Here is a 115,343-nt window from a genome sequence, read left to right on the forward strand (position 1 = left end):
CTTATCTCATTATTAGAAGCGTCTAAATAACGTACTGCATGTGTCGTTTCATCTTGATCTTCACCGAATGCTAAATCTGTATTTTGGGTTAAATCGAATTCAGCTACGCCAGTAACTGGATCTATGCAAGATTCTAAATCTTGAACTGATGAGACTTCGACATTATATAAGTCAATTTCAAAACTTCCAGCACTAAAACATTCTGTGAAACCAGAATTTTCAATTCTTACAAATATGGTTTGCGATTCATTAATGGGTGCATAATTGTTAATATCTTCACCTTGACTAGTTAGTGAGTTAGTACCTGAATTAGCTTCAGCCTCTGTCAAGTAATAGCTTACATTATAATTCCCATTTTGATTGCCAATTGCTAAATTAGTATTTTGAGTTAGATCAAAAGTTTGGGTTAAAGTAAAATCACCACAAGCTTCAAAATTTTGCAATTGTTCTATAAGAGGTGTTTCAAAAGCTTCAATAATAAAATTTGAGACTTCAAAACAGTTAGGATTTTCATTATTAGTTACAGTTACGTAAATCACTTTTTGTCCCAAAGAGTTTAAGGTATACTCAGATGGGTTTTCAATGGCATTATCAAGATTATTCTGAAGTGCATCTTGTTCATTTTCAAAATAATTTACTGTAAAATCTGACGAATCTTGACCGTCTAATGCTACATCTGTCTTAGGTGTAAGATCAAAAATAGTTTGTTGTGTATCAACATTCTGGCACTCTGAAATATTTTCTGTTGATGTTAAATCACCAATTCTAACATTATCAATTATTAAAATGAAACTTCCTATGGCAAAACAACCCGTTGTACTTGGGTTATCGGCACGGACAAAAATTTCTGTACCTGATGAAGCTAGATAATTCTCAACTTCTGACTGAGGGATTTCATTAACTGAATTATTAGCATGATCTTCGGTTAAATAATAACTAAAATTAAAATTATTAGGATCTTGACCATTTAAAGCTTCAGATTCAACTTGAGTTAAATCAAAATTTATTTCATTAGACGAATAATCGCTACACTGTCTTAGTGTAGATAAATCTTGAGAAATTTCAACATCCTGATAGGTGATTTGAAATTCAGTAACTTCAGAACAGCCGGTTAATTGATTATTCGCAAAACCTTCAATTCTTGCATATATTGTCTCTGTGGTACCATCAAACGAATAAGTGGTTGGGTTAACTATTCTATCAATATCATTTTCTGCATTTTCTAAACTTCTAAAATAAGAAATCTGAAAATCACTTAAAACTTGAGAGTCATCAATTAAGTTATCATCATTCAAACGAAGGTTAAAAGTACTACCTTCACAAGCAAATAAAGGATCTGGCAGAAGGCTTTCGCTTATAGGCGTTGGTAAAAACTCAACTACAATAGTATCTTCGGTTGTACAACCTGTAGAATAAGTGTAAACCACTGTATAAACTCCTTCATCATCTACATCAAGAGTGATATCTGTCTCGCCAGGTATTAAAACACCATCTTTAAACCATTCTACTGTCGCGCCTTGAAAAAGTTCTAAACCTGTATTTAATGTAATTTCACCACCGACACAAAGCGTATTGTCATTTTCTACTAAAATATCATTACCTAAATCTACAGTCCCAAAATCAAATGAACCAGCCGAAAGAAAAATAGCAGAATCATAAGCACTATCACCACGATCGGCAATAATCATTTTAATGTTATAAACTTCACCTGGATTAATGTTGGTAGAGGCTGTTAAAACAACGGTACGGCCTTGATATTCGATAGGCGCAACTGGTTCGACATCACCAAAATATTCTTCTCCAAAAAAATCAGCATTAACAGGACTGCAACCTGTTTGTGTACCTGGTGACACCGTAGTTACAGAAATTGGGTCTGTGGTACCTGGTACCAAGGCCAAATTTTCTTGGTTTCCATTTTGGTCGGTTAATATAAACACAAAAGCATCAGCAAAAGTATCATTACACTGATAGTTTTCATATTCTTCAGAGGCAAAAATAAAGTCAAAACTCAAAGTTTCAGATACCGCTTCAAAATCGAAAGTAAGTACAGATTCGTCATTTGACGAACCAGAAATAGAAGGTATAAAGGCACTTAACTCGGGCTCTGAATTAACTGTATTATTCCAACCACCGTCACTTTGTATGCCCTGATTGGGACCTTCAACATTATTAATATTACCATTATTAAACACAATTCCACTTTCTATCGGGAATTCTGAATTATTGTTATCAAAAAAACCAATACTAGGCGCATTTGGATTTCCTGTAAAATTTATGTTAGACACATTAGCACAATCGTTATCGACTAGTACGTCAATTACTAAATCATTAACGTTGTTAATAGTTATGGTTTCAGGATTTCCGTCTTCATCTTCGCGGTTAATATTGTAAGGTGTATTAGCTTCAACCTCAATAAATCTAACAATAGGTGTAATTTCTATGGCGAAAGAAGCACTACAACCGTATTGGTCTGTCACAGTTAATGTAACAAGATTTGTTGCACTATTTTGAAACGCATGTTCTACCGTTTGTCCTGTATCTGAGTCGCCATCACCAAAACTCCAAAAATATTCTAAATCTGAATAAACACCTGAAGATGGTATTACATCAGCTGAAAAAGTAACAACTTGACCATAACCAATTTCATTAATCGGTATATCGGTTTCTATACCTGTGCCTGTAGTAGAATAAGTTTGGCATGGCTCTCGAACACTAATAGCCGCATTCCAACCTGTAAAAGCATTATTAGGAACACCACCTGAAAACCTAAAGGTCAAACATCCTGAATTATTGCTATCTGAAGCGGTTATTAATTGACCAGTCTCTGGGCCATCATTACCGTCAATTGCTCCAGAAAAAGTAAACAATAAGTCAGCAGACGTATCTGCTCCATCATAAATTTCTAATTCACCAGGACCTGTTAAAAATTCTAAAAATTCAACTACAAGTAAAAGGTCAGTGGTCTGAGGACAAATAGTGTATACAAATTCACCAGAACTTGTAGGACTATTTGGGCCATCTGGATCATAAAAATTTCCGGTATCTGTATTTACGGTTTGCCCATCAGTCATGTTAAAATCTTGACCAAACGTAAAACTTACAGATATTATGGAAAATAATAGTAAAGTGTAAAAACGTTTCATTATAATAAAATTACACTGTAAAGACCTTATTTTTTGTAATTTTGCAATTAAAATCACTAATAGATATGCAATCTTTCACAGTTGACGTCAAACCTACAAATAAACCATCAATTATCAAATTAGAAGTTAACGATTTTTTAACCAAATCGAAAAGTTATGAGTTCAATAATATTGAAGATGCTCAAAATTCTCCTTTAGCTTCTAAGCTTTTTCACTTACCTTTTGTCAAAACCGTTTTTATTAGCCAGAATTTTGTGGCGGTAGAAAAATACAACATTGTAGAATGGAGCGATGTACAAGACGACTTAGCCAAGCAAGTTGAAAACGACTTAAATGAAGGTGTTCAAGTCATTAAAAAAGAAGCTGAAGATGCTAAGAAAAAGGTTCCTGTAACGGTTTATGCTGAAAGTACACCAAACCCTTCAGTAATGAAGTTTGTTGCCAATAAAAAATTGGTTTTAGCTGCGGCTGAATTTAAAAGTATTGATGAGACATCTCATGCACCAATGATTGAAAAGTTATTTCATTTTCCATTTGTAAAGGAAGTTTTTATAGATGAGAACTATATCTCAATTAATAAATACGATATGGCAGAATGGGATATGATTACCCTTGAACTTCGCGAATTTATTAGAACTTACATTGAAGGTGGTGGTACTATTGTTAAAACAGGTAGCGTAAGCAAAGAAGAAAACGCTCAAACTGAGGAGACTTCAAAACAAACCCAAAACGGCGTTAACCGCGAGCAATTAGATGATACCTCAAATGAAATTATCAACATCCTAGACGAATACATTAAACCAGCAGTTGCTAGCGATGGCGGTAATATTGCATTTAAATCATACAACCCAGAAAGCAAACAGGTTGAAGTTATTCTGCAAGGCGCTTGTAGCGGTTGCCCTTCTTCAACAATGACATTAAAAAATGGCATAGAAACGATGCTTAAAGAAATGCTTAATAACAAGGTAGAAACTGTCGTAGCATTTAATGGCTAAAATTCTTTTTTAGCTTCGTTATAGTATTCTTGAAACAGGTGCATCATTTGTAAAGTTGAATTAACTAAATCTTTTAACTCTAATAATAGTCCGAAATACAATTTAGTATTTTTCGGACTATTATCATCAACTTTTAGACGCTCGATTTGTTTTTGAATTAAATCAGATATAAATTGAACTAAAGCTTCATATTTAGCAACTAATAATTTTATTTCTGTAAAGTCTTGATTTTCAAATACAAAAATCATTTTTTCATTAACTTCATTCAATTCTGCATCGATACGTTTTAAATCACGGATTTGATTGAATTTTAAATTCTTGTGGTTGTTATTAACATGCTTATGACTACTTCTTGTGATATAAGCCATTGATTGAACAATTTCTTGCAAATAATCTAAGGTCAAAATGTAAAACTTACTCGCTTCAACCGTGTTTTCTTCGAGTGATTTAATGTAGTAAAACACGTTATCTTTAAGTTCATCTATTTCATTTTCTTGTTGCTCAAGCTGGGACAAACTCTTCTTAAATCTACTTGAATCATGATAACCTAAATTGTTTATTACATCACGAAGCAATCTATTATTTCCTTTAATAACACTGGTCATATTTTTAGATGACTCAATGGTAATTTCATTAATTGTAATAATATCAGTTCTGTTAAACCGCTTTTGTTGCTGTTCTATTTTTGTTTTTTTGGAGTGTTTAACAGCATTACGAACAACCGACAAGCCTGCTAAAATCACTAAAACTATAATAGCATAATTACCGCCATACCAAATCACCAAAGCAACAATAGCCGAAGCTGAAAAAGCTAACAAGGCAGTACCAAACCAACTTGCTATAACATTAAAAACACCTGCGACACGATAGACTGCCGAGTCGCGATCCCATGCACGATCACCAAATGAAGTTCCCATAGCTACCATAAACGTAACATAGGTGGTTGATAATGGCAATGTGAAATTTGTACCTATCGAAATTAAAACACTAGCTAAAACCAAGTTTATTGAAGCACGAAGCAAATCAAATGCCGGTTTAGTTGGTGAAGATGTATAATTTAAAGCTTGCTCTGGTTTATTAAATCGATTGCTTATTTTAATTTGAAGTTTTTCATCGAGTAATTGCGAAAATGTTTGACCAGTAAACATGGCATAACGTACAATTGTTCTAGATAAGTTATTAGCTTTAAAGCGTTCATCGCCTTCGCCTTGACGACCTAAGTTTACGCCCGTTTGAACCACATATTGTGCTTTGCTAGAAAACCATAAAGTTAAAACCATCACAAACCCAGCTATCACTAAAATATATTCTGGTGTTTGTACTTCGCCATCTAAACCACTCATTAAAAATTCTGACGGCAAAACACCATTTGCTAAAAAAGCATCTTGCCATAGCATAAAAGACTGATAAGAAGCAATACTTACCCCAATGAAGTTAACTAAATCATTCCCTGCAAAAGCTAATGCTAAGGCAAATGTTCCTACTATAACAATTAGTTTTAAAATATTTATTTTAAAAACAGACATTAATAATTGTGCTAAAACTATCCAAATCACAAGACTAATCCCAACGACAAACAATCTGTTATTTTGGACTAATACAGCAAAATCAGGATCAATAAAATCTATTGTGTTGACGCCTTTGATTAAAATAAAATAGGTAATAGCCGAAAGCGAAATACCACCAAATAATGCACCAATATATTTTAACTTTTTTTGATAGTTGAATGAAAAAATTAAACGAGATATAAACTGAACAATAGCACCTACAAAAAAGGCAATAAAAATAGATAAAATAATGCCTAAGCTAATTTCAGTTGCCTTTGTTAAGTTTATAAACTCACCTAAATCTCGGCTTAAATCTGGATCGTAATACATTTTTAAAAGACTCACACTAACAGCAGCACCAAGCAATTCAAATACAATTGAAACGGTTGTTGACGTAGGAATACCTATGGTATTAAAGAAGTCTAAAATTAAAATGTCAGTGATTAAAACGGCTAAAAAAATGATGATAATCTCATCAAAATAAAAAACATTGGGATTAAAAATTCCGTTCCTTGCTACTTCCATTAGTCCGCTAGAAAACACTGCTCCCACAAGTACACCAAGTCCTGCAACTATCAAAATTGTTTTCATAGGAATAGCTTTCGAACCTATAGCCGAGTTTAAGAAGTTCACCGCATCATTACTCACACCAACAATCAAGTCAGCAACTGCAAGTAAAAACAGTAAAACAACTAATATGATATACAGACTTTCCATACAAAAAATGAACCTGCAAAAATGCACCAAACCAACAACTCCGTAAACTTCAAATTGTTACTAAATTATTAAGAATTATAACGCCTGAAATTGATGCTTATTAAGAAGTTGTGCTGTTAATTGACTTGAAATCAATTTACCGGTAGAAACCGAATCTTCATCAAAACTTGGCACCTCTAATTGAAGTTTTTTTGCTTTATTTCTATAATAGGAGCGCCGATTAGGGTGCTGAGTGCTAACGCCATGAAAATAGACTTGCTCTAATTGATTAAAATTAACCAATAAAGCATCAATAAGACTTACACAATCGGATTGTTGTATCAAATTAATCGGTGCTTCTGGCGATTTAATATTAGATTTTCCTGCTAAAAAATAAATTGGGTGTCGGTCATCCCCAATTAAACCACCAAAGCGTATAACCTTTACAAATGGCAATTCTGCTCGTAAAATAAATTCGCTTTTTAAAACCGGATTCTGTTCTATTTCAATTGACGAAAATTTATAATCTTCATGATAAACCGGTACCGACTCCAGATTGCTAAATACCGATGTTGAGCTAACATATACTACTTTTTTAATACTAGGATATTTTGAAATTTCTTCAGCTAAAACACAAATTGAAGCTAAAAATTCGGCTCTAGATTGTTGTTGCAATTTCGGAGGAATTGAAATTACCAGTGTTTCAAGTTGAGAGAAAAAAGACTCAACATCACCTAACATTTCAACAGGCGTAACTTGTACCCGATAAGCTGAAACACCAAGTTTCTTTAATTCGTCTAACTTAGCTGAAGTTGTTGTGCTAGCATTTACCTGAACGCCTTTGTTTATAAAATGTTTAGCTAAAGCTTTTCCTAACCAACCACAACCTAATATACCTATTTTATAGCTCATTTACCGTAAAATTTTGAGTGCTAATAATGGCATCATTAACAATAAAGGGTTTTGGAATTTGGTTCTTCTGTCTTGTTTTTACATTTAAACGCAATTCATTTAAGAGCTCATAATTAATTTGGTGTAATACAAAATTTAATTCTTGCAATCGACCGATAGTAAACTTGATATTAATTGGTTCTTGATTGACCACGTAATAATCAAATAATCGATTGCTGAAACGCTTTTTAAAAATGTGGTAAGCCTTCTTATCAAAATAAATACTGTCTGCCGATAATTGATTGATGCTAAAATCTATAAAATTGATGTTTTTTTCTGTATTTAGTGTCAGCCGTTTAGTTTTAGGACTAGGTAAAATTTTAAGTTGATAACTTATCGTTTTACTTGAAATTTCTAATGTATCTAATTTAATTTTAGCTTTTGGCATATCAAAATAAGGTGCTTCAGACATAAAAGTTGCCTTAGAATTGTATTTACTACTAAAATGAGACTCATAAAGCAGCGTATCTTCAGCTGAGAAATAGGTTGAAGTATAGTTGTCTAATTCAGTATCATACGATAACCAGTATGCCTGTTTCTGGTCAAGATCAACATGATAATTTAAACTATTAGGCAAAGGTCTGTCAGTAGTAAATTCCGCAGAAAAATGTGCTTTTACAAAAAAAACAATGGCTAAAATAAGCAAGGCATAGCTGCTTAATCTTGATGCAAAATTTGAGCATATAGCAACTTGAATAAACCCAAAACTAAGTCCTATAAATAAAGCACTTAAACCTAGCATAGATAAGCCAAGTCCAACTGGAAAAAATTGAATAAAAGGTGTAAATAACACTAAAGCTGGACAACCTAAAATTAAGGCGATGAAGCGCTTATATTTCAGCTTTGTATTGAAAACAAACATACCTAAAAAGCCAAAAAACAGCGGTAAGATAAAATAATTTGCACCTGGTAAAGCTAAGTTAAACCCTAGACATGCACACCACGCTAACAAACCAAAACTACTGTACATCGCTGCTGTGCCAAATTTGTTTTGATAGTGTCTTGTAATACCAATTAATGCAGCCAAAATTACAAAAACAACAAACCAAATATAGTCATGGCCATTATAAGTAAAACCTTGTAAAATAGATTGATATTGAGGATAAATTGCTCTAATTAAATAATAAATTCCTGTAACCATCAGCGGTAGACCAATTAAAAGCAAAAACCATAAAATTAAACTTTTGCCAAGATGTTTTAATTGAAATCTTTGTTTTTGGAGACCTAAATAGATAACGAGTAGCCATAAAACTAATCCGACAATAAGTAATGGCCAAGACCAAGAATAACTGTAACTTAATAGTTTTAAATTAGCAAAATTGACATAAACTTGATCTTGCGATGTATTAAGTAAACTCAGATTTGCTGAAGCAAATTCAGGTAATAAATGCATAAGGTAATCAGCTTGATGAAGTAGACTACTATCATCTAAACGCTTTGGTGTGTCTAAAGCTGTGTGATAATCAAAATGGTCGTCAATAAAAGCAAAAAATAAGCTAGGAATGTCGGCTTTTTCTCTAAATACAGTTGAGTCTGTATCATTTGGAAGCAGCTTATAAACGCTGTACATAAGTGAGTTTGCCATTGGATAATTGACACCTGCGTTTTGAACATGTTTTATTAGCTGAGCATTGCCGTAATTAGTTTCAACAATCATATTACTTGGGCCGCCACTTCCTCGTGCTTCAAAATTTAAAACGACGCCAACATCTTTTACCCAAGGATGTTGACGTACAAATAATTCTGCACCATTTAAACCGAGTTCTTCTGCATCTGTAAAGCAAATAATAATATCATTATTAAATTTTGGATTTGTTGCTAAAAAGGCTCTCAAACTTTCAATTATTACAGCCACACCAGAAGCTGCATCACTTGCACCATAAGAAGAATGTGGAGCAGAATCATAATGACTTAGCAGCAATACTGCTCCAGAATTATGTTTGGGATTAGGTGCTTTTATTCTACCAACAATATTCTCAGGTATTGTTAAATTACCATCATCAGTTAAGCTAAACCCTTGTTGTGTATGAACATCCTCGATACCGATATCAGATAGCTGCTGACTGATATAGTTACGAACTTTGGCATGTGCCGCAGAACCAACATAATGGGGTTCTTTTGCAATATTAGCCACATGTGATTTTGCATTATCTAAAGAAAAACCAAACTTGTTTAAACTATCTTCAGATTGTGGAGAAAAACTTTGATAAACAGCTACAATAACTGTTACAATTAAAGCTGTATAAAAGACTTGTTTGATAAACTTCATCGCTTAATCACGTTTAACTATGGCAAAATAGTCATTTCCGATGTCTAAATAACCTTGATTATAAACAAAGTAATAAACACTGCCTTTTTTGGTTTTATAAATGCTGGTAAATAATTTAAAATTAAAACCTTTAGCAATTAGAGTTTGACGATTGACTTTGGTTTTGTCTACTGGGTTAAGTTCATTTAAAATGCGGTAGTTCTTTCGTAACTGATTATTAGTGTTACGCACCACTTTAGTTTGGTCTCTATTACGCTTATTATTAAATGCATTGCGGCAATAATCAGAGCAAAAACGCTTATCGCTTCTGCCCGAAAATGGCTCCTGACATTCTTCACAGAGTCGTTTCATAATAGCAATATTTAAAAGAGTTTTTGGTTAGTTTAGACTAATATACACATTTATGATGAACTCTATAAATCAAAAAAGCCGCTAAATTAATTTAGCGGCTTTACTTAATTATAAAATTTAATTTATTCTACGATAATAAATTCAGATCGTCTGTTCTCTTCATGCTCTTCTTCTGTACAACCATTTGCACAGTCATTAATAGGTTCTTCTTCACCTTTACCTACACCAGAAACACGTGAAGCATCAATACCTTGAGAAATAATATAATCTACTGTGCTTTGTGCTCTTTTTTCTGACAAACGTTTATTGTAAGCAGCTGGACCACGTCTATCAGTATGACTTTCAATTCTAATCACAACATCAGAGTATTCTTTTAGAACTTCAACAATACGGTCTAAGCCAAGCGCTGCTTCAGGTCTAATAGTTGCTTTATCAAATTCGAAAAAGATGTTCTTAAGTGTCACAGAACGATCTTCAATAAGATCTTTGACTGGAACCATCGGAATAGTAACTACCATCTGTTCACCTTCAGCAGTAATGCGTTTTGAAGCACTCTCAAATTTATCTTTATTAGCTTGGAAATCATATTCTAAATCCATTAATAAAATCGTACTAGCCTTACCAGCTTTATCGGTTTTAAGCTTTGTAATTTCATCACCGTTATCCTCGTAAACAATAACTTCTGCAGCTTCGATAGGCTCTTGTGTTTCAGAATTGACAAGGTTTACAATAACCATGGTTTGATCTAGTGGCTCTATTAAATTTGCTTGGTATATATCATCATCTAATGAATTTTTTCCGCGATTAGATGAGACATAACCTGACTTCATGGCAACCATATAAGTAAATGAAAAATCATCTGCAGATGAGTTCACAGGTTTACCTATATTTCTTGGTTTTACATAATTACCACTATCATTTAAATTAGCATAAAATACGTCTAAACCGCCTAAACCTAAATGGCCATCACTAGAAAAATACAAGCGTTGGTCTTGATCTACAAATGGGAAACTTTCACGTCCAGGTGTATTAATCTCTTCACCTAGATTTTCTGGCTCTCCAAAACTACCATCATTATTTATAGCGACTTTATAGATGTCAGACTCACCAAAGCCGCCAGGTCTATCACTTGAAAAATATAGCGTTTTATTATCAGGACTTAGCGCTGGTGAACCGGTTGAATAATTTGAACTATTGATTGGTAATTCTTGAATATCAGCCCATTGTCCATCACGTAAAGACGCTTTATAAATTTTGAGGCGACCAATACCAGTCGAATCTTTTTCGTAATTGCCATCTGTGTAATCATTACGTGTAAAATATAAGGTTTGTGCATCATTTGTAATGGCAACAGTTCCTTCATGAAATTTAGAGTTAACTTCACCTTCTAACTCAACTTCATTTTTAAATGTTCCGCCAACATTACTAGCAACAAATATGTCAAGTGTTGGTTGGTCGTTCCAACCGTAAGTTCGTCTCGATTTATTTCTAGCGGAAACAAAAAATAACTTGCCGTCATATTCATAAGCCCCAAAATCTTGAAATTCTGAGTTCAACTCTAAACGCTTAACATCAAATTTAGGTTCTGCAAATAAAAGTTTTGAGACATAATTTGGATTTTTCTTAAAAGCAACTGCACGAGCATCTTGTGGTGCTAATTCAGAAAAATTTCTCATAGCTTCTTTAAACTTATCTAAGCGTTTATTAGCAATAAGCGTTTGTGCATAACCAAGATAATCTTCAGCGCTTGGCGATTCTGTCATGCCTAAGTAAGTTTTATAATTACGTTCGGCTTCTTCAGTTTTATAAATTTTATAGTTTGAAATAGCTAACTGTTTATAAACATATGCATTGGCTTTACCATCTCTAATAAGTTCTTTATAATCTTCAATCGCATCTACATACTCTAGACGATCAAAATGCTTGTCGGCTTTTTTAGTAGATGAATTTTGGGCCTGAAGTGTCAATGAACTAATCATGACACTGAGTAAAAATGTATATAATGTTTTCATGGTTGAAATATCTTGATGATTAGAAATAACGTGGTGAAATAAATGTTTTTTTCTTGAAGAAAATATCGAAAATAACAAAAGCTTCATATGATGGTTCGTTTAAGTCGTTTGTTGAACTATCATAGGCAAATCCAAGCTGAAGCCAATCAGTTGCGCGAACGCTCATCAAACCACTTACAGCATCTTCGTAACGGTAAGAAGCACCTATTTCGAATCGATCATAAAATAAGAAGTTGGCATTAGCATCAAAAGATACAAATGAGCTGAATTCAGATTTTATTAAAGTTGAAGGTTTAAACTTCAAATAGTCGGTAAGTTGGAATACATAACCAGCGGTTAAAAAATAATGCTGTTCTTGAGTTCCAAAGCCTCTACCGTTTTTATCAAGGTAAGTTTCACTTAAAAAATTCGGTACGGATAAGCCAACGTAATAATTATCTGAATATAAAAATAAACCTGCACCTAAATTAACGAAAGACTCTGAAACATTTGGTGAAAAAGCTGAGTCATTTTGTTGTGCTAAGTCTATAAAACCGATATCTTGAAAAGTTGCACCTGCTTTTATACCAAAAGCTAATTTGTGCTTCGCATCTAGATTAATAGTGTAAGATATGTCAGTATAGATATTTGTTTCTTCTACAGGTCCGATTTGGTCTTGAATGCCTGATAAACCAATACCTAAACCGTTATTAAGTGGTGTGTGTGCAGCAAAGGTAAAAGTTTGAGGAGCACCTTCAATTCCTGACCATTGGTCTCTAAATAATAATCCTAAAGATAAATTTTCTTTAGAACCTGCATAGGCAGGATTCACCACATTCATGTTGTACATGTATTGGGTGTATTGCGGATCTTGTTGAGCCTTTGAATGATGACTAATCAGCAAAAATGAAATACAAGCTGATAGTATATAAAACTTTTTCATGTGAGTGTAATTTATGATATGTTAAACTTAAAACCAACCTGCATTGCAGGTTGGTATTTAGTTATTTATTAGTTGCGTTTGATGTATATCCAACCTGTTTTTTGACGACCAAATACAGGATCTTCATTTCTAAGTTTTATAACATAGAAGTAAGTTCCATTAATTAACTTGTCCCCTTCATCAGATTGCCCGTTAAACTCATTAACGTAATCTTTTAAGAAAAATACAGAACGTCCATTTCTATCAAAGATTTCAACACTTTCAATTCCTGATCTATCATTTAAGAAAGCTAGATCTAATACATCATTTTCACCTGGAGTTTCATCTGGAGATAAGCCTTGAGTGATCTTACAACCTGCATTTTCATAAGGTGCAATTTCAATATCTGTAACTAACAAGTTGCTTGTGGCTGTACAATTGTCAATGTTAATTACGCAATAATATTCATCATTAAAAACACCTTGTTCGTCATAAACTACGGTTATGCTTGATGTTGTCTCAGGAAGCTGAACATCATTTTTATACCATGTAAATTCAACTTCGTCTGCTGTAGCGTTTGTTAAGCTTGTTTCAAGTACCACTTCGTAAACTGGAATGTCAGGAGTTCCTGTACCATCTTCACAATAATTTAAAACAGTGTCTATTGAAGCAGAAGGCACAACATCAACTAAAATATCATCACGTTCTTCGATTGTGACACTACCTGTTGATGAACAGCTTGTACCATTTGGTGTTACAGTGACTTCATAAGTACCATAATCTGTTGGTGTTAACGTTGAAGTAGTTGCACCATTAATTACAGCGCCATCTAGAGTCCATTCATAAGTAACCTCAGCGTCAGTGTAATTTGAAGCAGTAGCATCAAGAACTTCTGAAGCTAAGTCACACGAAATAAGTGTTTCCGCTCCAAGGTCAATTTCAGGCGATACATTAAATGTATAATCTACTGAGTTGGTTACTGGACAACCGTCGATGGTTACTGTTACTTCATATGTTCCTGTTGTATTCACTTCAATAGAAGACGTAGTTTCACCAGTTGACCAAGCGTATGTTGCATTGGCAGCATCTCCATCAATTATGTTTGCTGTAATAGTTTGAGGATCTGCATCACAAAGCACTTGATCTTGACCTAAGTCAACTTCAAAAGCACCACCTTGGACTGGGAATATAAATTCAGTTTCACAAACCTGAGGCTCTCCAGTTGCTGAACCGTTAGAGGTTGTTACAATAACCGAATATTCACCGCCTTGAGTTACACTATGAGTTGGGTCTGTTGCGCCTGAAATTTCATTACCATCTAAAAACCACTGATGATCAACTGAACCATAACTATCACTATTGGCTGGTGTAGCATCTAGGTTAATTGTTTGTCCTTCACAAACCACAAGATCTTGAGGTACTGTAATTTCTGGTTCTTCTTCAATAACAACAGTAAAGAATTCACGCTCTTCTAAAAATGTTCCTGTTTCAAAAGTTTGAACAAAATACTGTCCAGAAACATCTGTTGTATAATCTTCATTAAAGGCGTCTTGTTCATTTATGGCTACATAGTCATCTAATGCTTCATCAAAAGCATACCATTGATATGCTGCTATATCAGCTGGATCAAATTCAGAAATCATAGTCACTTCTTCTCCTGCACAAGCTCTGATGGTGTTTTCAAAGACTAAATCACAATTGGTAGAACCAGCATCAGGCTCACCGAAGTTAGTTTGACCTAAACTAATATAACCTGGCTGTTGATTAAAATTTGTAATCACAACCGCATAATATTCACCCGCTTGTGCATTAGGAATTGTAAACTCTTCTACTGCTTGAGCTGAGTAACTACAATCAACCGTATTAGCAGCTGTTAAATCTCCACAATTACTTTCTGCTTCTGTAAAAGGACCATAAGCAATAAAGTCTACATCTAAGCCGTCACCTATTGGGTTACCATTTTCGTCATAAGCCGTATTTTGAGTAATAGTGAAGCCTAGGTCACCTGTTTCCTGCACTTGCATGAAAAACCAAGCCGGGTTAGGTTCAGAACCTAAACACCCATAATCAGGACCAGTTTCAGCAACAGACTCAGTTAAGTAGAAATACCCATTAGGAAAAATGAGTGGTTGTGGGTTCCCTTGATCATCAAATGGCGCACAAAATGGCGCTGACACATCACAAGTAGAATTATCTTCTCCAAATTGTGGTGTCGTTAAACATAATTCGAATTCTTCATCAGACTGTGTGTCTGAAAAAACACGAATTTTATAGGTTTCACCAATAATCAAGTCTTGAGCTACAATAGCATCACTATCACCAAAATTATCGAATTCTTCACTACAATATAATTCAGTTAAGTTACCGCAATCATCTGCGTAAATCGCCTGAGATGGTCCGCCAAAACCATCAGTGATAATAGTTGAAGTAATTGTTGTGGCAGTTGCTGTAAACTCAAACCAAACGTCTTGAGCGGCAGGACCCGCGCAAGACACCGGCACTGAACTTCCTGAAGATTGCTCTAAAGTTCCAAAATTTAAAGTTTCACAAAAATTATCTGGGTTTATGACAGCTACTGAAGCACTGTCACAAGTATTGTTAGGTGGCGGACAATTATCTCTAATTACACCACTTGTAATGGTACAGTTAGCATCATCTTCATTAATCGTTGTAAAACTAACGCCTGTACCAATAGGGTAAGGCCCAAACTGCTCTGTTTGACCGTTAGCTGATACACCTGAAACTGAGTTCCCTTGATCATCTTCAATAGTAATTGAAGTTGCAGTACCTAAATCATCCATCACAACATCTACAAAAAATTGATCGTTAGTACAATCATCAACAACATTGTAAGATACATCTTGAAAAACACAAGTTGCACAAGCTACTGTATAATCTATAGGTGTGTATCCTTGTGACGGACAATCAAAAATACCATCAGCATCAACTTGAATGTAAATCACACTTCCTGAGGATTGGAAAAACATACCACCGACATTACCATCATCATTTGGTCCATATTCTTCGTCTGGGTTTAAGACTGTTGTTCCGTCTGAGTCTAGTATAATAAGTTCGTCAAAGTTATTTTCAACTTGACCTTCATTAATGATTAAATTTAAAGGGGTTCCGTCGTTACTAGTGTAAGAAAATTCAGTAATACCACCATTCGTGTAACAAAATGAATTATTAATAGACCCAACACTACAATCAACTATTTCGTGCGGATTAGTTTCTGTTGTAAAACTAAATTCTTGACAACCTGTTGCGTTACCAACGCTATTGTAAGGCACTATGGTTACGTAAAACGTAGCATCATATTGATCTAAAGCGCCTGGCAACACATTGTTAATTTGTGTAGAAGAACCCACATCTTCGTTATCTAAAATATCTGTACCTCCAGGTGTTGTTCCAACACTAACTAAATAGCCACTTGGCAAACCTGTAGCAGGCGACCATTCTAATGGTGTAGCGATATTAACATCAGTTGCGCCATCAGCTGGAGTTGTCATTACCACGTCACAATTTGGTGGTGCATTGAGCACTTGCGTACCACTAATATTATCTAACACAAACCTAAAACCTTGAACATTTCTGTTAACAACATAGCGTAATTTAAAATCCGCACCATTAGGTAAATCGGCAGCGGCAACTGTAAAAGTTGGTGCTGCAACACAATCTGCACTAGAGGTGTAGTTAGTATCATCAATTGTTCCGAAAGTCGTCCAAGAGCCGCCATTATCGGTTGAATATTGAACTTCAGCGGTTCCCCAACCCGATGGAAATGCAGAGCCATCAGCAGCATCGACCACTTTATAGTCAAAGTCTAAGGTGAAGTCAGTTCCGTTAGATTGACCTGCGATATTCGCAGAAGTTAATTGTGCTGAAAATGAAAAGAATCCCGTAAATGCTGCGTTAGCACTAAGACCTTCACATGCCGATTCGTCATTAAACTCAAATGGCACAGCTGATGCATTACCAACCCAACCAGTTGGCTGTCCTTGATTGAAGTTTTCGAAAATACCAATTTGACTAAAGCCAAAATAAGGTATACAAAAAACTAATGTTAATAGTAAAATTTTTTTCATGAGGTAAACATTTATTTAGGGCGTGAATATAAAAAAAATGTTAGGAGTAAGTTAAGGTTTTAATCTGGAAATGAACATCTACTTAAAAAATTAACAAAAAAAGGACTCTAAGCTTCAAAAGAGTATCTAGTATTTTCTTAGTATTTTTGTTTTTTCAAAATAATTTTATGTTAGAGACGCAATCTATTGAATACGAAAAAGCCGTTTTAATCGGTATTATTAATCATCAGCAAAATGAAGAGAAGTCAAAAGAATATCTTGATGAACTTGAATTTTTAACTTTTACTGCTGGTGGTCAAGTTGTAAAGCGTTTTCAACAAAAACTTGATGTCCCTAACCCCAAAACATTTATCGGTACAGGAAAAATTGAAGAAATACGCGAATTTATCAAAGTACATGAAATTGGATCTGCTATTTTTGATGACGAACTTTCTCCAGCTCAACAAAAAAACATTGAAAAAATTTTAAAATGCAAAGTTGTAGATCGTACCTATTTAATTCTTGATATTTTTGCTCAGCGCGCTAAAACAAGTTATGCTAGAACACAAGTTGAACTGGCGCAATATGAGTATTTGCTTCCTAGATTAACAGGACTTTGGACACACCTTGAACGCCAACGCGGTGGTATTGGAATGCGCGGTCCTGGTGAAACAGAGATTGAAACTGATAGACGAATTGTTCGAGATAAAATAAGCCTTCTAAAGAAAAAACTTAAAACCATTGACAAGCAAATGGCGGTTCAGCGAGGTAATCGCGGCAGTTTAATTCGTGTTTCCTTAATCGGTTATACCAATGTTGGCAAATCAACCTTAATGAATGTGATTAGCAAAAGTAAAGTCTTTGCTGAAAACAAACTCTTTGCAACGCTTGACACTACTGTAAGAAAAGTAGTGATTAGGAATTTACCGTTCTTATTAACTGATACCGTTGGTTTTATCAGGAAACTTCCTACGCAATTGGTGGAATCTTTCAAATCTACACTTGACGAAGTTAGAGAGGCTGATTTGCTTTTACACGTTGTTGACATTTCACATAAAAATTTTGAAGAACACATTAGCTCTGTTAATGGCATTTTAGAAGACATCAAAGCTCAGGACAAACCTACTATTATGGTGTTTAACAAAATTGACTCCTACCAAGCCGAACCGCTTGACGAAGATGATTTGAGTACTGAAAAAACAAGCGCTCATTTTAGCTTAGAGGAATGGAAAAACACTTGGATGAACAAATTAGGCGATAATGTATTGTTCATTTCAGCAACAGAAAAAGAAAATATGGAAGATTTTAAACGAAAAGTCTATGAAGCTGTTAGAAAAATTCATATTACTCGATTTCCATACAACAATTTCTTGTATCCTGAATATGACCAAAATTTTGAAGAATTATAATTTTTACTTATTTGAATTTAACAGATTTTATATACCAAACATAATTAATCTTTCAGCAACAACCAATCATTAGTCTTAAAAGGCTGCCACTTGATGCTTGTAAGATCTAAATCTGGTGAAACTAGATACCGGCGAGCATGATGATTTAATTTTACCCAAGCGGTAGCGTAAATCGCTATATTTTGCTCCGCAAAATTATGTTTCAAATGTTGCACAAATTGCCAAAATACATCAGGTTTACCAAGTGACCGCTGTTGCTTTTTTGTTAGATAGTCATCTAAATTGACGTAACGCTGTTCTTGTGTGTCTAAATCTTTGATTTTAAAACGAACAAAACTAGACTTTGCCCTAAGCATCATTCGCCAACTCATACGATGACCTTCTTCACTCCAAAACACATCACTGTTTATAAAATGATGTCTTACAGGTAAGATCACTTGAACCAAAGTCCACAGCGCTAAGCCGACAACTAAAAAAGGCTTAACAGGAAAAACTTTGGTTGGTTTTACTTGTCTTAAACTTGGCTTCCGTGGCAAAAATCGTGTACGTATAACTTCAACTGGAAAGAAAAAGACTGTAAAGGCTAATGACATATAAGGAAAGATGCCTATTTGAAAAACTATACTATTAAACAAATGAAAAAACAAACTGATTCCAAAGGCAAACTTTCGTGTTTTAGACCATAACAACAGTGGAACAATTAACAAATCGAAAAAAATTCCGAAGTAAGCCATCCCATAATGCACCCATTTTTGCTGAAGCAACTCACCTATCAAAAAATAATTTGCTTTAGACTGCATAAAAATTGCAATCACTTCAGCATTAAGCCAGTCTGGATAAAGCTTAGCTAGTGCCGCATAAGTGTACACAATCGCTAATTGAGTAATAATTAAAATATTTACCCAATTAGGCATAACCAGAGACTTTAGAGACTGGTTTTGTTTAACATCTAAAGATTTATATTTGTGTGCTGGCATAATGCACATCATGAGGTTGAGCAGAACTAATAAATAGTAGTGATTGTTATAAGCCGACTTCTGCATAAGATAAGCCACTAGCCAAAATAAGGTGAAGCCAATGATGCTAAAACGGTATTTATAGCCAAGCATAACGCCAATGCCAAAAATCCCCATAACTACAAACCACGCATACATGAGCGGACCTTGCAAGTACTGCAATACATCTAAACCTATAAAATTGAATGTAAATTCAGGCTCAACTAATACACGTTTTACCCAACCTGTAGCAATAGCTCCCCAAGATTCTAATGTAATTAATAGACCAAAACAAATTCTAAATACAATTAAGGCTGAATTGTCAACTGGTTTAAATAATAACCTACTAAGCATCTGGAAATTTTGAGATATAATCTAAAGCCATGACCTGATCGTTTTGCATTGCTGAAATTAAATCCCTTACATCATTGAATTTTTCTTCACTTCGTAAACGCTTTAATAACATAATCGTTAAATTCTGGCCATATAAATCCTGATTAAAATCGAAAAAATGAGCTTCAATACTTTGTTTAGCTTCATTGAATGTAGGATTGGTACCGATGTTCATCATCCCATAAACAATTTGCTCACCAATGATGGTTTTTACGACATAAACTCCTGATTTAGGAATTAATTTATAGTTTTCTTGTATTTTCAAGTTAGCTGTTGCAAAGCCCAAATTTTTACCAATTCCTTTACCTCTTACTACTTTACCAGATAGCATAAATGGCTGTGTGAGATACTTATTTGCACGTTCTAAATCACCTTCAGTCAAAGCTGTTCTTATTTTAGTTGAACTAACCGCAACCTTTTCAATATCCTGTTTTGAGATTTCTTCTACTGTAAATTCAAAATCCTTTCCAAAAGCCTTAAGGTCGTTTATATCTGCGGTTCGATTACGGCCAAATCGATGATCGTAACCGATAATAATATGTTTAGCGTTTAGTTGTTTTACCAAAATATCTTCAACGTAACTTTGAGCTGATAATCTTGAAAACTCTAAGGTAAATGGGTGAATTATTAAATGGTCGAGACCTGTTTCTTTTAAAATTGATATTTTCTCGTCTAAAGTATTAATCAGTTTTAACTCGGCATTGTGTTGAAGTACCATTCTTGGATGTGGAAAAAAGGTTAGTAAAACTGATTGTAAGCCTTCTTTTTTAGCAGAATTAACTAGGCGTTTTAGTATTTTTCGATGCCCTACATGAACACCATCAAACGTACCAATTGTTATGGCTGTTTTATCTTTACAGTTGAAGTCTTTAATGTTATGATAAATATTCAATTTGCTTATCGTTTAATTACTTTCCGTTAAATTGATTCATCGTTAAGGCCAAACCAGCTGTTCCAAACGATTTAATTATTTCGACGCATTTTTCTAATCGCTCATTAAGGTTTTTCTGTTCATCTTCAGACCATTTTCCTAATACATAATTGACTTGTTGCCCTTTTGAAAACTCATCTCCAACACCAAATCTAAGTCTTGCGTATTTTTGAGTATTTAAGCTTAACTGAATATTTTTTAAACCGTTATGGCCGCCATCGCTACCTTTTCCTTTCAAGCGTAATGTGCCAAAATTAAGATTTAAATCATCTGTAATAACCAATAAATTTTCAATAGGAATATTTTCTTTAGTTAGCCAATATTTTATTGCTTTACCACTTAAATTCATATAAGTATTAGGTTTCAGTAAAATAAATTGTCGCCCTTTAAATTTATAAACAGCAACATCACCTAGTCGTTTAGTTTCATACTGTAACTCATATTGATGAGCTAATAGATTTAACACCTCAAAACCAACATTATGCCGTGTAAATTCATATTCAGCACCAATATTTCCAAGACCGGCGATTAAAAACTTTTTCATAATAAAGTAAACGTCAAACTAATTTTCAGTAAAAATAAAAAAGCATCTCGATATCGAGATGCTTTTAAAGTTTAAATATGACTTAAAAACTTATGCGTCAGCTTGAGCTTCTTTGTCATCGCCTCCTTCATCAGTTTCATCATCATCTTCATCATCGTCATCATCTGTGATAGCAGAAATATTACGAGATGTTTTAACCATACAAATCACTGTATTATCTGGATGCATAATTTTGTAATCATCGCTAGCAACGGCAGTTACATATAATTTCTTACCGATTTTAAGCGGAGTAACATTAGCTACGATATAATCTGGCAAATTACTTGCAAGACCTCTTACCATCATACGGCGCATGTTAAATCTTAACACACCACCATTTTTTACACCTTTAGGAATACCTTCAGCATGAACTGGGATTTCCATTGTGATTTCTTGGTCATCATCAAACTCATAAAAATCCATGTGTAAAATTTCATCAGTAACAGGATGAAATTGGATATCTTGTACAACTGCATTAGCTTTAGTACCGTCATTCAACACTAACTTTACGGTGTGAACGTCAGCCGTATAAACTAAGTTTTTAAAAGCTGGCGCTGGTGCATGAAAGTGCACGGCTTGGTTTCCTCCGTAAAGTACGCAAGGAATCTCTCCAGCATTACGTAAGGCTTTAGTTGATTTCTTGCCTACGCTTTCTCTTTTAGATCCTTCAATCTTGATTGACTTCATAATATATATTAAATTACATTAAAAATTTAGAACTTATTGATTTGTTGTTATGAACTGCTTGCATAACTTCAGCAAACAATTTAGCACAACTCACCACTTTTATTTTTTTACTTTCTTGTTTAAGAGGAATACTATCGGTGACTATTAACTCCTCTAAAGCAGATTTTTCAATCTTTTCATAAGCATTACCTGATAAAACGGGATGCGTACAAACAGCTCTAACTGATTTTGCACCGCGCTCCATCATTAAGTTAGCGGCATGTGTTAATGTCCCTGCTGTATCAACCATGTCATCAACTAAAACTACATTTTTACCTTTTACATCACCAATGAGCGCCATGTGTGAAATTACATTAGCTTTAGCGCGCTGTTTATAGCAAATCACAACATCACTCTCTAAAAATTTAGAATAAGCATAAGCACGTTTAGAACCACCCATATCAGGTGAAGCAACTGTTAAATCTTCTAAATTAAGTGATCTTAAATATGGCAAGAATATCGTTGACGCATACAAATGGTCAACTGGTTTTTCGAAAAAACCTTGAATTTGATCAGCGTGCAAATCCATTGTTATAATTCGGGTTGCTCCAGCTGTTTCAAGCATTTTAGCAACTAGTTTTGCTGCTATAGGCACACGTGGCTTATCTTTACGGTCTTGTCTAGCCCAGCCAAAATAAGGCATCACAGCAGTAATATGCCTTGCTGATGATCGTTTAGCGGCATCAAGCATTAATAGCATCTCCATCAAGTTTTTTGAACTTGGATGAGTTGATCCTACAATAAAAACACGTGAACCACGAACCGAATCTTCAAATGAAGGTTGAAATTCACCATCACTAAAATTAAGCGTGATTACTTTACCTAAAGGAATACCATAAGCATCTGCAATAGACTTTGCGAGGGTTTCGGATTGCGAGCAGGCAAATATTTGAGCCATCTTAAACGATTCAGCCATAACATATTACATTTATGGTTTGCAAAAATAGATAATTTAACTGAAGTGCCTATTTATTTCATCACTAATTTTTCAGTTTTTCAGAAAATAATTCTACTTTTGCAATTATTATGCCTTGGTGGCGGAACTGGTAGACGCGCTGGATTCAAAATCCAGTTTCTTCGGAAGTGCGGGTTCGATTCCCGCCCAAGGTACAAAAGCCTTCAACTTATATTGAAGGTTTTTTTGTACTCATAAATTCACTTTTTCAAATATTAAAACCCATTAATGGTTTTCTTTAATCCAGTTTTAGAGGACATTTAGCATCTATTTTCAACTTCATCTCATTTTTGAAGTCTAACTTTGCAAAAAAAACAAAATTTATGAAAGTAGCTGTGGTTGGTGCCACCGGAATGGTTGGTCAAGTCATGCTCGATGTATTAAGCGAGCGAAATTTTAAAATTGATGAATTAATTCTAGTCGCTTCAGAGCGTTCTGTAGGAAAACAAATCAAACTTCAAGATAAAACACACACTATTAAAAGTTTAGCTGAAGCTGTTGAAGCAAAACCTGACATCGCATTATTTTCGGCTGGCGGCAATACATCATTAGAATGGGCACCTAAATTTGCAGCTGTTGGTACTAAAGTTATCGATAATTCTTCAGCTTGGCGAATGCATAAAGACTATAAGTTAATTATTCCTGAAATTAATGCTGGTGAATTAACCTCAAAAGACTTCATCATAGCAAATCCTAATTGCTCTACTATTCAATTATTGATGGTGCTTAAACCTTTGCATGACAAATTCAACATTAAACGTGTCGTAGTTTCAACCTATCAATCAATTACAGGAACCGGATTAAAAGCCGTTAAACAACTTGAAGCTGAAGCCAAAAATCAATCGGTCGAAATGGCTTATCCTTACCAAATTCATAAAAATGCGCTCCCGCATTGCGACGTATTTTTAGAAAATGACTATACCAAAGAAGAAATGAAGCTTACTAACGAAACTAAGAAAATTCTTGGTGATCAAAATGTAAATTTAGTGGCAACAGCTGTTAGAATTCCTGTGGTTGGTGGGCATTCAGAAAGTGTTAATATCGAGTTTGAAGATGCGTTTGATATTGCCACAGTCAAACAAATCTTAAACCAAATGCCTGGCGTTACTTTACAAGACAATCCAGACGTTAACACCTATCCGATGCCTATTTATGCTGAAGGAAAAGATGATGTTTTTGTTGGCAGAATTAGACGTGATTTTACACTTGAAAACGGACTCAATTTATGGATTGTTGCAGACAATCTAAGAAAAGGCGCAGCTACAAATGCTGTACAAATTGCTGAATATTTAATTGAACACAAACTAGTTTAATTGGTCTTTAGAATCTGGCTTATCGGTAGATTTAGGACGTGTCATTTTATAAATCAAGTAAGCAAAACCAGCTACAAAATGCAAAATAATCACTCCAGCAATTACATAGATAAAAGTATTAGAATCTCGCATAAAAATTTTCAATAAACTTAAGAGTTCTATAGTTATGTAATTATGATATAGATCAGCTTATTGCAAAAACACTAAATGTGATTTGAAATCTTTATATTTACAAAAAACAATTTAAAAATGAGAACATTACTTCTAGCTGGCATTGCACTAAGCTTAGTGGCTTGTCAAAACAATAACAAAAAAAATACAAAGTTGAAGTATCCAGAAACCAAAACCGTTGATACGGTCACTAATTATTTTGGCACCAATGTTAAAGATCCTTACCGTTGGTTAGAAGACGATCGAAGCGCAGAAACCGAGTCTTGGGTTGAAGCTCAAAATGAAGTTACTTTCGGCTATTTAGACCAAATTCCTTATCGTGACAGTCTTAAGCAACAGCTTACAGAAGTATGGAATTACGAAAAAATAGGAGCGCCTTTTAAACGTGGTGATTACACCTATTTTTACAAAAATGACGGTTTGCAAGATCAGTCGGTCTTATACCGCTACAAAACTGGCAATTCTCCAGAACAAGCTGAAGTTTTTCTTGACCCAAATACATTTAGTAAAGATGGAACAACTTCTTTAGGAAGTCTAAGTTTTTCTGAAGATGGCAAAACCTTGGCTTATTCTATTTCTGAAGGCGGAAGCGATTGGCGAAAGATTATTGTAATTGATGCTTTTACCAAAACACAAACTGAAGACACTTTAGTTGATGTGAAATTTAGTGGCATTTCATGGAAGGCTAACGACGGCTTTTTCTACTCTAGTTATGATAAACCAAAAGGGAGTGAGCTTTCAGCTAAAACCGATCAGCATAAACTCTATTACCATCAACTTAACACAGCACAAGCTACTGACGAAGTGATTTATGGTGGCAATGAAACGCAAAAGCACCGCTATGTTTCAGGCTCTGTTACTGATGATAATCGATATTTAGTGGTTTCAGCTTCAAAATCAACTTCTGGCAACCGATTAATGATTAAAGATTTAACACAAAAAGATGCACCATTTATAGATGTGGTTTCAAGTTATGAACAAGATGCTTATGTTATTGATAATGAAGATGACAAACTTTTTATAGTGACTAATCTTGACGCACCAAACAAACGTATTGTTAGCACTAATGCCGCTGACCCTAGTCCAAAAAACTGGGTTGATGTCATCCCAGAAACCGAGCATGTTCTGTCAGCTTCAACTGGTGGTGGTTACTTATTTGCAGAATATATGGTCGATGCCGTTTCTACCGTTAAACAATTTACCTACGAAGGTGAAATAGTAAGAGATGTTAAACTTCCAGGCGTTGGTAGTATCGGTGGTTTTGGGACAAAGAAAGAGGAAAAAGAACTCTATTATTCATTTACCAATTACACCACACCTGGCAGTATTTATAAATATGAAATTGAAAGTGGTGAATCTGAATTGTACCAAAAACCCAATATCGATTTTAATTCAGACAATTTTGTAAGCAAACAAGTCTTTTACAAATCGAAAGATGGAACTAAAATTCCTATGATTATTACGCATAAAAAAGGACTTCAATTAGATGGTACTAATCCGACTATGTTATATGGTTACGGTGGATTCAATATTTCATTAACGCCTTCATTTAGTACAGCTAACACGGTTTGGTTGGAAAATGGCGGCATTTATGCGGTGGCTAACTTGCGTGGCGGTGGTGAGTATGGCAAAGAATGGCATGATGCTGGCACTAAGCTTAACAAACAAAATGTATTTGATGATTTTATTGCAGCAGCTGAATATCTGATTGATGAAAAATACACTTCAACTCATAAATTAGCTATACGTGGTGGCTCAAATGGCGGGCTTTTAGTTGGGGCAACGATGACGCAGCGTCCAGATTTAGTACAAGTTGCATTACCAGCTGTTGGCGTGCTTGATATGCTGAGATACCACACCTTTACATCTGGTGCTGGTTGGGCTTATGATTATGGAACTTCTGAAGATAGTCAAGAAATGTTTCAATATTTGTATAATTACTCACCGGTTCATAATGTTAAAACAGGGACTGAATACCCAGCCACTTTAGTAACAACTGGTGATCATGACGATCGTGTAGTGCCGGCACATAGTTTTAAGTTTGCAGCCGAATTACAGGCTAAGCAAGCAGGCAACAATCCTGTTTTAATTAGAGTTGAAACCAACGCAGGTCATGGTGCCGGCAAACCTACTGCTATGATTATTCAAGAATACGCTGATATTTTTGCTTTTACATTTTACAATATGGGCATTGAAGAGTTGTAAATACATCTTTAACTTATACCAAACCACCTTTAAAATGAAGGTGGTTTTTTTGTTTTATAGAAACTTAAATTTACATAATTAGTATTTTAGAATAGTGACTTTATTTTTAAATTTAAATAAGCACAAGCTTAAGGATTTACTTCAAAAAAACATAAAGAATTAAATACTGAAAATTTATAATTTATTATTTATCGTTCAAATACTTTAAAAAAGTTTCTCGTGGGATTTCCTCAGCGCCTAGTGAGGCTAAATGAGCAGTATGCATTTGGCAATCGATTAACTTCACACCTTCTTTAGCAAGTTGTTGCACTAACTTAATAAAGCCATATTTAGAAGCATTACTCTGGCGCGTAAACATACTTTCGCCACAAAAGATTCTCTTTTCTTTTAAGTAAATTCCATATAAACCGCCTACCAAACTATGTTCACTGTAAACTTCAACTGAAATAGCGTGACCTAAATCGTGTAAATTCAAATAAGCATCAATCATATCAGAAGTGATCCAGGTGCCTTCTTGTCCACGCCTAGGCTGTTCAGCACAAGCTGAAATTACAGACTTAAAATCTTGATTGTAGGTAACCCTAAACTTATTCTGTTTCAACAATTGTTTCATTGATTTTGAAATGTGTAAGTTTTCAGGAAATAAGACCATACGTAAATCAGGACTCCACCACAAAAGTGGCTCACCTTCAGAAAACCACGGAAAGATACCGTTTTGATATGCTAACAATAAACGCCCAGCAGTTAAATCACCACCGACTGCTAGCAAGCCATCTTCATTAGCTAATTTAGGATTTGGAAACCATAAATGCTCATCGAGTAGATACATTAATATAAAATTAAAAGTCCGCTAATAAATATAAGACTTGCCACAAACATCATTATCAGGGTGTAACTTAATAAATGTTGGGCTTTAACTTTGGTAATTGCCAATAAAGGAAGCGCCCAAAACGGTTGTAACATATTAGTAACCTGATCACCATAAGCCAAACTCATGATCAATGTACGCAAATCAACATTTAAGGCTTGCGCAGAGTTAATGATAATAGGACCTTGAATTGCCCATTGCCCACCACCACTTGGTACGAACACATTTACAATTGCTGCACTAATAAAGGTAAAAACGGGCAAAATTTCGGCTGATGCAAATTGAGCAATAGTTGCGCTTAAACTTGCAATCAAGCCAGAATCTCGCATGACTCCCATAATTCCGAAATATAGTGGAAACTGAATTAAAATTCCTGCTGCACCTAGAATTGCTTGTTGCAAGGCTTTTGAATAAGCATTTAAGTTTTTATGCAAGAGTAAACCTAAACCTAACATGCTAAAATTTAAAAAATTAGGTGTCAATTGAAATTGTAATATCTGTTCGCTGTAATTAGCAAAAACCGCAATAATAATCAGCAAGGCAATTCCTTTAGACAGCCAATAAGATTGGTCTAAATAATGTGAATCTGCTATGCTTGAGTCTGATGTGAATTTTTGAGATAAGACAGATGTATATTCAGGGAAAGTTTTAGTGGATTTAGAACTAGTGGTTATAAAAATAATCGGAATTAACAGTAAAAGTAGTATAAATAAAGTTAAGTTTTGCCAACTAAATGTTGTTTCGGCAGTTGAAATCAACTCTGGTAAAATTTTAGAAAATTCCGGTACTAAAGAAGCTAAATGGCCATTTTCGGCTACTTTTATAGTGGCCGATCCGCTTACACCACCATGCCAAATTAACATACCACTATAGCCTAAAGCGCAAATTAATGGGTAATTAATTTTAATATTGTTACTATAGGCATGTTCACCAATTTTACGAGCTAAAATTGCACCAAAAACTAAACCTAAGCCCCAATTTACAAATCCTGCTAACATTGTAAATACACTAGTGACAATAATTGCTGAGTTTTGGTGCTTTACTAATTTGAGTAAATGTTTAAATACTTTTTGCATTGGTTCACTCAAAACTAAGACGTGGCCTAATACTAAAATGAGCATCATTTGGTAGGCAAACTCAATTAAACTTGAATCAAACATACCATTATGCCAAAATTGAAGCAATTGAGTTAAATGCAGGCCTTTATTTGGCGATGGCGTAAAAAGAAAAGCAAGCACAAAACTCAAAAAAGTTAATATAACAGCAATTGCCAATGGTGAAGGTAAAAACTGCCTCAAAAACCTATTTAGTGTGTATTGTAAGTTCATAAAAAAAGCCCCAAAATTGAGGCTTAAATATAATAAAACTGAATCTATTAAAACTTATTTACTTAAAACGGTAAATCATCTTCGTCTTCTTCATTTAAATCAGTAACCGGTTCAAACTGGTCTTCAGGCGCAACAGGTGCTTGACCACCAGAGTTTTGTTGTACCGCTTCAATTCGCCAGCCTTGAATAGAATTGAAATATTTGGTTTCACCTTGTGGGCTCACCCATTCACGACCACGTAAATTAATTCCTATTTTGACTTGTTGACCTACTGAATATTTATCGAGAATATCGGTTTTATCCTGAACAAATTCAACTAATATATGTTGTGGGTATTGCTCTTCGGTAGTGACAACAAGTTCACGTTTTCTAAAACCATTTTTACCATATTCTTTTGTTTCGCCTAAAACTTTAATCTTTCCTTGAACTTCCATAATTGTTATTTTGCTAATAATACTTTCCAAGCATCTATGACTTGATTTTCATTTAAATATTCTTGAGCCACTAAATGGCGTTTTTTATCATCGGTTGTTTCTGCAAAAACTGCTAAATCTTTTTCCTCAATAAATTTTTTAGTTTCTTCTTGAGTTGGTAAGGCTTCAACATTCCCTAATTTGCCCAGATCGTTTCCTGTTAAAATCTCGCTCAATCTAATGTTTTTAGGAATTTGGTCTACGCCAATTCCTAATTTTTTTAATGGTTTTTCGACTTCAAACATGCCTTTATTTGCACGTGAATACCAATTGCCACCCATTCGAGCGACTAAGTCTATTTGGTGCTGATCTATTTTTAAATCGTTTGTTAGCAGTGATTCGTCTATATGAACTTTTAAAACTTCACAAATCACTAAATTACCTGCACCACCTTCTTCGCCTAAAGCAACAATTTCATTAACTTTACACTCATACTGCACTGGCGATTCAGCTACGCGAGCTGGTTTTACAAGGTCTGAATCTAACATCGTCAACCCGCTTTTTTCAAATTCATTAACACCTTCTGGGTATTCAGTGCTTGACAGCGACATTTGTTGCACAATAGCATAATTAACCACATTAATTACCACTTCTTTAGTTTTTTGGCAATTTTCAAGTGTGTGTTTAGTCGTATTATTTCTTACACGTCGTGCTGGTGAAAAAACCATAATTGGCGGATTTGCACTAAAAACATTAAAAAAACTGTAAGGCGATAAATTGTGTTCATCAGTTTCGTTTACAGTACTTGCAAAAGCAATAGGCCTTGGTCCAATTGACCCTAGTAAAATACCATGTAATTCTGGCGTTGTAATGTCTTGTGGAATAAAACTCTTCATCATTGCTCAATTAATCTAATAGCATATAAAATTTAGTCAACTTCAACCTTTGTGCTTGGTTTTTAGAATAGTTGAAGTTACTCTACTTAGCATCATGTTTATGACAAAGTTAGGAAATCAGAATCAAAGCAGACTAATTAATCTTCAACTAATTCTGGATAAAACCCTGGATATTTTTTTAACGCTGCACTTATTAACTCATCAAATAATAGTAATCGTTCTTCTTGGTTATTCATTTTAGATTGTGATGTTTCTACAACAGCTTGCCAAAATAGGCTTTTGGTAAGACCATCTACAAACTCGATTGTCAACGAAAACTTATTTTTTACAGCAGTTGCTGGAATACTTGCCCCTAAACCTGCAAAACCGCTAAACATACCAACTTGAACACCTGTATAATTAGATGACACGGTTTGATATTGGTCTGCATAAACATTAACCCTGAAGTCTGGAATTAGTTTTTCTTTAAGTCCGTAAGATTGTAGAGAATCGTTTAAAGTTTCAACAATTGCTTTTTGATCTGATGCAGTTAGTAAGCTGTCTTGAATGGGATAAATATTGTAAGTTTTATACGACTGAAAATTTACAGTAGAATCATAATCATACAACACAGTTGGCGATGAGCATGAAGCGAGTATTAGTGCAAAGACAGCTATAATCCCAAATTTCATCATATTATATTTTATGTACAATATAACAAAAATTACGCCATATCGAATTTAAAATCAACTGATTCTAAAAGTAAGCTTAAAAAACTATTCTTCTGGAGCTAATTCAACTTTTAATCCTTCTAAATCTTCTGAAATTGGGATTTGACAACCTAACCGACTATTATCTTTAACATGAAAAGCTTCAGCTAGCATGGCTTCTTCATCTGGTGCCATTTCTGGTAATTTTGTATCAGATTCAATATAACATTGGCAAGAGGCACACATGGCCATTCCGCCACAAATTCCGATAGTCCCTTCTGGCGCTAATTCATATGAGCGAACAACTTCCATTAAATTCATGGCCATATCTGTTGGTGCTTCAACAATATGGGTTTGACCATCACGGTCTGTAATACTTAAAGTAACATCCTTTGTCATTTAATCGATTGATTTAACCACAGCTTTCGGCGCTTCTTTTTTACTACCATCAAAACCAGTGACACCTCCAACAGTTGTGTATTTCATAACGTATCTTTTATCAGGATGAATTTTCTGGTAAGCACTCTGACACATTAGTGTTGCTTCGTGAAAACCACACAAAATAAGTTTTAACTTACCGGGATAAATATTAACATCACCTATGGCATAAATACCAGGAATGTTTGTTTGATAGTCTAAAGTATTATCTACTTTAATGGCATTTTTTTCTATCTCTAAACCCCAATCGGCTATAGGTCCCAATTTTGGTGACAACCCAAACAATGGTATAAAGTAATCAGTTTCTAATTTAAAGTCTTCTTCAGGATTATTGTTTTTACGAACTGTAATAGAATCTAACTTAGTTTCTCCACCTAAACCAACAACTTCAGCAGGAGTAATAAGCTTGATTTTACCCATGTCTTTCAGTTCTTTAACGCGGTCTACAGATTCTAAAGCACCTCTAAACTCATTTCTACGATGAATTAAGGTAACTTCAGAAGCCACATCAGCTAGAAAGATGCTCCAATCCAATGCAGAGTCGCCACCACCAGCAATAACCACAGATTTATCTCTAAACTTTTCAGGGTCTTTAACCATATATTCAACCCCGTTTTTTTCGAAATTTGCGATGTTATCAATAGGTGGTTTTCGAGGTTCAAAGCTACCTAAGCCACCTGCAATTGCTATAATTTTTGTGTGATGTTTAGTGCCTTCGTCTGTAGTGACAATAAATGAGCCATCATCTTGCTTTTCAATGTCTTTAGCTTTTTCACCTAAAGTAAATCCAGGCTCAAAAGGTTTTATTTGCTCCATCAAGTTATCAACTAAATCCCCAGCTAAAACTTCGGGATAACCTGGAATATCATAGATTGGCTTTTTAGGATAAAGCTCAGCTAATTGTCCGCCTGGTTGTGGCAGAGCGTCGATGATATGACATTTCAACTTAAGCAAACCTGCTTCAAAAACAGCAAATAAGCCTGTTGGTCCAGCACCAATAATTAATATATCTGTAGAAATCATAGATTAAAATTTGAAAAACAAAATTCTGAAAGACTTCATTTATAAATTATGACTAAAGTCAATTATTTGTATTATTAAGCTCTGATATTAACAACTTGCTCAATTTGAGGAGCATGTTTTTTTATGGTCATCTCAACGCCAGATTTGAGTGTCATTTGGTTGACGGTGCAATCAATACAAGTTCCTAATAATTTCACTTTTACAAGTTTTTGGTTTTCTATTGAAACTAATTCGATATCACCGCCATCATTTTTCAAAAACGGTCGAATTTCTTCGAGTGCAATTTCAACTGTTTTATATAATTCTTTATCTGTCATTTTATTTCTTATTTACAGCGCTACATCCTGCCATTGTGGTTATTTTAATTGCCTCGGTGGGCGGAATATTTTCATTCCTGTTGACCACTTGTTGCACGACATTCCGTGTTAATTCAGTAAATGCTTCGGCTAATGGTGTGTTTTCTTGTAAAGCTGCTGGTCGACCAACATCACCAGCTTCTCGAATGCTTTGAACCAAAGGAATTTCGCCTAGAAATGGAATTTTTAGATCTTTTGCTAGGTATTCTGCGCCACGCTCTCCAAAAATGTAGTATTTATTATCTGGCAATTCTTCTGGCGTAAAATAAGCCATATTTTCAACCATTCCTAAAACAGGAACGTTGATGCTTTCTTGTTGAAACATAGCAACACCTTTTTTTGCGTCGGCAAGGGCAACATTTTGAGGCGTACTCACAATTACAGAACCTGTAATAGGCATTGATTGCATAATTGACAAGTGAATATCACCTGTTCCAGGCGGTAGATCTACCAATAAAAAGTCAAGTTCACCCCAATCAGCATCAAAAATCATTTGATTTAAAGCTTTAGAAGCCATTGGACCTCGCCATATCACGGCTTGATCAGGTTTAGTAAAAAAACCTATAGAGAGAATTTTTACACCGTAGCTTTCAATTGGTTTCATTTTAGACTTGCCGTCTACGGTAACCGAAAGTGGTTTTTCATTAGCAACATCAAACATAATGGGTCCTGATGGGCCATAAATATCGGCATCTAACAAACCTACTTTAAATCCAAGCTTTGAAAGACTTACGGCTAAATTAGCTGTGACAGTAGATTTACCAACACCACCTTTTCCTGATGCTACGGCAACAATATTTTGAATACCTGGAATTGGTTTTCCTTTTATTTCATTGACCTGCTTTTTCTTAGGCGCTTCAACAGAAACTTTAACCTCAACTTTTGCCTTTTCATAAACATGTTGATGAATGGCCTTCATCACATCGACTTCAGCACGCTTTTTAATATGTAAAGCTGGTGTTGCTAATTTTAAATCAACAATGACCTCATCTCCAAAAGTCACAATATTTTGAACTGCACCACTTTCAAGCATATTTTGACCTTCACCAGCAACGCTTATTGTTGATAATGCTTTTTTAATTTCGTTTTTATCAAGCTTCATAAATGCTATCTATTCAGATTAAATCTAAATGCAAATATAGGGTTTAAAGACTTAAAAGTAATGGAATTGTATCTATTTTAATACTCGTGAAATGGATCCCAAAAGACATCTTTAAAGTTGATAATTACATCATCTTTTATCAAATGACCTTCAGCTTCTAAACGTTCTTGCATGGCTGTTAAACTAGGAAAGTGATGTTTACCAGTTAAGACGCCGTTTCGATTAACAACACGATGTGCTGGGATTGAATGATCTGTCTTTAAACAAGCATTCATAGCATAACCAACCGTTCGTGAACTTTTAGCCGATCCGATTGCTCTAGCTATAGCGCCATAAGAAGTGACTTTACCCTTAGGTATTTGTCTCACAACTTGATATACTTTTTCATAAAAATCTAGCTTATCTGGCATAAATCATGTTTTGTAATAAATCCGCCATAAAGTTACACAAGCTAAGACCAGCATTAAGGCTGCCATAAAGTAATTAGAATATTGTTTAAAAGTCTTGACTTTATGTTCTATTCTTAAAAAGAATACAACATATAGATACAAGCTAACAAATGTACCTAAAGCTGCGCAAAGGCTGAATAAGAAAATACTTAAAGCCGTAAACTTAAATTGAAACTCCGAACCAAACACTGTTGAAAGTACCACAAAATAAGGAATTGGAAATATATTTAAAACAGCAATGCCTATCCCATTTAAAAAGCTTGTGAAAGATTTTGAATTACTTTTCACCTCAACCTTATCAGCTTTTTTAAACTTAGCTGTGAAGAAGAAATAAAGCATTAGTATGAACAAAATTACCAGACCGGTTCTCATCAACATGCTTTTAACATAAGGATGATTAAAAATATAAGACGATAATAACACTGCAACTATAGCTTGCAATAACACAACTATTGATGCACCTAAAGCCATAAAAACACCTTGCTGCTTTCCTTTTTTGAGACAAGTTTTAGCTACCGACATATTAATTAAACCAGGTGGTATTACACCAAGTAATGCAGCAAAAAAAGTTGCGATATAAACTTGCGCTTGAATCAAATTAAGACTGAAAATTAAATTTGAGGTAAGTTATAGGTTTATTTTGTTTCAAATACTGCGATTCGTAAAAAGTTTGAATACCAACAACATTTTTAGGCGCTTCATGATTCACATAAATATCATGATGTGCATACATGATATTATAACCTAAGCCTTCTAAAATCCCTAAAGTATAGCCATGCATAAACTCTGAGTCTGTTTTAAGATGCATAATGCCATTAGGTTGTAATATTTTTTTGTATTTATTTAAAAAAGAAGGGTTAGTCATACGATGTTTAGTACGTTTCCACTTTATTTGTGGGTCTGGAAAGGTAATCCAAACTTCATCAATTTCATTTTCGACAAAAATCAAATCAACCAATTCAATTTGTGTGCGAATAAACAACACATTAGGAAGGTTTTCTTCAAGAGCTGTTTTTGCTCCTCGCCAGAATCGCGCACCTTTAATGTCTATCCCTATAAAATTTCGATCTGGATTTTGCCTTGCTAATTCAACTGTATACTCACCTTTCCCACAGCCCAACTCTAAACTTATGGGGTTGTTATTTTTAAAAAATTCATTTGCCCATTTACCGTAATAAGGTAAAGATTTAGTGATGATTTGTTCACGTGTTGGTTGAACAACATTTGTAAAAGTTTCGTTTTCTTTGAAACGTTTGAGTTTATTTTTACTCCCCACAATTTATTTTTTTGTAAAATTAAACATTAAAACAGGTATCGCAAATTTATGGCAACAAAGCCGCAATTAAGAATATTAGTAGCGCCTTTAAATTGGGGTTTAGGCCATGCTGTGCGTTGCATTCCTATCATAAAACACCTCTTAGCCCAAGGACATCATGTCTGCATAGCAAGTGATGGTGCAGCCTTTAATTTGTTACAACAAGAATTTCCAAAACTAAAATCTTACTTGTTAACTTGTTCTAAAGCCACTTACGCCCGTTCTAAATTTAGCATGAAATACAAATTGGGTTTACAGGCTTTTAAGCTTATAAAAAAAATCAAAAAAGAGCAGAGACTCTTAGCTGAAATCAGACAAAAAGAAGGCTTAGATCTCATCATTTCTGATAATCGCATAGGCTTAAGGTTAGCTGATACACCTTCAGTAATAATTACACATCAGCTCACAGTTTTATCAGGAAAAAGTTCTTGGCTAACAACAGCTATTCATGCTTATTATTTAAAAAAATTCGATTCTATTTGGATTCCAGACCGAAGCGATTCACCACAATTAAGCGGTATATTGAGCAAAAACAAGCACTTAGACGCAAAGGCGAAATATATTGGAATTCCTTCTCGAATGACATCCATTCATACAGAAAAAATTTATAAATATGCCATGATTCTTTCTGGGCCTGAACCCTTGCGAACTGAGTTTGAACAACGATTAATTGCTATGTTTAAAACTGAAGATTACCCGACAATTCTAATTCAAGGAAAGGTTGAAGCCAACAAAACAAAACATTACATTGGTAGTATTGAAGTCTATAATTACCTAACTTCAAACGAATTAAATCTAATCATCAATCAAGCAGAATGTATCATTTGCCGTTCAGGATATACCTCAGTTTTAGATTTAGCAAAACTAGGTGCTAAAGGATTTTTAGTGCCAACGCCTGGACAATATGAGCAAGAATATTTAGCCCAACACTTGAAGCAAAACGGTTTAGCTGATTTCTGCTTACAAAATAACTTAAGTTTAAAACGTATTAAAAATGCACAATCAATCGGGTTCAGTGACTACAAAGTTAGTCCACTTCAGATTGATCTAGATTTGAAAGTGGAAGCGTGAATGAAAATTCGCTACCAATCCCGTATTCAGAATCAACAAAAACCTGCTCTTGATGTGCTTCGATAATATGTTTTACTATCGACAAGCCCAACCCTGAGCCACCTTCTTTACGGGAGCCACTTTTATCTACTCTAAAAAAACGTTCAAATAATCTAGAAATATGTTGCTTTTCAATGCCTTCACCATTATCAGTAATGCGAATAAGAAGTTTATTGCTTTTTAAGAATTCGAGGCTAATTTCAGTTGTACCGTCTTTTTTACCATACTTAATTGAATTAACAATTAAGTTTGTTAAAACTTGTTGAATACGCTCCATATCTGCATTAACATGAATAGGTTCGTACTCAGCATCAAAAGTTAATGAAATATCTTTTTTAGCAGCCTTCATTTCAAGTAGCTCAAAAACACTTTGAATCAGTTCTACGACATCAAAGTCTTCTTTAAACAAGTGTAGGTCTCCTGTTTCAAGCTTTGTAATCATGTCTAAATCTTTAACGATATAAATGAGCCGATCAACACCTTTACTAGCGCGAGCAAGGTATTTTTTTCTTACTTTTTTATCTTTGATTGCGCCATCTAACAAAGTAAGTATATAACCTTGTACTGTAAATAATGGCGTTTTAAGTTCATGTGAAATGTTACCTATAAATTCTTTACGGTAGTTTTCTCTAACTTTAAGCGTTTCGATTTCAAGTTTTTTGTCTCTTGCAAATTTTTCGACTTCAGCAGTTAAGGTTTTCATGTCTGAAGTGACCCGTTTTGTACCAATAGTTTCGGCATCTAAAAGTGATACACTATCATAGACTGCTTTTACACGCTTGTAGATAAAGTATTCAATACGTAATTGAATTATAAAAAATGAAAACACAAATGAAGATAAAGCAAAGACACCTATTGAACCCCAATTAATGCTTAAAACAGTATATTCATAAATAAGTATAAGCAGGCTTAAAAATAGCGTGATGTAGGTTGAAGTATAAAATGCAAACCGATATGAGCGTTTAAACTTTTGCGCCATTAAATTACGAACTTATAGCCAACGCCTTTTACGGTTTTAAAGCGATTATCCCCAATTTTTTCACGCAATTTTCTGATATGAACGTCTATTGTTCTACCACCAACAACAACTTCATTACCCCAAACAGTATTTAAAATATCTTCTCGTTTAAACACTTTTCCAGGCTCTGAAGTCAACAGTGATAAAAGTTCAAATTCTTTTCTTGGTAAAGATAATTCAGCACCGTTATTTATAACTTTATATTCATCTTTATTGATGGTGATATCGCCAACTTTGTAGATGTTTTTTTCTTTTTTATCAGACTTGAATCGTCTTAACAAAGCACCAACTTTACTGATTAAGACTTTAGGTTTAACAGGTTTAGTGATATAATCATCAGCACCGGCATCAAAACCAGCCACTTGTGAATAATCTTCTCCTCTAGCAGTTAAAAAGGTAATAACAGTATCTTCTAAACCTTTCATTTTTCGAATTTGCTCACAGGCTTCAATACCATCCATTTCTGGCATCATGACATCTAAAATGATTAAATGAGGCCGTTTTTTCTTTGCCTTTTTAACAGCTTCTAAACCATTTTCAGCCGTATATACTTTATATTTTTCTTGCGATAAGTTGTAGCTTAAAATCTCGAGGATATCTGGGTCGTCGTCTACAATTAAAATACTAATGTCTGATTTTTTCATGATTACATTATTATGACTGAGACAAATTTACTTAAAGAAATTGATGTTTAAAGTTAACAAATAATTACCAATTAAACTTAACCTGAATTATAAACGCAAAAACCACTCGTAATGGAGTGGTTTTTTGCGCCTTAAATAATTATGGTTCTTATTTAAAATTTTAGACTATAGCTTAAAGAGAAATTCATTCCAGGGCTAAATTTGTTGTAAATTCTATCTTCTGCTCCGAATGATTCGTAAAAACTTTCTCTGTCATCGTTTAACAAATTGCTAGCTCTAAATGTTATGCTCGAGTTGTTATCTTCACCAAACGATTTTGTAAAGTTAAATTTTAAGTTATGAAATGGCTCTGTGTAAACATCTGGAACTGCTCCAATACCTACAACTTGAAGTGTTTTTCCTTGAACATTGTAATATAAACCAGTTCTGATACCTTTATCATCGCTATCATAAGTTAAACCAGTGTTGATTAAAAATGGTGACTGACCTTGAAGTTCTCTTTCGTTATCAATTGATTCGCCATCTCTAGCTGCAGATAATCTTCCTTGAAATTCTGCTTCGTTCATCGTTTGCTGAGATTCAATAATGGAAACATTAGCATTAATGCTAAGGTCTTTTAAAGACTCCGCTATAAAGCCAAAATTCTTTCTCACTTCAAATTCAGCTCCAAATACCTGAGCTTGACCAAGGTTTCTAGGCTGAATATCATTAATCGCTTCAATACCAAATACGGTTAATTCAATTGGATCTGTAAAATCTTTATAAAATCCACTAACCGCTATTAATTGAGCATCATCTCCAAAAATTTCGTAGCGAACATCAAGGTTATTCACATAAGTTGGTCTTAGTTCTAAATTACCGTTGAAGGTTATGTTAGTAATTGGGTCGAATATTTGAGCAACAGAAGCTTCTTTAAACGACGGTCTTGCGGTAGATCTTGAATAAGTTAACCGCAAGTTTTGATCATCATTTAGGCTATAGATAAAGTTAGCCGAAGGAAAAAGATCTGCTTCACTAATAATATTTTCGTCGACTAACTCGACACTGCCTTGCGTGTCTTGACCTGTGTAATAAATATCGAATTTCTCGAATCTAAGCCCTAAAATAGCTTTCAGTTTATCGGTAACATTAAACTCTTCTGACACATAGCCTGCAAAAGTAGTAGAGTAAGAGTCGTAATTGTTAGCAGGCTCAAATTGATTAACAATATAAGAACCTCCTGAATTATTAACTCTCCAAATATTCACATCCTTTAACAACTGATTCGGGTCTCCATTTAAAGGCTCGGCTGGCGCTCCATCAAATCTAATGACGTACTGATTAATGTTAAACTCACGTTGTTTATAGTCGGTTAGTGCACCAAACTTCAGCTTAGCCTCATTATCAAACAATTGGTGTTTATTTTGTAAGTCAGTTTTAGCTGATAAGTTAATTTCATCTAGATCTCTCCAGATTCGTCTTGGATCACCTATACTTGGTCTAATAATTAAGCGGTCGTCTTCAAGCTCGAATAAAGTAGAGCGTACATCTTTATCAGCTACTACAGCGTAGGCTGCAGATGTGCTCCAGTCAAGGTTCCAGTTTTCGTTAGACTCAAACGCGTGTTCACCAGAAAGCTGAAGGTTTGAGACTGAACGTTGTGTATATTCTAGGTTATCACTAAAAAATTCAGCTCCATTAGAAATGAATGTTTGCTGAAAAAACTCACCAGTTCTTGCTTCACCACTTTGTAAATGAAGCATGTTTAATTTATATTTTGCGTAGTCTCTTTTATAAGTTAGGCCAGCCATAGCACTTACTAAAACACTTTCTTTAGATAAGCGACCTTGCTGCAAGCGGTTAGGAATCATTTCAAACTCATTGAGTTGTTCTGGCTTTAACAAAAAGTTTTGTGTGTAATCCTCGTAATAGGTTTGTTCCGTTCGGTAAGAAATAGAGCCAATGTAACCAAGTCTATCTTCACCAACATCAAATTGATTAGAAGTACTAAACCCAAAATTGTAATTCATATTACTGTTTGAAGTTTTAGCCGCCATTTCAGGATTAAAAGCCTGTGTAAAGCTTGTTAATTGTGGATCATCATTAAAAGGTAAAGGGATATCAGTTCCAGGCGCAATAGGATCATCTCTAAGACCATCATCAAAACCTAAAAAATCTGTATTGCTACCCGATTGTGTTAAAAAATCACCATTAAAATGCATATCAGGATTATAACTAAGGCCAACGTTAAAATTGTACTCTTCTCGTGAAGAAAAATCTTTCGTCACAATATCAACCGCACCACCAGTAAAATCAGCTGGTAAGTCGGCTGTAAGTGTTTTATAAACAATGATATTTTCTAATAAATTTGTAGGGAATATATCTAATTGAATTGTGTTACGATCGGGATCTAAACCTGGTAAACTCATCCCGTTTAAAATAGATTTTGTGTAACGATCTCCAAGACCACGTACGTAAACATACTTACCACCTTCAACAGAAACGCCAGGTATATTTTTAACAGCTGATGCAACGTCGTTTGCGCCTACTTTTTTAACACTTTCAATCGATAAACCATCAAAAACATTGACTGATTTTTTTTGTAAGTTAAGTACAGAGGCTTCTGTATTTTCTCTAGCAGTAGTTGTGATTATAACTTCATCTAAAGAAGCGGCTGAAGCAGCTAACGAAATATTGACAACCACATCTTTACCATCTTCAACAACAACTTCTGTTACTTCTTTTGTTTGATAACCCACAAATGAAAAAACAACCGTGTAAGTTCCAGGTTCCACATTAAGCGCATAATTTCCATCAAAATCTGTGGTTGAACCAATCGTTGTTCCTTTTAGAGTAACATTTGCAAAAGGTAGTACATCATTTACCTCTTCGTCATAAACCTTACCTTTTATTGTTCCTTCTTGAGCATTAGCTAAGACGCCTACAAAAAGGCCTAGTATTAATAAAAATCGATTAATCATATCAATGTATTTATAAAATGTATAAAAACTCACCCCTTAAAAAGGAGTGAGTTTGAGTAATTTAATGTTATGCTAATTAAAATGCAGATTGTAAAGATGACATTGTCCAAGTAAATACAGAAGCATCAGCACCAGTAGTTTGGTTGCCTTCAGTTACACTTGAAGCCCAGTCTGAAGCATCAGTCGTAAATGATGATGGCATACCAGCTGTATCTTTCCAAATTGCCGTTACATCATTTACGCCAGAAGGTAATACCATTTCCCAATTTGTATAACTTAAGTTACCAGCTACATAATTATCAGAAGTCGCTTGATCATCAAGTTCTAAATCTGCGCCTGATAAAAATCCAACTGTATAAACGTTGTTAACTGAACCTTGTGCATTATCTCTAAAATCTGCATATTCACGATTACCACTTACACCATCAACAGTGGCTGAATCATCACCATACATTGTTAGATTGTTAATAGTAAACGCAGCTTCGAATGAACCTTCAGGGCCATCAATTTCTAAACCATGATCTGATACATTTTCTTGAATAGTGATAGCGTTAGTAATAGTTCCTGAGTAAGCTTGATCAATATCAATTGCATCATCACCAACACCCCAAACAATTAAGTTAGATGCATCGACAGATCCACCAAAAAATTCGATGCCGTCATCAACGTTAGCAACAACTTCGATGTGGTCTATAGTGGTTCCATTACCAACACCACCAAGTGTTAAACCGTTAATTTCATTATCAGAACCAATTACAGCTCCACCATGTCTTATTGAGATATAACGTAACACGCCTGAACTATCACCATCATCATTACCACCGTAAGTTCCTGGTTCAGTTGCAGGTAAACCTTCAATTTGAACAGAAGTTGCATCTCCAGAGAATGAGCCTTTAGCTTTACCTAAAACTAAAACACCACCCCAAAGGCCACGGTCACCAACATCTAAGTTAGTCCCAGCTGTTTCACCCAAAGCAATATTATCAGCCTCAGATGTAAATATGATTGGCGTTGATGGATCTTGACCATCAGCAATTAAAGTACCACCTTGCGCTACGATTAAAGCAGAGGCATTAGAACCTGTAGACTGAGCACCTTTAACGATTGTACCAGGCTCGATAGTAAGAGTAACACCATCTTCAACATAAACCTTACCTTCCATTAACCAGAAACGGTCGTTAGTCCATGTAGTATCTTCAGTAATGTTACCAGAAACGGTTTGTGTTCCAGCTTCAACTTCACCTGCATCAATTGCACCTTCAGAGTTTGCCATTGTCCAAGCAAACACATCTAAGTTAGCACCTGTTGTTTCTTCACCAGCTACAATACCATCAGTCCAATCTGAAGAATCATCTGCAAAAGTCGATTCTGAATCTGCTGTATCTTTAAAGGTTGTAAAGAAACCTGCACCTTGAGGAAATACAATTTCCCAATTTGTAAAACTTAAGTTACCAGCTGCATAGTTATCTGAAGTTGCTTGATCGTCTAATTCTACGTCAGCACCAGAAGCAAAACCAACAGCATATACATTGTTAACTGAACCTTGTGCATTATCTCTAAAATCTGCATATTCTCGGTTACCACTAACGCCATCAATTGTTTCAGAGTTGTCACCGAACATGGTTAAGTTATTGATAGTAAATGCATCTTCAAAAGAACCTTCAGGACCATCAATTTCTAGTGCATGATCTGAAATATTTTCTTGAATCGTTACCACATTAGTGATAGTTCCAGAATACGCCTGATCAATATCAATAGCATCATCACCAACACCCCAAACTAACAAGTTAGAAGCATCTACAGTACCACCAAAAAACTCGATACCATCATCAACATTAGCAATAACTTCAATATGATCTACGATTGTACCGTTACCAACACCACCAAGTGTTAAACCGTTAATTTCGTTATCAGAACCAATAATTGCTCCACCATGTCTTATAGACACGTGTCTTAATATCCCTGAACTATCTGATGGTGTTGATCCACCATAATCACCTGGCTCAGTTGCTGGAAGACCTTCAATTTGAACAGATTCAGCATCGCCTGAAAATGAGCCTGGCGCATTACCTAAAACTAAAACGCCACCCCATAAACCGCGGTCATTAACATCTAAGTTGGTTCCTGAAGTTTGACCAACTTCAATATTGTCAGCTGAAGATGTAAAAATAATCGGCTCACTTGGAGAACCATCTGCAATTAATGTTGCGTCTTGCGCTACAATTAAAGCCGAGGCATTAGAACCTGTAGATTGTTGACCTTTAATAATAGTTCCTGGATTGATTGTTAAGGTTACGCCTTCGGTAACGTAAACTTTACCGTCTAGTTCCCAAATTCTGTCGTTAGTCCAAGTGGTATTTTCTGTAATGTTACCAGAAACCACTTCGTTGTCTGGTTGTGGATTAGTATTAGTAACCGTATCATCATCACTACAAGAAGCAACCAACAAAACGCTCATCAATACTACCGAGTAAAATAATTTTTTCATTGTGTTATGTTTATTAATATTTTGATGGCAAAACTACCCGAGAAGTCTTTTACCCTTGTTAATCTAATGTTACCAAATATTGAAACCTAGATTATGAAATTAAAATCTTCATAAGATTAGATTAACTTTAGACCATTTAATTTCAAAGAATGAAGTGTTTGTTTATAGAACTGTTAATAATTTGATTTAAAACTTTTTAAACAATAAAGATGATTATATTTGAAATTGTACATTTTAAAAATTGAATTATGAAAAAAATTACATTGTTATTTTTATTCTTTTCGTTCATTGGCTTTAGCCAAGTCATTAATGAAGTAGATGCTGACCAGTCTGGAAATGATTCAGCTGAGTTTGTAGAAATTTCTTGGACAGCAAACACAGCTTTAGATGGACTTGTCTTGGTGATGTTTAATGGTAGTGATGACCAAAGCTATGCTGCTTACGATCTAGATGGCTTTAGCACCGATGCCAATGGCCTATTTGTTCTAGGTAACACAGGTGTGAACAATGCTCAAATTACTCTACCAAGCAATGGTTTGCAAAATGGCCCAGATGCTGTGGCTTTGTATACTGCTAATGATTCTGACTTTCCTAACGACACACCATTAACAACAACCAATCTTTTATCTGCCTTAGTTTACGGTACTAATGATAGTGATGATACAGAACTTTTAACTGGTCTTAATGAAACTATACAATATAATGATACTGAAAGTGAATCTATTCAAAGACAAACTGACGGTAGTTATTTGATTGCCGTTCCAACACCTGGCGCTCCTAACACCTCTCAAAGTTGTGATTTTACAATTGAAAACGTAGAAACAACCTGTGACAATATTACTTCTGGGCAAGACACTTACACGACAAGCATTCAATATTCTGGAGGTGGTAACGACACTTTTACTGTCACCTCAACTGAAGGAAGTATTGATCTTAGTGCTGGCGACCCAACAACAGACGCTACGGGTACAATAAGCATTACAAGTGTAACAGAAAATGTGAACTTTACTGTTAATATTTCAAATACTGGTGTTTGTGATGAAAATATCGATATTTTTAGTCCTGACTGCGAACCTACAACAGACTTACCAATTTATGAAGCTTTCGATTATGCCACCAACCCTGACGTTACAAGTGTATCTGATTGGGAAAACTTTAGCGGATCTGGAAACACAGTAGAAGTTATACAAGATAATTTAACCTATTCCGGCATTAGTGCTTCAACTGGAAACGCTATAAACATTGAAGGTGGCGGCGACGATGTAGAACGAGAATTTACAACAGTTTCTACTGGAGAAGTTTTTGCTTCTTTCATGATTAAGGTTAATGACTTATCAAATTTAACCAATAACACACAAGGTGGCTATTTTGCTTTATTCGGAAACTTTGATACCCGTTTATGGATACGCCCTGTAACAAGCACCACTTATGATATAGCCTACACAAACGCTAGTAGCGCCTCAGTCTTTACGACAACCCAATTCAATACAGGTGATGTGGTATTTATTGTCATGAATTATAATACAGATAACGGCGAACTTAAAGCTTGGATCAACCCTGCTGAAACCGATTTGGGCGGAACTGCACCTACAGCCACACTTACAGATACCGACAGTAGTCCTGGAGGCATCGGTAGATTTGGATTACGTCAAGACTCAACCGGCGAAACACCTCTATTAACATTTGATGAATTAAGAATAGGTACAACTTGGGATGAAGTTACTCCTACAACTTTATCTAATACAAGCTTTGCAGAAAATAACTTCAAGCTATATCCAAACCCATCAAAAAGTGAAGCAATTAATATCTCTTCAAATAATAATTCTAATTTTGAAGTGAGCATTTTTAATATGCTAGGAAAAGAAGTTTTAACTAAAAATGTAAAAGCTTCAACAAAGTTAAACATCTCCAATTTACAATCAGGTGTTTATTTGGTAAGGATGACACAAGGAAATCAGAGTTCGACAAAAAAATTAATTATACAATAGACTAATTTTAAAGTTATCTTACAAAAAGCGCTACTTATTTAAGTGGCGCTTTTTTATTCCTCTAATATTAAATTAAAGTAAAGTATGACGGTTGTCAGTTCTTAGCAAAATGAAATTCATATTTTTGTAAAAACTTTAAAAAATTTTATAATGAAAAAAATTACTCTATTAGTAGCGTTTTTATTTAGCGCTATAAGTTTTTCACAGTCACCAATCATAACAATGATATCAGACGGTGATTGTTCAGGAGGAAATCCAAAAGTTGTAGAAATTTATGCTGATGGTACAGTTGATTTTTCTAATTATTCTCTAGAAATCCAGACTAATGCCAATACAACTTGGGGAAACACACTAAATTTAGGTGGTTTAGGTGTTATTACAGACGACTTTGTTTACATACATAAAGACGATGCTTCATTTGCAACAGAATATCCATCAGCTACCAATGTTTTAGCCACAACATCAAGTGCCGTAAACTTTAATGGCGATGATAGAATTAGAATTATAGAGGATGCTTCATCAAATGTCATTGACCAATACGGAGCTGAAGCTACTGATGGATCAGGAGAAGCATGGGAATATAAGGATGGCTATGCTAAACGTTCAAATGGAACTGGACCAGATGCAGGCTTTTTTGCTGGTAACTGGACTTTTTTCAATGAAGCATTAGATGGCGAAGGTACTTGCCAAGGAGGCACTGCTTTTGAAACGATTATTGGATTAGGAACTTTTACATCTTCTGGTGGATCTAATAATCCGGTGGTTGCGATAAGTTCTCCAGCAGATACAAGCATCCTAGCGCCAGGAACATCTTCTGTTGATATTGAATTTGCAGGCCAAAACTTACCAAATGATGCAACTTTTAGTGTAACTGTTAACGGTAATACTACAACAAATGCTACAAGCCCTTTTACGATTAATACAACCAACGGAACGACATACAATGTTACGGTTGATGCTGTTTCAGGTGGTGGCAGCGTTGCTAATGATCAAATTTCGTTTAGTGTTGGTGATGCTACTCAGGTAGCTGATATTGCAGCTTTAAGAGCTGGCGCTGAAGATGGTACATTTTACCAAGTTACTGGTGAAGCTGTCATTACTTATCAACAAGGATTTAGAAACCAAAAATACGTTCAAGATGCTTCAGGTGCTATTTTAATTGATGATACGGCTGGTAACATCTCTACGTCATACAATGTTGGTGATGGTTTAACTGGTTTAGTAGGTACATTATCTTCATTTAACGGAATGCTCCAATTTGTACCAGCTGGTGACCCTGGTGCTGCAACTTCAACTGGTAATACGGTAACTCCTCAAATTTTAACTATTTCAGAATTCAATACTAATTTTGAAAACTATGAGGCTGAGTTAGTGGCATTTGAAGATGTAACGTTTACAACTGCTGATGGTGTAATTACATTCGATAATGGTGATTCTTACCCTATTGAAGATGCTGGTCAAAATACAACCTTAGTTGAAGCCTTATTCAACCTTGAGTATACTGGCGATATTGTCCCAACAAATGCTGTAAATGTTGTTGGTTTAGCTGGTGAAGAAAACAACGGTGAATACAGAATTTACCCAAGAGATAACGATATCGATGTTACATTAAGCAACACATCATTCACAAATTCAGATGTCGTGATGTATCCTAATCCAGTTAAAGGAAATTTAGTAAGCATTTCAATTAACAATGCAGATACATTTACTGTTGAAGTTTATAACGTCTTAGGTAAGCAAGTTTTAAAACAAACCGCTAATAAGTCAACTCAACTTAATACTGCTGAATTAAATTCTGGTGTATATTTAGTTAAAATTACTGAAGGCAACCAGAGCTTAACAAAAAAGCTGATTGTGCAGTAAGCAAATTAAAATATCTATCTTTGTAAAAGCACCTCATTAGAGGTGCTTTTTTTAATGATGAAAAGCCTAGAAGATCACATATTCGCTATTAATTCAACTGAAGATTTTGTTGAAGTAAGTCTTGAAGTTTTTCGATTTCAGTATTATCATTGTAAAGTATATCAACGATTTTGTGATTTTTTTATTAATACTCCAACTGAAGTCACTAGTTTAAAACAAATTCCTTTCTTACCCATTGAATTTTTCAAAAAACAACGAGTTATAGCATCCAACATAGTAGAAAAAACATTTTTGAGTAGCGGCACAACAGGCCAGAAACCTAGCCAACATTTTGTAAGTGACTTAGCGCTATATGAAAAAAACTTTTTAAGTACTTTCGAGCAATTTTATGGCGACCCAAAAGATTATGTTATTCTAGCCTTATTACCATCTTATCTAGAACGCGAGGGTTCATCACTCATCTACATGGTCAATGACTTGATTAAAAAAAGTCGAAACAAGGAAAGCGGCTTTTATCTTCACAACCTCAATGAATTAGTCCAACAACTCGACCATCTTAAAAAGAAAAATAAAAAAGTTTTGCTGATTGGTGTTAGCTTTGCTCTACTTGATTTAGCTGAAGCATTCCCAAACTTGGATTTGAGTCATTGTTTGATTATGGAGACTGGCGGAATGAAAGGTAGACGAAAAGAAATTACACGTCAAGAATTACATACTATCTTGACAGACGCTTTTAATGTAAAAAACATACATAGTGAATACGGCATGACAGAATTACTTTCACAAGCTTACAGTCAAGGTAATGGAATTTTTAAATGTCCTAAACATCTAAGGTTTTTAATTCGAGATCCTGAAGATGCATTGAATTATCAACAAAACAATAAAACCGGCGGTATTAATGTGATAGATTTAGCCAACTTGTATTCGTGTAGTTTTATTGCAACGCAAGATTTGGGAAAAAATTTGGGTAACAATTCCTATGAAATTTTAGGTCGGTTTGATCAAAGTGACGTACGTGGATGCAATCTAATGGCCTTATAAGAAGCAAAAAATAAAAAGTTTTGCCAATTTATGTTATTTTTTTTTAAAAAATAGTTGGTCAACTCAACTTAAGTTTTATATTTGCATCAGGATGAAGTTTTTTCATAATAGATTGGTTAGTTAGATAAAGCCCCATTAATTTGGGGCTTTATTGTTTTTATACTGCAATTAATATATAGTTTTGTTTCTTTCCTTTACTTAATAAAACATATTTATTACTTAATAAATATTGCGTTTCAATTTTAAAATCTACACTAACCTTTTCCTTATTGACAGCGATAGCGTTTTGTTTTAAAGCACGCCTTGCTTCGCCTTTAGATGCTAGGAAATTAGAATGCGTAGTTAAAGCTTCAACAATATCTAGACCTTCATCAACCATCTCTTTTTCAACCTCAGCAGTTGGCACACCTTCAAATACATCTAAGAAAGTTTGCTCCTCTATAGAGTTTAAGTCTTCAAAGGTTGATTTTCCGAACAAAATATTACTAGCCTTTTGTGCATTCTCAAGTTCATCTTTGCCGTGAACTGCAATGGTAATATCAGTTGCTAAAGCCTTTTGCAAAACTCTCAAATGCGGCGCATTCTTATGGGAATTTATAAGTTCTTCAATTTCATCTTTAGGTTTAAATGTAAAGATCTTGATAAACTTTTCAGCATCGTCATCACTTGTGTTAAGCCAAAATTGATAAAACTTAAATGGAGATGTTTTTTTAGGATCAAGCCAGATATTTCCTGATGCGGTTTTACCAAATTTAGTGCCATCGGCTTTCGTAATTAAAGGACATGTTAAAGCAAAACCTTTGCCTTGCTCTATACGTCTAATGAGTTCGGTACCAGTGGTTATGTTTCCCCATTGATCGCTACCACCCATTTGAAGGCTGCATTTTAAGCTTCTATATAAGTGTAGGAAATCATAACCTTGAACCAATTGGTATGTAAATTCAGTAAAACTCATGCCTTCTTTAGACTCTGCCGACAAGCGTTTTTTTACCGAATCTTTTGCCATCATATAATTTACCGTAATGTGTTTACCAACATCGCGTATAAAGTCTATAAAACTAAATGACTTCATCCAGTCGTAATTGTTGACAAGCACAGCGGCATTTTCATCTTGACTGTTGAAGTCTAAAAATTTTTCAAGTTGAAATTTAATTGAATTTTGATTGTGCTTCAAGGTAGCTTCATCTAATAAGTTTCGTTCTTCAGACTTTCCTGAAGGATCACCAATCATACCTGTAGCTCCACCAATTAAAGCAACAGGTTTATGACCAGCTAATTGAAAATGCTTCAATAACATCACGCCAACCAAGTGACCAACATGAAGCGAATCTGCCGTTGGGTCAATTCCTACATAAGCTGCACGCATACTTTCATTTAAGTGCTCTTGAGTACCAGGCATAACATCGTGGACCATTCCACGCCAAGACACTTCTTCTATAAAATCATTTTTCATCTCCTAAAATTTTGTCACAAAGATACCATTATGAAGCTTTTTTCCTACAAGCTAAGTATATTTACCAAATGAATTTAATTACAGGCGCAACAGGTTTTTTAGGAACGCATTTAACTGCACACTTAGTAGGTTTAGGTGAAAATTGTATTTGTTTTTATAGAACTGAAACAAAGCGAGACTATGCGCTTAAAATTATTAAAACCTATTCTGAAATAACCGATTTACTTATAGAACAAAATATTAAATGGGTTAAGGCTGATCTTTTAGACATACCAAAGTTGAATCATGTCTTTTCTACTTATGAAGTTACTCAAGTATATCATTGTGCCGGAATGATTAGTAATGCCCCAAGTGATTATAAAAAGTTACGGAAAGTAAATATTGAAGGCACTGCTAATATTATCAATTTTAGTCTAAAATATCATGTACAGAAATTTTGCCATGTTAGTAGTATTGCTACGCTAAGTAAAAACCCAGAATTAAGCCTTATCGATGAACAAATTACAATTTCAGAACATGACAAAACTAACGCTTATGCCATTGCAAAATATGGTGCTGAGCGAGAAGCATGGCGTGGATCACAAGAAGGCTTAAATCTTATAATCGTTAACCCTGGCGTAATATTAGGACATGGATTTTATAATCAAGGTAGTGGTGAAATTATAAACAAATACGCAAAGGGTTTTCAATTTTATTTTAATAAAACAACTGGTTTTGTGGGAGTTTATGATTGCTGCAAGGCTATGCATTTACTCATGCAGTCTTCATTAAAAAATGAACGCTATATTTTAGTTGCTGAAAACTTGAATTTTAAAATCTTAGCAGCAAAAATCGCTACTTTATTTAGTGCAAAACCACCTCGAATTAAAATAAAGAAATGGATGTTATTTATCTTTTGGCTTTTTAGTTTACTTACCACATTATTAGGAAAAAAACGACAAATGACTAAAGACTTGATTACTTCACTTTTTGAAAGTGATGCGTATAGTAATGATAAAATAAAAACAGCAATTCAATTTGAGTTTCAAACAATTGATGTTGTTTTAAAACAAATTAAAGAAAACTCTAATTTTTAATTGAGACTTTAGCATTTTTTATCGAGTCTTGTCGCTTTTTGTTTTGATCAATATTGAACATTTTAATGCTATCTTTCACTTTAGCTATGGAGTCTACATTAGTTTTCTTTCTTTGCAGGCGTGCTTTAACTGAGTCATAAATAACAATATTAACTTCAAATTGCTGGTTATAGTATTCTAAATTTTGGCGCAGACGTGTACTATCAATATCATATTTAGTTTTGATAACATCATATAATCTAATATCATTAACTCTAAATTGGCGCTTAGAAATATTTTTTGCAGCATCCATTAACATCATATCTTCTATAATGTCAATCATTTTTTGTTGAGAAATGAGTTCGTCAGGTTCTTTTACTTCATAGGTATCCTGGCAAGCCAAGAGATTAAAAAGCAAGATACCAAAAAAGGCAATTTTAACGCTCAAATGTAATTTGAATTCCCGGTTTATCATCACTGAATTTAAAATTTTTATAAACTAAATTACCATTGACAAAGGTATGTGTAATTCTAGATCTAAATGAGTTGCCATAAAAAGGAGACCAACCACATTTGTAGAAAATATTATCTTGGTTAACTGACCATGGCTCATTAGGGTTTACTAAAACTAAATCTGCAAAATAGCCTTCCTTTATAAAGCCACGTTTTTCAACGTCGAATAATTGCGCTGGATTATGCGCTGTTTTTTGAACAATTTTTTCAACTGTAATTTTACCCTGATGATAGGCTTCAAAAAGCGCTGGCAAGGCATGTTGCACTAATGGACCACCACTTGGTGCTTTTGTATATGTCTGTTGCTTTTCTTCTTTAGTGTGTGGCGCATGATCAGTAGCTATAACATCTATTTTATCACTATTTAAAGCCTTCCATAATGCATCTTGGTCTTTTTTAGTTTTAACAGCAGGATTCCATTTAATAAATGTTCCTTTTTCTTTATAATCTTGATCAGAAAACCATAAATGATGAATACAAACTTCAGCAGTTATTTGCTTCTTGTTCAGCGATTTTTTATTACCAAACAATCCCATTTCTTTAGCCGTTGATAAATGAAACACATGTAACCGTGCTCCAGTTTTTTCAGCTAATTTTATAGCTTTTGAAGATGATAAATAACAAGCTTCTTCACTCCTAATATTAGGATGTTCGCTGATTGGAATATCTTCGCCGTAAGTTGAAATGGCTTGCTGTAAATTATGCTTTATAGTAGCTTCATCTTCGCAATGAGCAGCTATAATTAATGGCGAATGTTTAAAAATTTGCTCTAACACATTTTCATCATCAACCAACATATTTCCTGTTGATGACCCTAAAAATAACTTTAAAGCTGGCGTAATTTTAGGGTTAATTTTTTTGATCTCTTCAAGATTATCATTGGTACCGCCAAACATGAAAGCAAAATTTGCAAAACTATTATTGTTGGCTATTTGGCGCTTTTCTTCAAATAAAGTTTGCGTTGTGGTTTGCGGATTGGTGTTTGGCATCTCGAAGTAAGAGGTAATTCCACCAGCAACTGCTGCTTTAGAACCTGTTAAAATGGTTTCTTTATGTGTTAAGCCAGGTTCTCTAAAGTGAACTTGATCATCAATCATTCCAGGAATCAAAAAATTTCCTTCAGCGTCAATAACTTGAGTTGTATTTGATTTTACACTGATAGAGCTATCAATTTCAGCAATGATTTTATCTTTTACCAAAACATCACCTTCAATAATTTTGCCTTCATTGACAATCTTTGCATTCTTAATTAAATATTCCATTATAATTTTCCAAAAAGTTTAGTTAGTCTCATTCTTATAATTCCAAACACTGCTTCTGTGATAATTTTACTACTCATCTTTGAAGTTCCTTTGGTTCTATCCGTAAAAATAATTGGGATTTCTTCAACTGAAAAGCCTTTGTGGTAAGCTTTGTATTTCATTTCAATTTGAAATGCGTATCCAATAAATTTAATTTTATCAAGATTTATTTCTTTTAAAACTTTCGATTTAAAACAGGCAAATCCGGCAGTTGTGTCTTCAATAGGTAAGCCTGTCATGACTTTTACATATTTAGAGGCTAACCAAGACATTAAGACACGTTTCATAGGCCAATTTACAACATTTACGCCGGTTAAATAACGCGAACCAATCGCGAGGTCTACATTATTTTGCTCACAGGCTTTATTCAATAAAATTAAATCTTTAGGGTTATGAGAAAAATCGGCATCCATCTGAAAAATTAAATCATAAGCTTGATCTAATGCCCATTTAAAGCCATGAATATAAGCTTTACCTAAACCATTTTTAGCATTGCGAACTTCTAAAAACACCTGATTAAAATTAGCTTGTAATTCTTTTACTTTTTTTGCTGTTCCGTCTGGTGAATTATCATCAACTACCAAAATATCTAACTGTAATGGTAACGAAATTATTGCTGAAATTATATCAGATATATTTTCAATTTCGTTATAGGTTGGTATAATGACGAGTCTTTTAAGCATGAAATTTATAAAATACAAATGTAATTAATTTGAATGCATAGATAACATGCATCAAAAGTAATTAGTGTAATTTTGCGAGACTTATGGAAGTAATACTTCGAAACATAGCAACTAACAACTGGCTTTTTTTAAGTTTACTTGGTATTGGCTTTTGTATGGTCATTGCTAAACGCTTAAATGAAGCTACATTTAATTTATTTTTTAAATCTGATTTATTAAAATCTTACTTAGCAGAAAAAGAACGCTTAAAATTTAATTTTAACACCGCTGACATATTTCTGGTAACTTCAGCACTTCTGATTATTTATAATATCTTTAAAATATATCAGCCTAGATTAAACATCAATTTATCGCCTTTAGAGTTAACTTTGTTAAGTACTGGTGTATTAATTTCAAAAATGGTATTTGAAGTTTTCATAGGTTACCTATCAAATTCAATTAAGCAATTAAAGTTATATGCTGTTACTAAAGCAGGCGCATTGGTGTTTTCAACACTTATTTGTTTTCCTTTTTTTATAGTTTATCACTTAAATGATGACCTAAGTCAAAATTTTATCTCTGTTGTTTTAATCCTATTTGTTATGATTAACCTTGCTATCATTGGCTTTCAAGTGTATAAAGAACGAAATACACTATTACCACATTGGTTTTATTTTATTTTGTACATTTGCAGCCTTGAAATAGCGCCTATAATTATCGGCCTGTATTGGTATAAATTTTAGGTGTTTCAAATCGAAACCTATGAAAGTTAAGACTATCCTAATCTCTCAACCTGAACCTAAAGTAGATAATTCACCTTATGCAGAATTAGAATCTAAATTGAAGGTAAAGATAGACTTTATACCTTTTATTCATGTTGAAGGCGTTGATTCTAAAGAGGTTAGGCAACAAAAAATAGATTTACACAATTATACAGCAATTATTCTTACAAGTAGAAATGCTGTTGATAATTATTTTAGAATTGCAGAAGAAATGCGTTTTAAAATTCCAGATACGATGAAGTATTTTTGCCAAAGTGAAGCTGTTGCTTACTATTTGCAAAAGTATGTGGTTTACAGAAAACGCAAGATTTATGTTGGTAAGCGTAATTTTCAAGACCTTGTGGCTTATATTAAAAAGCATAAAGATGAGAAGTTTTTATTACCATCTTCTGATACGCTAAAACCGGTTATACCTCAACAATTAGATAAATTAGGCATTGATTGGACACGTGGGATTTTTTACAAAACAGTAGTTAGTGATTTATCACACTTGAAAGAAGTTTTTTATGATGTTGTTGTCTTTTTTAGCCCAAGTGGAATTAAATCGCTTTTTGAAAATTTCCCAGATTTTGAACAGAAAAACACAAGGATTGCCGCTTTCGGTAAAACAACTTTAAAAGCTGCTAAAGAAAAAGGCTTAAAAGTTCAAATTAAAGCGCCGACTCCAGAAGCACCTTCTATGACTATGGCCATAGAAAATTATGTTATAAATGCAAACAAAAAAGCCAATTAAATAATTGGCTTTTTTTTCAGTTTTAAAATAGTGACCACTTCTATTTTAAAGGCCCACCATTAATTATTTCTTCATTTGCATAGTCTTCAAACTGCTTGAAGTTATCTTTAAATGATTTGGCTAGAGTCATTGCTTTTTTATCGTAAGCTTCTTGATCTGCCCAAGTTTGTTTTGGGTTTAAAACTTCATTAGGCACGTTAGGACATTCTTTAGGCATGTGTAAACCAAAAATTTCATGTTGCTCAAACTCAACTTGGTCTAACAGACCTTCTAGGGCTGATGAAATCATTTCTCGGGTGTATTTTAACTTCATTCTACTTCCTGTACCGTAAGGACCACCTGTCCAACCTGTATTAACTAACCAGACATTAACACCAGCTTCCTGCATCTTTTTACTTAGCATTTCAGCGTATCTTGTTGGATGTAATGGCATAAATGGCGCTCCAAAACATGCTGAAAAACTTGGTAAGGGTTCATCAATTCCAGCCTCGGTTCCTGCAACTTTTGCTGTATAGCCACTAATAAAGTGATACGCCGCTTGACCAGGAGTTAACTTACTGATTGGAGGTAACACCCCAAAAGCATCTGCTGTTAAAAAGAAAATATTTTTTGGATTTTCGCCAACAGAAGGTTGCTTAATGTTATTTATATGATGAATTGGATAACTTACTCTTGTATTTTGGGTTATTGTTGCATCTTTAAAATCTACTTCACCATTATTAATCACAACATTTTCTAATATTGCGCCAGGTTTAATTGCTCTATAGATATCAGGCTCTTTTTCTTCGGTTAAGTCAATAACTTTTGCATAACAACCACCTTCAAAATTAAAAACTGTATTTTCATTAGTCCATCCATGTTCATCATCTCCAATTAAATAACGTTCTGGGTCAGCTGAGAGTGTTGTTTTCCCTGTTCCAGACAAACCAAAGAAAATAGCGGTATCTCCATCTTCACCAACATTTGCAGAGCAATGCATTGGTAAAGTATTCTTCATCACTGGTAGTATAAAATTCAAGGCTGAGAAAATACCTTTTTTAATTTCGCCTGTATAACCAGTACCACCAACAAGTGCAATTTTTTTTGTGAAATTAAGAATGGCAAAATTGTGGGCTCTCGTTCCGTCAACTTCAGGGTCAGCTTTAAATCCCGGTGCATTAACAACCGTCCATTCTGGCGTAAAGTTTTCTAGTTCGGCTTCATCAGGTCTTAAAAACATATTGTAAGTAAACATATTACTCCATGGATACTCATTAATATGTCTAATCTTAACCTTATAGTTTTCATCTGCACAAGCAAAATTATCACGAACAAAAAGTTCTTTATCTGAAAGGTAGTTAACAACCTTATCATAGAGTTTATCAAACTTATCAGATTCAAAAGGAATGTTAATATCACCCCACCAAATTTCGTCTTTTGTAATTGCATCTTCAACAATAAATCGATCTTTTGGAGAGCGACCCGTAAATTCACCTGTATTAACAGCCAATGCGCCTGAATTTACTGTGACACCTTGATTTTTTTCGACTGTTATTTTATGAAGTTCTTCAGATGAGAGTTGGTAATGAACCTTAGATGATTGAATACCGTAAGATGTTAACGAAATCGTTTTCGTAACTTTTTCATTTTTTTGCATAATAATGGTGTTGAATTATCATTAGGCAAACAAATTTAAAGACTTATTTCGAAAATCAACTGATTTAAATCAACTTTATTTACTTTTTTTATACACTAAATAAGCACAATAAAACCAAACCATAATTAGCATTAAACCACCTAAAGGCGTAACCAAAGCAATGGTTTTAAAATCAAAACTTGACAATTCATTAGTCGCCAAGCCATAAATTGAACCAGAAAAACATATAATCCCAATTAAATTCAACCAAAAAATTAACCTAATTTGTTGGCTTACAAGTGATTTATAAAAGCTGACACCTATTAAAAATAAGGCTTGGTACATTTGGTAACGTACACCAGTTTCAAAAGTTTCAATAGCGTCTTTTGAAATTAAATTTTCTAAACCATGACTGGCAAAAGCACCTAACACAATTGAAATTCCGCCTAGAATTAGTCCAAGACCTAAAAGCTTTTTATGCATTTTTGTTTAATTTATTTGAATTTATTTACATTCGTGGCTTCGCAAAATTAAGAATTACTAAATAATTAATACTATGACTAACATATTAATAATTGGCGCAGGAAAATCTACTTCAGCATTAGTAAGATATTTACATGAAAAATCAACAGAATTAAATTTTGAAATCACTATTGCTGATAAAGACCTAAAAGTTGCTAAAAAAGCCGCTAATTACAGTTCAACTTCAGCTATAGAATTAGATATTTTTAAAACTGAAGAGCGACAAGCTGCCATCAAAAAAGCAGATTTAGTTGTTTCAATGCTACCAGCGCGTTTTCATATTGAAGTTGCCAAAGATTGCATTGCTTTCGAGAAAAACTTAGCAACAGCTTCTTACGTTTCAGATGAAATGGCAGCTCTAGACCAAGAAGTTAAAGCCAAAGGATTAACTTTTATGAATGAAATTGGTGTAGATCCTGGCATTGACCACATGAGCGCCATGCAAGTAATTGACCGAATTAGAGATGAAGGCGGAAAAATGCTATTATTCGAATCGTTTACTGGCGGTTTGGTCGCTCCCGAGAGTGATGATAACTTATGGCATTACAAATTTACATGGAATCCTAGAAATGTGGTTGTTGCTGGTCAAGGTGGCGCTGCAAAATTCATTCAAGAAGGCCAGTATAAATACATTCCTTACCAACGTTTGTTTAGACGCACCGAATTTTTAGAAGTTCCTGGCTATGGACGTTTTGAAGGACTTGCCAACCGAAACTCACTAGCTTATCGTGACGTTTATAACATCAAAGACATCCCAACACTTTACAGAGGTACATTGCGTAGAGTTGGTTTTAGCAAGGCTTGGAATGTGTTTGTGCAATTAGGGATGACTGATGATTCTTACACCATAGAGAATTCTGAGAACATGACCTACCGTGAATTTGTAAATTCTTTTTTACCCTATTCTCCAACAGACTCTGTTGAACTCAAATTAAGACATAACCTTAAAATAGATCAAGACGATTTAATTTGGGATAAACTTTTAGAACTCGAAATCTTCAATAACAACAAAGTAATTGGACTCAAAAATGCGACGCCGGCACAAGCATTACAAAAAATTTTAGAAGACAAATGGACGCTCAACGCAGATGATAAAGATATGATTGTAATGTACCATAAATTTGGGTATGAACTCGATGGTAAAAAACAACAAATCGACTCTACAATGGTTAGTATCGGGGAAGACCAAACCTTTACCGCTATGGCGAGAACAGTTGGTTTACCACTAGGAATTGCTGTGGTAAAAATGATTTCTGGTGAAATCTCTAAACCTGGTGTTTTAAGACCAATTCACCCTGAAATTTATAACCCTATATTGAAGGAATTAGAAACTTACAATATTAAATTCTCAGAAACAGAACGTGATTACTTAGGCTATAACCCAGACCAATTATAAAAGTCTCTAAACAGATTTAACAATTATTCAATCTAAAAATACTACTTTTTTAGGTATCATTACAAAAAGCCATAAATGAAATACACTTACATTGTTTTCTTACTGTTAACGGTCGTTACTTTTGGACAAACACCTGAACAGCAAATTGATAGTTTTCTTGAGCTTGAGGTGAAAACTGAAAAATTTTCTAAAGCAGATGTCGCCAATCTAAAAGTAGATAGCCATCATTTTTCTAAAAGTTTAGAGGCTCATATTTATTATATGCAGCAAATGTATAATAGCACACCTATTTACAATGCCATTGGGAATTTTGTCATTAAAGATGGTAAAGTTGTATCATTTACACATAGTTTTAAGGCAGAGATTACTGATAACATCAATCAAACAAATGCAACCTTATCGCCTATTGAAGCTGTGAACAGCTTAATTGAAAGCTTAGAAATTGGTACTAAAGGCGAGACAACTCGTGTTATTTCAGCTGAAGACACTAAACACTATGTTTTAGAAAACCAAGGTGCTTCTTCTGAAGCTATTCAAGTTAAACTAATGTACGTCGAAGACCAAAACCAACTTAAGCTCAGTTGGGATATCTCACTTTATGAAAAATCAACATTACATTGGTGGAGTGCCCAAATTGATGCAAGTTCAGGTGAATTAATTAATTTAAACGACTGGATGTTGAGCTGTAATTTTGACAATCATTCGCATAATAAGCATAAAGCGCAATTACAATATAAAACTGAAGTCACTAATGTTTTAACAGCAACTTCTACAAATATTGGCACTTACAATGCTTTTCCTATGCCAGTTGAGTCTCCAAATCATGGATCAAGAACACTAATTAGCAACCCATCTAATCCAGCTTCGCCAAATGGATGGCATGACACTGACGGTATTAGTGGCGCAGAATACACAATAACACGAGGAAATAATGTTTATGCTCAAGAAGATCGAAACGGAAATGATGGTAATGGTTATTCTCCTGATGGTGGTCCTGATTTAAATTTTGATTTCCCATTAGATTTCAACTCTACACCTGCGTCTTATCAAGATGCATCGATTACTAATTTATTTGTGTGGAATAACTTAATGCATGACGTTTGGTTTAATTATGGTTTTGATGAAGAAGCTGGTAATTTTCAAGAATATAACTACGAGACACTTTCGTTCTTTGAAAACGATCCTGTTTTAGCTGATGCTCAAGATGGCAGCGGCTTAAACAATGCTAACTTTGGCACACCACCAGATGGTTTTAGCCCACGTATGCAAATGTTTTTATGGTCACCAGCTGGACAACCTGACCCACCTTTAAGCATTAATAGTCCTTCAATTTTAGCTGGAGATTACAATGGTATTCCTGCGGCATTTGGTGGTGAGATTCCTGTTGACCCTATTACTGCTAATTTAGCCTTAGCTTTAGATAACACAAGCTCTTCAGATGTTTTAGATGCTTGTGAGCCATTAACTAATACTGGCGCTTTAAGTAATAAAATAGTCGTCATTAGACGTGGAACTTGTCCGTTTGTTGATAAAATTGAACAAGCTCAAAATGCAGGTGCCTTAGCTGTTATTATGGTTAATAATGTTCCTGACAATCCTATTGTTATGGGAGGCGAGAGTTTTTCTATCACAATACCATCCATAATGGTTTCTCAAAGTGACGGAGAAGCAATTATTAGTACTTTACAAGCTAACACAACTGTTAATGCAACTTTAGTTAATAATGGTCCTTACGAGAAAGATGGTGATTTTGATAATGGTATTATAAGTCATGAATATGGTCACGGCATCTCTACGCGCTTGACTGGTGGTAAATCGCAGTCAAATTGTTTGTTTAACGAAGAGCAAATGGGCGAAGGCTGGAGCGATTGGATTGCTTTAATGATGACTTTAGAACCTGGAGACTTAGGGACTGATGGCCGAGGCATTGGAACTTTTGCCGTAAGCCAACCAATTGATGGTAACGGCATTAGACCGTTTAAATATTCAACTAACACAACTACAAATCCTTCGAGTTACAACTTAACAAATAATCCAGGATTATCAGTACCACATGGTGTGGGCTTTGTTTGGTCTACCATGCTATGGGATTTAACTTGGGCTTTTATTGATGAATACGGTTATGATAACGACATTTATAATGGTAATGGTGGTAATAACAAAGTTATGCAATTGGTTATTGATGGGTTAAAGTTACAAGCATGTGAACCTGGATTTATTGACGGCCGAGATGCTATTTTGCAAGCAGATTTAATAGCAAATAATGGTGAAAACCAATGTTTAATTTGGGATGTTTTTGCTTCTAGAGGTCTTGGATATAGTGCAACTCAAGGTGATTCAACTAATAGATTTGATCAAAGTGAGGCTTTTGACTTACCACCAACTTCTGAGCTTAATTGTACTTTAGCTTCAAATGCATTTGAAAATAATGAATTGATTATATATCCAAACCCAACTACAAATCAGTTTAAATTAAATTTTAAAAACAATATTGATGTTAATCAAATTCAAATAAAAATTTACAATGTTAACGGACAATTGGTTCAACAAACACAACTTACAAAAAACAAAACTGTTAATACAAATAGTTTAAAAAGCGGAATTTACATTGTGAAAGTTAGCAACGATAACATAAGTTTTACTGAAAAATTAATCATTCGGTAAACCTATAATTTTAACTTTGCAAACCTTGGTTAACCATCAGTTAGCCAAGATTTTATTTATGCTAAAACTCAATTACATCAGCGTATTTTTTGATGGCCAACCTGCCTTTCAAAATATAAACTTAACACTCAACCAAGGGAAAAACCTTGCAGTTATCGGCGAAAGCGGTTGTGGAAAAAGCACACTTTTAAAGTCAATATATGGGTTGATTGATCTGAATGAAGGCGAAATCACTTGGAAAAATAAACCTATAAAAGGCCCTAAATTTAACCTGATACCAGGTTTTAAAGACTTTAAATTTTTAGAACAAGAATTCAACTTAATGCCATACACAAGTGTTAGCGAAAATATTGCAAAACACTTATCGCGTCAAACGCCAACCGAAACTAAAGAAAAAGTAAGGTTCTTTTTAAAACTTTTAGACTTAGAACATCTCGAAAACAAAAAAGTCAAAAACCTTAGCGGTGGCGAGAAGCAACGCGTTGCCTTAGGTCGCGCTTTGGCTAAAAAGCCAGAATTGATAATACTTGACGAACCATTTAGCCATATAGATCACTTTAAAAAACACAAACTTAGACATGCGTTATTTTCATATTTCAAACGTGAAAATATCAGCTGTATTATCGCCACTCACGACACTGAAGATGTTTTAGGTTTTAGCGATAAAACTTTAATTTTAAAAGATGCCCAACAAATTGATTTCAGGGAAACAGAAACGATTTATAATCAACCTAAAAACAAGTATTGCGCATCACTTTTTGGTGAGGTAAATACAATAATTCCAGAGGCATTTCAACTTAAGCACGAGTTTAAAACTGATGAGCTAATTATATATCCTAACGAAATTATTATTTCGCCTAAAACAAATTTTACTGCTGAAGTGACCGATTGCTTATTTAAAGGAAATCACTATAAGATTTACATCAAACACAAACAATTCAACTTAGTAATGCAACATCATTGCAAAGTTGAAGCAAAGACGATTAATTTCAGTATAGATGTAAAAGCCATCAAAAAACGTTTAAACTAATTAAAAATATTTAAAACATCGCCACCTTGATTAATCCGATAAGCATATAATGGATACTTCAAATTTTCACCGCTAAGCGGCTGACCTGTAACTAAACTATAAACATTCTGCGAACTACAATTAGATTCAGCTTCTAAACCATTAATCTCTAGGCGAGAGCAATCTTGCGGTAAAATGTTAGGGTCGGCAGCATCCCAAGCTAAAAATCCGCTTCCTGTATTAACAACTATTACGCCTAAATTACCTTGGTTAGAAACATACATGGCATTTCCCGGAAAATTAAGTTGATTAAATTGTGGTAAATTTAAACTTACCTGGATATTAACATTAATTTCAAGTAAATTGGGATTACGGTTTTGTCTTTCTTCACTTTCACAAGCTGTAAGTAAAACAAAACTAAATAGAAAAAGCAAAAACGACTTGACCATAATATTCAAACATTAATTGATTTGAAACTGTAAATTTATTACATTTGTAAGATAGAATCTCATTTATTGGGGTTCTTTTTTTGTTATATAAACCTAATAGTTATGAGTAAAGTATCATATTATACTGAAGAAGGACTTAAAAAGTTAAAAGCAGAATTAGACCAACTAAGAGATGTTGAACGACCTAAAGCTTCACAAGCTATTGCTGACGCGAGAGATAAAGGTGATTTAAGTGAAAATGCCGAGTATGATGCTGCAAAAGAAGCTCAAGGAATGCTAGAAATGCGCATCTCTAAACTTGAAGAAGTTGTTGCTAATGCACGTGTGATAGACGAGTCTCAATTAGACACTTCAAAAGTACTTATTCACAGTTCGGTAGAGCTTAAAAACATGAAAACGGGGCAAAAAATGGCCTATAAATTGGTAGCACAAAGTGAAGCTGATTTAAAATCAGGTAAAATTTCAGTTGACTCACCTATCGGCAAAGGGCTTTTAGGCAAAAAAGCGGGTGATAAAGCCGATATTGAAGTTCCAAATGGCCATATTACCTTTGAAATCTTAGACGTTAGTCGGGATTAATCATTAATTATAAGTTCACCTGTGTAGAAGCTTTCTACCTCAGCAAAATCAGGAACTTGATTAAGTATAATATTTCCACTGGAGCGAATTTCACCACTTATTGAATTTGTTGTTCCCAAATATGAGTGATTACTTGATCTGTAAAATAAGTTTATTGACTCTGAGGTTAGTTCTTTTGCATTAACAGCACTTATCCCACTATAAATTTGTAAATTAAGTTGCTCTACTTCACCGCTTAAATTAAACTGGCTTACCCCAGTTGAAATAATGGTAGTTGAGTGGTTATTTATAAGCAAATCAAAACTACCTAAGCCAAAGTTGCTAAGTTCTTGGTTAGTGTCTGAAATTAGTTTTAAACTATTTAGATTTAAGGTGTCCCTAGAATACACAGTGTAAGCACTATTATTGTAAATAGTCGTTAATTGTTTAAGATATAATTTAAGACGAACTTTGGGCGCTTGGCTTGTTGAAATGCATGAATTCTGAAGTGAAATCTCGAGCTTAGTGTTATCTTGATTAACGTGAAATGTGCCATTTTTAGCACTAAAAGCTTCAGTTATAATAAGGTTTTCAGTTGAAGGAATAAGTTCTACCTCTAAAAACTCACCCACCACTAAAGTATCAAAATCTGATATAACATAGTTTTTTGATTCAGTAGTATTTGTTTCAAAACACTGAGATATGGTGTCGTTTTGGCAAGAAATCAAAAATAATAAGCCAACTAAAACTGCTAAAGTTTGTTTCATAATTTAAATCCTATACCAACTTCTAAACCTTCTGCTTTTGCATAATGAGATTTTAATAAGATAGAAGCATAAATGTGTTTACTCATCATATATTGAATTCCGATTCTAGTGTAAATTCTATCTAGATATTTGGTTGGATAATAAAGGTAATACCCTAATTGTGAAACTAATTTCAAATGGCCTAAATGAAATTTATGCCCAGCAAAAATCCCGATTCTTTTCCAATCAGCATTTGGGTCAACAGCTTCTTCTGGGTAAGCAGAAGCCATAAATTGGTTATATTCTTTTGCAGCTTAACTCAAAAATAAATCACTTCCTAACTGAACTGAACTCACAAAACTTAATTTTTTTTCTGTTAAGGCTGTTAATGTAAAAAACGGATAAGGTTTAGTATTTAAAATTTCAAGATCGTTAAGGCCGCTAGCTACTATAAAGTGAAATTGAAACGGTCTGTTAACATCTGGTTTAACTGTGATATTTGGCTTTTGATCTAAGCGATTATTTTTAACAAAACTATTATTTAAATTATAAGATACACCAAATTGAAGACCATAATGATTGGTTCCAGAATTAGGTGATTTAATCTTTGCATTAGAAAAGTGCTGAAAAAAAAGGCCAAAGTCAAAATGCAATCGCTTATTAAAATCAGGCGTTAATCTATAATTAAGTTCAAACAAAATATTTGCAAGAATAGAGCTTCCGTAAGCTATGTTTTTAGGATTTTTATTAGCATCAAAACGCTTATTTGTAAACCCAAGACCCAAGCCAGTTGTTAGATATACTCGTCTTTTTAAAAAAAAGAATTTATAAAATCCACTCAAACTGTAAACTTCTCCAAGTGCTGGAGAACCCATATCTTGGTAATTTAAAATTAACCCATAATTCGGGTAATTATAGTATGGATGCCATGCTTTTTCTCCGTTAGTATGAGTTTCTAAAATGGCTGAAATTCCTTTAATTCGATAATTAGCTAAATGAGAAACCTCGTTTTTATGAATAAGGAGTTCGGCGAAATTTTGTTTAACGCCAAAATAGATATTTTTATTTTGACAAAAAGCGTATGAACAAGTGATTAATACAATAAAAAATAAACACTTGTTCATAACCAAAGAATGATTAAAAAACTAAAAATACTTAGACTTCAAGTTTTCCTATTAACTGTTTAAACAAAGTAATCATATGAGGTTCAGCTTTAGCGGCTGTCTCAATAATAGCTTCAACATCAACAGGCTTTAGGTGGTCAGGATCACACTCATCTGTTAAAACTGACACTGCAATAACTGGTAGTTTTAAGTGATTGGCTACAATTATTTCAGGAACCGTACTCATGCCCACGGCATCAGCCCCGATAATTTTCAAATAACGATATTCAGCACGTGTTTCTAGTTGAGGTCCCATAACTGAAGCATAAACACCTTTATGTAAAGTAATGTTATTTTCTTGAGCAATGGCTTCAACTTTTTTACTCATTTTAGGGTCGTAAGGGCAGCTCATATCAACAAAACGATCGCCAGTTTTAGATACACCTTTAAATGCTAATGGAGAACCACCAAGTAAATTTATGTGATCATCAATCAACATGATTTCACCTTTTTTAAAGTCTAAATTAATAGCGCCAGCTGCATTAGAAACCAAAAGTTTTTTGATGCCAAGTCGGTGCATAATTCTTACAGGATAAGTGACATCTAAAAAGTCGTAACCTTCATAAAGGTGAAAGCGTCCTTGCATCACCACTACTTTTTTACCACTTAATTGACCGTAAATTAATTTACCCTTATGAAACTCTACGGTTGCCGTTGGAAAATGTGGAATATGATTATAGCTTACTTCAGCTAATACTTCAACTTCATCTAAAAGTTTTCCTAATCCTGTTCCAAGAATAATACCAACTTCAGGAGATTCAAAGCCTTTATCTTTCAGAAATTCTACAGTTTGTTCTATATAACTCATTGGTAGGTTTTAATAATTTCTTCAAAAATAGGAATGCCAGCGATGTCCTCATAATAATCAACGTCATTTTTTGGCGATAATTGTTTTAATTTTAGCGTTGACAAATCTCTTAATGTACTTTCAAAAACAGTATCGGTTCCCCAAGATTTAGCTTCAAAAACAGACTTATGTAAAGCATTCATCCCTAACAAATAATAACCGCCATCAGTCGCAGGACCAATTACAGCATCGTGATTTTTAAGCGCTTCAAAAGCTCGTGTTAAATCTTCTGGTTGTAAATCATATAAATCTGAGCCTATAATAACAATGTGTTTGTAGTTATTTTTAAAGCCCTGCTCAAAAGCAAACTTCATTTTTTCGCCTAAGTCGCCTTCAGGTTGAATTTGTTTTTCGAAAATAGAATTTTCCCAACAATCATCATCAACAATTGCTTTAGTGTACCACACTTGTTTTTGGGCTTTAACATCAGCTGAAGTTTTTGCGGTATGTTGAACCAAATGTTTATAAATTTCAAGCGCTGCTTTGTCTCCAACAGTTTTAGCTAAACGTGTTTTGCAATGACCTAATTCAGGTTTACGTGTAAATATGACTAGTAAATTATCGTGCATTAATGATAAGATTTTTCTGCATTGATTAGAAACATACCCCAAAATTTGTTGTAAGGATGAACTTTTTTAGTCGCAGTACCAGATAAATTGTAAACTTTAAAGCCTTTATTAAACCATTTAAATAAACCACCATAAAGATTTTTTACGTTTAAGAAACCTGCTTGTTGCAACTGCTCACCAACTTCTTCAGAACGCACTCCAATAGAACAATATACAATAATTTCAGAAGTTTTGCTCAAGTGCTTTACTGTATTTAAATTAAATTCATCATACCCAACCCAAACAGCATTTTTTAGGTGACTTACATCAAATTCAGCCTTGCTTCTTGTGTCTAGTAAAACTAAATTTTCTTTCGATTGAAGTTCGCGATTAAGCATTTCTACATTTATATACGCTACACTATTAGAATTGTATTGATTAATAGCATCTTCAATACTATTTTGACCAAAAGAAAAACTTAGACCACTTAAAAATACTATTAATAATCGCTTCATTCTATCAATCACTTATTATACAGTTGTCCCTTGGCAGCTGCTTCCTGCACCAGCAGTACAGCCATAACAATGCTGTGAAATTTTAATATTTCTGTTTTCTAGAGCAGCTTCATCAAAGTTCTTAATGTGGTTTGACGAACTATCAACTTTCATACATAACATTTGGTTAAAATCACAATCGTACAACCAGCCATCCCAACTTACAGATAAGGTATTTCTGCACATCACATTTTCTACAGCAAGTGGATTGTAAGCTTCAACCAAAGTAGTCATGTAATCTTCATAATTATCTGAGGCAATTAAAAAATCTAAAAAACGTGAAATCGGCAAATTGGTAATCGCCATTAAATGATGAAAATGAATATCAAAATCTTCTTTCAGTGCTTGCTTAAAGTCTCGCTCTAAATCGCTTTGATTCGATGGCATAAATGCACCTGAAGGATTGTAAACTAAATCGAGTTTTAAATTACTTTCAGGCATGCCATAACCTATATTGTTTAAAGATTTTAAGGCTTCAATAGATTTATTAAAAACACCTTCGCCACGCTGTTTATCTGTTTTACCGCGTGTCCAGTGTGGTAATGATGACACGACATGAATGTTGTGCTTCTTAAAAAACTCAGGCAAATCATAATATTTTTTATTAGCCCGAATTATGGTAAGGTTAGACCTCACAATAAAATCTTTAATACCAACTTTAGCTGCTTCTTCAACAAACCATCTAAAATTAGGATTCATCTCAGGTGCACCACCAGTCAAATCTAATGTATGTGCGCCACTATTTTTAATGACGTTTAAGCAATCAATCATCGTTTCTTTGGTCATGATTTCTTGACGATCTGGACCAGCGTCAACATGACAATGAGAACAAACTTGATTACACATGTAACCAAGGTTTATTTGAAGAATTTCAAGCTTTTTGGGTTTCAATTTTTCATAACCTGAGTTGGCAATTTTGGCTTGAAATGTTGGCAATTCACCCGTTTTAAAAACACCATTAGAAAGGTGCTCAAGTTGATTTTCAGCTTTAGCTAATAAACTTTTACGATGGTGAAGAGACTTGATTTTAAGTTTTGGCATAAGAAAATGTTTAAACTATTTAACCGTCTAACTTATTAACTTTTTTCATCATCATTGTACTATGCACTAGAGCTGCACCACTTTTGATAGCTGCACCCACATGAACAGCTTCCATCATTTCTTCTCGAGTTACGCCACGTTGCAAACCATCTTGTGTGTAAGCGTCAATACAATATGGGCATTGTTCAGTGTGGGCAACCGCAAGTGCAATGAGCGATTTTTCACGAGCGGTTAAATTACCTTCTTCAAAAACGCTCGTGTAATAATCAAAAAATTTGTCACCGAGCTCTTTTTGAAATTCAGTAATCGAACCAAACTTTTTTAAATCTTTAGGGTCGTAATAAGAATTATTCATTTGTAGAAATTTTAGTTTATAATACTTACGAAATATGAATGTAGGTTGGTTTGTTTTAAAAACAAATCAATTGTGAAATTTTTTAAGAAATTATAATTGAAATTTAACGTCCTGGCCTAAAGACAAGCGCATTTGGAAAAAACTCTCTAATTTCTAAATAAGCACGATCAGCTTCTAATCTAGTTTTAAAATTGCCCACCCAAAATTTATAATTAGGAGCTTCGTAATGAATAAATCCTTTATAATCTAATTCAGAATCCATGTAGTTATTTTCTGTAACTTGTGCGGCATCAAGTGAACCTGAAAAAAGCTGAATTCTATAAGTTGATTTCAATTGATAACTCTTAACCAATTCGGCTTTTAAGTTAAGTAAGTCTTCGGTTAACTTCAATTTTTCACCTTCAATTTTATGCTGAGAAAAACAGAAATTAAAACCTATTAGAACAATTGTAAGCAACTTAAATTTCATCAAACCAATTTTTCAGCTAAATTAAACAATTGATGTTGTTATTTATTTAGAAAGATTATAAATTATGATTTAACAAATGTCAGTATTCCATAAATGATTGCTAAGTCTTACTTTTGTAATCAATTTGAGCAGGATTATTTTAACAATTTTTAAGAATTAAAACTGCTTTAAACGTAGATAACATCAACACTATGAGAAAGGTGACTTTTAGCCAAGAATTTTTTAAGTATTTATTCCTACTTGTTCTTGTAGTTTCATTTTCAAGCACATATGCTCAAGAAGATGCAACTTCAGAGGAAGCAAAATCAGAAGAAACTGCAGCTGAGCAAACTGAAGAATCAGCAGTACCTGGTGGTGATCCAGCAAAAGGAAAAGAATTGTTTAATTCACTTTGTGCAGCATGTCATAAACCCTATTCAGACGCTGTAGGTCCTGCGCTTCATGGCGTAACTGAGCGCCGTGAGATGGATTGGCTGTATGAATGGATAAAAAACAGTCAAGCTTTAATCAAATCTGGAGATCAGCAAGCCGTTGCTTTATATGAAGAGTGGAATAAGGTAGCTATGAATGCATTTCCACAACTAAGCAATCAGGATATCGATGATATTTTATCGTATGTTGAGCAGCCAAAACCTGAGCCTAAAGTAGCAGTTGCTGCTGAAGCAACAACAGGCGAAGCTCAATCAGGTGGTGGCATTTCAAATGAAATTGTTCTAGGAATTTTAGCGTTTGTATTATTAATGCTAAGTGTTATTTTAATTCTTGTCAATAAAACATTAAATCGTTTTGCGCAAGCCAATGGAATTGAAGTTAAAGATGATAAACCTAAAGGAAAACCGATCTGGGTAGCCTTTGCAGAAAATCAATTCTTAGTGCTTTCAACTGTCATTGTTATGTTGCTAGTTGTGGCTTGGTATGGTTATGGTGGCTTAATGTCTGTAGGTATTGATCAAGGATATGAGCCTATTCAACCTATCCATTATTCTCATAGAATTCATGCTGGCGAAAATCAGATAGAATGTAAGTATTGTCATTCATCAGCTAGAGTATCAAAACATTCTGGAATTCCTTCTCTTAATGTTTGTATGAATTGTCACAAACAAATTGCAGAAGTTGCACCAGAAACCCAAGCTAAGGGAGAACAAGAGTTTAACGTTGATTATAACGCAGAAATTCAGAAATTATACGAAGCAACAGGTTGGGATCCGCAAACGCAATCTTATTCAGGAGAATCAAAACCTGTAAAATGGATTAGAATACACAACCTACCAGATTTCGCTTATTTTAATCACTCACAACACGTTACAGTGGGTCAGATTGAATGCCAAACCTGTCATGGTCCTGTTGAAGAGATGGAAATCATGTATCAAGATGCGCCATTGACCATGGGCTGGTGTATAAATTGCCACCGTGAGACAAACGTTAAGATGGAAGGCAACGAGTATTACGAGAAAATACACGAAGAATTGGCTAAAAAATATGGTGTAGAAAAAGTAACAGCTGCTCAAATGGGCGGAATTGAATGTGGCAAGTGTCACTACTAAATATAAACGAAGAAAATTTGAATCAAGATATGTCATCAGAAAAAAAATATTGGAAAAGTGCCGATCAATTAGATGATCAGAATCCAGTAGTTGAAGCACTTGAGCAAAAGGAATTTGCAGAGCATATTCCTACAGATGAATTCTTAGGTGATAAAGAAAAACTTGACAGCTCTCAAACTAGCCGTCGTGATTTCTTAAAATACGTTGGTTTTAGTACTGCTGCAGCTTCTTTAGCTGCATGTGAAGGACCAGTCATTAAATCAATTCCTTATGTAGTTCAACCAGAACGCTTAGTTCCTGGTGTTGCTGATTATTACGCAACCACGATAGCAAACGGGTTTGACTTTGCCAGTGTTTTAGTTAAAACACGTGAAGGACGACCAATTAAAATTGATAATAACACTTCTGCCAGTAACTTTACAGCTGGTAAAGCTAGAGTACACGCTTCAGTTTTAGGGCTATATGACATTAAACGTCAACAAAACCCGCAAATTGAGGGCAGAGATGCGACATGGACAGAATTTGATGATCGGGTATCACAAGATTTAAAAAATATTGGTGATAAATCAATAGTCCTATTAACACAAACCTACGCAAGTCCATCTGTTAACAGACTTATAAAACAGTTTAAGGAAAAGTATACAAACGTAGAACATATTGTATATGATGCTATTTCTGAAGAAGCAGCTCTAAATGCGTATAGAAACAAGTACGGTATTCGAGCTTTAGCTAATTATGATTTCAGTGAAGCTGAAACTATTGTTGGTGTTGGGGCAGACTTTTTAGGTGATTGGCAAGGTGGTGGATTTGATGCATCTTATGCTAAAAGCCGAGTTCCGAATAACGGAAAAATGTCTAAGCATATTCAGTTTGAAGCTAATATGACCTTAACTGGTGCCAACGCTGATCAACGCGTGGCCGTAAAGCCTTCAACTCAAAATCATGTTTTGGTAGAGATTTATAATCAAATAGTTGGCAGAGTTAGCGCTACAAAACTTGATGATAAAACAGCAAAAAAAGTTAATTCAGCTATCAAGGCGCTTAAAAAAGGTGGTAAAAAATCTGTTTTTGTTACAGGCATTCAAGATGAAGGCGCCCAACAAATGGCGCTGGAGATTAACGCTAAACTTCAAACTGAATTAATAGACTATACAAATCCAAGAATGATTCGTCAAGGTGAAAATTCAAAAATTAATACCTTGATTGCTGATATGAAAGCAGGTAAAGTAGGTTCACTAATGATTGCTGGTGTAAATCCACTTTATAGTTTACCAAATGCCGATGAGTTTGAGTCGGCTATGAGCAAAGTAAATAGTACTGTAGCATTTAGTATGAAATTAGATGAAACAGCTAAAGTTGCAAAATACGTTGCTGCAACACCACATTACCTTGAATCTTGGGGTGATGTTCAACTTGCTAAAAACACTTTCAGTTTAGTGCAGCCTACAATTCAGCCACTTTTTAACACAAGGCAGTTTGAAGACACATTACTAAAATTAATTGGTGGCAGTAAATATTACGATTTCATCAAAGAAACATTTAATCAAAAATTTGAAGGTTTATCTTGGAATCAGAGCCTACATGACGGTATTTTTGAATACAGCTCTAACAGTACTGAAGAATCAGACGAAAAAGAAAATGAATTTAATGCAAGTTCGGCGGCTCAATCATTATTAAGCAATTCGGCTGAAGGTTTAGAACTAACTTTATATACAAAAACATCGCTTGGAGACGGTCAGCAAGCCAATAATCCTTGGCTTCAGGAGATGCCAGATCCTATCACAAGAACATCTTGGGATAACTATGTGACACTTTCTAAAGTTGATGCAGATAAAATGGGAATCACTAATAATAGTGTTGCTAATGGTGCTTTAAATGGTGATTATGTTAAAGTTAACTTAAATGGTAAAACCATAAATAAAGTTCCTGCGTTAATTCAGCCTGGTCAAGCACCTGGATCTATTGGTTTGGCATTAGGTTATGGCAAAACAGAAGCCATTCAAGAAGAAATGCAAGTAGGTGTTAATGCTTACAAACTTTATAAAGATTTTAATCCTAGTCAAACTGTAAGTATTTCAAAAGTTGAAGGTATCCATGAATTCGCTTGTGTACAGTTACACAATACGATGATGGGTAGACGAGATATCGTGAAAGAAACAACTCTTGAAGTATTTAATACAAAAGATAAATCTTATTGGAACGATACACCAAAAGTATCTTTAAACCATGAAGAGGTAAAAGTAACTTCACCAGAAGTTGATATGTGGGAAGAATTTGACCGTTCAATTGGTCATCATTTTAACTTATCTATCGATTTAAACTCTTGTACAGGCTGTGGCGCATGTGTTATAGCATGTCACAGTGAAAATAATGTACCTGTAGTAGGTAAACAAGAAGTTAGAAAAAGTCGTGATATGCATTGGTTGCGTATTGACAGATACTATTCTTCAGAGGAAAGTTTGCAAGGTGATTACGATAAAAAAGATGATATTTCAGGTTTAAGTCAATCCTTAAATCAATTTGAAGAACTAGAGCAACCATCTCAAACAGATGTTCAAGTTGTTTTCCAACCTGTCATGTGTCAACATTGTAATCATGCACCATGTGAAACAGTTTGTCCAGTTGCAGCATCTGCACATAGTAGACAAGGTCAAAATCATATGACCTATAATAGATGTGTTGGAACACGTTATTGTGCTAATAACTGTCCATATAAAGTTAGAAGATTCAATTGGTTCTTATACAACCAGAATGATGAATTTGATTATCACATGAATAATGATCTAGGTAGAATGGTTTTAAACCCTGATGTTACCGTTCGATCTAGAGGTGTCATGGAAAAATGCTCTATGTGTATACAAATGACACAGAAAACTATCCTCGATGCTAAGAGAGATGGTAGAGAGATAAAAGATGGTGAATTTCAAACAGCTTGCTCAGCAGCATGTGATAAAGGTGCAATGGTGTTTGGAGATGTAAATGATAAAGAAAGTAAAGTGGTTGAAAAATATGAAGATGATAGAATGTACCACTTACTTGAATATTTGGGCACTAAACCAAATGTGATGTATCAAACTAAAGTAAGAAACACAACAGAAGCTTAACTAATAAGAAATTAATTTAATAGAGTATTATGTCTCATTACGAAGCGCCTATTAGAAAACCTTTAGTTACTGGTGATAAATCATATCACGACGTGACAATTGATGTTGCAAAACCAGTTGAAGGTAAGGCTAACAAATCATGGTGGATAGTATTTTCAATATCTCTTATAGCATTTTTATGGGGACTTGGATGTATCGTCTACACTGTATCAACAGGTATTGGAACTTGGGGTTTAAACAAAACGATTGGCTGGGCCTGGGATATTACCAATTTTGTTTGGTGGGTCGGTATTGGTCATGCGGGAACTTTGATTTCTGCAGTACTTCTACTGTTTAGACAAAAATGGCGTATGGCTATTAACCGTTCTGCAGAGGCTATGACTATTTTCTCAGTTGTACAAGCAGGTTTATTCCCTATTATCCACATGGGTCGACCTTGGTTAGCTTATTGGGTATTACCTATTCCAAATCAATTTGGTTCATTGTGGGTTAACTTTAATTCACCACTTTTGTGGGATGTCTTTGCAATTTCAACCTATTTATCGGTGTCGTTAGTATTTTGGTGGACTGGTTTATTACCTGATTTTGCAATGATACGTGATAGAGCAGTAAAACCATTTCAAAAACACATTTACGGAATATTATCTTTTGGTTGGTCTGGTAGAGCGAAAGATTGGCAGAGGTTTGAAGAAGTTTCACTTGTACTTGCCGGTTTGGCAACGCCTCTTGTACTTTCAGTTCATACCATTGTATCTTTTGACTTTGCAACTTCTGTAATTCCAGGTTGGCACACTACGATTTTCCCACCATACTTTGTTGCAGGGGCAGTATTTTCTGGATTTGCAATGGTAAACACTTTATTAATTGTAATGAGAAAAGTGTCAAACCTTGAAAACTATATCACTATACAACATATAGAGTTAATGAATATCGTAATTATGATTACAGGATCTATTGTTGGTGTGGCCTACATTACAGAGCTTTTTATGGCTTGGTATTCTGGAGTTGAGTACGAACAATTTGCATTCCTTAATAGAGCAACCGGACCTTATTGGTGGGCTTATTGGGCAATGATGACTTGTAATGTATTCTCACCACAGTTTATGTGGTTCCCAAAATTAAGACGTAGTATTATGTTCTCATTCTTTATCTCAATAGTGGTTAATATTGGTATGTGGTTTGAACGCTTCGTTATTATTGTAACATCTTTACACAGAGATTATATGCCTTCAGCTTGGACTATGTTCTCTCCTACTTTTGTGGATATTGGGATATTTATTGGTACAATAGGTTTCTTCTTTGTATTGTTTTTATTGTATTCAAGAACTTTTCCAGTGATTGCTCAGGCTGAAGTAAAATCAATTCTTAAAAGTTCAGGAGAAAATTTCAAAAGAATTAGAGCTGAAAAGGGTGACGATGCAAAACTTTATAACGAAGTTGAACAAGGCGAAATGCCAGATTTCAGTGAAGAATTTAATAAAAAATAGTTATGGCAACTAAAGTAATACAAGCAATCTATACTGATGATGATATTTTAATGAACGCTGTAAAATCAGTTAAAGAGAAAAAATATCACATTGAAGAAATATATACGCCTTTTCCAGTTCACGGACTTGATAAAGCGATGGGATTACCACACACGCGATTGGCAATAACTTCGTTTTTATATGGAGTTGTAGGCTTAACAGTAGCTGTAGTGATGATGAATTTCATTATGATTGAAGATTGGCCTCAAAATATCGGTGGAAAACCTAGTTTTAGCTACATTCAAAACATGCCAGCATTTGTTCCGATTATGTTTGAATTGACGGTATTTTTTGCAGCCCACTTAATGGTAATAACATTTTATATGAGAAGTAAACTGTGGCCATTTAAAAAAGCTGAAAATCCTGATCCAAGAACAACTGACGATCGTTTTTTGATGGAAATATCAGTTAACAAGAAAAATTATCAAGAAGTAACTGAGTTAATTTACAAGTCTGGTGCTTCTGAAATTAAACTTAAAGAAAATTAAATTGAACATGAAAAATTTTCAACTTATAATAGTTACATTATTAGGCCTAATTTTTACTTCTTGTGGAGATAAAAATGAGCCTGCAAGTCAATACTTTGCTAATATGTACTACACTGTTCCGTATGATACTTACGGTGAATATGAAATTTTTGAAAACGAGCAAGAAGCAAAAAAACCAGTAGAAGGTACAATTAAAAAAGGTTGGATGCCATATGAATATGAAGATAATACTGAAGGCTATGAAAAAGCTAAAACAGAACTAATAAATGATTTAGCTTATACAGAAGAAAATATAGAAGAAGGTAAAGAACTTTATAACATATATTGTGCAACATGTCACGGTGAAAAAGGCGACGGTAAAGGTTATTTGGTTGAACGTGAAAAAATATTAGGTGTCCCAAGTTACGATGATAAAGGTAGAGCTATAACCGAAGGTAGTGTATATCATGTCATGTATTACGGAATTAATACAATGGGTTCTTATGCTTCGCAAATGAATACTAAAGAATTATGGCAAGTGGATATGTATGTCATGAAACTTAAAAGAGATTTGGAAGGCGTCGAGCAACCAGAATTTGAAAATAAATAATCATAAACATCAAGATTAGAAGTTATGTATAAGATGTCTAAAAAGTTACAGCTAACTGCAATAATACTTATGATAGTAGGCGCAGTTGGATTGATTTATAGCTTTGTTTCAACTCCAGCGAGCGTTCAAGAGGTTGAAGAAATGCTGGCTCACGATGAACATCATGGTGAACATGAAACTTCAGCAACTCATCAATCAGGTATGAAACAAAATCATGAGAACTTAAATCATGAAAACAAAGCAAAGCATACATCAGATGATAGTCATAATAAAAGCCATGCAGAAACCGAAGGTCATGAAAAAAGTCACGCTGAACACGTATATGATCAACTCAAAAACAAGCCATGGTCAGCAATCTACACCTCTAGTTTATTCTTTTTCTTGATAGCTTTAGGTGCATTTACATTTTATGCGATTCAAAATGCATCACAAGCTGGTTGGTCTCCTGTAATATTTAGAGTTATGGAAGGTATCTCTAAGTTTATATTACCAGGTGGTATAATTGTATTTGTAATTTTAGTTTTATCAACATTACAATTAAATCATTTATTCATTTGGATGGATCCTTCTATTGTAGAGCATGATGAAATAATTAGTAATAAAACAGGATATCTAAATGACAGCTTCTTCTTAATTAGAGCAGCAATTTATATAGTAGGTTGGGTTTTATTGTCAAGAGTTATTGTTAAAAACTCGAGAAAGCAGGATGAAAATCCAAGCCTTAAATTGCACAAGAAGAACTTCAAACTATCAGCAATCTATTTAGTATTTTTTATCGTAACTGAATCGATGATGTCATGGGATTGGATTATGAGTATTGATACACACTGGTTTAGTACATTATTTGGCTGGTATGTGTTTGCAAGTATGTTTGTTGCTGGTATTACAACTATCGCATTAGTGACTATTTACCTAAAAAGTAGAGGATATTTAGAATTTGTCAATAATAGCCACATACACGATTTAGCCAAATTTATGTTTGGTATTTCTATTTTTTGGACATATTTATGGTTCTCTCAGTTTTTGTTGATTTGGTATTCAAATATACCTGAAGAAGCAGTTTACTACATCGCTAGGTTTAATGATTATCAATTACCATTTTTAGGTATGGTAGCCTTGAACTTTATATTCCCATTACTTGTTCTTATAAATTCAGATTTCAAAAGAGTAAATTGGATAATAGTTATGAGTGGTATAGTTATATTGATTGGGCATTACCTAAACTTCTTTGTTATGATTATGCCTGGAACAGTTGGTGAATCATGGTTTATTGGTATTCCAGAAATAAGCTCAATACTTCTTATTTTAGGTCTTTTTATATTTGTTGTATTTAAAGCAATATCGAGTGTTCCTCTGTTAGCAAAAAACAATCCATACATAAAAGAAAGTAAGCATTTTCACTATTAATTAAATTAAAGATTAAATAAATTAAGATGACAATACTACTCGTTATTATAATTATTGCGTTACTAGGTATTACATTTTGGCAAATGTCAAAAATATTCAAACTATCTAAACCTGTAAATAGCAATGACACACAGATAGCTGACAACAAAGACAATCAAACGCAGGGTAAATTAATGCTGGCTTTTGTAGTTTTCCTTTATTTGTTCATGTTTTACTCGTTTTGGGAGTATAGCAGATTCTATCTTCCAGAAGCCGCTTCTGAACACGGAACTGACTACGACCAGTTAATGTTTATTTCATTAGGACTAATTATGTTCGTGCAAATCATAACGCAAGGCCTATTACATTGGTTCTCCTACAAATACAAAGGCGAAAAAAACAAGAAAGCTTTGTTTTATGCTGATAATGATAAATTAGAGTTTATCTGGACAATTATTCCAGTAATTGTTTTAGCTGGTTTGATTATCTACGGACTTTTCAGCTGGAACGACATAATGAATGTTGAAGAAACTGAAGATACTTTAGTTGTTGAAATTTACGCTTATCAATTTGACTGGAGAGCTAGATATGCTGGTGAAGATAAAACATTAGGTAAAGCTAACGTTAGATTTATTGAAGGTGTTAACCAACTTGGTTTAGATGAGAGTGACCCTTATGGTAAAGATGATATTATTGTAAACGAATTACACTTACCAAAAGGAAGACCTGTGTTATTCAAATTTAGGTCTCAGGACGTCTTGCATTCAGCATACTTTCCATTCTTTAGGTCACAAATGAATGTTGTGCCTGGCATGATAACTCAGTTCGGTTTTACGCCTACAACAACTACTAAAGAAATGAGAAAAAGTGAATACATGGTTGATAAAGTTGAAAACATCAACGAAATTCGCAAAGAAAGAAGTAAAGAGTTAGTAGCCGAAGGCGAAATGGAACTTGATAATTACGAGTTTGATTATTACTTGTTATGTAATAAAATATGTGGCGCATCACATTACAATATGCAGATGAAAATTGTAGTTGAAGAAGAAGAAGACTATAATGAATGGATTAAAAAACAACAAACATTTCAAGAATTAACAGCACAAAATTAATATAAGGTATGTCAGTAGCTTTAGAACATAATGCAGAAAACCATGCTCATGAGCACCACGATCATAAGCAAACTTTTATAGAGAAATACATTTTCAGTACCGATCATAAAATGATTTCTAAACAGTATTTAATTACTGGTCTAATTATGGGGATTGTTGGGATTGCTATGTCTATTTTATTTAGACTGCAATTAGCTTGGCCAGGTGAATCTTTTTGGATATTTGATGCCCTGCTTGGAAAATTTGGAAAAGATGGAGTGATGGACCCAAGTATTTACTTGGCTCTTGTTACAATTCACGGTACAATAATGGTGTTTTTTGTGTTAACAGCAGGTCTAAGCGGTACTTTTAGTAATTTATTAATTCCATTACAAATTGGTGCTAGAGATATGGCTTCAGGCTTCATGAATATGATATCTTACTGGTTATTCTTCATCTCTAGTGTAATCATGCTGAGTTCGCTCTTTGTAGAGTCTGGACCTGCTTCTGCTGGATGGACGGTTTATCCACCATTAAGTGCGCTTCCTCAAGCTATAAGTGGTTCAGGATTAGGTATGACATTATGGTTGGTCTCAATGACGTTTTTTATTGCATCATCTCTTCTAGGATCATTAAATTATATTGTCACTGTACTTAACTTGAGAACTAAAGGTATGTCTATGACGCGTTTACCTTTAACGGTTTGGGCATTTTTTGTAACAGCAATTATTGGCGTAGTTTCATTCCCAGTTTTATTGTCAGCGGCGCTTTTATTATTAATGGACCGTAGTTTTGGAACTTCATTCTTTCTAAGTGATATCTATATTCAAGGTGAAGTTTTAGCTTATCAAGGTGGTTCACCTGTTTTATACGAACATCTCTTTTGGTTTTTAGGTCACCCTGAAGTTTACATTGTACTTTTACCGGCACTAGGTATTACCTCTGAAGTTATTGCAACAAATGCACGTAAGCCTATTTTTGGTTACCGCGCCATGATCGCATCTATTTTAGCCATCGCATTTCTTTCAACAGTGGTTTGGGGTCACCATATGTTTGTGTCAGGTATGAATCCATTCCTTGGTTCAGTGTTTACATTCACAACGCTATTAATCGCAATTCCTTCAGCTGTAAAGGCGTTTAATTATATTACAACACTATGGAAAGGTAATCTCCAAATGAATCCAGGCATGCTGTTTTCAATTGGTCTGGTTTCAACTTTTATTACAGGTGGATTAACTGGTATTATTTTAGGTGACAGTACGCTTGATATCAACGTACATGATACTTACTTTGTTGTCGCTCACTTTCACTTGGTAATGGGTGTCTCTGCCTTGTATGGTTTATTTGCTGGCGTTTATCACTGGTTCCCGAAAATGTTTGGAAGAATGATGAATAAAAACTTAGGTTATGTTCACTTCTGGATAACTGCTATTGGTTCTTATGGTGTATTTTTCCCAATGCATTTCATTGGAATGGCAGGCTTACCAAGACGTTATTACACAAACACAGCTTTCCCTTATTTTGATGATTTGGCTAATGTAAATGTATTAATTACAGTATTTGCAATTATAACAGCAGCCGTTCAGTTAGTATTCCTTTACAATTTTATTTATTCGATTTTTTATGGTAAGAAAGCGACTCAAAATCCTTGGGAATCTACTACATTAGAATGGACAACTCCGGTTAAGCATATCCACGGAAACTGGCCAGGCGAATTACCTACAGTTTACAGATGGTCTTATGATTACAGTAAGAGAAATAAAGATGACAGTGATTATGTAATTCCTGGACAAGATTATATTCCTCAAAATGTACCTGTACAAGATAATGAAGAAGAAACAATGCATTAATTACTTCTTTAACTAATAAACTAAGCTAAAGCCTTTCTATAACAGAAAGGCTTTTTCGTTATATTTGTGAGTATGAATGAAAACCTAAACCCAGATTCAGCTAACCAAAATCAAGAAGAAGTTGAGTTTGAACGTGCTTTGAGACCAATTAGTTTTGATGATTTTGCAGGACAATCTCATGTCTTAGAGAATCTTCAGATCTTTGTGAAAGCAGCTAACTTAAGAGGCGAAGCCTTAGATCATACCTTATTTCATGGTCCACCAGGACTTGGAAAAACAACTTTGGCCTATATTTTAGCAAACGAATTAGATGCCAACATAAAAATCACTTCTGGACCTGTTATAGATAAACCAGGAGATTTGGCGGGTTTACTTACAAATTTAGAACCACGAGATGTGCTATTTATCGATGAAATTCACCGATTGAGCTCGGTTGTTGAAGAATACTTATATTCAGCGATGGAGGATTACAAAATTGATATCATGATTGAGTCTGGACCAAATGCAAGAAGCGTAGAAATCAATCTCAATCCTTTCACCTTAATCGGGGCAACAACTCGCTCTGGACTATTAACTTCACCAATGCGTGCTAGATTTGGCATTTCAAATCGTTTAGAATATTACACAACTGAATTATTGAGTGACATTATATTAAGAAGTGCTTATATTTTAGGAGTAAAAATCTCACAAGAAGCAGCCATAGAAATTGCTTCAAGAAGTCGTGGTACGCCTAGAATTGCAAACGCTTTATTAAGGCGGGTAAGAGATTTTGCTCAAATTAAAGGCAATGGAAAAATTGATATCGAAATATCAAAATATAGCCTAAAAGCGCTAAACGTAGATGATCACGGTCTAGATGATATGGATAATAAAATTTTAAACACAATCATCAATAAATTTAAAGGTGGCCCAGTTGGCTTAAATACTTTATCAACAGCGGTTGGAGAAAATGCAGAAACAATAGAAGAAGTCTATGAACCTTTTTTAATTCAGAAAGGCTTTATACACAGAACACCACGTGGACGTGAAGTGACAGAATTGGCCTACAAACATTTAAACAAAATAAAACCTTCAGAACAAGGCGGATTATTTTAAACATTAATTATATGAAGGCATTGCCTAAAGTTTCAAGTATAGAATTCTTAAAACATTCAGCACAAATCCTGAAAAACCCACTTCCGTTTCATGAAAAAAATTTCAAAAAGCTTGGGGATACCTTTCAGCTTGAATTAGGCTTTGGAAAATATGTGGTGTTTTCTAAAAGCCATGAATTAGCGCTTGAGGCACTTCAGAAAAATCAAAAAAACTTCAAAAAGTCCAAAATTCAAACTGAAGATTTAGTTAAATATGTTGGCAAAGGTCTTTTAACTGCAGAAGATGAAGACTGGAAAACACAACGTCAACTTTTGCAACCAACATTTTATAAAAAAAATATCGAAGGTCTTTTAGAAATTATGGAATCAACCATAAAAGATGAAGTCGATAAAATTAAACCAAATACTGAAGTTGATGCCTTCCCGATATTCAATGACCTCGCATTTAAAGTTGTAGCACGGGCATTATTTAGCGACGCTATAACTTCAACTGAAATTACACGCCTGCAACACATTACTGAAGAAACCCAACAGATGCTTGTCAGAGAACTTAGGCAACCTTATAAAAAATGGTGGTTTAGGTTAAGCGGAATTTTAAAAGAAAAGCTTAAACTCACAGCTGAAGCCAAATCAATTATCACAACAATTATTCAAAAAAGACGTCAGTCAGAAGAACAACCTGATGACTTATTGAACCTCTTAATGCATTCTACCTACGAAGACGGCTCATTTATGACTGAAGAAAAGTTGCTAGATGAAATTTTAATTTTATTCATCGCTGGCCACGAAACTACTTCAAACGCCTTATGCTTTACAACGCAGCTTTTAGCGCAAAACCCAGCTAAACAACAAAAGCTAGAACAGCAAGTAGCAGAGCATTCAAACAACACCAACTTAATAGATCGCTTAAAACACAACACTTATGCTAATTTGGTTATTGAAGAATCTATGCGATTATTTCCACCGGTGTATTTTATAGATCGCGTTAATAAATCTGAAGTTATTCACGACAATTATATCATCCCACAAGAAACTGATTTATTATTTTCAATCTACGAAATTCATAGAAACCCTAAGCTCTGGAATAATCCTAAATCCTTCATTCCTGAACGTTTTGAAGATGCTAAACGCTATTCTAAACATTATTTCCCATTTGGAGCAGGTCCACGAAAATGTATTGGTAATATGTTTGCCATGTACGAAATGAATTTGGTACTCCAGGAACTCACCAAGAAGTTTAAAATTGAAGCCACTAGGCCAGACATTGAAATTTTACCGTTAATTAGTTTAAAGCCTAAAAATGCTATTATAAAGTTTAGTTTAAAAAATTGAAAACAGCAACATCTAAACATACCCAATTCATCAAAAAAACAGCAAAAGATTTAGGCTTCATATCCTGCGGAATTAGTCAAGCAGAATTTCTAGAAGCTGAAGCACCTCGATTAGAAAGTTGGTTAAAATCTAATGCCCATGGTCAAATGCAATACATGGAAAATCACTTCGATAAGCGTTTAGACCCAACCAAATTAGTTGAAGGTTCTAAAAGTGTTATTTCATTATTATATAATTATTTTCCAGATAAAACCCAAAATGAGAACACCTATAAAGTCAGTAAATACGCCTACGGACAAGATTATCATCATGTAATTAAAGCCAAATTAAAAACATTTATTGACCACATTAGAAACGAAATTGGCGAAGTTTCAGGTCGTGCCTTTGTTGATTCTGCCCCAGTTTTAGAAAAAGCTTGGGCAGCCAAAAGCGGATTAGGCTGGATAGGTAAACACTCTAATTTACTAAGCAAACAGGTTGGCTCATTTTACTTTATAGCCGAATTAATTTTAGACTTAGAACTTGAAACAGACACACCTGTTACAGACCATTGTGGCTCTTGTACCAAATGCATAGATGCCTGCCCCACAAACGCCATAACGCCATATCAAGTCGATGGAAGCAAGTGCATTTCATACTTCACCATCGAGCTAAAAGATGAAATCCCTAGAGAATTTAAAAATCAATTTGACGATTGGATGTTTGGCTGCGATATTTGTCAAGATGTTTGCCCTTGGAATAGATTCAGTAAACCACACAATGAGCCCTTATTTAATCCGCATCTAAATTTGCTAGAAAATACCAAAGAAGATTGGGAAGAAATTACCAAAGAAGTTTTTAATGAAATTTTTAGAAAATCAGCTGTAAAACGCACCAAGTTTGAAGGTTTAAAAAGAAACATCAACCACATCAAACAAAACAGCAACCCGAATAGTTGAAGTTTGCACTTTAATATTGCAATTAAAGAATCTAAAAATCAATAAAAACCCTAATTTTGTTGTTTCAATTTTTATAGGAAACTATAAAGAATATTCCCTATGAGTAAAGTCAGAAAAAGAAGAGAAGCCTTAGTTTATCACGCTAAACCAAATCCAGGTAAAATTGAAGTTGTCCCAACAAAAAAACATGCTTCACAAAGAGATTTAGGTCTCGCCTATTCGCCTGGTGTCGCAGAGCCTTGTATTGAAATCAATAAAGATAAAAATAACGCTTACAAGTATACGAATAAAGGTAATTTAGTTGCGGTTATTAGCAATGGGACTGCTGTTTTAGGTCTTGGTGATATTGGAGCTGAAGCTTCAAAACCTGTTATGGAAGGAAAAGCTTTGCTTTTTAAAATCTTTGCAGATATTGATGTATTCGATATAGAAGTTGATGCCAAAGATCCAGAAAAATTTATTGAGACCGTTAAAAATATAGCACCAACTTTCGGCGGAATAAACCTAGAAGACATTAAAGCGCCAGAAGCCTTTGAAATTGAAAACCGCCTTAAAGACGAGCTCAATATTCCAGTCATGCATGACGACCAGCATGGCACGGCAATCATTTCTGCAGCAGCCTTAATCAATGCGCTTGAAATTGCTAACAAAAATATTGAAGATATTAAAATTGTAGTCTCTGGCGCAGGTTCAGCAGCTATCGCTTGTACAGATTTATATGCATTCATGGGCGCCAAAACCGAGAATATTTTCATGTTTGATATTGATGGTTTGGTTTCTGAAAATAGAACTGACCTACTGCCTAATCAAATGAAATATGCACAGAAAGACCAACATCTAAAAATGGTTGATGCCATTAAAAATGCTGACGTCTTTTTAGGGCTATCAGCTGGCGGTGTTCTTAAGCCAGAAATGCTTAAATCAATGGCTAAAGATCCGATTGTTTTTGCCATGGCAAATCCAGAGCCAGAAATTGAATACGATTTAGCAAAATCAACTAGAGATGATGTGATCATGGCTACTGGACGCACAGATTATCCAAACCAAGTCAACAACGTCCTAGGCTTTCCTTATATTTTTAGAGGCGCACTCGATGTGCGTGCCACTAAAATAAATGAGGAAATGAAAATGGCTGCTGTTAAAGCAATTGCTGAACTGGCCAAAAAACCCGTTCCTGAACAAGTCAATATCGCCTATTCTGAAACTCGCCTTAATTTTGGTAAAGATTATATTATCCCTAAACCATTCGACCCAAGATTAATTGGTGAAATTCCGCCAGCAGTGGCAAAAGCAGCAATTACGTCTGGTGTAGCAAAACAAGAAATAACAGATTGGACTACTTATGAAGAAGAGCTTCTTGAACGTATGGGAAGCGAAGATAAAATTACCAGACTACTACTTAGTGGTGCCAAACGCAACCCAAAACGTATTATCTACGCTGAAGCTGATCATCTTGACGTATTAAAAGCTGCTCAAATTGTTTATGATGAAGGCATAGGAAAACCTATTTTGCTTGGCAGAAGAGAGTTGATTTTAGAGCTGATGAATGAAATTGAGTTTGATGCCAGTAACGTTCAAATTATTGATCCTAAATCTGAAAAACAACGCCAACAAAGAGAAGAATATGCCGAATTACTTTGGAAAAAGAAATCGAGAAAAGGAATTACGCTCTTTGATGCAAAAAAATTAATTCGTGAACGTAATTATTTTGCTGCAATGATGCTAGAAAAAGGTGATGCTGATGCTATGTTATCAGGTTACTCTAGAGCTTATCCAGCTGTTTTAAAGCCAATTCTTGAACTTATTGGCAAAGAAAAAGGCGTTGAAAAAGTGGCAGCTACAAACCTCATGAATACAGCTAAAGGACCTATCTTCATTAGTGATACTTCAATAAATATTGAACCTTCAGCTAACGAGTTAGCTAATATTGCTATCATGACGGCGCGTACCGTAAAAATGTTTGGTATTGAGCCTAACATGGCGCTTGTTTCATATTCTAACTTCGGCTCATCTAATCATCCAAGCGCTAAAACTGTAAAAGAAGCCATTTCAATCTTACATCAAAACCATCCTGACCTTTCGGTTGATGGAGAACTGCAAGTTGATTTTGCGCTCAATCGTAAGATGAGAAACCAAAAGTTTCCATTTTCAAAGTTGAAAAATTTAAAAGTAAATACACTTATTTACCCAAATCTTGATGCTGCAAACGCAACTTATAAGCTTATTAAAGAATTAAATAGTAGTGATTCTATTGGGCCAATCTTAATGGGACTCAACAAACCAGCACACATTTTTCAACTCGGTGCTAGTGTTGATGAAATGGTAAACATGTCTGCAGTAGCAATTGTAGATGCACAACGCAAAGAGAAAAAGAAAAGTCTATAAAACCTGGCAAAAGATTAATTTTGTTACATTTGGAAACTCTTAAAATCATCTAAAAATGATTACACAAATCATTGGTAAACTTGTTGAAAAAAACCCAACACATTTAGTGATAGATTGTAATGGTGTTGGTTACGAAATCAATGTCTCGTTACATACGTTTTCACAAATTAAAGATGAAGAATTAATCAGGCTTTACACACATCTCCATGTAAAAGAAGATGCACACACACTCTATGGCTTTGCTGAAAAATCTGAGCGAGAAATTTTTAGAAAACTAATAAGTGTTAGTGGTATTGGCACTAGCACAGCAAGAATTATGCTGTCTTCTTTATCACCAAAACAAGTCACAGAAGCTATTTTAAATGAAGATGCAGAAACTATACAAAGCGTAAAAGGAATTGGTAAAAAAACGGCACAACGTGTTATTTTAGATTTAAAAGACAAGCTTGACAAAACCGAAGAAATTGATGTTATTTCTACACCAAACCACAATAGTAACAAAAAAGAAGCGTTATCAGCATTAGAAACTTTAGGCTATAACCGAAAGGTTTCTGAAAAAGTAGTAACTACTATTTTAGCTAATGAGCCATCATCAAGTGTAGAAGATATCATTAAACTGGCATTGAAAAAATTATAATTCATTTGAAACCAAATAAATTTCTCAACTTTAAATCTCACTATTTTCTCTTTTTTGGCTTATTTGTTTGCAGCTTAACGGTAAGCGCACAAAACAGTCAAGATAGCACAAAAACAGGTTACGCTTTCGGTAGTATTTTTATGGAAGACCCATCAAGTATTTTGAAAAAATATACTTATGACCCCATTTTAGATAAGTACATCTACACCGAAAAAGTTGGAGATGTTAATGTAAAGTATCCTTTAGTTTTAACGCGCAAAGAATTTGAAGACCTCTATCTTGAAGAACAACTAAAGGCTTATTTTAAACAAAAATCTGATGCTGCTAACGGAAAAAATGACGAAGAACAAAAAAATTTAATCCCCATATTTTATGTCAACAATTCATTTTTTGAAACCATTTTTGGGGGCAACAAAATTGAAGTAATCCCACGAGGTTCTGTTGCGGTAGATTTAGGAATATTATACTCTAAACAAGACAACCCAGCCATATCACCAAGAAACCAAAGCAACTTAACTTTCGATTTTGATCAACGTATTAGCTTTGGGATGCAAGCTTCAGTTGGTAAACGCTTAAAGGTTAATGCTGAATATGATACGCAATCTACTTTTGATTTTCAAAATCAAATTAAGCTTGAATATACGCCTACCGAAGATGATATTATTCAAAAAATTGAAGTTGGTAATGTAAACATGCCTATTAACAGCTCACTAATTGAAGGTGCGCAAAGTTTATTTGGTGTAAAAACTGAGCTTCAATTTGGAAAAACAACCATTACAGGTGTATTTTCAGAATTAAATTCAGAGCGGCAGAATGTTAACGTAGAAGGTGGCGCTACAGTTCGTGATTTTGACAAGTTTATTTTAGATTATGATGAGAATAGGCACTTCTTTCTATCACAATATTTTCGTGACCAATATAACGAAGCGCTTGAAAACTACCCGTTTGTCAATAGTAAATTCCAAATTACAAGAATTCAAGTTTGGGTCACTAACCGAACTAACAACTCTCAAACCTTTTCTAACGCTAGAAATATTGTAGCCATACAAGATATCGGTGAGTCTGAACCAGAAAATATTGGTCTTTTTATAGATAACCAAGGTAATTTAACAGGATCGCCCGTACCAAACTTTATTAATAATCCTGACGGACGACCAGATAACGCTAATAACGATTTTAATCCGCTTGGCATTAATAATGGATCATCTTTACTAACAGAAAACATAAGAGATATTGCCACCGTTAACCAAGGTTTCGGTCAAGCTAATAGTTTTGTAAGTGAAGGACGTGACTATGCTATACTAGAAAATGCAAGGGAATTAACACAAAATGATTTTACATTATATCCAGAATTAGGTTACATCAGTTTAAATCAGCGCTTATCTAATGATGAAATTCTTGGGGTTGCTTTCGAATATAAAACTACAGATGGTTCAGTTTTTAGGGTCGGTGAATTTGCCAATGGTGGTCCAGAAGCAACCGAAACAACCGAAAACCCGAACATAGAAGGTGAACAAATTCCTCAGAGCCAAAACTTAGTGGTTAAAATGCTTAAAAGTCCCATCACTAATGTTAACGAACCTGTTTGGGATTTAATGATGAAAAACTTCTATAGCCTAGGCGCTACGCAACTTGAGCAAGATGGCTTTAGATTTAATATTTTATATACAGACCCACAACCCGTAAACTTTATCACTCAAGCACCAAACGCCAACGAAACTTTACCATTAGACGTAGAAGATCAAAATTTATTGAAGGTATTTAATTTTGACCAATTAAACGCAAATAATGACCCTATTAATGGTGGTGATGGATTTTTCGACTTTGTTAATGGCATTACAATAGACCCACAAAACGGCTTGATTAAATTTACAAAGGTTGAACCTTTTGGTGAATATCTCTTTAATAAACTTGACAATACACCAAATACAGGTACAGAAGACTATAATGATTTAAACACCTACAACGGCAACCAAGCCAAATACGTTTTTAGAAGTTTGTACAGAACTACAAAGACACAAGCACAACAACAAGGTGCAGATAAAAACAAGTTTCAGTTAAAAGGTCGCTACAAAGCCTCTGGTAGTGATGGCATACCCATTGGTGCTTTTAATGTTCCACGTGGTTCTGTTACAGTTACTGCTGGTGGCCGCGAACTCCAAGAAGGTGTTGATTATACCGTTAACTATGAGCTTGGTCGTGTCAACATTTTAGACGAAGCGCTTCTAGCCTCAAACACACCTATCAATATTTCAACTGAAAACAATGCTTTATTTGGCAGACAAACCAAACGTTTTACAGGTATTGATGTGCAGCATCGCTTCAACGAAGACCTTCAACTTGGTGCAACATTTTTAAATCTAAATGAACGCCCAATTACTCAAAAAGCCGATTATAATACTGAGCCCATCAATAATTCAATCTACGGCTTCAACTTTAAATATGATACTGAAGTCCCTTTTTTTACAAGGCTAGTCAATAAATTACCTAATACCGATACTGATGTTGAATCCCGTTTTTCTTTAAGAGGTGAATTTGCTTACTTAAAACCTGGCGCCCCTAAAGGAAATGAGTTTGGTGGTGAAGCAACCACTTATGTAGATGATTTTGAAGGTTCACAAACATCAATTTCAGTTTTAAATCCTGATTCGTGGGCGCTTTCTAGTGTTCCTGTTGGTTTTCGTGGACCAAACGATACCAGTGGAAATTACGATGTTAATGATGATATTAGCATCAATAACTACAGAGCAAAATTAAATTGGTACACCATAGATCCTATTTTTTACAGCTCCCAAAGACCTGAAGGAATTTCAGACCAAGATTTGTCTCAATACTACTCACGCCGTATTTTAATTAATGAATTATTCCCAAACACCGATTTAGTTCCTGGACAAATTCAAACTATTTTCTCGCTTGATTTACACTACAAACCAAGCGATCGCGGAATGTACAACTATAATCCAGCGGCTTCAACCGACGGACAATTACCTGACCCATCTCAAAATTTTGGTGGTATTATGCGCGGTCTGCAAACCACCGACTTTGAGCGAGCTAACGTAGAATTCGTTGAATTTTGGGTCATGGATCCCTTCATTTATGCTGAAAACGCAAACAACAACGGCGGCAAAGTGGTCTTAAACTTTGGAAGCATTTCTGAAGACATTTTAAAAGATGGTAGAAAACAATTCGAAAATGGTTTACCTGAAGATGGTGGCTTTTCAAATGTGATTAACACTAACTTTGCAAAAGTACCAAGTAGCCAGTCTTTGGTTTATGCTTTTGATTCTGAAGGCCAAGCTAGAGTAAATCAAGATGCTGGTTTTGACGGGCTAACTAATGTAGATGAAGCAGAAAAATTCCCTCAATTTGCTGGCTTTGAAGATCCATCACAAGACGACTTTATTTTTTATTTAAACGCTGACGGTGGCATTTTAGAACGTTATGAAAAATATAATGGCCTACAAGGCAACAACCCTGTTGAGGTAACACAGAACAATCGTGGAAACTCTGCTTTTCCTGATGTTGAAGATGTTAATCGTGACAACACCATGAACACGATAGATAGCTATTTTGAGTATGAAGTGCCGCTATTTCCCAACATGAGTGTAGAAAATAACACGAGTAATATTGCAGGCATTAATAGAGACTACATCACTGATGTAAGAGAAGTTAATGCCACTTTACCAAATGGTCAGCAAATCCCAGCAAGATGGGTTCAATTTCGAGTGCCATTACGCACTAATCAAGAATTTGCTATAGGTGGAATTTCAGATTTACGATCGGTTCGATTTATGCGAATGTTCTTAACAGATTTTGAAGAAGAAACAATTTTAAGATTTGGATCACTAGACTTAGTTAGAGGCGATTATCTAACTTATGACCAAGCAATTGTACCTGACGGAAGCGATCCTGAATTAAACTCAAATACACAATTTAATGTAGAAGCCGTAAGTGAAGAAATTACTTCTACTTATGTAACGCCACCTGGTGTAGTTAGAGAACAACTAGTTAATAATAATGTAACCGTTAGAGATGACGAAAAATCCTTAGCTTTAATTGTAAAAAATTTAGAATCTAATGACTCACGTGGAGTATTCAAAAACTACCAAATTGACATGCGCCAGTATGAAAATTTAGAACTCTTTTTACATGCTGAAGCTTTACCTGCACCAAACCCACAATTGCAGGACAATCAACTAGTAGCATTTATTAGAATGGGAATTGATTTTACTAATAACTTCTACCAAGTTGAAATTCCGCTTACGGTTAGCGACCCTACAGACATTACAGCGCGTGGCGTTTGGCCAGAAGAAAACGATTTAAACTTACCGCTTAATCTTCTCCAAGAAATTAAATCTATCGTATTAGGAAATGATGCGCTTAGCAATCTTGACTTAAACTTTTTTAATGAAGATTTATCACCTTCATCTGAAATTACACCAGGCCAACTAAGAGTTGGTATTAAAGGTAATCCAAGTTTTGGAAACATCAGAGTTTTAATGTTGGGGTTAAAAAATGCTTCAGGACAAAATGTATCAGGTAATGTTTGGTTCAACGAATTAAGACTTTCTGGTCTTAAAAATCAAGGCGGCTGGGCAGCCGTGGCTAATATGGATACTAATTTCGCTGATTTTGCCAATATTTCTGCCTCAGGAAGGCGCAGCACTGTTGGTTTTGGTGGTATTGAGCAAGGCCCGAATCAACGTAGTCGTGAAGATGTGAAACAATATGATGTGGTTACAGGCTTAAATTTCGGCCAACTTCTACCTGAAAATTGGGGTATTAAAATTCCGTTTTCTTATAGTCGTGGTGAAGAATTAATTACACCTCAGTTTGACCCGGTTTACTTAGATTTAGAACTTGAAACTTTGCTAGATAATGCGCAAGACCAAGCTACCGAAGACCAAATATTAGAACGAGCAGAAACTTACACTAGAAGGCAAAGCGTAAGCCTTATTGGCCTACGAAAAGACCGAACCAATGATGAAAGCACACCTATGCCTTATGACATTGAGAATTTTACATTTTCTGGCACCTATAATCAAGAAGACTATCGTGACTTTGAAGTTGAAAAATCTAAAGACCAAAGTGTTGATGTAAGTTTAACCTATGAATATAAAGTTGAACCATTCAAGGTTGAACCTTTTAAAAATATAGAATTACTCAATAGCCCTTATTTCAGTTTGTTGAAAGATTTCAACATTAACTTATTACCGACTTCAATCTCTGCTTCATCTAACATTAATAGGCAGTACAATGAATTGCAATTCAGAAATATTGATCTTCCACCAGGTAGTATCGGCACGCCTAAATTATATCAACGCAACTACTTTTACGACTGGCAATATGCTATTGACTATAAATTGACCGACAATTTAAATTTTAACTTCAACTCTTCTACCAACCGTATTGTTAGAAATTTTATTGATGAAAATAATAATCAAGATAATTCAGTTGGTGTTTGGGACGATTTTTTAAATTTTGGCGCACCTAATAGGCATTATCAAAAACTTCAAGTCAATTATACTTTGCCTTTAGACAAGCTTCCGTTTTTAAGTTTTGTGAGAGCACAATATTCTTATACAGGAGACTTTATGTGGCAAAAAGGTTCTGAGATTTTGCGTGGCCTTGACAACATACCTGATTTAGGGAATTCAGTACAAAACTCCTCTGCACATAATTTAAATGCCACCTTCACCATGTCAAGATTTTATAATTATCTTGGTTTGGAGAAAAAAAGAGCCAGAGGTGACCAGCAAAATCAAACCCAAAATCAAAGAGGTGTTAGAAGACGAAATAATCGACTGCAACAAGCTAACCAAAAGAAAAAAACAAATGAAGCTGAACAACTGCCGACTGAACTTAGTGTAAAAGATAAAGCCTTTAATACCTTAATTGGCTTAGTTACTGCTGTAGATAGAATTCAAGTTAATTACGCTAATACAGAAGGAATTTATTTACCAGGCTACACCAATAGCATCGGTTTTGGTGGCACATTTAAGCCAACGGCTGGTTTTACGTTTGGAAGTCAAAATGACGTACGTGAAATTGCCGCTAGAAAAGGTTGGTTGACCATGTATCAAGACTTTAATGAAGAATATACGAAAACTCAAAACGAACAACTTGATATTCAAGCTGGTATTAGACTTTTACCAGGTTTAACAATCGACTTAATTGCTAACCGCTTATATTCAGAAACCTATACCGAGAACTTTCGTGTTAACCAAAACACCCTTCAATATCAATCTATCACACCATATAGCTTTGGTAACTTCAATATTTCTACCAATATGATTAGGACAGCATTTCAGCCAAGTAGCCGAGATGTTTCTTCAACCTTTGACCAATTTAAAGAAAACAGGTTAATCATTGCCAATCGACTTGCTACACGAGCAGGCATAAACATTAACAATCCAGATAACCTTGACGAAAACGGCTATCCGATTGGATTTGGTCCTAATAGTCAAGACGTACTTTTACCATCATTCTTATCGGCATATACAGGTGAAGATGCTTCAAGCTCGAGCTTAAAAACCTTCAGAGATACACCTTTACCCAATTGGAATTTGAAATACACAGGCTTGATGCGTCTTAACTGGTTTAAAGAACGCTTTACGCGATTTTCAATTCAGCATGCTTACTCATCAAGTTTTACAGTTAACCAGTTCCAAAGTAATTTACAATACAACAGGTTATCGCCTTACAGTGAATTTAACCTAGATCAAAACGGTAATTTTAACAGTGAATTGATCATAGCGAATGTTAATTTAATAGAACAGTTTACACCATTATTGAAAATAGATTTTGAAATGAAAAATTCGGTGAGTATTTTAGCCGAATATAAAAAAGACAGAGCATTATCTTTAAGCTTTAATAATAGCTTATTAACAGAAATGCTTGGTGAAGAATATATCGTTGGCCTTGGCTACAGAATTAAAGATTTAAAAATTGTAACTCAATTTGAAGGTAACAGAAGAATATTAAGTAGCGATTTAAATTTAAAAGCCGATGTTTCTTTACGCCGAAATGAAACAATTATACGTTCTTTAGATATTGAAAATAATAGAATAACCGCAGGTCAAGACATTTGGTCTATTAACTTTACGGCAGATTATGCCTTTACAAAAAACTTAACGGCTATTTTCTTTTATGATCATGTGTTTTCTAAAAATGCGATTTCAACCATATTCCCGCAAACAACCATTAGAAGCGGATTTACAATTAGATATAACTTTGGAAACTAAATAAAATTAAAATAAAAAAGATAAAAAAATGAATTTACCAGAAGACTTAAAGTATACGAAAGACCATGAATGGATCAAAATTGATGGTGATACGATAACTGTTGGCATTACAGACTTTGCACAAAGTGAACTTGGCGATATTGTTTACGTTGAAGTAGAAACTGTTGATGAAACTCTAGATAAAGATGAAGTCTTTGGAACTGTAGAAGCCGTTAAAACAGTATCAGATTTATTTATCCCTGTTGATGGTGAAATAATCGAATTCAATGAAAGCCTTGAAGACGAACCTGAAAAGGTTAACGAAGATCCTTACGGCGATGGTTGGATGATTAAAGTAAAAGTAAGTGATGAATCGCAATTAGACGAGTTAATGGATGCAGAAGCTTACAAAGCTCATATCGGATAAAAAAATTAGTTTAGCTGTTGCCTTAACTATAAGTTTAGGAATAGCTATCCTATCTTTGGTAAGAATTAATAATATTCCTAGCATTAGTGCTGAAAATTCTGATAAGTTTTATCATGTCATTGCCTATTTCACACTAAGTGCAGCTTGGAATTTATTTTACCTAAATTCAGCCAAGAAAAACACTAAAATTAAGTTTATTTTAAGTATTTGTGCTTCAATTATACTTTTTGGCATTGTTATTGAAGTTCTTCAAGAACTTATAACTAGTTATAGAACTTTTGACCTCAAGGACATGCTTGCCAATTCTATAGGATGTGTTACAGCAGCTATAGTCTTTGCAGTCTTGTTAGAGAAATTAAAAATTAAATGGCTAAAATTTAATTAGTAAATTGAAAATTTATACTTTAGTAACCTCTAAAAATTAACTATGGAACCTAAAAAGAATCCTAAAAAAGATTTGAACAGAAAAAGCTTTCTTTTCTTTCAAATTGGTTTAGCACTTATGCTGGGGATCACGTTGTTCTTAATCGAGTGGAAAACATACGATAAAGAACAAATTGACACTGGCAAGGTAGATTTAAACATGCTTGAAGAAGAAGATGTCCCAATCACTGAAATTCAAGCGCCACCACCGCCGCCACCGCCGCCACCACCACCAGCACCACCCGTAATCGAGGTTGTTGATAATGAAGAAGAAGTTGAAGAGGTTGTTATTGAAGCAACAGATACAGACCAAGATGAAGTAGTTGAAGTTGAAGAAATTGAAGAAGTTGAAGAAGAGATTGGTGACGTGTCTTTTATGGTAATTGAGCAAGCCCCTATTTTTCCTGGCTGTGAAAATGCTAAAGACAAGAAAAAATGTATGAGTGAAAAAATCAAGGAGTTTGTAAATGATGAATTCAATACAGGTTTAGCTTCAGATTTAGGATTATCAGGAATCAATCGTGTATATGTCCAGTTTAAAATTAATAAAAACGGTGATATTGTTGAAGTCGGCGCTAGAGCACCACACCCAAGATTACAACGTGAAGGTGAACGTGTAATTAAAAAATTACCTAAAATGAAACCAGGTGAGCAACGTGGTCAAAAAGTAGGTGTTATATACTCATTACCGATTACTTTTCAAGTTAGAGATTAGTCTTAATCCATTATTTATATAATATAGCCTAGGCCTAAAACCTAGGCTTTTTTTTGTTTTTAAATTTGGTAATCATACCAAATATTCTATAAGATGAGACAAAAAGAAATTGAATTATAATTGTCTTAATCAAGGCAAAAAAATTAATCATAGCCTAAGCTACGTTTCATTTTTTTAACGAAGAGAAAGGCAATTAGAAACTATTTATTTATCTTATTTTATGGGATATTTGGTATAAGTAGAATTGTTATCTTTACCAACTAATTTTGACTTTCCATGAACCTGAATCGACTTATTTTAATTCTTGCTTTGAATGTAACTTTTCTAAGCAACGCTCAAAAAAAGCTTGAAACTTATCCTGTTTTCAAAAAATGCGAATCTAACCCGACTGAACAATGTTTTAGTAAAACATTCATCTCAAAATTAAAGCAAAACTATAAGCACCCGAAAGATTTAGACTCAACTCAAGCTGTAGAAGCTAAGCTCTTATTTGAAGTTGACACTGCTGGTGTATTTAAACCAATATTTATAAACACCTTAAATGTTAAAGTAAAAAATCAACTTGAGAAAGCTTTTGCAAATTTACCACAAATTCAACCTGCAACTTATAATGCAAAGCCTCGGTTTGTAAGGTTTAATATTACTGTCAAAGTTCCTTTTGAACTTAACGAAAGTCTAAAATTAGCTCAAACAAGTAATACAGTTAACAAAACTTCAACCGAGATTAAAACTAATCCGCTTCAACTAGAATACGATCGGTTAAAAAATCAAAAGTTTAATGATGAACAATTTGATAGTCACTTAAACATTCCGTTTTCTCATGAAGTTTATAATCGTTTCGACAAACAAATGAATTTGATTGGAACCAATAGTCATACGGCTTCAAAACCATTTTCATATGAAGAAGTTAAAACTTACTACAACTTTAAAGACAATGTAGAATCTTTGCGGTTTAAGACAGATACCTGGTTTGGAAAAAAATTCTTTAATGAAGACCTCGTTACCATTAAAGGAGACGATTACTGGTTCACGATTAACATTGGCGCTGATTTACAACTAGGAAAGGACTTTGACTCGAATAATAATTACACTTACAATAATACGCGAGCAGCCTTCATTCAAGGACAACTTGGTGAAAAAATTAATGTTTTTACAGCTATTTACGAAAGTCAAGGCCGTTTTGCAGATTACTTTAACCGTTATGCAGAATCGATTGGGCCTTACGATGGCAACCCTGCAACAGTACCGTCTAGAGGTATTGCTAAAACATTTGGTGAAAATGCGTATGACTACCCAATCGCTGAAGGCTATATCAGCTACAAGCCTAGTCAATATTTCAGATTTACACTCGGGCATGGTCAAAACTTTATCGGTGATGGATATAGATCTTTATTTATAAGTGACAATGCGTCTATTCATCCATACTTTAAAATTGAAACTAATGTTTGGAAACTAAAATACACCAATACTTGGCGTTCACTACGCGACATTAGAAGTGCTGTAAATGATAATGGCTCTTATCGTACTAAATTTATGGCAACTCACCATTTAAGCTACAATGTTACTAAACGCTTAAATCTTGGTCTTTTTGAGTCGGTCATTTGGGAAAACGATAATAATCGAGGGTTTGACTTTAACTACTTGAATCCAGTTATACTTTACCAAATGATTCAGTTTTCTACAGGTTCTGAAGGCGGTAATGCTTTGATTGGTCTTAGTTATAAATATAAGTGGACAGACCAAATTAATTCTTACGGACAGCTAATCATAGATGAGTTTGCAAGTGATGCTGTGTTTGGTGGCCAGCAAAGCTGGAAAAACAAGCTTGGCTACCAACTTGGTGTAAAATATTTTGATGCATTTAATGTTAAAGACTTAACACTTCAATTAGAGTATAATCAAGTAAGACCTTACACCTATTCACATAATACAGGCGTACTTAACTACGGTCACAACAACCAATCTTTAGCTCACCAGTGGGGCGCTAACTTTAGAGAGTTAATTGGTATTGCTAGGTATAGAAAAGATAGATGGTACGGTCATTCGAAGTTGATTTTTGGTAAACGCGGACTAGAAACCAATGATAATTTTGATCCTTATTTTGGTGGTAGTATTTTCGGCAATGAACGTGACCGTGCTTTTGAAAATAATGTTAAAATAGGTCAAGGCAATACCGTTAATATATTTATTGGTGAACTTGAGGTTGGCTACTTACTCAACCCTAAAACTAACTTAAAATTATATACCTCGCTTATTTATAGAGATTTTAAAGCTAGTACAAACACTTCAAAAGTTTTTGATAACACAACAACTTGGTTAAATTTCGGCTTTAGAACAGATTTATTCAATTGGTACTACGACCGTTAAAAGCATTCAAATTCTGTGTAAATATTAACGAACGTCTGAGGCATACATCTCTTATTTTCGTACTATCTTTGCAAAAAAGTTTAAAAGATTGTCAACTTCAATTAGCACACACACATCCTTACCAAATTTTGTAGCTGACTTCAAAAGTATAACGAAGTTTAGATTGGCTGTAAGTGTGGTTTTTTCTTCGGTTGCTGGCTATTTGCTTGGTGTTGATCAAATTAATTTGTGGCATATTGTTTATCTAGCTTTAGGTGGCTATGCTATGGTTGGTGCGTCTAATGCATTTAACCAAATCATCGAAAAAGACTTAGATGCTAAAATGGACCGAACTAAATCGAGACCATTACCAGCAGGTAGAATGTCTAAATCTTATGCATTTATTATTGCTTCAGTTTTAACTTTAATTGGTATTTACTTATTGTACATCATCAATCCAATTACGGCCATGTTTGGTGCAATTTCTATTTTTATATACACAAGCCTTTATACACCGCTTAAAACTAAAACGCCTCTAGCTGTATTTGTAGGCGCTATTCCTGGAGCAATTCCATTTATGCTTGGCTGGGTAGCTGCAAGTGGAAACTTTGGCATTGAGCCAGGAACCTTATTTATGATTCAGTTTTTTTGGCAATTCCCTCACTTTTGGGCCTTAGGCTGGTGGCTCTATGATGATTACAAAAAAGGTGGTTTTTTTATGCTTCCAACAGGTAAAAGAGATAAAGGTACCGCTGTACAAATAGTCTTATATACCATTTGGACAATTATTGTTTCTTTAATTCCAGTCTTAAATATCACTGGAGATTTTTATATCACGCCAATTTCTGCAATAATTATTTTTGCTTTAGGAATATATATGCTTTCAAAAGCAATTAAACTTTATAAGACCAAACAAGTTAAAGCCTCAAAGCAATTAATGCTAGCGAGCGTTACTTACATTACTTTAATTCAAATAGTTTACGTTGCCGATAAATATGTACGATCATGGATGGAGATTTAAATAATAAAAAACAAGTTAAAGCCAAAAAAATGATGCTATGGTTTGGCATCATCAGCATGTCAATGACATTTGCTGGCCTAACCAGTGCTTATGTTGTAAGCAAAAGCAGACCTGATTGGCTGTCTGAATATGCCTTACCGCAAATATTTTTATATAGCACCATTATTATTATTATCAGTAGTTTTACTTTTCATTTTGCTAAAACTGCAATTAAGAATAATAATCGAAGTCTCGCCAACAGTTTAATGCTTGTAACCTTAATTTTAGGTGCGCTATTCGTTTACATGCAATTTGCTGGATTTGATCAAATTATAGAAGATGGTTATCATTTTACAGGCGCAGCAAGTAATGTTCGTATGTCTTTTGTATATGTTTTAGTTGTTGCTCACTTAGCGCATATTCTCGGCGGACTAATCGTTCTTCTTGTTGTAATTTATAATCATTTTAGAAAAAAATATACAGCATCTAATATGCTTGGACTTGAGCTAGGCTTGAATTTCTGGCATTTTGTCGATGCCTTATGGGTTTACTTGTTTTTGTTTTTATATTTCTTTAAATAAAAACTTTTTTGTCTATTTTTGCACTAACTAATATTTAATTTTATGGAGTCTACAACTGTTGCTAAAACAGGAACCGAAGGTAAACTTTGGGGTGGCGGAGACAGCAAGCCACTTAAAGCAAGTTACGGCAAATTAATGATGTGGTTTTTTATCACATCAGATGCACTAACCTTTTCAGCATTTTTAGCCGCTTACGGTTTTTCAAGATTTAAGTTTATTAATGAGTGGCCAATTGCCGACGAAGTATTTAATCACTTCCCATTTTTACATGGTGTAGATGCACCGATGTATTATGTAGCCTTAATGACATTCATACTTATTTTTTCATCTGTAACTATGGTACTTGCAGTTGATGCTGGACATCACATGAAGAAAAACAAAGTAGTTACCTATATGGCACTCACCATTTTAGGTGGTATTGTATTCTTGGGTTCACAAGCTTGGGAATGGAAAAACTTTATTAAAGGTGAATATGGCGCTATAGAAACAAAAGGTGGTGATATACTTCAATTTGTCGATAATGATGGTCATCGGGTTTCAATTAATGATATTGCTGTTCCGCTAACTGAAATAGATCGAGAACATCAAGCCAATAATGGCATCTGGTATCAGTCAGGTAATGAACAACCAAGTGTGACTTTAGAGGAAATTAAGGCTGGCTTTATGCAAAAAAGCGAGTATTCAATTAGAACAATGCAACTAAATGAAGCAGGCGAAAAAACAATTTTAGATCGTACTGAAGCTGAAAAATACCTTAATAATCGTGTAACTAGAGTTGTTGAAGGCGCCAACCTTACTAGAAATGAATATGGCCCACAACTTTTTGCAGATTTCTTTTTCTTTATCACTGGTTTCCACGGTTTTCACGTCTTCTCAGGTGTCGTAATTTTAATCATCATATTTTTTAATGTACTGATAGGTACTTACGAGAAAAGAGGCTCATACGAAATGGTAGAAAAAGTTGGTCTTTATTGGCACTTTGTAGACCTTGTTTGGGTTTTCGTTTTCACATTCTTCTATCTTGTATAAAACATATATTATGGCAACAGATACAACACACAATAAATCATCAGCAACAAAAAGAATTTGGGAAGTCTTCATAATACTTTCTGTCTTAACTATTGTAGAGGTTATTTTAGGGATCATCAAACCTGAATTTTTAGTAGAAACTGACTTTGCAATCACATCGCTACTAAATTGGATTTTCATTATACTTACCATTTTCAAAGCCTATTACATCACATGGGCGTTTATGCACATGGAACATGAATCAGCAGGATTACGTAGAACAGTGGTTTGGACTGGGGTTTTTCTAATATGTTACTTAGTTGCAATTCTATTAATTGAAGGAGATTATATCCAAGATGTATATAGCAATGGATATATTAGCTGGGATTTCTAAATTATAGGTTAAAAATTAATACAAAAGGCGGTTTTAATCAACCGCCTTTTTTAGTTTTGTAAAAAATTGAGATGACTAAAAAGCGCCTTGTACTAGCTATACTTTTTATACTGCCTTTAGTGGCTTATCTTTTCTTTTCAAGCGGTATTAATAATTTTGCAAAACTTCCAAAATTAAAAAATAACATCTCAACCCTAGAGCAACTATCTGAAGGCTCGGCTGTTGATTTTGAAAAGAAAATTACCTTACTTTCATTCTTTGGAAAAGATTTCGATACAAAAAAAGTATATGCCTTCAATGTAAAAGAAAAAATATACGATCGTTATCATGAGTTTAAAGACTTTCAGGTTGTTTCAGTCATCACACCCGACCAAGTTCAAAAAATTAATGATTTTAAGGCCGAAATCGATAAAACCTCTAGCAGTAAAAATTGGAAATTCATAGTCCTTGAACCTGATAATATTAAAAAGCTGTTTAGAAGCTTAAATACAGATTTGAGCCTTGACCAAAATTTAGCAACTAATCTCATGTTTATCATAGATAAAAACTTAAGTCTTAGAGGACGAAGTGATGACGAAGATGAAGGCATTAAGTTCGGTTATGATATGAGTAACATTGCAGAAATTAGTGATAAATTTAATGATGATGTCAAAATCATTTTAGCAGAATACAGACTAGCACTAAAAAAATATAAAGCAGAACGTCAATAATGGGTAAAAAATATTCATACGTCGGTATTTCATTAATCGTACTTATTTTTGGAATTTGGGTTGTAAAAGAGTTTGGTAGCAGAAATTCAACTGAGTCACTCGCCTATCTAGAAATTAATGGAGAAAAGAAAAAGGTGCCTCAATTTGAGTTTATTAACCAAAATAAAGATACAATTTCCAACCAAACCTATGATGATAAGGTTTATGTCGTAGAATTCTTTTTTGCAACTTGCCCAACCATTTGCCCAATTATGACTAATAATTTGGTTGAAGTACAAAATGAATTTTATGGTAATTTAGATTTCGGCATTGCATCGTTTACCATTAATCCTGAAAATGACACGCCTGAAGTTTTAACTGATTATGCTGAAGAGTATAATATTAAACACGCCAATTGGCATTTACTAACAGGAAACCAAAATGATATTTACCAACTTGCTAACAAAGGTTTCAATATTTATGCAGCTGAAGATGAAAACGCACCAGGCGGTTTTGAGCACTCGGGTTATTTCGCTTTAGTAGACCAGGATGGCTACATCCGATGCCGTAAAGATGAATTTGGTAATCCAATCGTTTTTTATCGTGGCTCGGTACCTCATGACGCTCCTGATGGCGAAGGTGAAGAAGATCCGCAAATAGACATATTAATTGAAGACATTAAACTCTTATTAAAATGAAGACCATCTCTAAAATAGATAAAATAGCAATACCCACAATTATAACTTTATCAATTCTTGTCCCTATTGTAGTTGTTATCTTAATGCTTCTGCCTGAACGCACTAATTTATTTGGTGTAGATGTTGGCACATTTCCATTCTTCCATGCGGTTATCAATGGCTTAACTGCCATTCTTCTATTTGTAGGTTACAGGTTAATTAAGCAACAAAAAAAACAGTTACATCGCAATGTAATGATCACCGCTTTTTTGCTTTCAGCCGTATTTTTGGTAAGCTATGTGCTTTCTAAAATCAGTATAGATCCAGTTCCTTTTGGAGGTGACGGGATTATTAGGCCCATATATTTCTTCATCTTAATTTCGCATATTGTTTTATCAGGGATTATCATTCCACTTGTATTATTTACAATGTACCGTGGTTTAACAGGCGAATATGAAAAGCATAAAAAAATTGCCCGATGGACCTTCCCTATTTGGATGTATGTTGCCATTACAGGTGTGTTAGTTTATCTTTTTATGTATCCTTATTATTAAAAATGACATGATGAAAAAACGCGTTATCTATATTCTATTATTAATTTTTGTTCAAGCTGAAGCCTTTGCACAATGTTCAATGTGTAGAGCAGTACTAGAGTCTGAAGTAGACAATAGTGCTGCCGAAGGTATTAACAATGGCATTGTTTACCTGATGGCTTTCCCTTATATTTTAGTTGGTGGCGTATTATATTTCGTTTACCGAAGTCTCAAGAAAAAACAAAGCGCCGAATCATGAAAAAAGTGTTTTACCTTTCAACTTGTGATACTTGTAAAAAAATTATAGATAGCCTAAATCTCCCAAATGATTTAACCCAACAAGACATCAAAAAAAACAACATATCTTCTGCTGAACTTGAGTTTTTAAAAGAACAGGTCAACTCTTATAAAGATTTACTCAATAAACGCGCTAGAATTTATAAACAACTCGACCTTAAAAATCGTGAATTGAGCGAAGATGAGACAAAAGCGCTTATTCTAGAACATTACACCTTGCTTAAACGCCCTGTTTTTGTCTATGATGAAAAGGTTTTTATTGGAAACTCAAAAACGACCAAGACAGCTTTACAAGATTTTTTTAATGAGTCCTAGGGTTTTAGCTTTATTAGCTGCTTTTGGTGCAACTAGTATTTATGGCATAAACCATACCTTAGCTAAAGGCTTGATGCCAACTTATATTCAACCATTAGGCTTCATACTGCTTAGAGTAAGTGGCGCTGCAATTTTATTTTGGTTGATTGGCTTGTTCATTAAACCTGAAAAAATAGAACGTTCAGATTGGCCACGGTTAATTGCTTCAGCTGTATTTGGGATGGTTATTAATATGTTGTTTTTCTTTAAGGGTTTAAGTCTTTCTACACCTATAAATAGTTCGGTGATTGTGACTTTATCACCTATTTTAGTGTTTATTTTATCTGCCATATTAATTCGCGAAAAATTAACCATACTCAAATTAAGTGGTGCAATTATTGGCTTAGCTGGCGCTATAGCTTTAGTTGTTTTTGGAAAAGAAACCACAACTAATGCGCCTAATATTCCTTTAGGGAATACCTTAATTATTATTAATGCATTATCTTTTGGCCTTTATCTTATTGTTGTAAGACCTTTAACAGCAAAATATCACCCGTTTACATTGATGAAGTGGCTATTTTTAACCGCAGTAATTATCAATTTCCCAATTACCATTAGCGAGTTTACTGAAGTTGACTGGATCAATTTACCATTCTCAGCCATTTGGCGCATGAGCTTTGTTGTGGTAGGAACCACCTTTCTAACTTATTTACTAAATACCTATGCTTTAAGACAAGTTTCAGCATCTACTATTGGCGTATTTGTTTACCTACAACCTGTAATTGCCATTGCCTATGCCATAATATCTGGTGTCGATCAAATGACAGGACTCAAAGTATTATCTGCAGTTTTAGTTTTTCTTGGCGTATTTATGGTAACTAAAAACCCAGCACGAAAACGTGCCAGGTCTTGATTAACTTAAATCTTTAGGCACTTGTTGGTGTTTTCGAGTGTCTTCTTTGGTTAGCACTTTAAAGTCAGCTGTTTTATCCATAGCTTCAATACTTTGTAACATTTCATCTGGTAAACCTGTTAGTTTCCTAGATTTCATATCAATCCATGAACCCATCATTTCAGCTCTAGCACAATTCTTTCCATTTTGATTATAAAAATTATGTTCAAACTGAAAAAAACGACCATCCTTAGATAAACCTTTAAGCGCGATACTTACAGTAACTTGATCTTCAGGCATAATTTCTTTAAAATAGTAAATATGCTCGTAAAACACAATTGGTCCTAAGTTATGACTAATTAAAGCCTCATGAGTAAAACCATTTTGTATTAAAAACGCCATACGCGCATGACTCATCATGTTTTGATAAGCCGAGTTTGCCAAATGTCTGTTTGCATCTATATCACTCCAGCGTACGTCAAATTCTTTACTATACATAGTCAATTATTTTACTGATTAAAATTAAAATAGCGCTTAAGATTGTGGCTATTAAAACGCCTCTAGCGCGATAATCTTGCTTCTTTTTAATGAATACAAAAAAAGGTAAAAAATTAAGCACAGCACCTAAAGCAATCAGCTTGCCTATAAAGCCATCTTGATAGCTTAAACGCAAGGCAACCTCAATTTCATAGTCTGTAAACAAATAAACGTATAAATATAGTCCAGCAAGGTTGGCAATCACTCCTATTATAAAGCCTATTAAAATCTGTTTAATCATTTAATTTCCAATTATTTAATGTCTCCATTGCACGATGCGCTGTTAAATCAAATTGAACAGGTACAACCGACACGTAATTTTGTTCTAAGGCTTGAATATCGGTATTTTCACCTTTATCATTATTAATAAATTCTCCAGAAAGCCAATAATAATCTCGACCTTGCGGATTAGAGCGCTTATCAAACTGCTCTTGCCAATGTGCTTTAGCTTGACGGCAAACTTTAACGCCTTTAATTTCGCTGCTTTCAGCAACAGGAAAGTTAACATTTAAAACGCAACCTTCAGGTAAGCCATGTTCTAATACCTGTTGGGTAATACGCTTAACAAATTTTGTGGTGGGTTTAAAATCAGCTTTCATGCTATAATCAAGTAATGAAAACCCAATCGCAGGAATCCCTTCAATACCCGCTTCTACAGCTGCACTCATGGTTCCAGAATATATTACATTTACAGAAGCATTAGAGCCATGATTAATGCCGCTAACTAATAAATCTGGTTGACGGTCAAGTATTTCTTGGGTTCCAATTTTTACGCAGTCGGCCGGTGTTCCCGAACAACTATACTCTTTAATTTCAGAATATTTATCGATAGTCACAGGATCGCAATATAAATTATCGCTGATAGTTATTGCATGTCCCATGCCACTTTGTGGTCGATCGGGTGCGACAACAACAACCTCACCTAAAGTTTTCATTATAGAGATTAAATGCCGAATACCAGGTGCTGTAATTCCATCGTCATTGGTGACTAAAATGAGTGGTTTTTTGTTCATAACCTAAATTTTAGGTCAAAAGTAAAACTTTATAGGAGATTTAAGCCTGTTTATTAGGTTTAACAAATTATTAGTTGAATACGATTGATTTTACATTAATTTTAAATTTAAATTGAAGTCATTAAAGTTCAATTTTTTGTTTATTTGAAGATATTTTAAATTATGAAGAAAAACATATTTGTACTATTTGTCATTACTGTACTTTCTATCACATCGTGCAGTTTTACCACCAAGAAATTTGATAGCGATTCAGATAAAGATAAAGTGCTTATTGAACTGATCAGTTTTGTGATTAATCAAGGGCATTACGATATGAAAGCCATGGACGATGCTTTTTCAAAAGCCCTTTACAAAGATTTTATGGGTACGCTAGACCCAATGAAACGCTATTTCACCCAAAAGCAAATTAACGACTTAACAGCTTATAAAACTGAATTAGATGATGCCATAAAAGGCAAAGACATCTCTTTTTTTAACCAAGCCCACCAAGACTTACAAACTCAAATGAAGGTCACTGAAGACTTTTATGTTGAAATTTTAGATAAGCCTTTTGATTTTAGTAAAGATGAAAATATTTCAACAGACTATGATGAATTAAATTATGCTAAAAACAACCGAGAGCTTAAAGAGCGCTGGCGTAAACAACTGAAGTTTACAACTTTATCAAACTACACCGACTTAGTTGAAGAACAAGAACAACGCCAAAAAGATGAAGATGACTTTGAACCTAAGTCTTTAGATTCACTAGAAATTGAAGCGCGCGAACTAACTAGAAAATCGCTCAAAAATTTCTATTCAACCATGAGCGATTTAGAGCGTAAAGACTGGTTTGGTATTTATATCAACAGTATTGTAAGCCAATTTGATCCACACACGAATTACTTAGCACCGCAAGATAAAGAGCGTTTTGATATCTCAATGTCAGGAAAATTAGAAGGTATCGGTGCACGCTTACAAAAACAAACCAACAACATTAAAATTGTTGAAATTATTTCTGGTGGACCTGCTTGGAAAAACGGAAAGCTAGAAGTTGGTGATGTCATTCAAAAAGTCAAACAAGAAGACGAAGACCAAGCGGTAACAATTACAGGTATGCGACTCAGTGATGCCGTAGAGCTAATCAAAGGGCCAAAATCTACAGTGGTAACATTAACCGTTAAGAAAGTAGACGGTAAAATTGAAAATATTTCAATAGTTAGAGATGTTGTTGAAATTGAAGAAACCTACGCCAAAACTGCAGTGACTAAGAAAGAAAATCACAATTATGGCATCATCAATTTACCAAAATTTTATTTTGATGTTAATAATTACAAAAACAGAAATGCCGCATCTGATATAAAAAAAGAAATTGAGCGCCTTAACCAAGAAAATGTCGAAGGACTTATAATCGATTTAAGGAATAATGGTGGTGGTTCACTCTCAACAGTTGTTGATATTGCAGGCTTTTTTATTAAAAATGGGCCTGTTGTTCAAGTAAGAGATCGTAAAAACGATGTTGAAGTTTTAAAAGACACCGACCGTAATATATTGTGGAATAAACCCTTAGTTATTTTAGTCAATGAATTGTCAGCCTCAGCTTCTGAAATTTTAGCGGCAGCCATGCAAGATTACAAGCGAGCTATTATTATTGGGAGTAAGCAAACCTACGGTAAAGGCACTGTTCAAAATGTGGTTGACCTTAACCGTTGGATGAAAAATAGTACATTTGGTGATATGGGCGCTTTAAAAATTACCACACAAAAATTTTATCGAATTAATGGCGGCTCTACGCAGTTAAAAGGTGTCGAAAGCGATGTTCCTGTTCCAGACCGTTACTCATACATCGATATTGGAGAACGCGATTACGAAAACCCAATGCCATGGGATAAAATTGCAGCCGCTTCTTATTCAGCCTGGGATGGTTATAAAAATTACGATGAAGTCGTTAAAAATTCTACCAAGCGTTTAAATCAAAACAAAGTGCTTCAATTAATTGACGATAATGCAAAATGGATCAAGTCTCAAAGAGACATGAATACCTTTAGTTTAAATTATGAAATCTACAGAGCAGAACAAGACGACATGCGCCAACAGTCTAAACGCTTTGAAGAAATCAATGACTACTCTAATAATCTGGATTTTAAAGCCTTACCTTACGAAATGGCTAAATTTAAAAGCGACACGGCTTTAGCTGAAAAACGTAAGCGCTGGTACAAAAGCCTATCAAAAGATGCTTATGTAGAAGAAGCCATTCAAGTTTTAAGCGAACTTGAAACAAAGGTAAATTATAAAGTGGCCGAAAAGTCTGTAAAACCATAAACCGCTGTGGTGTGGTTAAATAAACATTCACAAACCTACTTGGCGCTCCAAAAATTCAAAAGAAATTTTTGGGGCGTTTCTAGTTTTGTTTATGTCGTTTTAATCAGTTTAGTTGCCATATTAGCCTACATTATTGCACCAGATAATTCGGTAAATGCTAACCAAATGGCTTTGAGTATACATTCTAAACCACCAGGATTTAAAGCAAAAGGTTTTTATAAAACAGCGGTTGTAAACGAAAATAGTACTTGGTTTTTAACAGGTAAATCAGCTTCAGCAGAATTTGTTCCTATTGAAAATTATCAACTCAAAAATGATAGTTTATTTTACAATACTTATGGTATTTCTCAAACTAAATTCGATCAGGTTATTCCGCTATCTGAGGTAAGTTCAAAAAACAATTCAATCATTCACAAGCAAACCTACTGGCTCGGCACTGATAAGTATGGCCGAGATTTATTAAGCCGTTTACTTATCGGAAGCCGAATATCCCTATCAATTGGATTTGTGGCTGTTTTTATTTCGCTTCTTATCGGCATCAGTTTAGGCGCTATTGCAGGTTATTTTGGTGGCAAAGTAGACCAAGCCATTATGTGGCTTATCAATGTTACTTGGTCTATACCAACACTTTTATTGGTTATTGCCATTACGCTTGTGTTAGGTAAGGGCTTTTGGCAGGTATTTATAGCAGTTGGACTCACCATGTGGGTAGAAGTGGCAAGAGTTGTCCGTGGACAATTTATCAGTTTAAAAAATGAGCAATATATTATCGCCGCTAAAACATTGGGCTTAGGCCATCGCAGCATCATGTTTAAACATATTTTACCCAATGCCATCGCGCCCGTTATCGTTATTTCAGCAGCTAATTTTGCAGCTGCTATTTTAATTGAAAGCGGTCTTAGTTTCTTAGGGATTGGTGCACAACCTCCTATTCCGAGCTGGGGTGCCATGATTAAAGATCACTACAGCTATATTATTGTTGGTAAAGCTTATTTAGCAATTATTCCTGGTTTAGCCATCATGTCGCTAGTTATGGCATTTATGCTTATCGGTAATGCACTTCGCGATGCTTTAGACGTTAAATCATAAAAAAATTATCATTTAATCAATTTTGGAATGATATTAGATAGGTATTTACTGTCTTTAAAAATAAATTTTATGCGCAAAATTAGCTGCTTAGTTGTAATTCTTGGTCTATTTATGGCTTGTCAAAATAAACCTAGCCAACGCATTATTGCCGAGTCTTCTGGAAACCTTAACGAATTAAATGTTATTGTTGAAAATGAAGATTGGAATGGCAAATTAGGCGAACATATTAGGGATGTATTTGCCGCCGATTTTAAAGGCTTACCGCAACAAGAGCCACAATTTAACCTTAGACAAATTCCACCTGAAATATTTACAGGCTTTGCCCGTAAAAACCGAATTTTCATCAAATTTGAAAACACCAGACAACCACAAGTTCAACGCTTAGTTGATAGCTTTGCTCAACCTCAAGTCGGTTATTTATTTGGTGCTAACTCAACAACAGCTTTTGACTCACTTCTCAGAGCCAATGCCAACCGAATCATAAACGACCTGCAAGCCACTGAAATTAAAGAACGCCAAAGACGCATTGCTAAATCATTAAAAGATGACCAAGCCATTAGAGACGAATTTAATATCAGCTTAAATCTACCCACAGCTTATCGCTATGCTAAAACAGAAGACAACTTTATTTGGCTAAGAAAAGACATCAAACATGGCAGTATGGAGCTAACCATTTACGAAGTGCCAGCCCAAAGTATTGAGAAAAACGATAGTATTCTAAAAAATATCATTCAAGTACGCGACAGTATCGGCAAAGTTAAAATTCCTGGACCTACCGAAGAGAGTTTTATGAGCACTGAAAAAGCATATGCACCTTACCTATTTGAAACTAAAATCGATGGTAAATTTGCCTATGAAGTTAAAGGGACTTGGGAGGTTAAAGGCTTTTTCATGGGCGGTCCCTTTTTAACTTATGCGGTTAAAAATACAACTGATAACACCTACCTGATGCTAGAAGGTTTTGTCTTTAAACCTTCAGCCTCTAAACGGACACAAATGATTGAAGTTGAAGCCATTTTACGTTCTGCTCAATTTATAAAATAGACTTCAAGTTGCACTGTACACCTTAAAAACTTCAGTTGTTGTTATAAGCCATTGCTGGAGTTTTTTTTAAAAAAATCGAGATGCTATAATCTTTAGTTTTCCTGTCATTCGTCATATTCGACTTTTTCTAATTTTATTATCTTGGTTTTTTTAAATTCTAAGGCATGAAATTATCAGAAGTAAAATTAGAAAAGTTCAGAAATTTAATCACCAATAAATTTCTTATTTATAACAGCCTATTCACCAACCTACCCAACGAAAACATCAAACACACTGGCGTTTATGTGCCTTTACTTCAAAAAATGAGCTTGGATTATTACAAGCAAAAGTTAAGCCCAGATCAAGTCATAACCGATTTCTTAAAGCAGCACACCACAGTTAAAACCACCGAAGAAAAATTTGATTTCTTGTTTAGAATGGTGCAGTATATAGAACGCCAAGTTGTCCTGTTTGATAGTGTTGAAGATGCCGCCTTTAGCGAATTTAACAAAGCTGGCATCGACGCATTTTTTGAAAATAACAAGCTTGACTCTGAAACCATACAGCACTTTAAAAACTTTGGTGTTCGGGTGGTATTTACAGCACACCCAACTCAATTTTACCCTAACACGGTGCAAGGCATTATGCACCAATTAAGAGAAGCCATAAAAATAGACGACATTCAACAAATTGATAAGAGCTTACAACAGCTAGCCTTTACGCCTTTCATCAATAAAGAAAAGCCAACACCATTTCAAGAAGCCAAAAGCATTATTTTCTATTTAAGATATGTGTATTACCAAACTTTGGGTAGACTTTACCATAAAATTTGTGACCGATTAGAAGTTGAACCTGACTTTAACCCACAATTGCTTCAACTTGGCTTTTGGCCAGGTGGTGACCGCGATGGCAACCCTTTTGTTCATGCTGAAACAACTCAAGACGTAGCCAGCGAGCTAAGAACTTCAATTATGAAATGTTATTATCACCATTTAAAATGGCTGATGAAAAAAATAAGCTTTAGAAAGACTGAAACTCTTTTAAACAACTTAAAGCAGCAATTGTATCGCCAGATATTTCAAGAAGAGGCATCACTTAGTGCTCAAGAAATCCTAGCGACACTAGAAGAAGTCAAAGCGATTGTAATTACAAACTACAACAGCCTTTTTATCGATGAAATTAACGACTTTATAGGTCGTGTTCATTTATTTGGCGCACACTTTGCTTCCTTAGATATTCGTCAGGATGCCTCCATTCATACTCAAGTGATCACGGAAATTGTTCAAAAAGAATTTAATCTGAACTGGAAAAACCTAAATGAAGACCAACAAGTTGAACTTTTAACTCAACATGAAACCAAAGCAAAACCAGGAGAATACACCAACGAGCTTACTAGCGATACGCTAAAAAACGTACAACAAGTGCAATCACTTCAGCAAAAAAATGGTTTAAAAAGCGTGCATCGCTACATCATTTCAAACGCTGAAAAAATTACAGATGTATTAAACGTTTATGGCTTATTTAAATTTTCTGGTTATAAGGATAAAGACCTTAATATTGATATTGTCCCGCTGTTTGAAACCATGCAAGGCATGAGCAATGCACATCATGTCATGAAAAGCCTTTATGAAAACAAAACCTACCAATCACACTTAAAAGCCCGTCAAAACGAGCAACATATCATGCTAGGTTTTTCTGACGGCACAAAAGACGGCGGCTATTTAAAAGCCAATTGGGAAATTTTTAAAACCAAAGAAACCCTAACTAAGCTTTCGCGTGAGTATGGCATTAGCGTCATCTTTTTTGATGGTCGTGGCGGTCCGCCAGCACGTGGTGGTGGTAAAACTCATCAATTTTATGCCTCACAAGGTCCTGATATCGAAAATAAAAACATACAATTAACCATTCAAGGACAAACCATTACTAGCGTATTTGGTACGCATGAACAAGCCTCTTATAACTTTGAGCAACTCTTATTGTCGGGCATTAAATCTAACCAAAGTAAAGCCTTAAGTGATAGACTTAAAACTGTGATGGGCGACTTGTCAGACCTCAGCTATCAAAAATACCTTGACTTAAAAAACCACGAATTATTTACGGGCTACTTAGAAAACATGACGCCTTTAAAACAATATGGCGCTACTAACATTGGAAGCCGGCCAACGAAGCGAAAACCAAGTGCTCAACTAGAATTAAAAGATTTAAGAGCTATACCGTTTGTCGGTTCTTGGAGTATGATTAGACAAAATATTCCAGGGTATTATGGCTTAGGCACTGCCTTAGAACACTATAAAGACCAATTTGAAATGGTTGAAGAATTATACCAAGCATCTGATTTTTTCAAATCATTAGTGCATAATAGCATCATGTCTATGAAAAAAACCTATTTCCCACTCACGGCTTACATGGCTGAACATTCTACTTATGGTGTGTTTTGGAAAGATTTACGAGAAGAATATCTACTGACTAAAAAATGGGTGCTTCAACTGACAAAACAAAATGAATTGATGGAAAATGAACCGAGGGCAAGACAGTCTATAAGTGCACGAGAAAAAATTATTTTACCTTTACTCAGCATTCAGCAACACGCCTTAATTCAAATGCAGAAAAAGGATGCCGACTTTGATACTTATGAAAAATTAGTCATACGCTGTTTATTTGGTAACATTAACGCTAGCCGTAACTCAGCTTAAATGAGTATATTTTTAAATAATAAACGAGGATGAACAGTTTGTGTTCATCCTCGTATTAATTCATAGCTTCAATTAGGTTGATCAATACCTAAGTCATTAGTCATTTTAAGCTTCTTTTATAAAATAATTGACCGCTACAGGCTCGCAAAATCTATTATATTTGCAAGCCATGAGCAAGACCAATATTAGTACAGCCCTAGCCGATTCAGCTAATTTCAAGCAATTAATAAATGCGCTTCAAGCTGAAGAAAAAGGCGTCGCACCAAAATTTAAACTTGACCATTTAGTGGGCTCGGCGGTTTCTTTTTACGTGGCCGAATGTTTCAAAAAACTCGACCAACCATTTTTACTGATTTTTGATGACAAAGAAGAAGCGGCTTATCATTTAAATGATTTAGAACAATTGCTCGGTGATGAACAAGTATTATTTTATCCTGGTTCTTATCGCCGACCATACCAAATTGAAGAAACCGACAACGCTAATGTTCTGCTCAGAGCTGAAGTTTTAAACCGCATTAATTCGCGTAAAAAACCATCAGTTATCGTGACTTATCCTGAAGCGCTATTTGAGCAAGTGGTCACTAAAGCTGAACTCAACAAAAGTATTTTAAAACTAAAACTAGAAGACCAATTATCAATCGACTTTGTGAATGAAGTCTTGTTTGAATACAAATTTAAGCGTGTTGATTTTGTAACTGAACCTGGCGAATTTTCGGTGCGTGGCGGTATTATTGATGTGTTTTCATTTAGCCATGATGAGCCTTACCGCATCGAGTTTTTTGGAGATGAAGTTGAAAGTATTCGCAGTTTTGATATCGAAACCCAACTCTCGACAGAGCGACACAAAAAAGTGTCGATTATGCCGAATGTTGAAAATAAAGCCCTAGATGAAAAACGCCAGAGCTTTATTGAGTATATTTCAAACCACAGCTTAATCATTCTTAAATCGCCTGACTTACTCGCCAAGCAACTAGACCTTTTGTTTGAAAAAGCGCAAACGGCCTTCGAACAATTAAGTAAACAAGTGAAGCATGCCCAACCTGCCGAATTGTTTTGTAATGCTGAACTCATCATGCAGCAGCTTGAGGCTTACCGCTTAATTCAGCTTAACGGTCAGGCTTATTTTCCAGCAACGACACATTTAAATTTTGACACGAAACCGCAGCCAGCCTTTAATAAAAAATTCGATTTACTGGTTGAAAACCTTAAAGAATACAACAACGCAGGCTTTACCAACTATATCTGCTGCGCTACCGAACAGCAAGCCAAACGCTTTAAAGATATTTTAAGCGAAATTGACGATAACTTAAGTTACCAAACTTCAGTTTTACCGCTACACCAAGGTTTTGTTGATGTTAATGCCAAAATTTTATGTTATACCGATCATCAAGTCTTTGATCGCTATCATAAATTCCACCTTAAAAATGGTTATGCCAAAAAGCAAGCCATTACGCTAAAAGAACTTACCAGCTTAGAAGTAGGCGATTATGTCACGCATATTGATCATGGCATCGGGCAGTTTGGTGGCTTGCAAAAAATTGATGTTGAAGGCCAGCAGCAAGAAGCCATTAAATTGGTGTATGGCGATCGCGATGTGTTGTATTTAAGCATACATTCCTTACATAAAATCTCTAAATACAACGGCAAAGACGGCAAAGCACCTAAAATTTATAAATTAGGAAGCAAAGCCTGGAAAAGCCTAAAGAAAAAAACCAAAACTAAGGTTAAGCAAATTGCCTTTGATTTAATAAAGCTATACGCCAAGCGTAAATTAGACCAAGGTTATCAATATGCGCCAGACTCATATTTACAGCACGAGCTTGAAGCTTCATTTATTTATGAAGACACACCCGACCAAGGTGCGGCAACTGAAGCGGTAAAAGCCGATATGGAAAGCCAACAACCGATGGACCGATTGGTATGCGGAGATGTGGGCTTCGGTAAAACTGAAGTCGCCATAAGAGCAGCTTTTAAAGCGGTTGATAATGGCAAACAAGTCGCGGTTTTAGTGCCAACCACGATTTTAGCTTTTCAACACCATAAAACCTTTTCTGAGCGCTTAAAAGATTTTCCCGTTACGGTTGATTACCTCAACCGTTTTAGAACCGCTAAAGAACGCCGCCAAGTTTTAGAAGAACTAGAAGCTGGAAAAATTGATATCGTGATCGGTACGCATCAATTGGTTAATAAAAA

The 115,343-nt window shown here is 34.5% G+C and carries 97 protein-coding genes and 1 tRNA gene (1 of these 98 running past the window's edge); 49 read left to right on the forward strand and 49 right to left on the reverse strand.

Annotation, left to right across the window (positions count from 1 at the left end; all coding sequences use genetic code 11):
- Positions 1–3,143, reverse strand: a 3,143-nt coding sequence (locus BUB82_RS08115) for a choice-of-anchor L domain-containing protein (protein ID WP_073193123.1), incomplete at its 3' end; no start/stop codon positions are given.
- A gap of 65 nt (positions 3,144–3,208) precedes the next feature.
- On the opposite strand from BUB82_RS08115, the gene BUB82_RS08120 reads away from it, so the two are divergent.
- Positions 3,209–4,138 (forward strand): NifU family protein, encoded by a 930-nt coding sequence (locus BUB82_RS08120; protein WP_073193124.1) that lies wholly within the window; start codon positions 3,209–3,211, stop codon positions 4,136–4,138.
- Here BUB82_RS08120 and BUB82_RS08125 read toward each other — a convergent pair.
- The 7 genes from BUB82_RS08125 to BUB82_RS08155 all read right to left on the reverse strand — a co-directional run bounded on the left by BUB82_RS08125 (position 4,135) and on the right by BUB82_RS08155 (position 16,950).
- Positions 4,135–6,402 (reverse strand): inorganic phosphate transporter, encoded by a 2,268-nt coding sequence (locus BUB82_RS08125; RefSeq protein ID WP_073193125.1) that lies wholly within the window; start codon positions 6,400–6,402, stop codon positions 4,135–4,137. The genes BUB82_RS08120 and BUB82_RS08125 overlap by 4 nt on opposite strands.
- 75 nt (positions 6,403–6,477) lie before the next feature.
- Positions 6,478–7,293, reverse strand: coding sequence for an NAD(P)-binding domain-containing protein (locus BUB82_RS08130; protein WP_073193126.1), 816 nt, complete (start codon positions 7,291–7,293; stop codon positions 6,478–6,480).
- Positions 7,283–9,601 carry a M28 family peptidase gene (locus tag BUB82_RS08135; protein ID WP_073193127.1) on the reverse strand — a complete coding sequence of 773 codons (2,319 nt, stop codon included), beginning with the start codon at positions 9,599–9,601 and terminating at the stop codon, positions 7,283–7,285. The genes BUB82_RS08130 and BUB82_RS08135 overlap by 11 nt, the downstream gene beginning before the upstream one ends.
- A gap of 3 nt (positions 9,602–9,604) precedes the next feature.
- Positions 9,605–9,952 (reverse strand): hypothetical protein, encoded by a 348-nt coding sequence (locus BUB82_RS08140; RefSeq protein WP_073193128.1) that lies wholly within the window; start codon positions 9,950–9,952, stop codon positions 9,605–9,607.
- A gap of 122 nt (positions 9,953–10,074) precedes the next feature.
- Positions 10,075–11,964: an OmpA family protein gene (locus BUB82_RS08145; RefSeq protein WP_073193266.1), complete on the reverse strand. Its 1,890-nt coding sequence runs from the start codon at positions 11,962–11,964 to the stop codon at positions 10,075–10,077.
- 19 nt (positions 11,965–11,983) lie between these two features.
- Entirely contained in the window at positions 11,984–12,886 is a 903-nt protein-coding gene (locus tag BUB82_RS08150; protein ID WP_073193129.1) for a PorP/SprF family type IX secretion system membrane protein, read from the reverse strand.
- A gap of 68 nt (positions 12,887–12,954) precedes the next feature.
- Entirely contained in the window at positions 12,955–16,950 is a 3,996-nt protein-coding gene (locus BUB82_RS08155; RefSeq protein WP_073193130.1) for a T9SS type B sorting domain-containing protein, read from the reverse strand.
- Positions 16,951–17,117: 167 nt separating this feature from the next.
- Between BUB82_RS08155 and hflX the strand changes: the two genes are divergently transcribed.
- A complete protein-coding gene (gene hflX / locus BUB82_RS08160; protein WP_073193131.1) occupies positions 17,118–18,338 on the forward strand; it encodes a GTPase HflX in 1,221 nt (406 codons plus the stop codon).
- Between the two features lie 44 nt (positions 18,339–18,382).
- Here the strand turns inward: hflX and BUB82_RS08165 are convergent, their stop codons facing one another.
- The 5 genes from BUB82_RS08165 to BUB82_RS08185 form a co-directional block, all read right to left on the reverse strand.
- Complete coding sequence (locus BUB82_RS08165) at positions 18,383–19,687, reverse strand: HTTM domain-containing protein (RefSeq protein WP_073193132.1); 1,305 nt, start codon at positions 19,685–19,687, stop codon at positions 18,383–18,385.
- Entirely contained in the window at positions 19,680–20,618 is a 939-nt protein-coding gene (locus BUB82_RS08170) for a bifunctional riboflavin kinase/FAD synthetase (protein WP_073193133.1), read from the reverse strand. Before BUB82_RS08170 ends, BUB82_RS08165 begins: the two co-directional genes overlap by 8 nt.
- A 16-nt stretch (positions 20,619–20,634) precedes the next feature.
- Entirely contained in the window at positions 20,635–21,201 is a 567-nt protein-coding gene (gene pth / locus BUB82_RS08175; protein ID WP_073193134.1) for an aminoacyl-tRNA hydrolase, read from the reverse strand.
- 90 nt (positions 21,202–21,291) lie between these two features.
- On the reverse strand, positions 21,292–21,927 hold the full coding sequence (locus BUB82_RS08180; protein ID WP_073193135.1) for a 50S ribosomal protein L25/general stress protein Ctc: 636 nt from the start codon (positions 21,925–21,927) through the stop codon (positions 21,292–21,294).
- Positions 21,928–21,940: 13 nt separating this feature from the next.
- Positions 21,941–22,864 carry a ribose-phosphate pyrophosphokinase gene (locus tag BUB82_RS08185; RefSeq protein ID WP_394331619.1) on the reverse strand — a complete coding sequence of 308 codons (924 nt, stop codon included), beginning with the start codon at positions 22,862–22,864 and terminating at the stop codon, positions 21,941–21,943.
- A gap of 130 nt (positions 22,865–22,994) precedes the next feature.
- Here BUB82_RS08185 and BUB82_RS08190 point away from each other — a divergent pair.
- Positions 22,995–23,076, forward strand: a tRNA-Leu gene (locus tag BUB82_RS08190).
- 168 nt (positions 23,077–23,244) lie between these two features.
- Positions 23,245–24,234, forward strand: a complete 990-nt coding sequence (locus BUB82_RS08195) for an aspartate-semialdehyde dehydrogenase (RefSeq protein ID WP_073193137.1) — start codon at positions 23,245–23,247, stop codon at positions 24,232–24,234.
- Here BUB82_RS08195 and BUB82_RS11840 read toward each other — a convergent pair.
- Entirely contained in the window at positions 24,226–24,366 is a 141-nt protein-coding gene (locus tag BUB82_RS11840) for a hypothetical protein (RefSeq protein ID WP_200796294.1), read from the reverse strand. The genes BUB82_RS08195 and BUB82_RS11840 overlap by 9 nt on opposite strands.
- 117 nt (positions 24,367–24,483) lie before the next feature.
- Here BUB82_RS11840 and BUB82_RS08200 point away from each other — a divergent pair, with 117 nt between their 5' ends.
- The gene (locus tag BUB82_RS08200) at positions 24,484–26,610 is read left to right on the forward strand and encodes a prolyl oligopeptidase family serine peptidase (protein ID WP_073193138.1); all 2,127 of its coding nucleotides are present in this window, start codon (positions 24,484–24,486) and stop codon (positions 26,608–26,610) included.
- Between the two features lie 184 nt (positions 26,611–26,794).
- Here the strand turns inward: BUB82_RS08200 and aat are convergent, their stop codons facing one another.
- The 12 genes from aat to trmB all read right to left on the reverse strand — a co-directional run bounded on the left by aat (position 26,795) and on the right by trmB (position 35,448).
- The gene (gene aat, locus BUB82_RS08205; RefSeq protein ID WP_073193139.1) at positions 26,795–27,439 is read right to left on the reverse strand and encodes a leucyl/phenylalanyl-tRNA--protein transferase; all 645 of its coding nucleotides are present in this window, start codon (positions 27,437–27,439) and stop codon (positions 26,795–26,797) included.
- Positions 27,439–28,806: a TIGR00366 family protein gene (locus BUB82_RS08210; RefSeq protein WP_073193140.1), complete on the reverse strand. Its 1,368-nt coding sequence runs from the start codon at positions 28,804–28,806 to the stop codon at positions 27,439–27,441. The genes aat and BUB82_RS08210 overlap by 1 nt, the downstream gene beginning before the upstream one ends.
- Positions 28,807–28,868: 62 nt before the next feature.
- Positions 28,869–29,240, reverse strand: a complete 372-nt coding sequence (locus tag BUB82_RS08215) for a DUF3127 domain-containing protein (RefSeq protein ID WP_073193267.1) — start codon at positions 29,238–29,240, stop codon at positions 28,869–28,871.
- A gap of 5 nt (positions 29,241–29,245) precedes the next feature.
- Positions 29,246–30,115: a flavin reductase family protein gene (locus BUB82_RS08220; RefSeq protein WP_073193141.1), complete on the reverse strand. Its 870-nt coding sequence runs from the start codon at positions 30,113–30,115 to the stop codon at positions 29,246–29,248.
- A 137-nt stretch (positions 30,116–30,252) separates the two neighbouring features.
- Entirely contained in the window at positions 30,253–30,786 is a 534-nt protein-coding gene (locus BUB82_RS08225; RefSeq protein WP_073193142.1) for a DUF4136 domain-containing protein, read from the reverse strand.
- Between the two features lie 84 nt (positions 30,787–30,870).
- Positions 30,871–31,203 carry a 2Fe-2S iron-sulfur cluster-binding family protein gene (locus BUB82_RS08230; RefSeq protein WP_073193143.1) on the reverse strand — a complete coding sequence of 111 codons (333 nt, stop codon included), beginning with the start codon at positions 31,201–31,203 and terminating at the stop codon, positions 30,871–30,873.
- Positions 31,204–32,265 carry an NAD(P)/FAD-dependent oxidoreductase gene (locus tag BUB82_RS08235; RefSeq protein ID WP_073193144.1) on the reverse strand — a complete coding sequence of 354 codons (1,062 nt, stop codon included), beginning with the start codon at positions 32,263–32,265 and terminating at the stop codon, positions 31,204–31,206. It abuts the gene before it with no gap.
- Between the two features lie 74 nt (positions 32,266–32,339).
- Positions 32,340–32,582 carry a NifU family protein gene (locus BUB82_RS08240; protein ID WP_073193145.1) on the reverse strand — a complete coding sequence of 81 codons (243 nt, stop codon included), beginning with the start codon at positions 32,580–32,582 and terminating at the stop codon, positions 32,340–32,342.
- Between the two features lies 1 nt (position 32,583).
- Positions 32,584–33,723: an Mrp/NBP35 family ATP-binding protein gene (locus tag BUB82_RS08245; RefSeq protein ID WP_073193146.1), complete on the reverse strand. Its 1,140-nt coding sequence runs from the start codon at positions 33,721–33,723 to the stop codon at positions 32,584–32,586.
- Positions 33,724–33,800: 77 nt separating this feature from the next.
- A complete protein-coding gene (locus BUB82_RS08250; protein ID WP_073193147.1) occupies positions 33,801–34,133 on the reverse strand; it encodes an MGMT family protein in 333 nt (110 codons plus the stop codon).
- A gap of 3 nt (positions 34,134–34,136) precedes the next feature.
- Positions 34,137–34,769 (reverse strand): LysE family translocator, encoded by a 633-nt coding sequence (locus tag BUB82_RS08255; RefSeq protein WP_073193148.1) that lies wholly within the window; start codon positions 34,767–34,769, stop codon positions 34,137–34,139.
- Position 34,770: 1 nt separating this feature from the next.
- Positions 34,771–35,448, reverse strand: a complete 678-nt coding sequence (trmB, locus tag BUB82_RS08260; RefSeq protein WP_073193149.1) for a tRNA (guanosine(46)-N7)-methyltransferase TrmB — start codon at positions 35,446–35,448, stop codon at positions 34,771–34,773.
- 48 nt (positions 35,449–35,496) lie between these two features.
- On the opposite strand from trmB, the gene BUB82_RS08265 reads away from it, so the two are divergent.
- On the forward strand, positions 35,497–36,558 hold the full coding sequence (locus tag BUB82_RS08265) for a glycosyltransferase (RefSeq protein ID WP_073193150.1): 1,062 nt from the start codon (positions 35,497–35,499) through the stop codon (positions 36,556–36,558).
- Here BUB82_RS08265 and BUB82_RS08270 read toward each other — a convergent pair.
- The 4 genes from BUB82_RS08270 to BUB82_RS08285 all read right to left on the reverse strand — a co-directional run bounded on the left by BUB82_RS08270 (position 36,515) and on the right by BUB82_RS08285 (position 43,707).
- A complete protein-coding gene (locus tag BUB82_RS08270; protein ID WP_073193151.1) occupies positions 36,515–37,576 on the reverse strand; it encodes a sensor histidine kinase in 1,062 nt (353 codons plus the stop codon). The two genes, BUB82_RS08265 and BUB82_RS08270, sit on opposite strands and share 44 nt — an antisense overlap.
- Positions 37,576–38,259 carry a response regulator transcription factor gene (locus tag BUB82_RS08275; RefSeq protein WP_073193152.1) on the reverse strand — a complete coding sequence of 228 codons (684 nt, stop codon included), beginning with the start codon at positions 38,257–38,259 and terminating at the stop codon, positions 37,576–37,578. The genes BUB82_RS08270 and BUB82_RS08275 overlap by 1 nt, the downstream gene beginning before the upstream one ends.
- Positions 38,260–38,411: 152 nt before the next feature.
- Positions 38,412–41,219, reverse strand: a complete 2,808-nt coding sequence (locus tag BUB82_RS08280) for a TonB-dependent receptor (RefSeq protein ID WP_073193153.1) — start codon at positions 41,217–41,219, stop codon at positions 38,412–38,414.
- Between the two features lie 76 nt (positions 41,220–41,295).
- Positions 41,296–43,707, reverse strand: coding sequence for a hypothetical protein (locus BUB82_RS08285; protein ID WP_073193154.1), 2,412 nt, complete (start codon positions 43,705–43,707; stop codon positions 41,296–41,298).
- A gap of 248 nt (positions 43,708–43,955) precedes the next feature.
- Between BUB82_RS08285 and BUB82_RS08290 the strand changes: the two genes are divergently transcribed.
- The 3 genes from BUB82_RS08290 (at position 43,956) to BUB82_RS08300 (ending at position 48,599) form a co-directional block, all read left to right on the forward strand.
- Positions 43,956–45,695, forward strand: coding sequence for a T9SS type A sorting domain-containing protein (locus tag BUB82_RS08290; RefSeq protein ID WP_073193155.1), 1,740 nt, complete (start codon positions 43,956–43,958; stop codon positions 45,693–45,695).
- Between the two features lie 150 nt (positions 45,696–45,845).
- Complete coding sequence (locus BUB82_RS08295) at positions 45,846–47,558, forward strand: T9SS type A sorting domain-containing protein (RefSeq protein WP_073193156.1); 1,713 nt, start codon at positions 45,846–45,848, stop codon at positions 47,556–47,558.
- Between the two features lie 57 nt (positions 47,559–47,615).
- Complete coding sequence (locus BUB82_RS08300) at positions 47,616–48,599, forward strand: long-chain-fatty-acid--protein ligase (RefSeq protein WP_143185666.1); 984 nt, start codon at positions 47,616–47,618, stop codon at positions 48,597–48,599.
- A 157-nt stretch (positions 48,600–48,756) separates the two neighbouring features.
- On the opposite strand, the gene tyrS is transcribed toward BUB82_RS08300, so the two are convergent.
- Positions 48,757–50,052, reverse strand: coding sequence for a tyrosine--tRNA ligase (gene tyrS / locus BUB82_RS08305; protein ID WP_073193158.1), 1,296 nt, complete (start codon positions 50,050–50,052; stop codon positions 48,757–48,759).
- Positions 50,053–50,063: 11 nt separating this feature from the next.
- On the opposite strand from tyrS, the gene BUB82_RS08310 reads away from it, so the two are divergent.
- Positions 50,064–51,128: an NAD-dependent epimerase/dehydratase family protein gene (locus BUB82_RS08310; protein WP_234949775.1), complete on the forward strand. Its 1,065-nt coding sequence runs from the start codon at positions 50,064–50,066 to the stop codon at positions 51,126–51,128.
- Here the strand turns inward: BUB82_RS08310 and BUB82_RS08315 are convergent.
- The 3 genes from BUB82_RS08315 to BUB82_RS08325 are packed head-to-tail and all read right to left on the reverse strand — an operon-like array spanning position 51,118 to position 53,604.
- Positions 51,118–51,555, reverse strand: coding sequence for a DUF4296 domain-containing protein (locus BUB82_RS08315; protein WP_159432030.1), 438 nt, complete (start codon positions 51,553–51,555; stop codon positions 51,118–51,120). The two genes, BUB82_RS08310 and BUB82_RS08315, sit on opposite strands and share 11 nt — an antisense overlap.
- Positions 51,545–52,885: a dihydroorotase gene (locus BUB82_RS08320; RefSeq protein ID WP_073193160.1), complete on the reverse strand. Its 1,341-nt coding sequence runs from the start codon at positions 52,883–52,885 to the stop codon at positions 51,545–51,547. The genes BUB82_RS08315 and BUB82_RS08320 overlap by 11 nt, the downstream gene beginning before the upstream one ends.
- Positions 52,882–53,604, reverse strand: coding sequence for a polyprenol monophosphomannose synthase (locus BUB82_RS08325; protein ID WP_073193161.1), 723 nt, complete (start codon positions 53,602–53,604; stop codon positions 52,882–52,884). Before BUB82_RS08325 ends, BUB82_RS08320 begins: the two co-directional genes overlap by 4 nt.
- 83 nt (positions 53,605–53,687) lie before the next feature.
- On the opposite strand from BUB82_RS08325, the gene BUB82_RS08330 reads away from it, so the two are divergent.
- Positions 53,688–54,326 carry a DUF4271 domain-containing protein gene (locus BUB82_RS08330; protein ID WP_073193162.1) on the forward strand — a complete coding sequence of 213 codons (639 nt, stop codon included), beginning with the start codon at positions 53,688–53,690 and terminating at the stop codon, positions 54,324–54,326.
- A 19-nt stretch (positions 54,327–54,345) separates the two neighbouring features.
- Positions 54,346–55,098 (forward strand): uroporphyrinogen-III synthase, encoded by a 753-nt coding sequence (locus BUB82_RS08335; RefSeq protein WP_073193163.1) that lies wholly within the window; start codon positions 54,346–54,348, stop codon positions 55,096–55,098.
- Between the two features lie 40 nt (positions 55,099–55,138).
- Here the strand turns inward: BUB82_RS08335 and pckA are convergent, their stop codons facing one another.
- Together pckA and BUB82_RS08345 are read right to left on the reverse strand one after the other, a co-directional pair.
- Positions 55,139–56,734, reverse strand: coding sequence for a phosphoenolpyruvate carboxykinase (ATP) (gene pckA, locus BUB82_RS08340; RefSeq protein WP_073193164.1), 1,596 nt, complete (start codon positions 56,732–56,734; stop codon positions 55,139–55,141).
- Between the two features lie 75 nt (positions 56,735–56,809).
- The gene (locus tag BUB82_RS08345) at positions 56,810–57,196 is read right to left on the reverse strand and encodes a DUF423 domain-containing protein (RefSeq protein ID WP_073193165.1); all 387 of its coding nucleotides are present in this window, start codon (positions 57,194–57,196) and stop codon (positions 56,810–56,812) included.
- Positions 57,197–57,269: 73 nt separating this feature from the next.
- Between BUB82_RS08345 and BUB82_RS08350 the strand changes: the two genes are divergently transcribed.
- The 3 genes from BUB82_RS08350 (at position 57,270) to BUB82_RS08360 (ending at position 62,325) form a co-directional block, all read left to right on the forward strand.
- Positions 57,270–58,631, forward strand: a complete 1,362-nt coding sequence (locus BUB82_RS08350; protein ID WP_073193166.1) for a saccharopine dehydrogenase family protein — start codon at positions 57,270–57,272, stop codon at positions 58,629–58,631.
- A 75-nt stretch (positions 58,632–58,706) separates the two neighbouring features.
- Positions 58,707–61,295, forward strand: coding sequence for a T9SS-dependent M36 family metallopeptidase (locus BUB82_RS08355; protein WP_073193167.1), 2,589 nt, complete (start codon positions 58,707–58,709; stop codon positions 61,293–61,295).
- Positions 61,296–61,353: 58 nt separating this feature from the next.
- A complete protein-coding gene (locus tag BUB82_RS08360) occupies positions 61,354–62,325 on the forward strand; it encodes an ABC transporter ATP-binding protein (protein WP_073193269.1) in 972 nt (323 codons plus the stop codon).
- Here BUB82_RS08360 and BUB82_RS08365 read toward each other — a convergent pair.
- Positions 62,322–62,753 (reverse strand): hypothetical protein, encoded by a 432-nt coding sequence (locus BUB82_RS08365; RefSeq protein WP_073193168.1) that lies wholly within the window; start codon positions 62,751–62,753, stop codon positions 62,322–62,324. The two genes, BUB82_RS08360 and BUB82_RS08365, sit on opposite strands and share 4 nt — an antisense overlap.
- 102 nt (positions 62,754–62,855) lie before the next feature.
- Between BUB82_RS08365 and greA the strand changes: the two genes are divergently transcribed.
- Positions 62,856–63,332, forward strand: coding sequence for a transcription elongation factor GreA (gene greA / locus BUB82_RS08370; protein WP_073193169.1), 477 nt, complete (start codon positions 62,856–62,858; stop codon positions 63,330–63,332).
- On the opposite strand, the gene BUB82_RS08375 is transcribed toward greA, so the two are convergent.
- The 9 genes from BUB82_RS08375 to BUB82_RS08415 form a co-directional block, all read right to left on the reverse strand.
- Positions 63,329–64,078 (reverse strand): GIN domain-containing protein, encoded by a 750-nt coding sequence (locus BUB82_RS08375; RefSeq protein WP_073193170.1) that lies wholly within the window; start codon positions 64,076–64,078, stop codon positions 63,329–63,331. The genes greA and BUB82_RS08375 overlap by 4 nt on opposite strands.
- A complete protein-coding gene (locus tag BUB82_RS08380; RefSeq protein WP_073193171.1) occupies positions 64,075–64,347 on the reverse strand; it encodes a hypothetical protein in 273 nt (90 codons plus the stop codon). Before BUB82_RS08380 ends, BUB82_RS08375 begins: the two co-directional genes overlap by 4 nt.
- A gap of 24 nt (positions 64,348–64,371) precedes the next feature.
- Positions 64,372–65,181 (reverse strand): acyloxyacyl hydrolase, encoded by an 810-nt coding sequence (locus BUB82_RS08385; RefSeq protein WP_073193172.1) that lies wholly within the window; start codon positions 65,179–65,181, stop codon positions 64,372–64,374.
- 31 nt (positions 65,182–65,212) lie between these two features.
- The gene (locus BUB82_RS08390) at positions 65,213–66,028 is read right to left on the reverse strand and encodes a purine-nucleoside phosphorylase (RefSeq protein WP_073193173.1); all 816 of its coding nucleotides are present in this window, start codon (positions 66,026–66,028) and stop codon (positions 65,213–65,215) included.
- Positions 66,025–66,636 (reverse strand): TIGR04282 family arsenosugar biosynthesis glycosyltransferase, encoded by a 612-nt coding sequence (locus tag BUB82_RS08395; RefSeq protein ID WP_073193174.1) that lies wholly within the window; start codon positions 66,634–66,636, stop codon positions 66,025–66,027. The genes BUB82_RS08390 and BUB82_RS08395 overlap by 4 nt, the downstream gene beginning before the upstream one ends.
- Entirely contained in the window at positions 66,636–67,130 is a 495-nt protein-coding gene (locus BUB82_RS08400; protein WP_073193175.1) for a rhodanese-like domain-containing protein, read from the reverse strand. Before BUB82_RS08400 ends, BUB82_RS08395 begins: the two co-directional genes overlap by 1 nt.
- Positions 67,131–67,145: 15 nt before the next feature.
- The gene (gene arsS, locus BUB82_RS08405; RefSeq protein ID WP_073193176.1) at positions 67,146–68,210 is read right to left on the reverse strand and encodes an arsenosugar biosynthesis radical SAM (seleno)protein ArsS; all 1,065 of its coding nucleotides are present in this window, start codon (positions 68,208–68,210) and stop codon (positions 67,146–67,148) included.
- A 19-nt stretch (positions 68,211–68,229) separates the two neighbouring features.
- Complete coding sequence (locus BUB82_RS08410; RefSeq protein WP_073193177.1) at positions 68,230–68,565, reverse strand: arsenosugar biosynthesis-associated peroxidase-like protein; 336 nt, start codon at positions 68,563–68,565, stop codon at positions 68,230–68,232.
- Between the two features lie 103 nt (positions 68,566–68,668).
- Entirely contained in the window at positions 68,669–69,034 is a 366-nt protein-coding gene (locus tag BUB82_RS08415; protein ID WP_073193178.1) for a hypothetical protein, read from the reverse strand.
- 191 nt (positions 69,035–69,225) lie between these two features.
- On the opposite strand from BUB82_RS08415, the gene BUB82_RS08420 reads away from it, so the two are divergent.
- The 28 genes from BUB82_RS08420 (at position 69,226) to BUB82_RS08555 (ending at position 104,518) form a co-directional block, all read left to right on the forward strand.
- Positions 69,226–70,578, forward strand: coding sequence for a c-type cytochrome (locus BUB82_RS08420; RefSeq protein WP_073193179.1), 1,353 nt, complete (start codon positions 69,226–69,228; stop codon positions 70,576–70,578).
- 29 nt (positions 70,579–70,607) lie between these two features.
- Complete coding sequence (locus BUB82_RS08425; protein ID WP_073193270.1) at positions 70,608–73,682, forward strand: TAT-variant-translocated molybdopterin oxidoreductase; 3,075 nt, start codon at positions 70,608–70,610, stop codon at positions 73,680–73,682.
- Positions 73,683–73,711: 29 nt separating this feature from the next.
- On the forward strand, positions 73,712–75,169 hold the full coding sequence (gene nrfD / locus BUB82_RS08430; protein WP_073193180.1) for an NrfD/PsrC family molybdoenzyme membrane anchor subunit: 1,458 nt from the start codon (positions 73,712–73,714) through the stop codon (positions 75,167–75,169).
- Between the two features lie 2 nt (positions 75,170–75,171).
- Positions 75,172–75,696: a DUF3341 domain-containing protein gene (locus tag BUB82_RS08435; RefSeq protein WP_073193181.1), complete on the forward strand. Its 525-nt coding sequence runs from the start codon at positions 75,172–75,174 to the stop codon at positions 75,694–75,696.
- 7 nt (positions 75,697–75,703) lie between these two features.
- A complete protein-coding gene (locus BUB82_RS08440) occupies positions 75,704–76,285 on the forward strand; it encodes a c-type cytochrome (RefSeq protein ID WP_073193271.1) in 582 nt (193 codons plus the stop codon).
- A 24-nt stretch (positions 76,286–76,309) separates the two neighbouring features.
- Complete coding sequence (locus BUB82_RS08445) at positions 76,310–77,692, forward strand: quinol:cytochrome C oxidoreductase (protein WP_073193182.1); 1,383 nt, start codon at positions 76,310–76,312, stop codon at positions 77,690–77,692.
- 26 nt (positions 77,693–77,718) lie between these two features.
- Positions 77,719–78,783, forward strand: a complete 1,065-nt coding sequence (locus tag BUB82_RS08450; RefSeq protein WP_073193183.1) for a cytochrome c oxidase subunit II — start codon at positions 77,719–77,721, stop codon at positions 78,781–78,783.
- An 8-nt stretch (positions 78,784–78,791) separates the two neighbouring features.
- Positions 78,792–80,612 carry a cytochrome c oxidase subunit I gene (locus BUB82_RS08455; RefSeq protein ID WP_073193184.1) on the forward strand — a complete coding sequence of 607 codons (1,821 nt, stop codon included), beginning with the start codon at positions 78,792–78,794 and terminating at the stop codon, positions 80,610–80,612.
- A 72-nt stretch (positions 80,613–80,684) separates the two neighbouring features.
- On the forward strand, positions 80,685–81,707 hold the full coding sequence (ruvB, locus tag BUB82_RS08460; protein WP_073193185.1) for a Holliday junction branch migration DNA helicase RuvB: 1,023 nt from the start codon (positions 80,685–80,687) through the stop codon (positions 81,705–81,707).
- Between the two features lie 11 nt (positions 81,708–81,718).
- A complete protein-coding gene (locus tag BUB82_RS08465) occupies positions 81,719–83,038 on the forward strand; it encodes a cytochrome P450 (protein ID WP_073193186.1) in 1,320 nt (439 codons plus the stop codon).
- Positions 83,035–83,976, forward strand: coding sequence for a tRNA epoxyqueuosine(34) reductase QueG (gene queG / locus BUB82_RS08470; RefSeq protein WP_073193187.1), 942 nt, complete (start codon positions 83,035–83,037; stop codon positions 83,974–83,976). Before BUB82_RS08465 ends, queG begins: the two co-directional genes overlap by 4 nt.
- A gap of 99 nt (positions 83,977–84,075) precedes the next feature.
- Positions 84,076–86,361: an NADP-dependent malic enzyme gene (locus tag BUB82_RS08475; RefSeq protein WP_073193188.1), complete on the forward strand. Its 2,286-nt coding sequence runs from the start codon at positions 84,076–84,078 to the stop codon at positions 86,359–86,361.
- Positions 86,362–86,416: 55 nt separating this feature from the next.
- A complete protein-coding gene (ruvA, locus tag BUB82_RS08480) occupies positions 86,417–86,998 on the forward strand; it encodes a Holliday junction branch migration protein RuvA (protein ID WP_073193189.1) in 582 nt (193 codons plus the stop codon).
- A 5-nt stretch (positions 86,999–87,003) separates the two neighbouring features.
- Positions 87,004–94,242, forward strand: coding sequence for a T9SS outer membrane translocon Sov/SprA (gene sov / locus BUB82_RS08485; RefSeq protein WP_234949776.1), 7,239 nt, complete (start codon positions 87,004–87,006; stop codon positions 94,240–94,242).
- A gap of 28 nt (positions 94,243–94,270) precedes the next feature.
- Positions 94,271–94,648 carry a glycine cleavage system protein GcvH gene (gcvH, locus tag BUB82_RS08490; protein WP_073193191.1) on the forward strand — a complete coding sequence of 126 codons (378 nt, stop codon included), beginning with the start codon at positions 94,271–94,273 and terminating at the stop codon, positions 94,646–94,648.
- Positions 94,617–95,033, forward strand: a complete 417-nt coding sequence (locus BUB82_RS08495; RefSeq protein WP_073193192.1) for a VanZ family protein — start codon at positions 94,617–94,619, stop codon at positions 95,031–95,033. The genes gcvH and BUB82_RS08495 overlap by 32 nt, the downstream gene beginning before the upstream one ends.
- Positions 95,034–95,075: 42 nt before the next feature.
- Entirely contained in the window at positions 95,076–95,786 is a 711-nt protein-coding gene (locus BUB82_RS08500; RefSeq protein WP_073193193.1) for an energy transducer TonB, read from the forward strand.
- 309 nt (positions 95,787–96,095) lie between these two features.
- Positions 96,096–98,153: a gliding motility protein RemB gene (locus tag BUB82_RS08505; protein ID WP_234949777.1), complete on the forward strand. Its 2,058-nt coding sequence runs from the start codon at positions 96,096–96,098 to the stop codon at positions 98,151–98,153.
- An 88-nt stretch (positions 98,154–98,241) separates the two neighbouring features.
- The gene (cyoE, locus tag BUB82_RS08510; RefSeq protein ID WP_073193195.1) at positions 98,242–99,153 is read left to right on the forward strand and encodes a heme o synthase; all 912 of its coding nucleotides are present in this window, start codon (positions 98,242–98,244) and stop codon (positions 99,151–99,153) included.
- Positions 99,138–99,713: a cytochrome c oxidase subunit 3 gene (locus tag BUB82_RS08515; protein WP_073193196.1), complete on the forward strand. Its 576-nt coding sequence runs from the start codon at positions 99,138–99,140 to the stop codon at positions 99,711–99,713. Before cyoE ends, BUB82_RS08515 begins: the two co-directional genes overlap by 16 nt.
- A 42-nt stretch (positions 99,714–99,755) precedes the next feature.
- Positions 99,756–100,742 (forward strand): cytochrome c oxidase subunit 3, encoded by a 987-nt coding sequence (locus BUB82_RS08520; protein WP_073193197.1) that lies wholly within the window; start codon positions 99,756–99,758, stop codon positions 100,740–100,742.
- A 10-nt stretch (positions 100,743–100,752) separates the two neighbouring features.
- Positions 100,753–101,115, forward strand: coding sequence for a cytochrome C oxidase subunit IV family protein (locus BUB82_RS08525; protein WP_073193272.1), 363 nt, complete (start codon positions 100,753–100,755; stop codon positions 101,113–101,115).
- 71 nt (positions 101,116–101,186) lie between these two features.
- Positions 101,187–101,825, forward strand: a complete 639-nt coding sequence (locus BUB82_RS08530; RefSeq protein ID WP_073193198.1) for a hypothetical protein — start codon at positions 101,187–101,189, stop codon at positions 101,823–101,825.
- The gene (locus BUB82_RS08535; RefSeq protein WP_073193199.1) at positions 101,825–102,502 is read left to right on the forward strand and encodes an SCO family protein; all 678 of its coding nucleotides are present in this window, start codon (positions 101,825–101,827) and stop codon (positions 102,500–102,502) included. The genes BUB82_RS08530 and BUB82_RS08535 overlap by 1 nt, the downstream gene beginning before the upstream one ends.
- The gene (locus BUB82_RS08540; protein ID WP_073193200.1) at positions 102,499–103,035 is read left to right on the forward strand and encodes a DUF420 domain-containing protein; all 537 of its coding nucleotides are present in this window, start codon (positions 102,499–102,501) and stop codon (positions 103,033–103,035) included. Before BUB82_RS08535 ends, BUB82_RS08540 begins: the two co-directional genes overlap by 4 nt.
- A 7-nt stretch (positions 103,036–103,042) precedes the next feature.
- Positions 103,043–103,273 (forward strand): hypothetical protein, encoded by a 231-nt coding sequence (locus BUB82_RS08545; RefSeq protein WP_073193201.1) that lies wholly within the window; start codon positions 103,043–103,045, stop codon positions 103,271–103,273.
- Entirely contained in the window at positions 103,270–103,626 is a 357-nt protein-coding gene (locus BUB82_RS08550) for an arsenate reductase family protein (protein WP_073193202.1), read from the forward strand. Before BUB82_RS08545 ends, BUB82_RS08550 begins: the two co-directional genes overlap by 4 nt.
- Positions 103,616–104,518: a DMT family transporter gene (locus tag BUB82_RS08555; RefSeq protein ID WP_073193203.1), complete on the forward strand. Its 903-nt coding sequence runs from the start codon at positions 103,616–103,618 to the stop codon at positions 104,516–104,518. The genes BUB82_RS08550 and BUB82_RS08555 overlap by 11 nt, the downstream gene beginning before the upstream one ends.
- Here BUB82_RS08555 and BUB82_RS08560 read toward each other — a convergent pair whose 3' ends face one another.
- Genes BUB82_RS08560 through surE form a run of 3 tightly spaced genes read right to left on the reverse strand, consistent with a single transcriptional unit; the run spans position 104,519 to position 106,047 of the window.
- Positions 104,519–104,995: an acyl-CoA thioesterase gene (locus BUB82_RS08560; RefSeq protein WP_073193204.1), complete on the reverse strand. Its 477-nt coding sequence runs from the start codon at positions 104,993–104,995 to the stop codon at positions 104,519–104,521.
- Entirely contained in the window at positions 104,988–105,275 is a 288-nt protein-coding gene (locus tag BUB82_RS08565) for a hypothetical protein (RefSeq protein ID WP_073193205.1), read from the reverse strand. The genes BUB82_RS08560 and BUB82_RS08565 overlap by 8 nt, the downstream gene beginning before the upstream one ends.
- The gene (surE, locus tag BUB82_RS08570; RefSeq protein ID WP_073193206.1) at positions 105,268–106,047 is read right to left on the reverse strand and encodes a 5'/3'-nucleotidase SurE; all 780 of its coding nucleotides are present in this window, start codon (positions 106,045–106,047) and stop codon (positions 105,268–105,270) included. The genes BUB82_RS08565 and surE overlap by 8 nt, the downstream gene beginning before the upstream one ends.
- A 162-nt stretch (positions 106,048–106,209) precedes the next feature.
- Between surE and BUB82_RS08575 the strand changes: the two genes are divergently transcribed.
- From BUB82_RS08575 to mfd, 5 genes are all read left to right on the forward strand, one after another.
- Positions 106,210–108,345, forward strand: a complete 2,136-nt coding sequence (locus BUB82_RS08575; protein ID WP_073193207.1) for a carboxy terminal-processing peptidase — start codon at positions 106,210–106,212, stop codon at positions 108,343–108,345.
- Between the two features lie 9 nt (positions 108,346–108,354).
- Positions 108,355–109,434, forward strand: coding sequence for an ABC transporter permease (locus tag BUB82_RS08580; RefSeq protein ID WP_073193208.1), 1,080 nt, complete (start codon positions 108,355–108,357; stop codon positions 109,432–109,434).
- A gap of 69 nt (positions 109,435–109,503) precedes the next feature.
- Positions 109,504–110,478, forward strand: coding sequence for a DUF4837 family protein (locus BUB82_RS08585; protein ID WP_073193209.1), 975 nt, complete (start codon positions 109,504–109,506; stop codon positions 110,476–110,478).
- A 164-nt stretch (positions 110,479–110,642) separates the two neighbouring features.
- Positions 110,643–113,150: a phosphoenolpyruvate carboxylase gene (locus BUB82_RS08590; RefSeq protein ID WP_073193210.1), complete on the forward strand. Its 2,508-nt coding sequence runs from the start codon at positions 110,643–110,645 to the stop codon at positions 113,148–113,150.
- Positions 113,151–113,319: 169 nt separating this feature from the next.
- Positions 113,320–115,343, forward strand: partial view of a transcription-repair coupling factor gene (mfd, locus tag BUB82_RS08595; RefSeq protein WP_073193211.1) — the 5' portion only. It continues 1,354 nt past the right edge of the window; 2,024 of the gene's 3,378 nt are visible here — the first part of the coding sequence; the start codon lies at positions 113,320–113,322; its stop codon lies beyond the right edge, outside the window.

The organism is Psychroflexus salarius (genome assembly GCF_900129035.1).
In the GTDB taxonomy this organism is placed as follows: domain Bacteria; phylum Bacteroidota; class Bacteroidia; order Flavobacteriales; family Flavobacteriaceae; genus Psychroflexus; species Psychroflexus salarius.

What these genes read in the sequence shown, in the direction of transcription:
- BUB82_RS08355 (WP_073193167.1), top strand. Translation starts at nt 58,707, where the DNA reads ATGAAATACACTTACATTGTTTTCTTACTGTTAACGGTCGTTACTTTT.
- BUB82_RS08325 (WP_073193161.1), bottom strand. Translation starts at nt 53,604, where the DNA reads ATGCTTAAAAGACTCGTCATTATACCAACCTATAACGAAATTGAAAAT.
- BUB82_RS08515 (WP_073193196.1), top strand. Translation starts at nt 99,138, where the DNA reads ATGGATGGAGATTTAAATAATAAAAAACAAGTTAAAGCCAAAAAAATG.
- pth (WP_073193134.1), bottom strand. Translation starts at nt 21,201, where the DNA reads ATGAAAAAGTTTTTAATCGCCGGTCTTGGAAATATTGGTGCTGAATAT.
- BUB82_RS08165 (WP_073193132.1), bottom strand. Translation starts at nt 19,687, where the DNA reads ATGCTTAGTAGGTTATTATTTAAACCAGTTGACAATTCAGCCTTAATT.
- BUB82_RS08385 (WP_073193172.1), bottom strand. Translation starts at nt 65,181, where the DNA reads ATGAACAAGTGTTTATTTTTTATTGTATTAATCACTTGTTCATACGCT.
- BUB82_RS08335 (WP_073193163.1), top strand. Translation starts at nt 54,346, where the DNA reads ATGAAAGTTAAGACTATCCTAATCTCTCAACCTGAACCTAAAGTAGAT.
- hflX (WP_073193131.1), top strand. Translation starts at nt 17,118, where the DNA reads ATGTTAGAGACGCAATCTATTGAATACGAAAAAGCCGTTTTAATCGGT.
- BUB82_RS08575 (WP_073193207.1), top strand. Translation starts at nt 106,210, where the DNA reads ATGAAGAAAAACATATTTGTACTATTTGTCATTACTGTACTTTCTATC.
- BUB82_RS08195 (WP_073193137.1), top strand. Translation starts at nt 23,245, where the DNA reads ATGAAAGTAGCTGTGGTTGGTGCCACCGGAATGGTTGGTCAAGTCATG.
- BUB82_RS08415 (WP_073193178.1), bottom strand. Translation starts at nt 69,034, where the DNA reads ATGAAATTTAAGTTGCTTACAATTGTTCTAATAGGTTTTAATTTCTGT.
- BUB82_RS08210 (WP_073193140.1), bottom strand. Translation starts at nt 28,806, where the DNA reads ATGAACTTACAATACACACTAAATAGGTTTTTGAGGCAGTTTTTACCT.
- BUB82_RS08275 (WP_073193152.1), bottom strand. Translation starts at nt 38,259, where the DNA reads ATGAAAAAATCAGACATTAGTATTTTAATTGTAGACGACGACCCAGAT.
- BUB82_RS08380 (WP_073193171.1), bottom strand. Translation starts at nt 64,347, where the DNA reads ATGGCTTCTGCTTACCCAGAAGAAGCTGTTGACCCAAATGCTGATTGG.
- BUB82_RS08560 (WP_073193204.1), bottom strand. Translation starts at nt 104,995, where the DNA reads ATGTATAGTAAAGAATTTGACGTACGCTGGAGTGATATAGATGCAAAC.
- BUB82_RS08540 (WP_073193200.1), top strand. Translation starts at nt 102,499, where the DNA reads ATGAAGACCATCTCTAAAATAGATAAAATAGCAATACCCACAATTATA.
- BUB82_RS11840 (WP_200796294.1), bottom strand. Translation starts at nt 24,366, where the DNA reads ATGCGAGATTCTAATACTTTTATCTATGTAATTGCTGGAGTGATTATT.
- BUB82_RS08300 (WP_143185666.1), top strand. Translation starts at nt 47,616, where the DNA reads ATGAAAAGCCTAGAAGATCACATATTCGCTATTAATTCAACTGAAGAT.
- BUB82_RS08155 (WP_073193130.1), bottom strand. Translation starts at nt 16,950, where the DNA reads ATGAAAAAAATTTTACTATTAACATTAGTTTTTTGTATACCTTATTTT.
- BUB82_RS08130 (WP_073193126.1), bottom strand. Translation starts at nt 7,293, where the DNA reads ATGAGCTATAAAATAGGTATATTAGGTTGTGGTTGGTTAGGAAAAGCT.
- BUB82_RS08390 (WP_073193173.1), bottom strand. Translation starts at nt 66,028, where the DNA reads ATGAGTTATATAGAACAAACTGTAGAATTTCTGAAAGATAAAGGCTTT.
- BUB82_RS08225 (WP_073193142.1), bottom strand. Translation starts at nt 30,786, where the DNA reads ATGAAATTTGGGATTATAGCTGTCTTTGCACTAATACTCGCTTCATGC.
- BUB82_RS08280 (WP_073193153.1), bottom strand. Translation starts at nt 41,219, where the DNA reads ATGATTAATCGATTTTTATTAATACTAGGCCTTTTTGTAGGCGTCTTA.
- BUB82_RS08395 (WP_073193174.1), bottom strand. Translation starts at nt 66,636, where the DNA reads ATGCACGATAATTTACTAGTCATATTTACACGTAAACCTGAATTAGGT.
- BUB82_RS08265 (WP_073193150.1), top strand. Translation starts at nt 35,497, where the DNA reads ATGGCAACAAAGCCGCAATTAAGAATATTAGTAGCGCCTTTAAATTGG.
- BUB82_RS08375 (WP_073193170.1), bottom strand. Translation starts at nt 64,078, where the DNA reads ATGAAACAAACTTTAGCAGTTTTAGTTGGCTTATTATTTTTGATTTCT.
- BUB82_RS08330 (WP_073193162.1), top strand. Translation starts at nt 53,688, where the DNA reads ATGGAAGTAATACTTCGAAACATAGCAACTAACAACTGGCTTTTTTTA.
- BUB82_RS08180 (WP_073193135.1), bottom strand. Translation starts at nt 21,927, where the DNA reads ATGAAGTCAATCAAGATTGAAGGATCTAAAAGAGAAAGCGTAGGCAAG.
- BUB82_RS08475 (WP_073193188.1), top strand. Translation starts at nt 84,076, where the DNA reads ATGAGTAAAGTCAGAAAAAGAAGAGAAGCCTTAGTTTATCACGCTAAA.
- greA (WP_073193169.1), top strand. Translation starts at nt 62,856, where the DNA reads ATGAGTAAAGTATCATATTATACTGAAGAAGGACTTAAAAAGTTAAAA.
- BUB82_RS08450 (WP_073193183.1), top strand. Translation starts at nt 77,719, where the DNA reads ATGACAATACTACTCGTTATTATAATTATTGCGTTACTAGGTATTACA.
- BUB82_RS08250 (WP_073193147.1), bottom strand. Translation starts at nt 34,133, where the DNA reads ATGCCAGATAAGCTAGATTTTTATGAAAAAGTATATCAAGTTGTGAGA.
- BUB82_RS08535 (WP_073193199.1), top strand. Translation starts at nt 101,825, where the DNA reads ATGGGTAAAAAATATTCATACGTCGGTATTTCATTAATCGTACTTATT.
- BUB82_RS08285 (WP_073193154.1), bottom strand. Translation starts at nt 43,707, where the DNA reads ATGAAAAAATTATTTTACTCGGTAGTATTGATGAGCGTTTTGTTGGTT.
- BUB82_RS08140 (WP_073193128.1), bottom strand. Translation starts at nt 9,952, where the DNA reads ATGAAACGACTCTGTGAAGAATGTCAGGAGCCATTTTCGGGCAGAAGC.
- BUB82_RS08440 (WP_073193271.1), top strand. Translation starts at nt 75,704, where the DNA reads ATGAAAAATTTTCAACTTATAATAGTTACATTATTAGGCCTAATTTTT.
- BUB82_RS08555 (WP_073193203.1), top strand. Translation starts at nt 103,616, where the DNA reads ATGAGTCCTAGGGTTTTAGCTTTATTAGCTGCTTTTGGTGCAACTAGT.
- BUB82_RS08550 (WP_073193202.1), top strand. Translation starts at nt 103,270, where the DNA reads ATGAAAAAAGTGTTTTACCTTTCAACTTGTGATACTTGTAAAAAAATT.
- BUB82_RS08420 (WP_073193179.1), top strand. Translation starts at nt 69,226, where the DNA reads ATGAGAAAGGTGACTTTTAGCCAAGAATTTTTTAAGTATTTATTCCTA.
- BUB82_RS08495 (WP_073193192.1), top strand. Translation starts at nt 94,617, where the DNA reads ATGCAGAAGCTTACAAAGCTCATATCGGATAAAAAAATTAGTTTAGCT.
- surE (WP_073193206.1), bottom strand. Translation starts at nt 106,047, where the DNA reads ATGAACAAAAAACCACTCATTTTAGTCACCAATGACGATGGAATTACA.
- nrfD (WP_073193180.1), top strand. Translation starts at nt 73,712, where the DNA reads ATGTCTCATTACGAAGCGCCTATTAGAAAACCTTTAGTTACTGGTGAT.
- ruvB (WP_073193185.1), top strand. Translation starts at nt 80,685, where the DNA reads ATGAATGAAAACCTAAACCCAGATTCAGCTAACCAAAATCAAGAAGAA.
- BUB82_RS08360 (WP_073193269.1), top strand. Translation starts at nt 61,354, where the DNA reads ATGCTAAAACTCAATTACATCAGCGTATTTTTTGATGGCCAACCTGCC.
- BUB82_RS08200 (WP_073193138.1), top strand. Translation starts at nt 24,484, where the DNA reads ATGAGAACATTACTTCTAGCTGGCATTGCACTAAGCTTAGTGGCTTGT.
- BUB82_RS08345 (WP_073193165.1), bottom strand. Translation starts at nt 57,196, where the DNA reads ATGCATAAAAAGCTTTTAGGTCTTGGACTAATTCTAGGCGGAATTTCA.
- BUB82_RS08235 (WP_073193144.1), bottom strand. Translation starts at nt 32,265, where the DNA reads ATGATTTCTACAGATATATTAATTATTGGTGCTGGACCAACAGGCTTA.
- BUB82_RS08125 (WP_073193125.1), bottom strand. Translation starts at nt 6,402, where the DNA reads ATGGAAAGTCTGTATATCATATTAGTTGTTTTACTGTTTTTACTTGCA.
- BUB82_RS08445 (WP_073193182.1), top strand. Translation starts at nt 76,310, where the DNA reads ATGTATAAGATGTCTAAAAAGTTACAGCTAACTGCAATAATACTTATG.
- BUB82_RS08245 (WP_073193146.1), bottom strand. Translation starts at nt 33,723, where the DNA reads ATGAAGCTTGATAAAAACGAAATTAAAAAAGCATTATCAACAATAAGC.
- BUB82_RS08435 (WP_073193181.1), top strand. Translation starts at nt 75,172, where the DNA reads ATGGCAACTAAAGTAATACAAGCAATCTATACTGATGATGATATTTTA.
- BUB82_RS08215 (WP_073193267.1), bottom strand. Translation starts at nt 29,240, where the DNA reads ATGGAAGTTCAAGGAAAGATTAAAGTTTTAGGCGAAACAAAAGAATAT.
- ruvA (WP_073193189.1), top strand. Translation starts at nt 86,417, where the DNA reads ATGATTACACAAATCATTGGTAAACTTGTTGAAAAAAACCCAACACAT.
- BUB82_RS08145 (WP_073193266.1), bottom strand. Translation starts at nt 11,964, where the DNA reads ATGAAAACATTATATACATTTTTACTCAGTGTCATGATTAGTTCATTG.
- BUB82_RS08410 (WP_073193177.1), bottom strand. Translation starts at nt 68,565, where the DNA reads ATGAATAATTCTTATTACGACCCTAAAGATTTAAAAAAGTTTGGTTCG.
- pckA (WP_073193164.1), bottom strand. Translation starts at nt 56,734, where the DNA reads ATGCAAAAAAATGAAAAAGTTACGAAAACGATTTCGTTAACATCTTAC.
- BUB82_RS08455 (WP_073193184.1), top strand. Translation starts at nt 78,792, where the DNA reads ATGTCAGTAGCTTTAGAACATAATGCAGAAAACCATGCTCATGAGCAC.
- BUB82_RS08525 (WP_073193272.1), top strand. Translation starts at nt 100,753, where the DNA reads ATGGCAACAGATACAACACACAATAAATCATCAGCAACAAAAAGAATT.
- BUB82_RS08290 (WP_073193155.1), top strand. Translation starts at nt 43,956, where the DNA reads ATGAAAAAAATTACATTGTTATTTTTATTCTTTTCGTTCATTGGCTTT.
- BUB82_RS08135 (WP_073193127.1), bottom strand. Translation starts at nt 9,601, where the DNA reads ATGAAGTTTATCAAACAAGTCTTTTATACAGCTTTAATTGTAACAGTT.
- BUB82_RS08120 (WP_073193124.1), top strand. Translation starts at nt 3,209, where the DNA reads ATGCAATCTTTCACAGTTGACGTCAAACCTACAAATAAACCATCAATT.
- BUB82_RS08365 (WP_073193168.1), bottom strand. Translation starts at nt 62,753, where the DNA reads ATGGTCAAGTCGTTTTTGCTTTTTCTATTTAGTTTTGTTTTACTTACA.
- BUB82_RS08590 (WP_073193210.1), top strand. Translation starts at nt 110,643, where the DNA reads ATGAAATTATCAGAAGTAAAATTAGAAAAGTTCAGAAATTTAATCACC.
- BUB82_RS08230 (WP_073193143.1), bottom strand. Translation starts at nt 31,203, where the DNA reads ATGACAAAGGATGTTACTTTAAGTATTACAGACCGTGATGGTCAAACC.
- BUB82_RS08240 (WP_073193145.1), bottom strand. Translation starts at nt 32,582, where the DNA reads ATGACAGATAAAGAATTATATAAAACAGTTGAAATTGCACTCGAAGAA.
- BUB82_RS08530 (WP_073193198.1), top strand. Translation starts at nt 101,187, where the DNA reads ATGACTAAAAAGCGCCTTGTACTAGCTATACTTTTTATACTGCCTTTA.
- BUB82_RS08350 (WP_073193166.1), top strand. Translation starts at nt 57,270, where the DNA reads ATGACTAACATATTAATAATTGGCGCAGGAAAATCTACTTCAGCATTA.
- BUB82_RS08220 (WP_073193141.1), bottom strand. Translation starts at nt 30,115, where the DNA reads ATGAAGAGTTTTATTCCACAAGACATTACAACGCCAGAATTACATGGT.
- BUB82_RS08500 (WP_073193193.1), top strand. Translation starts at nt 95,076, where the DNA reads ATGGAACCTAAAAAGAATCCTAAAAAAGATTTGAACAGAAAAAGCTTT.
- BUB82_RS08465 (WP_073193186.1), top strand. Translation starts at nt 81,719, where the DNA reads ATGAAGGCATTGCCTAAAGTTTCAAGTATAGAATTCTTAAAACATTCA.
- BUB82_RS08585 (WP_073193209.1), top strand. Translation starts at nt 109,504, where the DNA reads ATGCGCAAAATTAGCTGCTTAGTTGTAATTCTTGGTCTATTTATGGCT.
- BUB82_RS08545 (WP_073193201.1), top strand. Translation starts at nt 103,043, where the DNA reads ATGATGAAAAAACGCGTTATCTATATTCTATTATTAATTTTTGTTCAA.
- BUB82_RS08520 (WP_073193197.1), top strand. Translation starts at nt 99,756, where the DNA reads ATGGAGTCTACAACTGTTGCTAAAACAGGAACCGAAGGTAAACTTTGG.
- BUB82_RS08295 (WP_073193156.1), top strand. Translation starts at nt 45,846, where the DNA reads ATGAAAAAAATTACTCTATTAGTAGCGTTTTTATTTAGCGCTATAAGT.
- arsS (WP_073193176.1), bottom strand. Translation starts at nt 68,210, where the DNA reads ATGCCAAAACTTAAAATCAAGTCTCTTCACCATCGTAAAAGTTTATTA.
- BUB82_RS08150 (WP_073193129.1), bottom strand. Translation starts at nt 12,886, where the DNA reads ATGAAAAAGTTTTATATACTATCAGCTTGTATTTCATTTTTGCTGATT.
- BUB82_RS08270 (WP_073193151.1), bottom strand. Translation starts at nt 37,576, where the DNA reads ATGGCGCAAAAGTTTAAACGCTCATATCGGTTTGCATTTTATACTTCA.
- gcvH (WP_073193191.1), top strand. Translation starts at nt 94,271, where the DNA reads ATGAATTTACCAGAAGACTTAAAGTATACGAAAGACCATGAATGGATC.
- BUB82_RS08425 (WP_073193270.1), top strand. Translation starts at nt 70,608, where the DNA reads ATGTCATCAGAAAAAAAATATTGGAAAAGTGCCGATCAATTAGATGAT.
- tyrS (WP_073193158.1), bottom strand. Translation starts at nt 50,052, where the DNA reads ATGAAAAATGATTTTATAGAAGAAGTGTCTTGGCGTGGAATGGTCCAC.
- aat (WP_073193139.1), bottom strand. Translation starts at nt 27,439, where the DNA reads ATGTATCTACTCGATGAGCATTTATGGTTTCCAAATCCTAAATTAGCT.
- BUB82_RS08565 (WP_073193205.1), bottom strand. Translation starts at nt 105,275, where the DNA reads ATGATTAAACAGATTTTAATAGGCTTTATAATAGGAGTGATTGCCAAC.
- BUB82_RS08185 (WP_394331619.1), bottom strand. Translation starts at nt 22,864, where the DNA reads ATGGCTCAAATATTTGCCTGCTCGCAATCCGAAACCCTCGCAAAGTCT.
- BUB82_RS08400 (WP_073193175.1), bottom strand. Translation starts at nt 67,130, where the DNA reads ATGAAGCGATTATTAATAGTATTTTTAAGTGGTCTAAGTTTTTCTTTT.